This is a genomic window from Streptomyces sp. NPDC003032 (assembly GCF_053591415.1).
Map to the genome: position 1 here is coordinate 287495 of NZ_JBSFTT010000004.1, position 115343 is coordinate 402837.

Here is a 115343-nt window from a genome sequence, read left to right on the forward strand (position 1 = left end):
AGCGAACGGATGACGCCGTGGGCCGTACGGGCGATGGCGTGGGAGCGGGCCGAGGGCTCCTGCACCCGTTGGGTGAGCCAGGCGCGCAGCGGCGCGACAGCGGTGGCGGGGAGCAGCCCGCCGCCGCCCGCCGACTCGGGCAGCTCGGGCACGGTGAAGCGGGGCACGTCGCCGAGGCCCGCCTTGGCGAGCAGGGCGCCGTACTGCCGGGAGACCTCGGTCACGACCTGGTGGGGCACGCGGTCGAGGACGGTGACGAGGGTGGCGTCGTGCTCCTTGGCGGTACGCAGCAGATGCCAGGGCACCGCGTCGGCGTACCGCGAGGCGGTGGTGACCATCACCCATACGTCGGCCGCGGAGATCAGCTCGGCGGCGAGTACGCGGTTCTCGGCGATGAGCGAGTCGACGTCGGGGGCGTCGAGGAGGGCGAGCCCGCGCGGCAGGCTGTGGACGGTCTCGATCCGCAGGGCGCGCTCCAGCTCGCCCCCGATCGCGGGCGGGTCGACGCCGCTGTCCCCTCCCTCCTCCTCCCCGTCGCCGTCTTCCGCGGGTTCCTGTCGCGGCATCCACACGCGCGTGAGGTCCGGCAGGATCCGCATGTCGGCGAACCAGTGATGGTCGTCCGGATGGCAGACGAGCACCGGCGTGCGCGTCGTGGGCCGCAGCACACCCGCCTCGCTGACCCGCCGCCCCACGAGGGAGTTCACGAGCGTGGACTTGCCCGCTCCGGTGGATCCGCCGATGACGGCGAGCAGGGGCGCTTCGGGTGCCTTGAGCCGGGGCACCAGATAGTCATCGAGCTGTGCGAGCAACTCGTCCCGGTTGGCACGCGCGCGTGGCGCCCCCGGCAGCGGGAGCGGAAAGCGTGCGGCGGCGACACGCTCGCGCAGGGCGGAGAGTGCGTCAAGCAATTGAGGCCGTACGTCCAAGGTCACCACATGCGAAGAATGCCCAATTTTGGCGGCTTTCTGAAGCATATAGTCGCTTCTGCGCGCCGATCGGACACGGGGGATGGAAGGGGCGACCGGGGCAGAGGCATAACGAGTGCACAACACCCGGGGCGCGAGACGCCAAAAGCGATGCGAGATTCGCACCTGCCTGCGATTATCAGGACCGCTTCACCGAACCTCCACATCGCGGCGCGGAGGCGAAGCACCAGGGACAGGGCCCCGGGAGCCCTATCCTTGTCCCCGGCAAAGGTCACGGATCTCCCCCACATCCGCCCCCATGCCACCCGGCCACACCCGGCCCCCGTAGCTCAGTGGATAGAGCAGGCGCCTTCTAAGCGCTTGGCCGCAGGTTCGAGTCCTGCCGGGGGCACCCAGGTTCTGATGCCGGTGATGTCGGCCACACACAGCTGGTTCGGTCCGCTCGCGGTGAACTGCCGCTCGACCAGGTCGGCAGGCCGGTCGGTCTCGGCCGCGGGCCGGATTGGCGCATGAGGCGCTCGACCGTGCAGCGGGCCACCACGGCGCCCTCGCGGACCAGGGCGGCGTGGACCTTGCGGGCCCCTACGTCGTCGCGGTCCCGAAATCGCAGCAGGTCAACTCAGTGGCCACTGCCGGCGCATCGACCAGCTCATCGGCGACGCCCGATGTCCAAGATCACAATGCTGGTCCGCCAGCATAGAATCTGCATCCCGACCCGACCGCGAGGAGTAGTCGTGACAGATCCGGCGCCCATTGGCCTACAGCAGGAGATCGCCCGGGATTTGCTCGTCGCCGCGACCTTCGATGCGGAGGCGGAGATTGAGCGCCGAGTGGCGTTCCTGGCCGAGCGGCTGATGACTACCGGACTGCGGTCCTTGGTGCTCGGGATCAGTGGAGGAGTGGATTCCACCACTGCGGGACGGCTGTGTCAGTTGGCGGTGGAGCGGACTCGTAGTGCCGGGCACGACGCGACCTTCAACGCCATGCGGCTGCCCTACGGTGTTCAAGCCGATGAGCAGGACGCCCAGTCCGCGCTCGACTTCATCCAGGCCGACCAAGTCCTGACCGTGAACGTCAAGGCAGCGAGCGACGCCGCGCTGGAGGCTTGTCTCGCGGGCGGGGTGATCTTCTGCGACGAGCGGCACCAGGACTTCGTGCACGGCAACATCAAGGCGCGGCAGCGAATGATCGCGCAGTACGCGGTCGCGGGGGCGCATGAAGGCCTTGTCGTGGGGACCGATCATGCGGCCGAGGCGGTCTCCGGCTTCTTCACCAAGTACGGCGATGGCGCGGCGGATGTACTACCCCTCGCGGGGCTCAACAAACGCCGGGTGCGGGCCGTCGCGGAGACGCTGGGGGCGCCTACCTCGCTGGTGTGGAAGATACCAACGGCTGACCTGGAAACGCTCGACCCCGGCAAGACCGACGAGGAAGCACTCGGGGTGACATACGACGAGATCGACGACTTCCTGGAGGGCAAGCCGGTGAGTGAGCGTGCCTTTGAGACGATCGCGCGCAGGTATCAAGCAACGGAACATAAAAGGCAGTTGCCGATGAGCCTCCCCCCGATGTGACATCCGCCGTCAGCTTCACCATCGACGTCATGGCCGTCGGCAGGCCGACCGTAGTCGGGAAGGCCGAGGAGGCTCCACTCCTCGAAAGCGAAAACGCGATCAGGTTGGCCTAGGCGAAGCGCGCCTGAAGACAGGTGTGGCCGCAGATGTTCAGCTTGGTCCAGGACACACTCGTCGCGCCGCGTGGACAGGTGGCCTGCTCGTGGACCCAGTCGCTGGCTCAGCTCAGCCCTCATCCAACCGGCCGCGACCCGGCGCCGGTAGAAACCTGGTGAACCAACGCGGTCAAAACACTAGGCGGCCACCTTCGCAGTCCATTCGGCCACCACAGCGTCCAGCACCGCCATCGGCAGGGCTCCACCACCAAGTATCAGGTCGTGAAAGGCTCGAACGTCGAAGGCAGCTCCCAGTTCCCGCTCGGCCCGGGCCCGCAGCCGTTGAATCTCCAATCGTCCGACCATATAGGACAGCGCCTGGCCAGGCATTTCAATGTAGCGATCGGTTTCGGACTGAATTTCCACCTCCGCCATCACCGTATTGGCCCGCAGATACTCCACCACCCGCTGACGGCTCCAACCGAAGGCATGCAATCCGGTATCCACCACAAGTCGAGCCGCACGGGTCGAATCCATCGCGAGCATGCCCAAACGCGCGATGTCGTCCGAATAGAGGCCCATCTCATCGGCCAGCCGCTCGGCGTACAACCCCCAGCCCTCACTGTAGGAACTGATCAACGCGAAGCGCCGGAGCTTCGGCAGCTCCGTCAGCTCCTGGGCCACCGTGACCTGGTAGTGGTGGCCAGGCACCGCCTCGTGGAAGGTGAGGGCCTCCGACACGTACCGGTCCCGCTCGGTCGCACGATGGGTATTGACGAGGTACGTGCCCGGCCGCGAACCGTCGAGCGCCGCCGGGCTGTACCAGGCGGCGGCCGCATTGGGCGCGTCCGCTGCCGGGGTGGGCTCCAAAACACATGGATGCGAAGGCATGAGGCCAAACCAATCCGGCGCCGTCTGCTCCGCGCGATCGATCGACGCCCGCGCTGATGCCAGCAGCTCCTCCGCGCTGCCCCAACGCAACGCGGTAGACGTGCGCAACCGGTCCTGTACCTCGGCGACCGTGTGCAGCCCAAAGACTCTGGACCCGATCGACACGTACTCATCGGCCAGCCGCTCAATCAGGTCAAGGCCGGTCTGATGCAACTGCTCAGGGGTGCGGTCCGTCGTCGTATGCACCCGTGCGAGAGCAGCGTAATTGGCTTCCCCATCCGGCAACCAGCACATTCCCACCCGTTCCGGCGAACGACCGTGCGGTGCGATCTCCGCGTCCAGTATCTCGCGGTACGTGGCGAACGCGGGCCGAACCACGTCCTCAAGCAGGCGATCCCGCTCGGCCACCCGTGACCCACTCAGCACCGGCCCTCGAAAGGGGTCACCCGCCACGTCGGCGAGATAGCTGTCCAGACGGGAAATCGCATAACGCACCCGCTCCTTCACCGGGAACCGGCCGGCGGCCACCCCGCTCCGATGCCGGGCTGCCGCCTTCCTGAGGTACTCGGGAATCGCGGCCAGCCGAGTGAGGTAGCCACGTTCCTGCTCCTCGCTGACCGGTTGAGCCAGCGGCATCATGGTGAGGAGCCGAGCGATCGGCGAGATCAAGTAGTCGGCCATGGTGTGCTCGACCAGTCGACAGTCGATCCGGTCCACCACCGCGCCAGCCTGCTGCATCACCACCGCCCGAGTCACCCAGTCCGGCCCGTCCGGATCCAGTTGGGCTGCGGCGTTGGCGATATCCAGCGCTCGGACCCGCAATCGCGCCTCCGCTGCCTCATCGAGGTCGCTCAGCAGATGGTCATAGCCCGGCAAGCCCTGGATGAACTCACTGAGCGGGTCCTCTTCGGCAATAACATCGAGTAGCTCGTCGGCGAGCTTGTCCACGGTGATCATCCAATCGTGTTCGCGTCGGGTTCATCCCGACCCCAGAGGCTTCGGAACCGTTTGCGTCATCAAGCGGAGGACAGGGCCGTCTCGATGTACTCGGAGATCTCAGCGACAGTGGATTTACGGAAGAGTTGGTCCATCGGAACCGCTACGCCGATCTCGCTCTGAATATCCCGCTGAATCCTGGTCATGATCAGCGAGTGGCCACCCAGGAGAAAGAAGTCGTCAATATCGGAGAACTCATCGAGATTGAGCGCGCGACTCCAGATGTCATGAACCTTCGATGCAATCATTGGTAAGCCTTCTCTTTCCTATTTTTTGAGAGACTGGGGGCAGTGGGCTTCATGGCGGCCAGCGCCCGGCGATCGGTCTTCCCATTCGGGTTGAGCGGAAAGGCATCCAGAACTACGAAGTCCTGCGGGATCATGTTGCGAGGCAACACATGCATCAGATCCCTGTACAAGTTCCGAGTATTGAGTGTGCTCGTCGCCGACAGTATGTATGCCACCAATTGCAGCTCCTCGGCTTGATCCGGTAGGGCCAGCACGACGACGTCGTCCACGAGTTCATGGCTACGCACACCGTGCTCCACATCGCCAAGGTCCATGCGCATGCCGCGGATTTTGACCTGTGCATCGACACGTCCAACCACCACCAGCTCTCCGCCTGCAGTGACATAGCCACGGTCACCGGTCCGGTAAATGCTGGTCGGACCGCTGGCCGTGAGCAGTTCACCGAAGCGCAGGGTGTCAGCTGACGAGGCGTTGAGATAACCTGCGCTAACACTCAGGCCAGAGATACAGATCTCCCCGGTCACCCCGTTGGGGACCTCTGTCATGTCTTCATCAAGGATTCGAATTTCGGTGTTGTACACCGGGGACCCCACAGGAGTCGCGGACCCTTGATATCGGGGATAGTCACCCAGCACGTGGGAACTGGCCACGTCGGTGCATTCGGCTACCCCGTACTGGTGCAGCAGGACACATGAGTTGTTGTCCTGGGCGGCCCATTCCTCAATGCGTGACACGGTCAGTGGCTCGCCTCCGATAAAGACGTGACCCACTTCGGTCAGAGCAGTACCTCCCACTGCAAGCTCGTGGTCGATCAGCACATATAGGGTGCTCGGAGCGCAGTGGAGTTGTCTGACACGCTTCTCTTCGATGATCCGATAGGCCATTCCCGGATCGAATACACGACTGGGTAGCAAATGGATGGTGGCTCCGCAGAACAGCGGCGCCATCAGGCCGCGCTGGCTTATGTCAAAGCCGAATGAGCTGACAGTCAGCCCGCTGGAGCTGCTGTCCAGGTGATACTCCAAGCGCAGCCATTCGAGCAGGTTGTACCAGCCACCATGGTGAATGGCTGTCGCCTTGGGTATTCCAGTCGAACCCGAGGTGAATACCACGTAGCACAGGTCTTCGTTACCAAGGTCGACTTGTGGGTTCGACACGGGCTCTACAACTGGAGCACTGGCCTGCTCATCGATGAGTATGAGCTCACCGGGTGCCTCACTGAGCAAGTCGAGGGTATCCGTAGAGGCAATGTTCAGCTTGATCTGGTCGAGTTGGGACACCATCCGGCGCAACCGATCACCTGGATAGGTTGGGTCCAGCGGCACGTATGCCGCGCCGGCCTTCAGAATACCGAGAATGCTGACGACCATCTCCGGTGTCCGGTCCAGGCACACGCCAATGACCGAACCACGCCCTGCACCACGCGATATCAGGTGGTGAGCGAGGCGATTTGCCTGTTCGTTGAGTTCTGCGTAAGTGAGCTGTGCACCACCACAGGTCAGGGCGATCTGCTCGGGGGCTCGCCGCGCGTGGGACTCGAATACTCGGTGGACGAGCAGATTTCTAGGAAGGGCGACGCGCCGACCTTTGAGAGCCATCTCGTTACAGTTCCTCTCCGGGGTTTGCAGTGGGTCGCATACGGTCAGGAAATGGCTACAGCAGATTCGCAGGACGCCAGGGCTCGACAGACAGCGGAAGTCACGGCAGTGAGCCGGGCAGTGTCCCGATCAGCGGCCAGCCCGGCACCGTACCAGGGCTCTCCATTCAGGCTAATCAGCGCATAAGCGGCGAAGCCGCTGCCAAATATCTCATCGACGGTGTGCTCCGTCGCCTCTATGAGTTCACATGCGAAACCGGCACGCGAAAGAGCGTCTGTAAAGGCGGCGGCTGTGTCAGCTCCGGTCCCGCTCAGGAAGACTTCCTCACCATCTCCTACTGCGACAAGGGCCTCGATGCTCGTCGCTGATTCCTGCCGGGCAATCCGGAAGTCCTTCAGCAGTAGTGATGGCTGTGCGAAGTCAAGATATTCCTCAGCAAAGATCATACGGAGGTCGCGGGACGTCAGCTCCGAGCCACCGCCGTCGGCGACACGCTGAACGCGTTTGGCGAACTCCACTCGAAGTCCACGAGGCAGGTCCAGCCCATAAGCGCCCTTGAGTACGTGCGCCACGCCACCCTTGCCGGACTGACTATTGACCCTGACGACTGATTCGTACGTCCGCCCCACGTCCTTGGGGTCAATGGGCAGATAGGGTACATCCCAGGGCACCTCGACCTCAGGGATGCCGGCTTCAACGGCTTGGCGTTCGATGGTGGCGAGACCTTTTGCAATAGCATCCTGGTGCGTACCCGAGAATGCGGTATAGACGAGGTCGCCACCGTAGGGGTGACGGGCAGGGACCGAAAGCTGGTTGGCAAACTCGACCGTGCGGCGAATTTCGTCTATGTCGGAGAAATCCAGCTGTGGGTCGACTCCTTGACTGAATAGGTTTAGCGCGAGGGTTGTCAGGCATACGTTGCCGGTACGCTCACCGTTACCAAAGAGGGTGCCTTCGATTCGATCGGCTCCCGCCATCACAGCCAGCTCGGCAGAAGCCACAGCCGTACCGCGGTCGTTATGCGGGTGCACCGAAAGGATGATACCGCCCCGATTATCGAGATTCTTGTGCATCCATTCGACCTGGTCGGCAAAGATGTTTGGAGAGTCAGTCTCCACCGTGCTCGGGAGATTCAGCGTAACTGGACGGTCAGGGCTGGCGTCCCATAGAGCCGTTATGGTGTTCGACACCTGGAGAACGAAATCAGGCTCGGTTACGTTAAAGGTCTCCGGCGAGTACTCAAACCGTAGGTCCATTCCCCCGGCGGAACTCGCCCTACGAGCAATGCGCTCAGCTGACTGGACGGCCATCGCCTGCACCTCATCGGTACTCATACCGAACACGACATCACGCCACAGGCAGGCGGTCGCATTACACAGATGGACCATCGCCCGGTCGGCGCCCTCGATGGCCTGGAAGGTCCGGTCTATCAGCTCTGGCCGCGCCGGAGTGAAGACAGAGATGGTGACGTCATCGGGGATCCTGTCGTTCTCGATCAGAGTGCGGACGAACGAGAAGTCTGCATCGCTCGCGGAGGGATAACCGACCTCGATGTCTTTGAATCCCATGCGCACGAGCAGTTCAAACATGCGACTCTTGCGCTCGATGTCCATCGGGCTGCTCAGCGCCTGGTTCCCGTCCCGGAGGTCGACCGAAGCCCACAGTGGAGCCTTGATAAGGGACTTAGTCGGCCAGCTACGGTCGGTCAGCCCATGCGGAAGCCGACGTTCGGGTCGCTCGTAGCGTTGAAAGGGCATGGAGGACCCACGCTGAGGATTCCACCATGGCTGATGCGAACGGCGAGGGCCGACAGGCGTCTTGATGCTGGACAATGCAAACGCTCTCTGCGGTGCTGCGGTCATGTCGTGTTTCCCTCGGGAGTGATGCGTGTTCAGTTCATGGGAGGGCAGTCCGATGAGGCCGACATTCGCTGCCGGGCTCGTAGTGGTCACCGGGCTGACCATCCGCGAGGCGGCTCGGCCCGGTCGCTTCTGCATCGAGGCCCCTGCGATGACGGGCGGCTCCTTCACCTTGGCGGGCACCGTTACCGGAGCGCCGGCGCTGCCGTCCCGACCTCACTGGCGCTACGCGGCTCCCTCCCGCAGCTGCTCGGGTACCACAGCCGGGTCGGCTCCGTCGGGCGAGTTCCGGCGGTGATCGGGCCGCAGCCCCGGCACCAGGACCAGCGTGACGACGACGGCGGCTGCCGAGATCACTGCCATCGCCGTCGAAGGCGAGGTGTACTGAGCCACGGCACCTGCGAGGGCGGCTCCGACGCCCTGCATGGTGCGCATCCCGGAGAAGTGCAGCCCCAGTGCCTGCCCGCTCAACTCCGCGGGCGTCATGGCCAACAGACGCTCTTGAAGAACCCAGTTGGCCGAGTACCCGACTGTGGCGAACACGACGGCCGCCATGGCAAAGGGCAGTGCCGGACGCAGCACGAAGATCAGGTAGGGAGCGGCAAGCAGCAGCAGCAGCGGTACGCCGAGCCGCGCCCTGTACCGCTGGGGGAGGTACCGACCCGTCAGGATGTCGCCGAACAGCATGCCGAGTGCGCCGCAGGCGAAGAGAAGCCCCGCGTAGCGCGGTGAGTAGGCGACGTAGAGGGACTCGCAGCCGACGATCAGTCCGCTGGGCACCCAGAAAGCGAGGTAGACGTAACGGCGCGGCTTGGAAGACCACAGTCGCGCGTTGTTCCGCCAGGTCTCGGTGGCTGACGGCAGCCCGGCGGTGCGCGGCGGCCGGTGACTGAGGCCGGACCGTGTGACGACTGCGGCAATGAGGTAGAGGCCGGCACCAATGAGGAGCGCACGGCGCGGTGACAGGGTCGCCGTCAGCACGCCGCCGAAGGCGAACCCGCAGATCTGCATGATGCCGCTGGACATGCTGAACATCGAGCGTCCAAGCACGTATCCGTCGCTCGGGAGGATTTCGTTGAGCAGTCCGAAGCTCACCCCGCCGCCCAGCGAGGCGATCATTCCCTGGCCCAGGAGGATGGCGAAGACGGTCCACACGGGCAGGCCCGGAATGGCTTGGGCGGCGGTGCTGAGGCCGAAGATCAGGGCCATGCCGGTCAGCGCGGCGCGCGGTGGCGGTGGCAGGCGATCGGCTCCCGACAGCAAGGTTGTCGCACCGATCACCTGGGCGAGGGAGGGACCGAACATGGCAAGAGCGGAGAGCAGTGGTGAGCCGGTCGCTTTGTACATCAGCGTGCTCAAGGCCAGCCCACTTACCGTCTGGGCGGCCACCTGCCCGGAAGTTGTCAGGAAGAGTGGTGTGAATTCCGGCGTTCGGAAGAGTTCGCGATAAGTGCGCATGGCCTAAAATCTCCCTCTTGTAGTTTCTCGTAAGGGGCCGTCCCAGGGACCGGGCCGGTCGGCCAACGCTGAAGCGTGGAAACGGGGGACACGCGGGCTCAGGACATGAAGAGGACCAAGGACATCCGCTTGCCGGACTCCACCATGCTCACGGCGTGCTGGAGCTCTGGCTTGGCCACCAGGATGTCCCCGCGGTTTACGCGGAAGCGACGCTGGTCCTCCGGGGCGATTTGGGCGACGAAGTCGCCACCGGTGTAGTCGTCGGTCAGGCCGATCACGATGCTGATCCGATACTCCGGGTTCGCCTCGTGATCGTTGTGGAAGCCGACCTCGTCGCCCTCGTAGAGGAAGTTGGTCTGCGCCCGGCGCATCGTCGCCTCTTCGAGTCCGAAACAGTCGGCCCAGAACGCCATTGCCCTCTCCGAGGCCACGATGCCCAGGATCATCTGTGCGGTCTCGGGTGCTTCGACCTTCGCGGGCTCGTAGCCACGCTCTCCTCGGCCGACGTCAACGGGATCGACGAGGATCCGTCCGACGCCGAGCCGGTTCTCCTCCCCGATACCCTCCGGGTGCGGCAGCTTCTGGCAGAGCGTGACCAGCTCGTCGATCTCCTCCGGCGAGTAGGGGTACTCGCCCATTCTGAGCAGTACGACGCCGTCGTTGTGAAGCGCTTCCTTTGCTGAACTCATCGTGAGTCTCCTTCTGTATTCGGGTTGTCACCGAGCAGGGCGTGTGTGGTCGCTGCACACAACTGCTTGGCCAGTTCGTGGACAGTGGCCGGGGCCAGCAGCTCGAAGTGGTCGGCCGCCACCTCACTGACCCGCAGCCGCGGAGCGACGTCGGCCCAGCCGCGGCGGTCGTCATATCCGCTGTCGACGATTCCGGGATAGCCGTGGCCCGCCCGGATGAGATGGACCGGGAAGCTCGCCCCCCTGCTGGGTCGATAGCTGCTGAACGCTTTGCTCGTCGCGGCGACCATGGTTGTCAGCGCCTGGAGATCCGGTGCGGGGAGCTGGTCAGGGATGAGGCCGTGCGCGCGCAGGATGGTGAGACCGTCCGCGTCGTCCGATGGCAGTTCACCGCCCGGCGCAGGCACCCAGCTGTCGAACATGACCACGGCTGTCGGCTGGATGCCGCGGAGGCCGAGGGCCACGCCCAACTCGTACGCCAGGATCCCGCCGAAGGACCAGCCGGCGAGGACCACCGGCTCTTCTGCGGCCAGGCGCTCCACTGACGGCAACAGCTCTGCGACGAAGCCGGGCACCGTCCGTGGCGGCGTTCCGACAAGGCCGGGGGCGTTGAAGCCCAGGACGGAGAACGCGGACGCGAGCTCCCGGCTCAGCGAGACGTAGGCCAGTGCCGAACCGGACGCGGGAGGCAGCAGGAGCAGCTTCGGCGCATCCGAGGCGCCTGCCAGTGGGACGAGCAGATCGTCCGAGGTCGAGCGCGAGCGAACCAGTTCGGCCAGGAGTGCAACCGTTGGACGGCGAGCCAGGTCCGCGATGTCCGGTCGGAAGCCAGTGCGTCTTTCCACCACGACGGCCAGCCTCAGCAGCAGCAGCGAGTTGCCGCCCAGCGCGAAGAAGGTCGACTCCCTGTCGGAGAGTTCGTGTCCCAGCACTTCTTCGAAGGCGGCATGGATCTCCTGCTCGACCGGGTCGCCTTCGACGCCGACCGTGCTGCTGCGCTGCTCGGCATGGTGGTTTCGCCAGATCGCCGTCAGCGCGTACGTGTCCGTCTTGCCGTTGGTGTTCAGCGGCAGCCGTGGCAACGACAGCAGCGTACGGGGAACCAACTGCCGCGGCAGTCTCGTCGCGGCCCAGCTGCGCAGCGCGTCGGAGCCAACCGTGGTGCCATGGTCCGGTATGTAGAAGGCGACCAGCTCCGCTGCCTCGTCCTGGCCGAGCACGAGCACCCTGGCTGACGTGATCGACGGATACAGGGTGAGAGCCTCCTCGATTTCCGCCGGCTCGATGCGCACTCCGTGCAACTTCATTTGGCGGTCCAGCCGACCCAGGTACTCGTAGCCACCGTCGGGCAGCTGCCGTGCGGCATCGCCAGTCCGATACAGGCGGCGCCCCGGCTTGGCGCTGAACGGGTCGGGCAGGAAGCGCTCCGCCGTCAGGGCAGGCTGTCCCCAGTAGCCGATCGCGGTCCCCAGTTCACCGCCGATGTACAGCTCTCCCCGAAGGCCGGGCGGGACCGGGCGCAGGTTCTCGTCGAGGACGTGCAGCCTCGTGTGAGGCAGCGCCGCACCAATGGGAACGGTCTGGGCGTCGCGGCCCCGCACACAGGTGTAGGCGGTCACCGCGTTCGTCTCGGTGGGGCCGTACAGGTTGACCAGGGTGGCCGGGAGTCGGTTGAGGACACGGTCCCGCAGCGAGGGAGTAAGTGCCTCTCCGGCCGAGAGCAGGTACCTGAGTGTGGTGCATTCCCCCGCCTCCGGCTGATCCAGGAAGTACTCCAGGACCGACGGAACGAAATTGGCCACGGTCACTCCCTCGCGCTGGATCAGTGCGGCGAGGTAGGCCGGGTCGGCGTGCCCGGTCGGCTCCGCCACGACGAGCGACGCTCCGTGCTGCAACGGCCAGAAGAGCTCCCAGACCGAGACGTCGAAGCCATACGGCGTCTTCAGCAGCACCCGGTCGTCCGCGCCCAGGGGCATCCGGCTCTGCATCCAGTCGAGGAATGCCTGCGAGGCGTCACTCGGGAAGGCGACCAGCTTCGGCCGGCCTGTCGAGCCGGAGGTGAACAGGAGATAGGCGGAGTCGCCGGCATGGGCGGGCGTGGTGCGTCGGAACGCCGGAACCGAGGCGCTCCGACTGACGGCGGCGTCCAGAGTCCCCCAGGGGCCGTCCTGCAGCAGCGCCCGGGTCGGCTCGTGGCACAGCACCAGCGCGACGTCAGCCGCTGCGAGGAGCTCGGCGATGCGGGCCGGTGGGGATGTCGGGTCGATCGGGACGTAGCCGCAGCCCGCCGCGGTGACGGCATGGACGCCGACGACGAGATCGACCGACCGCTCCAGGAGGAGGGCCACCCGGTCACCGGGCCGCAGGCCGCGTCGGCGCAGCTGCACCGCGGTGCGGGCCACCCGGTCGGCGAGTTCGTCGTAATCCAGGGTGCCGCCGTGCTCGTCGATCAGCGCTACGGCCCGCGGCGTCAGGTCAGCCTGACGGAACAGTCCGTCTGCCAGGCTGAGATGCTCCGTGCCGACGCGCCCCGGCCGCGCTCGCTGTTCCTCCACGGGGGGCTCCGCAAGCGGGATCGCATCCACCCGAGCCTCTGGTTGCCGGACGACCAGCCGAAGTATCGCCAGGAAGGCTTCCAACGCGCCCTTGGCCGCGAGCTCGTCCGTTCCGCGCTCCGCCCATTCCACGCACCCTGCAATGGCGTCCGCGTGCTCGGTAAGAGCGAATGTCAGGTCGAACTTGGCGGTCCCACTGTCGAGGTCCTGCATGCCGCGCAACCGGCCGTTCCACTCAGGCGCCTCCGCTGTGGCGCCCTGATAGGCGAACATCGTCCGGAACAACGGATTGGAGGACTCGAAGCCGCTCGACCCCGTCAGCGCCACCAGTTCGTCGAATGGCATCGGCTGGTGGTCCAGGGCTTCGATGGCCACCTGGTGCACACGGCGCGCCACGTCGGCGAAGGTGTCGTCCAGCGCGATGTCGGTGCGCAGCGCGAGCGTCCGTACGAAGAAGCCGACGACCCGGTCGAGCACCGGGTCCTCCCTGCCCGCGGCCGGGGACCCGACCACCACCGCCGAGGAGTCGGCGAACCGGCGCAGCACCACCTTGAAGGCGGCCAGGCACACGGCGTACAGGGTCACACCGAGTTGCCGGGCGAGCGAGCGCAGGGCGTCGGCAAGGTCCGCGTCGATGTCGAAGGGAATCAGCCCTCCGCACAGAGCGGGATCGTCGCCGGCCCCCTCACGCAAGGCGAGCGTGCTGGCGGCTGGGGAGTCCGCGAACTGGGCTGCCCAGTAGTCGCGCACCCAGTCCGGAGCGGTCTCGTCATCGTGCTGGGCCACCCAGTCCACGAAATTCATGACCGGCTCCTCCACCTCCTTACCGGAAAGCAGGCGGGCCAGGTCCTCGAACAGAACGCCGACCGACCAGCCGTCGACGACGAGATGGTGGAAGACCAGGACCAGCCGCCACCCCGTGTCCGGCAGCATGATCGCCGTAGCTCGGTACAACGGGGGGTTGCTCAGGTCGAGGGGACGGCGGGCGGCGGCCGCCGTAAGCTCGTCGGCGCGCTCCTGGGCCGGCGCAGGCGCATGGCTCGTCAGGTCGTGCCAGTCCAGAGGCACCGTGCGGGAAGCGGTCACCTCCTGCACCGGGGTATCCGGCGAGCCGACCACCCTCAGCCGAAGCGCCTGATGCACTTCCTGAAGCCGGGCCAGCACACGTTGCAGCTCCGCCCGGTCCGGCGCGTCATCGAAGTCGAGCCGGAACGCGATGTTGTTCTGCGCGGTACCGGGATACCGCTGCTCGAGAAACCAGAGCCGCTGCTGGGTACGACTGAGCCGGGCCGAGGCCACGGGCTGTGTCGCGGTTCCCTGTTGCGTGCCGTGGCCCCGCAGCAGCAGCTCGACAAGTTCCCTGCGTCGTACGGGTATCTCAGTCATGAGCGCGCAACGCCTCCAGCATGTGGAGCGTTTCCTCCTCGGTGAGGTCGCTCACCAGTGTTTCGATGCCGTCCCGGACGGCCTCCGCGAGCGCCGCGATGGTAGGACGAGTGCTGAACCGGCTTGCCCGCATCGTGATCCCGAAGCGCTTTCCGACAGCCCCGAGTACCCGCACCAGACTGAGTGAGGTCCCGCCGACCGCGAAGAAGTCGTCGTGGCGGCCGATCTCATGGACACCGAGCACACGCGACCACTCGGCCGCGATCTCCGTTTCCACCGGGCCAATCGGTCCCTCAATCCCGGCTTCCAGCGAGAATGCCTGTCGGTCCGGTTCAGGAAGGCTCTCCCGCGCGATCTTCCCGCTCGTCGTGCGCGGAAAGTCCGGCAGCACGACGAAGGCTCCCGGGACCATGTACCAAGGCAGGCGCTGCCTGGCGAAGTCGGCCAGGTCGCTCGGAGACGGCGTGCTGTCACCGGCGACGACGTAGGCGATGAGCTGGACGTTCCCGTCCGAGGACTTCCGGGCCAGCACCACGCAACCCGTGACGGCCGGATGCGCGCAGAGCACGTTCTCGATCTCACCGGGCTCGACGCGGCAACCCTGGATCTTGATCTGGTGGTCCACTCGGCCCAGGAACTCGAAGAGGCCGGAGTCGAGCCGCCGAACCACGTCTCCTGACCGGTAGAGACGCTCGCCGGGGTTGCCGGGATGGGGCACGAACCGTTCGGCGGTGACAGTCGGCCGGTTCTGGTACCCCCAGGCGACGCCGCCCGGACCGCTGACGCAGAGCTCACCCGGCACGTCCGTGGGTACCGGCTGGAGCGCGCGGTCGACGACTCGCATCGAGTAGACGCCGACCTCGCGTCCCAGCAACGTCGCCGCTGCCGGACTTTGATCGTCGGAGCCGTCCCAGACGGTGACCTCGGCTGTCTCGGTCTGTCCGTACTGGATGTGCACGGGAGCACCGAAGTGGTCCTGTGCACGCCGCAGCAGGCTCGTCGACACCGCCTCGCCGCTCGCGATGACCCAGCGCAGCCGGGGGTAGGCAGCGACTTCGGCCGCTCCCAGATACGTCTCCAGCGCGACGGGCACGAAGTGCACCAGCACGACGGGTTCAGTGCGGAGCACTGAGCTGAGGTAGTCGGGATCGGCTTCCCGCCCCGGTTCGGCAACCAGTACCTCCCCGCCCGCGAACAACGGCAGGAGGAACTCCCAGACGGAGATGTCGAAGACCAGCGGGGTTTTGAACAGAGCCGCTTCACCCGCCCTCACCGGGTAGGCATCCCTGAAGTACGCCATACGCGAGCCCATGCCGCGGTGGGAAATGACCACACCCTTCGGAGTGCCCGTGGAGCCGGAGGTGTAGTAGATGCACGCCAGATCGTCCGGACGCACCCGCGCGCCGGGGGCGGTCTCCGTCGCGTCGTCGTCCGGCACCAGTACGGGCGCGACGGCGGCCAGCTCCGCCGCTTCGGACGCATCGGCCACGATGGCGGACACGGCGGCGTCCGCGCAGATCGCCTGGACGCGCGCGACCGGGAACTTCGGGTCGAGTGGCACGAAGGCCGCGCCGGCCTTCAGGGTCCCGAGTACCGCGGAGATCAGGTCCGGCCCCCGGTCGAGCCTGATGCCGATCCGGCTGCCGGGCGCGATGCCGGACCGCGTGATCCGCGCCGCGAGCGCGTTCGCCCTCTGGTCGAGCTGCCGGTACGTCAGCCGGCCCCCGGCCCAGCGGACGGCGATGGCGTCAGGGGTACGGCGTGCCTGCGCCTCGATGTCGACGTGCACCGGTTCCTCGTCCAGGTAGCTGTCGGCGTCGACTCGTTCGGCGAAGGCCGCTGCCATCTCCTCCGCCGTAAGCAGCGGTAGCTCGTCCACTGGCGTGTCCGGGTCCTGCGAGGCTGCCGTGACCAGCTGTACGTAGGCGGCGGCAAGCCGTTCCGCCCAGGCGGGGTCGAACAGGGCCGTGTCGTACTCCAGCTCGAAGTCGAACCGGTCAGCCACCCGTTCGACCAGGAGCGTCAGTTCGCACTTCGCGGTCCCGTTGTGTACCGCGAGCCGCGTCAGCGGGCGACCGCCGATCGTGGGCGTGGTCTCGACCGGCGTGTTCTGTGGTCCGAACATCGCCTGGTAGAGCGGGACAGCGCCTTCCTGGCGCACCCCGGAGAGTTGCACCAGTTCCTGGAAGGGCAGCCTTCCGTGTTCGAGGCCGTCCGCCACGTGCTGGAAGGCCGAGGCCACCGCGGTACGGAAGGTGGTGCCCTCTGTGTACTCCTCCAGGACCACGACGGTGTTGCTCAGATAGCCGAAGGTGCGCTCGGCGTCGGCTGTGCCGCGCCCGGCGAGCGGAAGACCGATGCTGACCCGCTCGTTGAGCGAGTATCGATGCAGGAGCACCCCGAACGCGGCCAGCGTGATCGAGAACGGGGACGCGGCGGTCTGCTTCACCAGCCGGTTCACCACCGCAGCCGGCACCTCGAAACGGTGCGCCGCCCCACGGCGCGTCGGGTTCCGATCGTGGCGGCCCAGCCGCAGGGGAGCCGCACCGTCCTTGAGCCGCTCCCGCCAGTAGGCGCGGTCCCGCTCCGCCTCTGCGGTCCCCAGCCAACTCCGCTCATCCAGGGACCATGCGGCGTGGTCGCCGGGCGCGGTGTCCGGAATGCCACCGTCGAGCACCGACGTCAGGTCTCTGAGAAAGAGTTCCAGGGACCAGGAGTCGCAGATGGAGTGGTGGAAGACGAACCCGAACACGGTCTCGTCCGGCGCGATCTCGGCGTGAAGCGCGCGGACCAGGGGAGGCTGGGACAGATCGAACGGCTCTTCCGCCGCCGATCGCAGCGCCTCGACGAACTCCTCCGTGCTGGCGCAGGAAAGCTCTCTCACGTCAGGTCGCACGGTCGCGTGCACCTGCTGCACCAATCCATCGCCCGTCCAGAACAAGCCGGTGCGCAGGGCATCGTGTCGTGCGGTCAGGTACTCCATCGCTTCTTCGAGCCGGGTGGCGGTCAGCCGCGCGGCGACGTGGTAACCAAATGGGGCCGCGTAGGGAGCGGTGGTCCCGTCGGCCTCGGCGGTCAGCCAGAGCCTCTCTTGGCCACTGGAAGCGGGGAGGGTCCGGATCTCCGCGTGCGCCACGTTCGGTGTGGGCTCTGCGATCTCTGTGTTCATGCTCGTCTCTCGTCCGAAGGCATGGTCGACGCCGTTAAGGACGTCAGCGGGAACTGGCGGGTCGGATGTCAGTCCAGGTCCGGGCGATGTACTCCAGGCATGCCTCTTTCGTGCCGGCCTGGTGGACGGGCTCCCAGCCCGCCGGGACGGGCAGGTGGTCACGCCAGACCGAGTACTGGTCCTCCGCATTGCGTACGGCGTACCACTGGTGACGCTGCTCCATGTGAACACTCCGTTCTTCCGCCTCCGACGGCGGCTACTCCGACGATCCGGTGTCGTGCACCGGCTTGAATCCGGTCTCGACCTCTTCCTCGGACCTCGACGACGCCAGAGGGAGTTTCGTGAATTTCTCAGGGCAGGCATCGTCACGATGCCCGACCGGCCCCCGGACTTATTTGAAAAACATCGAGCATGTTCGCCGGGAATCGATGCGGGTCCGCCGGCACCTCCGGCGGACCCGCATGGGGTCACCGCGCGACCGATCCCTCCCGCAGTCGCGTGATCATCCGCTGGGTGACCTCGATCGGCGTCTCCTCGCCGGTACGAGCGGCAGTCGGGGCGACGCCTCCGTGCGTATCGATCCGCTCGTTCCACTCCTCATGTCCCGCGAAGGGGATGGTCTCCCCGGGCGTGTACCGAGGAAGCGGTCGGTAGTTGTTCACGCCTTCGACCGGCTCACCGCGCACCAGTACGGGGTCAAGGTAAAGGCCGTCGCTACTGATGCGCGTCGAGGTCGAGATGTATCCGATGTCGAGCCCGCAGCGACGCATGGGAGACGTGTTCGCTTCGGAGCAGTGCAGCAGGTGGGGATGGTGGATCGAGATGTCACCGGGGTTGAGTTCGATATCGACGATGCCGTGCTTTTCCACCCATTCGCTCACGATGTTTTCGTCGGACATCGAGGACAGCATGTTCGGCGTATCGTTACGGAGCGAGGGAGTGTGGAGTGGCAGGCGGTGGCTACCAGGGACCATGCGGAGGCAGCCGTTTTCGGTTGTACTCCGGTCCACGGCCAGCCACACGGTGAGTGCCTGCATCGGCTCGAGCTTCCAGTACGCGCCGTCCTGATGCCACAGCACCGGCTGGCCGTCGAAGGGCGGCTTGCAAATGTAGTGCGCTGTGAAGCACGCGATATCCGGGCCGAGGAAGTACTCGGCGATGTCCGTCAATCGTGGGTCCGTGATGAGCCGGACCCAGAAGGCGTCGTTGCGAATCAGGGGGTGGTGCAGGTGTTCGGGCCGCACATCCGGATACTTCTCCGTGAGCCACGCTATGTGAGAGCGGGCTTCCTCAATGAGATCCATCGGGATGACGTCCCTGATAATGGCGAAGCCTTGCTCAGAATACTCTTCTGCCACTTTACTGAGGTCACGCACGACTGTAAACCTTCCTAAAGGAATCAAGGCTGGGCCGACGACTTACCTGATGTGGGACATGGAATCCCTGCTATTGATTTCCTCGATGAGGATTGTTCCCTCTCGCGGCGTCGGCGTCGGCGTCGGCCACCGGGTGAGGAGCAGATCGATCAGACCGGGGAAGTCCCTTTCGAGGTCTTCCCGGCTGAGCCGGTTGAGCACCATGGAGCTGCTGCGCTGCCGCGTGATGATTCCGGCCTGGCTGAGGACACGCAGGTGGTGGGTGATCGTGGACTTGCTGACGGGCAGACCCAGGGCTCGGCACGGCAATGGCCGGCCGGCCAGGGCCAGGGCTCGTACGGCGGTGAGGCGCACGGGATCGCCCAGGGCGCGCAGCACCTGGTCCAGGCTCGCGGACCCCTCCTCCTCGTCCTTGTCCTCGTGCTGCCACTGGTCACCACCGGCGGTCATGGCGACCAGCGGAGCAAGGTCGCACCGATGGACATGCCGCCGCCGAAAGCACACAACAGGACGCTGTCGCCGCTCTTCAGCTCGCCTTGGCGGTGGACAAGGTCGAGGGTGAGGGGCACGGACGCGGCACCCGTGTTGGCGGTGTCCTCGACGACGAGGTGGTGCATGGCATTGTCGAGGCCGAGTGTGGGAGCGATCTCCTGGAGCATCTGCCCGTTCGCCTGGTGCGGGACGAAGTGGCGGACGTCGTCGGGACGGGTGCCGGTGCTCTGGAGGATCTCCTTCACGGCCACGGGTAGTTGCTCGGCGACGAAGTCGCGTACGGCGCGGCCCTGCATGGCGAAGAAGTGGGCCGGGTCGTTCGGTCCGTGGTGACGGGCGGGCAGCCGGCTTCCACCGACGGGCACCTCGATGGTGCGGTGCAGATTGCCGAAGGTGCGCAGGTTGGTGCCGAGCAGACCCCCCGGTACCTCTACGGGGCCGACGACGACAGCGCCGGCTCCATCGCCGAAGAGCACGGCGGTACGGCGATCGGTGGGGTTGATGATGCGTGAGTAGATGTCGGCGCCGATGACGAGGCCGTATCCGTCGTCGGGCACCATACGGTAGGCCGCGTTGAGGGCGAAGAGGAAGCCGGTGCACACGGCGTTGACGTCGAACGCGGCGGCGTCATCGGCACCGATGAGCTTCTGGACGATCGCGGCGGTGGCAGGCTGCGGGTGGTCGGGAGTCGAGGTGGCGACCACGATGTAGGAAAGCTGTCCGGCGCGTATGCCGGCGTCCGCGAGGGCAGCGCGGGCGGCGTGGGCCGCGAGGTCTGAGGTGGCCTCGTGGTCGGCGGCGTAGCGGCGGGTGCGGATGCCGGTCTTGCGCAGGATCCACTCTTCGGTGACGCCGGTGCGCGTGGCGATCTCGCTGTTGCCGACAGTGCGGGAGGGCAGGTAGGAACCGGTTCCGAGGATGCCGTGGCGGCGCGGCGCGGCAGGGGGAACTTCGAGCGGTCCGCCCTGGGTGTACCAGGTGTCGGACGTACAGGGCGAGGTGGAGCAGGACATGGTCGTCGCCTTCTGTCCGGAGACGGGTGTCAGGTGTTGAGGAGCCGGAGGGCCTGCTCGCCGTAGCGTCGGCCGTGGACGGCGCCGCGGGGAACGGCCCGGGTGAGCATGTCGAGCTGCTCGTCGGTGAGGTGGAGGCCGGTGGCGGCGGCGTTCTCACGCAGGTGGGTGTGGCGCTTGGTGCGAGTGCGGTTTGAGGCGGGGCGGCCTGGAGTTGGTCGGCGAGCGCGCGTACGTGATGGACCAGGGCGAGATTGTGGTCGAGGTTGTCGCCCTGGAAGCGCGGGTCGTGGTGGCGGTAGTCGTCGGCGGAGAGTTCGTCCAGGGTGATCCGGTCGCGGTGGGCGACGAGGGCGCTGCCGAGGAGGCGCTCATTGTGTAGGCGGACATGCCCATGCAGCCCAGTCCGAGTGCGGAGACCAGCGGGCCGTCGGTGCCCAGGCGGCGCGTGTCCATGGAGGGTCACTCCTGATCGTACGAAGGGGAGGGCCGCGGGCAGGGCTGAGCGCCGCGGGGCGGTGCGAACGGCGGGCGCCGCCCCGCGGGCGTACCGGGGAGTGTCAGCGGCCGGGGGTCGCCGGGGCCGGGGCCGGAGCCGTCCCGGTGCGTTCGCCGACAGCGGCGGTGAGGGCGCGGGCGGCGTGCCGGCGGCTGGCGATGTTGGCTCCGAGGAGGGCGACCATGACGAGGACGATGCCGGTCAGTTCGGCGCCGGTGGGGGTGTGGCCCTGGAAGGCGGAGACGACGAACGCGGTGACGGGGACGAGGTTGATGAACAGCACCCCATTGGCCGGTCCGAGGTTCCTGTTGGCGATGTTCCAGGTCAGGATCGCCACGGCAGTGGCGGGCACGGCAACGTAGAGGATCTGCCACCAAGCGGCCGTGTAGTCCGTGACGCCGAAGCTGTCGGTCCATCCGGCCGCCTGGCTGACGGCGGTGACGACCAGGATGCTGATTGTTCCGGGCAGGCAGCTCAGCGCGGTGTAGCGCAGGGGAGACCAGGCCGGGAACTGGGAGGCGCTGGTGGTGTAGATGACCCAGCAGATCACACCGATGAGGGTGAGCAGTCCGCCGGTGCCCAGGCCGCCGGAGAACACGGTGAGCGGGTTGCCGTTGCCGAGCACAATGGTCAGGCCGATCAGGGCGAAGACGACGAAGGCGAGCGCGAGGGGCGCGGGTGCCTTCCCGGTCCTGATCCACAGCACTATCACGGTGACGAGTGGCATGGTGGCCACGACCAGGGAGGAGCTCTGCGCGGGCATCGATTGCAGGCCGACATAGGTGAGCAGGTTGAAACCGGCGAAGCCGACCGTGCCCAGGACCCACAGCTTGGCCAGGTTGCCCTCATAACGAAAGGCAGCGACGCCCTCCTTGAGAGCGAGTAGCGTCAGGAAGATCACGGCACCGAGCGTGAAGCGGGCGGCCGTGAGGTGGAAGGGGTCGAGGTGGTGGTACGCGGACTGGGCGACGGCGAACATGCCGCCCCAGGCGAGCGCGGTGGCCAGGCCGCCTGCGGCTCCGGTGAGGGTCTTGGATGGGGACATGGTGGGTGGTGCTCCGTCTGTCGGCTGTCGGGGGAACGGATGTGGGGTCAGACCCAGCGCCAGGCGTCCAGCTCGATCGAGGAGGGGTGGGCGCGGGACGAGCTGGTGAGGATGGCCCAGGTGGCGTCGGCCACGTCCTCGGCGGACAGCATCCGCTCCCGCTGCTCGCCGTCGTACGAGACGTGAGCGGCCATGTCGTCGCGGAAGTTGGTGTCCACCTTGTCCAGGACGAGACTCGAGACCTTGACACCCCAGGGGCGGGCCTCTTCGGCGAGGCACTTGGTCAGGCCCTCGACGCCGTACTTCGACACGGAGTAGGCGAGGGTGCCGGGGGCGGGGCGTCGTCCCCAGATGGAGGACATGTTGACGATGACGCCGGAGCCCGCCTCGCGCATGTGCGGGAGCACGCTGCGAGCCATGAGGAAGTAGCCGGTCAGATTGATCCCCAGTGTCTGCTGCCACTCCTCGACCGTGCACTCCTCGATGCCGCCGAAGTGCACGATGCCGGCGACGTTGAGCAGGTAGTCGATGCCGCCGAAGCGTTCGGCGGCATCGGCCACCGACTGTTCCACGGCGTCCGCGTCGGCCACGTCCAGGACGCTGGTATGCACGCGCTCTTCGGGCCACTTCTCGCGCTGGACGCTCTCGCGCAGGCCTTCGGCGTTATTGGAGTGCAGGACGAGGTTGGCGCCTTCCGCGCCGAGGCGGCGGGCCAGGGCGAGTCCGATGCCGCGGTCGGCTCCGGTGATCAGGGCTGTGCGGCCGGTCAGTTCAGGCATGACGAATTCCTTCGTGTACAGAGAGGGGGGCGCGGGGGTATCACCGCCGCGGTCTCGCCCGTGAGCCCGCGGTCCGGGCGGATGACCGTCGCGGGCGCCGGGCTCGGCTCGGGGGGCCACGCTGTGTCGGGCGCGGCCCGTGCGGGCGCGGCCCGTGTCAGTCGCGGGTGGTGAACTCGCTGAAGTGTGGTCCACGGAGCTTGAGCTGGGCGTGGATGTCGCCGCCCAGGCCGAAGTGGCCGATGGCTCCGCCGTAGTTCTGCTGATAGCTCATCCACAGCACCACCACGTTGATCACCCGGTTCGCGCCGGGAGTCCCGGACGCGGGGAACGGGTTGGGCAGGGTGGCCTGGTAATGCCCCATCCCGTGCTCGTCGCTGTAGAAGGCGTTCGGCACGCCCAGCGGGCCGGGGCGGGTGGGGCCGGCGGGGTCCAGGTCGTGTTCGCGCAGCGACATCACCGTGTACACGCTGTCGGGGATCAGCCCGGTGAACGCGAAGGTGAAGCGAGCGCCGCGCCGGTCAGGCGCCACCGTGACGTCGAGCTGGCCCCGCGCTTTGACCCACTGCTCCAGAGTGATCGGGTCCCTCAGCCGGGGACCGTCGGCCTCCCGCAGGTCCGGGATGGGCGCCCGATGCAGCGGGTGGCTCGGGCGCTCGACCTCGTGGGCGTCCGGACGCTGCTCCGGCGCGAACAGCATGGGGTAGTTGTTGCACGGCAGCGGCAGCGGCAACGTGTACAGCTCCATCTGCCGGTCGCGCTCGTCGGGGTCCTCCGGCAGTTCCCGCACGATCGTGTACGGCAGGTCCTCGCCGAGCGGCGGCACCGGGCTCGCGGCGGAGACCACGGCGCGTCCCCAGCGCGGCCCGGACGGCGTGTTGAGGCGGCCGATGACGACGAAGTCGCCGTTCTCGTCCATCACTTCGCTGGGCGGATATGCCGGCCCTTGCGTGGTGACGCTCAGGTCGTAGGAACGGCTGGCGGTCACTGCTCCACCCGCTCGTAGAACTTCGTGTACAGGCCGCGGTCCCCGCCGGTGATGTACCGGTCACCGGCCTGCTGGACGATCTCCTGGTAGCGGGGCGAGGTGAACGCGGTGTTGTACTGCTCGGGCGAGCAGTTGAAGCCGGAGACGAACATGACGCCCGGCGCACTGCTCAGGACGGAGTGGTAGGCCAAGAAAACCTCCACGTCGTCGTGGCCTCGCACCACGTCGTAGATGGTCTCGTCGCGCCAGGCCCGGTACGCCTGGTACTGGGCGGGCTTCACCTCGACGTGCCTCATCTGCACGTAGCGGGTCCCGGGCAGCACCAGGTCCGTCGGCTTCGGGGCCTCGACGAACTCGAGCAGCTCACGCGAGAAGTCACCCTCCGCGAACGGAGCAAGCTCCTCGAACTGCTGCTGCCAGTCCGGGCGCAGTGCCTCGATCTCGGTGAGGGCGGACAGCGGCGTGAACTCCAGCAGCGAGGTGCCGTCCAGCCCTCGGTACAGGGCTCCGTCCGGTGCTGGGCTGTCCGCGTGCAGGCGGAGCCACGCGGCGACGGCCTCGTCGACCCGGTCCGGCTTGACGGACAGCTCGGACGTGACGATCAGTGAAGCGGCCATGAAGAGTTCCTCCAAGGAATGAGTGAGTGAACGGGTGAAGGGATGTCGGGAAGCCCGGGGTGCCGGCGGGCCCGGCGGGTTCAGACCGTGGCGGGCACGCCCGGCAGCCGGGGCCAGCCCCGCTGCTCGGCAAGCCGCATCATCTGCGGGTCGTCGCCGACCACGACCGCCACGCCCATGGTCTCCAGCAGCGGCAGATCGCTTACGTGGTCCCCGTACGCCGCGCAGTGCTCGGGCGCGACACCCCGCCGGGCCAGCCAGTCGCGAGCGGCACGAGCCTTGCCGTTTCCGATCATGGGCTCGGTGATCTCACCGGTCAGCCGCCCGTCGCGCACGACGACCGGGGCGCCCAGGACGTCGCTCACGCCCAACTTCTCCGCGATCGGGTCGAGACAGGCGAAGAAGGACCCGGAGACCAGGACCGTCTCCACGCCCCGCCGCCGCAGCCGGGCGTGTTCCGCGACGGACGCCGACAGCCAGAAAGCCTCGTCCCGGCTCTCCCGGACGAACCACTGCGCTCCCAGACGAGCCAGTCGGCGTTCCGACTCCCCGGCGTACAGACGGTAGTAGGCGCGGTTGATGTCCTCGCGCGTGGCTCCCATGGCGGCCATGCCGAAGAGTTCTCCGGACAGTTGCCGGTAGGTGGCCGGTTCCTCGCCCTTGGCCTCCAGGTAGAAGGCCAGGAACCGGAACATGCTCTTGCCCGCGATCAGGGTCTCGTCGACGTCGAAGAACGCGACGGCCGGATCGGCGGTGCTCGTGGGCTCAGACACCGGCGGGTTCCCGCATCTCCGCCATGGCGTTTGTGACGGTGTGTGCGACGGTGTGCACCGCGCGGCGGTGCTCCCTCGGCTTGAGCGCCCGCTCGTCGAAAGCGCTGAAGACGACGCGGGTGACCGAGGCCCGGCGGCCGGCCTGCAGCAGGCTGATCTCTGCCACGAACGACAGCCGCTCGGGGTCGCTCACGTTCGCGGCCTCCACCCGGTACTCGATCCGCGCGTCCACCGGGAACAGGAAGTTCTCGAAGTCCGTGTTCATGGATTCGATGACGTAGTAGTACCGGCGCTCGGGGTGCGCCGAGGCGAAGAAGCGCTCGCTGACCGAGAGGAACATCTGCCGCGCCGCCTCGACGGCAACCATGCCTTGCACGTGCTGCCCGGTCTGGTGGTCGAGTAGCAGCTCGTTGTCGTTGTGCAGGCGCAGCGACGCCTCGAACAGTTCCTCGTCCACGCGCCGCAGCTCGGCTATCAGCGCGTTGGGCTCGCTCCGCTTGTGGCACTCCGTACGGGAAGCGAGCTGGGACTGTGGGCGCACGGGCCGCACTCGGTCCTCCAGCTTGTGTGCGCGGACCTGCTCGCACACAAGCTGCCACTCAAAGTCACCTACTCCCTGACCGGCACGTACCACCGCGTGGCCGGATCTCGCCCCGTACTCACCGGAGTGCAGTCCCGCGAGGAACTGCGACACCGTGGCCACACCCTCCTGAACGGCGAACCCGGCGAACCGGTCCCCGACGACCACGACTACCTGCGGCGTTGCCGACATAGCTACCCCCCCTTATGCAATGACTGGACCACCGCGAACGCCGCTCGGCATGCCTCTGCTCAGAGACGTGACCGTGTCGCGCCGTCGACCCTCGCGATGTCGATCATGTTAGGAAGGGCGGTTCCCAGCCACAACCATCCAGTTGGTTCTTTGCTCTCTTTTGAACTAACTGGATGGTTGGAAGTTTTGTATAATCGGACCCCATGCGTACGGAAAAGAGTCGAGTTACCCGCCGCAAGCTGCTGGACGCGGCCCGGATCGAGTTCGCCCGGTACGGCATCGCCGGCGCACGCGTCGACCGCATCGCCACCGTCTCCGGCGTCAACAAGCAGCGCATCTACGCGAACTTCGCCAACAAGGAGGGTCTGTTCTCCGCAGTCATCAGCGATGCGTACGAGGACCTGACTCGCCACGTGCCCGTCCCGGACTCTCTTGAGGCGAGCCGCCGCTATGTCGGCGACATCTTCGACTTCCACGCCCGGGACTCCTCGCTCGCGCGGCTCATCGCCTGGGAAGGGCTTTACTACGGAGGACAGGACTTTCCCAGCCGGGAGGCGCGGGTCGCCCACTACAAGGAGAAGTGCGGCCGACTGAGCAAGGCCCTGGATCTGGCCGGTCCCAGCGAGGCGGCCCACCTCGTCCTCACCCTGATCGCCCTCGCCACCTGGCCGTACGTCGCCGAACAGCAGCGTGCGCTGCTGACCGCCCATGACGAGGACCGGGATGCGCTGCGGGAGGCCTTGCTGCGTCAAGGGGCCGCAGTCGTCGATGCCACAACGGCACATGCGATGAAGCGACCGTAAGAACAGGCGCCTTCATGTCCTGCCGGGACGGCTTCGGAAGGGGGACGTCCCCACAGTGGAGAGCAGGGGCTCAAGACCGTACGTGACCGTACAGCGCCTCGATCTGCCGGCCGTACGCCGCCGTCACCGCGCTCCGTTTGATCTTCAGGGACGGTGTGAGGAGGCCGTTGTCCTCCGTGAACTCGCCCTCCACGATGGCGAAGCCGCGGATGGACTCCGCCCTGGAGACAGCCGCGTTGGCGTGGTCCACCGCCCTTTGGACCTCCGCGATCATCTCCGGGTCGTGGGCCAGTTCCGCGAGCGGTGTGTCCTTGGGACGTTTGCGCACGGTGAGCCAGTGTTCGACGGCCTCCGGGTCCAGGGTGATGAGGGCGGCCACGTACGGACGGTTGTCCCCCACGACGATGCACTGGCCGACGGGCGCGCGGCTGCGCAGGCGGTCCTCCAGGACGGCCGGCGAGACGTTCTTGCCGCCGGAGGTGACGATGATGTCCTTCTTGCGGCCGGTGATGGTGAGGTAGCCGTCCTCGTCCAGCGCGCCGAGGTCGCCGGTGGCGAGCCACTCGTCGCTCAGCACGGCGTCCGTCGCCGACGGGTCGTTCCAGTATCCGCCGAAGACGATGCCGCCCTTGATCAGCACCTCCCCGTCGTCCGCGATGCGCACGGCCGTGCCGGGCACGGGCAGGCCGACCGTCCCGGGACGTGGCCTCAGCGGTGGGGTGATGGTGGCGGCCGCCGTGGTCTCGGTGAGGCCGTACCCCTCGTAGATGATGATTCCGGCCGCGTAGAAGAAGAGGTTGAGGTCGCGGTCCAGGGGTGAGCCGCCGCTGATCGCGTAGCGCAGGCGGCCGCCGACCTCCTTGCGGATACGGCGGTATACGAGGAGTTCGTACAGCGCCCAGCCGAGGCGGAGGCCGAGCGAGGGGCCGGGGTCGCGCGGGTTCAGGAACTTGTTCAGATACGTCTCGCCGAACCGCACCGCGATCCGCTCCGCCCGGTCGAACGACGCGCCACGGCCGATCTTCTCGGCGGTCGCCCGCCCGGTGTCGTGGATCTTCTCGAAGAGGTACGGCACGCCGACGAGGAACGTGGGCTTGAAGGAGCGCAGTTGTGGCCGGAGTTCGTCCGGCTTGATGCTCGGGCAGTGGCCGATTTCTATGCGGGCGAGCATGCAGGCGATCTGCAGGGTGCGGCCCAGGATGTGGGCGAGCGGCAGGAAGAGGAGCGTGGAGGCGACCTGTCCGGTGATCTCCTTGAAGACGGGGTGCAGCAGGTCGACCGTGTTGGCGGCCTCCGCGTGCAGGTTGCCGTGTGTGAGGACGCAGCCCTTGGGGCGGCCCGTCGTGCCCGAGGTGTAGCAGAGGGTCGCGATGGAGTCCGGGGTCAGCGCGGAGCGCCGCTTTGCCACCTCCTCGTCCGTCAACTCCCTGCCGAGGTCCGTCAGTTCCGCCATCGCGTCTCCGCCGTCGATGTGCCGTACCCGTGGCGGGGTGTCGAGGGTGCGTACAGCTTCCTCGGCCGTCTGCGCGTTCTCCGCCGTCTCCGCGATCAGGAGGCGGGCGCCCGAGTCCCGGACGATCCACTCGATCTGCTCCGCCGATGACGTCGCGTAGATCGGCACGGTCTGGCCGCCGGCCGCCCAGATCGCGAAGTCCAGGACCGCCCACTCGTAGCGCGTACGTGACATCAGTGCCACGCGGCCGCCGGGCTCCAGGCCCGCCGCGATCAGCCCCTTGGCGGTGTCGGTCACTTCGCGCGCGAAGGCCGCCGCCGTCACCGGGTGCCACTGGTCGCCCCGCTCGCGGCGCAGCACCACGGCGTCGGGGGCCTCGGCGGCGTTGGTGAACGGGATGTCGGCGGTGCTGCCCGCCGTGGCCTTCGCCGCGAGGGGGGCGGTGCGGGCCTCGCGTACGGTGCCGTGTTCGTCTCTGATCAGCTCGACCTCGGCGCGTTCGGCGAGGTCGCTGTGGCGCTGTGCTCTTCGCAGATCCTTGCGTACGCCCATGACGGTTCCCCGGCTTCCGTGGTGTGCGGGTGGGTGTGGGTGTGGGTGCGTACTTACTATCGAGTCAACTTACTTGTGCGTAGGAGAAATACAATCCCTCTGTCGAGCCGGAGGTGGCAGGGTCGCTCAAGGCGTTTGCTGAGGTCTGAGTCGATGGGAGTGCCGGGTCGGTGCGGGGCACGGAACTTAAGCCCCGAGGGAGCCACGCCGATGTAGGGGCATGACGTCTACGTACTCCCCGGATGTCCGTGAAGCAACGTCCCCGTCCCCCGTCGACACCCGGCGCGGCCGCCGGCTGCGCCACGCGCGTCTGGGCGTCGCCCTCCTGCCCGCCCTCGTCATCGCCGTCGCCGGCTTCCAGCGCCGGTGGATGTCCGACGACGGGCACATCTACGTACGGACGGTCCGCCAGGTGCTGGCCGGGAACGGGCCCGTGTTCAACGCCGGGGAGCGGGCCGAGTCGTCCACCGGAACCCTCTGGCAGTGGCTGCTCGTGGCGGCCGGGGCGCCGGGTTCCGACATCGCCACGGCGGCGATGTACGGCGGCCTGCTGCTGACCGCCGCCGGTTTCGCGCTCGCCGGAGTCGCGGCACTCCGCGTCCATGGCGATGACAATGGCGATGCCGGGGCCGGGGCCGGGGCCAGGTTCCTGCTGCCCTGTGGCGCCCTCGTGCTGCTCGCGCTGCCGCCCGTCTGGGACTTCGCGACGTCCGGCCTGGAGACGGGCCTCGCCACCTGCTGGATCGCGGGCGCCTGGCTGGCGCTCGTCGCTCGGCCCCGCACCCTGCCCACCTGCGCGGTACTGGGCCTCGGTCCCCTCGTGCGGCCGGAACTCGCGTTGGTGTCGGTGGTCTTTCTGGCCGCCCAGTGGGCCGTGGCGCGCCCCTCGTGGCGCGGGGCGCTCGCGGGCGCCGGTGTCGCGGGGGCGCTCCCCATCTCGTACGAGATCTTCCGCATGGGGTACTACGGGCATCTGGTGCCGCTGCCGGGCGTCACCAAGGAGGCGTCGCGGAGCCTGTGGGGGCGGGGGGCCGACTACCTGTGGGACTTCACCGGGCCGTACGTCCTGTGGCTCCCGCTGCTGATGGTCGTCGCGGCCGTCCTGGCGTCCCGGCGGGAGCAGGGGCGCGTCGTCATGGCCGTCCCGGCCTCCGGGCGGGCGCGCGGGCGCGTCGTCGTGGCCGCTCCCGTCGTCGCGGGGGCACTGTGCTGGGTCTACGTCATCAAGGTGGGCGGCGACTTCATGCACGGGCGGATGTTCCTGCCGGGGCTGCTGCTGATGCTGCTGCCCGTCTTCCTGGTGCCCGTCACGCGCGCGTGGACGATCGTCGCCGCCGGGGTCGCGGTGTGGGCCGTGGCGTGCGCGTCGGTGCTGCGGGTCCCGTACGAGGGCCAGGTCGGGCCGGTCGGCGTCGCGGACGAGCGCGGGGTGTACGCGCGGCAGAACGCCGACCCCCACCCCCTGCACCACGACTTCGCGGGGCACCCGGGCAACAAGGCGTACGCACGTCTCGTACGGGAGCGGGTGCGGGGCGGCGCGCCCACGCTGCTCCTCGCCCGGACGCCGGTCGCGGCCGCGCGGCCGGGGGTGACGGGGGTCTACAACACGCTCGGGTTCAGCGGTGCCGCCGTCCCGCTGTCCGGCGCCGCGCTGGACCCCATCGGGCTCGCCTATCCGCTGGCGGCCCACTCGGAGAGCTTGGACGACGGCCGCGTGGGGCACGACAAACGGCTGCCGGACGCGTGGATCGTCGCCGAGCGCGGCGCCGCCGGCGCCCCGCCCGCGTGGCTCGACCCCGACCACGTCGACGCCGCTCGCCGCGCCCTGCGCTGCGCGCCGTTCGCCGAGCTGCGGGCGGCCACGCGCGCGCCGCTGACGGCCGGGCGGTTCTGGCGGAATCTGACGGGTGCCGTGGGGCTCACTTCCTTCCGGTTTCCCAATGATCCGGTACGGGCCGAGCGGGAGTTGTGCGGGTAGACAGCACATGAACGCGGACGGAAGCCGGTGAGGCACCTGGTGACTTCCGTGGCTTGCATGTGCCTTGTGCTGGGAGTGGCCGCGTCGGACGCTGATGGTTCTTGTTGCCTTACGTTCGGAGCTGCCACATGAGCGCCTACCGTCCGAACCGCCGGTCCTTCCTCGCCACCGGTACCGCGCTGGCGGGCTGGGCCGCCTTCGCCGCGCAGAAGCAGGCCTTCGCAGCGTCCGCCACGTCCGCTGCCGGGAACATGGAGACACCCGAGTGGAATGCCGACCCCCGCGTCTTCCAGGTCAACAGAGAGCCCGCCCGCACCCGGCTCGTCCCGTACGCCTCCGCCGCCGACGCCCTGCGCGGCGAGCACACGAAGTCGCCCTACTACCGCTCACTGAACGGGCGTTGGGCCTTCCACTGGGCCAGGAACCCGGAGAAACGGCCGGTCGGCTTCGAGGCCGACGGCTACGACGTGAGCGGGTGGGACCGCATCCCCGTGCCCTCGAACTGGGAGATCGAGGGGTATCCGGAGCCGATCTACCTCAACATCAAGTACCCGTGGGAGGGGTACGAGAAGCCCGATTTCCCCGACGTGCCCAAGGACTTCAACCCCGTCGGCTCCTACCGCCGTACCTTCACCGTGCCGCGCGGCTGGAAGGGGCGCCGGACGCTGATCTCCTTCCAGGGCGTGAAGTCCGCGTTCTTCGTCTGGGTCAACGGCAAGAAGGTCGGCTACAGCGAGGACAGCTACACCCCCGCGGAGTTCGACATCACCGCGTACCTGCGGCCGGGCGACAACTCACTCGCCGTAGAGGTCTACCGGTGGTCCGACGGCAGCTGGCTGGAGGACCAGGACATGATCGACCTGTCCGGTATCTTCCGGGACGTTTACGTGTACTCCGTACCCGAGGTGCATGTGCATGACCTCGGCGTGCGGACCGACCTCGACGGGGCGTTCCGGGACGCGGCGCTCTCCGTCACCGTCACCGTAAGGGACCGGGGCGGCGAGGGGCGCACAGGCAAGGCGGACCACCGCGTCGACGCCGTGCTCCACGACGCCGACGGACGGATCGTTCCGGGCGGGCGGCTGGGCGGGAAGGCCGTGCCCGGTGAGCCGCTCACCCTCAAGGCCGACCTCAAGAAGCCCGCCCTGTGGTCCGCCGAGCGGCCCTATCTCTACACCCTGGTCGTCACCCTGCGGGACGGTGCCGGGAGAGCCGTGGACGTACAGCGGACCCGGGTGGGTTTCCGGCAAGTGGACTGCGGCCCCGGCAAGTTCACCGTCAACGGCCGGCCCGTCATGTTCCGCGGCACCAACCGGCACGAGTCCCACCCCGACCACGGGCAGGCGGTCCCGGAGTCCGTGATGCTCCAGGACGTGCTGCTGATGAAGCGGCACAACATCAACGCCGTACGCACCTCCCACTACCCCAACCACCCCCGCTGGCTGGAGCTGTGCGACGAGTACGGCCTGTATGTCATCGACGAGACGAACCTGGAGACGCACGGCGTGCGCGACCGGCTCCCCGGGTCGCTGCCCGAGTGGACCGATGCCTGCGTGGACCGGCTGCGGTCCATGGTGGAGCGGGACAAGAACCACGCGAGCGTGGTGGCGTGGTCGCTCGGCAACGACGCCGGGCAGGGTGACAACTTCAAGGTCATGGCCGAGTGGGTGCGCGCCCGCGACGGCTCACGGCCCGTGCACTACGAGGGCATGAACTCCGTCGCCGACTTCCACAGCGAGATGTACGCGAAGCCCGCCGACGTCGAGAGGTACGGGAAGTCCGGCAACCCCAAGCCGTACATCCTGTGCGAGTACTCGCACGCCATGGGCAACAGCAGCGGCAACCTCCCCGAGTACTGGAAGCTCTTCGACACCTACCCCAACCTGCACGGGGCGTTCGTGTGGGACTGGGTCGACCAGAACATCCGGCGGCCGACCCCCGGGGACCGCACACGCAGTTATCTGTCGTACGGCGGTGACTGGAAGCCCGGATATCCGACCGACGGCAACTTCAGCTGCAACGGTCTCGTCGCCTCCACCCGCGAGCCCCACCCCGGACTCTTCGAGATCAAGAAGGTCTACCAGCCCGCGTCCTTCACCACGGCCGACCCGGCCGCCGGGGGCGCCGGAGCCGCCGGGACCGTGCGGATCGGCAACAAACACCTCTTCAGCACGTTGGACGCGTACGAGCTGCGGTGGGCCCTCACGCGGGACGGCGAGGAGATCCAGCGTGGGACCCTCGCCGCGCCGGACGTGGCGCCCGGCGCCTCGGGGACCGTGCGCGTCCCGTACGAGAAGCCCGACCGGCTGACGCCCGGCGCCGAGTACTGGCTGAACCTCGCCCTCGTGCTGCGGAAGAAGACCAGCTGGGCCGAGGCCGGGCACACCGTCGCCGCCGAGCAGCTCCCCCTCGACTGGCACGCCCCCGCGCCCGCCGACCCGGCGCCCGGCTCGCTGCCCCGCCTGGAGCTGGACGAGGACCGGAAGGAGGTGCGGGTCGGCGGCCGGGACGTCGAGGTCGTACTGTCCAAGGCCACCGGGACCCTCTCCTCGTACAAGGTCAAGGGCCGGCTGCTGCTGGCCGAAGGCCCCGTACCCAACTTCTGGCGCGCGCCCACGGACAACGACATCGGCCGCAAGTACCACCAGCGCGCCGCCACGTGGCGGAACGCGGGCGCCAGGGCGAAGGTCACCGGGGTGAAGGTCGCGCAGCCCTCACCCGGTGAGGTCACGATCGCGGTGAGCGCCGTGCTGCCGACCGCGCCGTGGGCGTCGCGCTGGCAGACCGTGTTCACCGTGCGCGGCGACGGCGAGGTGCGGGTGCGGCACACCTTGAAGGCGGCCTTCGGGCTGCCCGATCTGCCCATGGTGGGCGCCCTGTTGACCGTACCCGTCGGGTTCGAGCGGCTCGACTGGTACGGGCGTGGGCCGCACGAGAACTATTCGGACCGCAAGTCGGCCGCTTTTGTGGGGCGTTACCGCTCGACCGTCGACGCGCAGGTCGCTCCGTACGTCCGGCCGCAGCAGACCGGCAACATGACCGACGTACGGCGTATCGCGCTCGCCGACCGGTCCGGCGTGGGCCTCGCCGTGCTGGCCGACCCGGCGGACGGCGAGCCGTTCCTGGAGGTCAGCGCCTTGCACCACACACCGTTCGACCTGGACGGGCCGCGCCATCCGTACGAGGTGAAGCGGCGCGCGGAGACCGTGCTCGGGGTCAACCACCGGCAGATGGGTGTCGGCGGCAACGACTCGTGGGGCGCGCCGCCCGAGGAGCCGTATCTGCTGCACTCGGGGCGGACGTACGCGTACGGGTATCGGCTGCGGGCGGCGGATTAGCCGACGAGGTGGGGCGGGACCTCGCCGCTCGGTGACTGCGGCTCCAGTTCCGGCGGGGTCTTCGAGCGGGTGAGGGCAGCGGCCCGGCCGATGGCGGTGGCCAGGTCGCGTACCGGCTTGCCCTGGTCGGACAGCTCGCGGGCGCGGCCCGCCAGTTCACGCAGGGAGGGCGTGCCGGGGAGCGCGGTGGTGCCGTGCGGCCTGGTGTAGCCGTCGGTCGTGCCGGAGCGCAGACCGTCGGCGAAGTACGCGGCGATGGCGGCCAGTTGCAGGCCGTCGCCGGCTCGCCACAGCGACGTGTCCAGGTCGGCGGCCTCGACGCGGCCCGACTCCTCGTGCGGGGTACGGCTGTCCGGGTCGAGCCAGCGCACGCTCGCCGTCGCGAGGTGACCGTCGGCGCCCGGCTTGGCGCGCACCGCGTACAGCGCCGTCACCGTGTGGCCGGGGCCGATCTCGCCGCCGTCCACGGAGTCGTCGCGGAAGTCGTCGTCGGCGACCTGGCGGTTCTCGTAGCCGATCAGACGGAACCGCTCGACAGTCTCCGGGTCGAAGGCGACCTGCGCCTTCGCGTCGCGGGCGCGCAGCTCGACGTGGGCGGGCAGCTGCCCGCAGAAGACATCGCGGGCGTCCTCGACGTTCGACACGTAGGTGGTGTGGCCGTCGCCCTTGTCGGCGAGGCGCTCCATCAGGGCGTCGCCGTAGTCGCTGCCCACGCCGACACCGAAGAGGGTGATGCCGTGGGCGCGGCGGGCGTCGGAGATCCGGTCCAGGATGCCGTCGGCGCTGGTCTCGCCGGTGTTGGCGAGGGCGTCGGAGAGCAGCACGACACGGTTGGTCGCGCCCTGCCTCTTGCCGCGCACCGCCGTGTCGTAGCCGGTGGTGATGCCCGCCTCCAGGTTGGTGGACTGGGTGGGCTCCAGACGGTCGATCGCCGTGTGCACGCGGGCGCGGCCGTCACCGGTGTCGCCGAGGCGGGTCATCGGCAGGACCGTCTCGGCGGTGTCGCTGAAGGTGACGAGGGCGATCGAGTCGTCGGGCCGCAGCCGGTCGGTCATGATGCCGAGGGACTTCTTCACGAGGTCGAGGCGGCCCGGCTCGGCCATGGAGCCGGAGACGTCGATGACGAAGGTGAGGGCGGCGGGCGGACGTTCGCTCTCGTCGGCGGCTTCCCGGGTGGCGAGGCCGACCCTGAGCAGCGACCAGCGGTCGTCGCCGGTGCGGGCGCCGTCCACGCTGACGGAGAAGCCGTCGCCGTCGGGCCGGGGATAGTCCTGCCGGAAGCTGTTGACGAACTCCTCGGGGCGGACCGTCGCCGGGTCGGGCAGGCGGCCCTCGGCCAGCGTGCGGCGCGCGTAGCCGTACGAGGCGGTGTCGACGTCCAGGGCGAAGGTGGAGAGGTAGTCGCGCGCAAACTCCTTCTCGTCGTCGCCCTGTTCTTCCCCGGGGGCCGCCGCGCCGCCGGTACCGGGCGAGCTGGGCGCGGGAAGCGGTGCGCCGCCGTCCTGCCGGCTCTTGCCGCTCCCGTCCGCGGTGGAGCGGTTCTCCCCGCCGCCACCGCTGCAGCCGCTCAGCAGCAGCCCACCGGCCATGGCCACGGCGAGCACCCCGTGCCGTATCTTCCGGGTCCGCATCTCTCCCCCTCGCGTCGTCGGCTTTCCTGACTGTGACGCGCGGACCGTCTCGAACGATCGCTCGGGGACGTTTCGGATGCGTCTCGATGCGGCTCGACGCGGCTACGGTGATCTCTGGGCGTACGGCCCGCTGTGGACGTCCTCAGCTGACCACGTCCTTCCGCGCGAACCCCCGGAATGCCAGCGCGAACAGCACCAGCGCGTACGTCACCGAGATCGCCGCGCCCTGGATCATGCCGCCCCACTCGGGGCGCGGCTGGATCACGTCGGCCCAGGCGAACTGCCAGTGCGCCGGGAGGAAGTCGCGCCAGCCGCCGAGCGCGGTCACCGCGTCCAGGACGTTGCCGATGATCGTCAGGCCGACCGCGCCGCCGACCGCGCCGAGCGGGGCGTCGGTCTTCGTCGACAGCCAGAACGCGAGGCCCGCGGTGACCAGCTGGGAGACGAAGACGTACGCGACGGCGATCAGCAGGCGCTGCGCCGCCGTGCCCGCGGGCAGTGCGCCGCCGGTGGGGATCTCCAGCGGCCCCCAGCCGTAGGCCATCGTGCCGACCGCCAGCGCGATCAGCGGGAGCAGCACCATGGTGGCGGCGCTGAGAGCGAGCGCCACGGCGAGCTTGGACCACAGGAGGCGGGCCCGCGGCACGGGGGCCGCCAGCAGATAGCGCAGGGACGACCAGCTCGCCTCGGACGCCACCGTGTCCCCGCAGAACAGCGCGACAGGGATGACCAGGAGGAAGCCCGCCGACACGAACAGGCACGTGGCGGCGAAGTTGGCGCCCGACGCCGTGGCCGTGTCCATCAGTGTCACCTCGCTGTTGCGCGCCCCCGGCGAACCGGCGACGGCGAACGCGATGACGAGCACGACGGGCAGCAGCGCCATGACGCCGCCCATCACGAGCGTGCGGCGCCGCTTCAGCTGGCGGACCGCCTCGACCCGCAGGGGAAGAGTGCGTCCGGCGCGGTAGCCGGGCGCCGTGGGGCGCTCCAGTGTGGGGGCGCTCATGCGGTGCCTCCGATCAGGGTCAGGAACGCGTCTTCGAGGCGGCGGTGCGGGCCCATGGACTCCACGGGCACGTCAAGGCGGACCAGTTCGGGCAGCAGCCGGGCGCCGCTCCCTGCCTCCGTGCCGTCGAGCCGCAGGAGCAGGCCGCCGTCCGCGCGGACCGCCGAGGTGACGCCGGGCAGCGCGGCGATCTTCTCGACCAGCGGGTCGGAGACGTCCGCCGCGAGCCCCACGAGGAGCGTGTCCCCGGAGCCGACGATCTCGGCGACCGGGCCCGCCTGGACGAGACGGCCGCGGTCCATGACGACCAGGTGCGTGCAGGACTGCTCGACCTCGGCGAGGAGGTGGCTGGAGACGATGACCGTGCGCCCCTCGCGGGCGTACCGGATCATGACCTCCCGCATCTCGCGGATCTGCGGCGGGTCGAGGCCGTTCGTCGGCTCGTCGAGGATCAGCAGGTCCGGCAGGCCGAGCATGGCCTGGGCGATGGCGAGGCGCTGCCGCATGCCCTGCGAGTACGTCCGTACCGCGCGGGTCAGGGCGTCGCCGAGTCCGGCGATCTCCAACGCCTCGGCCAGGTGGGCGTCTTCGGCGGGGCGGCCGGTCGCCTTCCAGTACAGCTCCAGGTTCTCCCGGCCGCTGAGGTGCGGCAGGAATCCGGCGCCCTCGACGAACGCGCCGACCCGGGAGAGGACGGGCGCCCCCGGCCGGATCGCCTGCCCGAAGACGCGGATCTCGCCGGCGTCGGGCCGGATCAGGCCCATCAGCATGCGCAGCGTCGTCGTCTTGCCCGCGCCGTTCGGCCCCAGGAGGCCGAGGACCTGGCCCTTCTCGACGCTGAAGGAGACGTCACGGACGGCGTACCGGTCGCTGGACCTGGCGTACCGCTTGCTCAAGTCCGTGATCCGGAGAGGCACTTCGGCGAGCGCGGGGTCGGGCGCGGGGGCGGTCGTGTGGCGGCGTCCGGTGAGCAGCAGGCCGAGGGCGAGCACGGCTGCGGCGGCCGGCAGCCACCACACCCAGGAGGGCAGCGGCGCGGCGGCGGTCTTCACACCGGGAGCCGTCGGCACCATCAGGTCGCCCTTCAGCGAGACGGTGTACGCGGCGGACTCGGCCGGTGACGCGTAGCCGAGGTCGGTGGAGGCGAGGACGAGGCGGAGGCGGTGGCCCTTCTGCGCCTCGTAGTCGATGGCGGGCAGCCGCAGCTCGACGTCCTTGCCCCCCTTGGCGCCCGCGCCCTGGATCCGCACCGGGGCGACCAGTTGCGAGGGCAGGACCTGCTGCTTCCCGTCGGGCCCGACGTCGTACACCTTCGCGAAGAGCACCGCGTCCTCACGGGAGGACTTCACATGGGCCCGCACCGTCGGTGCCCCGGTGATCCGCAGGTCCTCGCCCAGCGGCTTCGACTCGAACGTGGCGTTCTGCCCGGGGAAGTCCAGGGAGACGCCGACGCCGAGGGAGGACAGCCGGGAGAGGCCGCCGCCGCCGAGGCCGGGGAGCGTGGAGATCGCGGGCGGGCTCGCCCCGGCGGGGTTGTCGAACGTCTGCTCGCGCCCGCCGAGCGGCACCGCGCGCCGGTCGCTCCCCAGGCCGGGGTACGTGTCGCCGGTCGCGCCCCGCAGCTGGGCCGCCCCGTCGGTGGAGTCGACTCCTCCGGTGCGGGTGACGCGGAACGCGGGGCCGGTGTCGGCGCTCTTGTCGTCCTTCAGATAGCGGTCGAACCATGTGCCGATGCGCTTCTCGACGCGTCCACGCTCCCGCTCGCGGGCGCCGCCGTCGTGGCCGCCCGCGATCCAGTCGACGGTAACGGGCGCGTCGTTGGCGCGGATGCCCCGGGCGATGGCGTCGCCCTGGCCGAGCGTGAAGAGCGAGTCCGTCTGGCCCTGCGCGAGGAACGTCGGCACCTTGATCCGGTCGGCGACGGCGGCCGGGCTGCGCTCGGCGAGCAGGTCGCGCGCCTCGGCGTCCGGCTTCCCGGCCACCGCGACCCGTTCGTACATGGCGCACAGCCGCTTCTCGAACTGGTCGCAGCCGCCTCCGGTGTTGATGAAGACGCTGGCCCACATCTTCTTGAAGACGCCGTCGGGGAACAGCGCGTCCGCGAGGTTCCAGTAGGTGACCTGCGGGGCGATCGCGTCCACCCGCCGGTCGTACCCGGCGGCGAGCAGCGACACCGCCCCTCCGTACGAGGAGCCGGTGACGCCCACGCGCGGGTCACCGGCCTTGTCGAGCCGCACCTCGGGCCGCTTCGCCAGCCAGTCGATCATCTTCGAGACGTCGGCGACCTCGCCCTTGGGGTCGTTGAGCCCGATCTTCCCGGTGGACCTGCCGAATCCGCGCGCGGACCAGGTCAGCACGGCATAGCCGTCCCTGGCCAGGTCCTGCGCCTGCTCGCGCACGGACTCCTTGGTGTCGCCGAAGCCGTGGCCGACGAGGACGGCGGGGCGCTTCTCGCCGGGGTCCCCCGCGGTGAAGTAGGACGTGTCGATCTTCGCGCCGCCGGTGTCGAGCATGCCGTCCGACCGGTGCACGGCCGGGGCGTCGTCCGCCGCCACCGCCGTCCAGGTGCCCGCCCCCGCGAGCACCACGACGGCGGCCGCGGCGGCGATCAGCCGGCGTGGCCCGCGCGGTCCGGGAAGCCTGGGCCTGGGCAGTCGTAGATCCATGCCGTCAACGGTACGGGCGGCGACTGACAACCGGGGCAGCCGCCGGTCTGAACTGCCCTGTCTCCCCAGGGAGTAGACTCCGCGCCCCGCGTACCGCGCTCGTGGTACGCGGTACGCATCGCCGAGCGCAGTCCGTCGAGGTGATCGGAGACATACCGCGTCAGGGGTGAATAGAGTCTGCACCTATGACATCCCGGGATTCCCTCGCCACCGGCCAGCGCTCGCTCGGTGATCCGTCCGTCCGGTTCCCGCTGTGGCCGCCGCTCACCGCCGGGTGCCCGGTGACCAGCACGGAGAGCGTGTCGTATCCGGTCGAGGTCGACTACGCCTACGACAAGGTCCCCGCGGGCCTGTTCACCACCGCGCCCGGCCGGCCGCGCGGCCACGAGCGCTGGGCGCCGCTCCTGCCGCCGCTGCACGCGCCCGGTCTCGGCGAGGGCGGCACGCCGCTCGTCCCCCTCGGCGACGGCCTGTGGATCAAGGACGAGTCCCGCAATCCGACCTGGAGCCACAAGGACCGCATCAACCGCGTCACGGTGAGCGCGGCGGTCGGCGCGGGCGCGGAGGGCATCGTCGTCGCCTCGTCCGGCAACCACGGCGCCTCGGCCGCGGCGTACGCGGCGCGGGCGGGCCTGCGGTGCGTGGTGCTCAGCGCGGCGGGGACACCGCCCGCGGTCGACGCGTTCCTGCGTGCGTACGGCGCGGTGGTGCTGCCCGTGCCCGTGGACGCGCGGTGGCCGCTGCTGCGGCGGATCGTGGAGCGGTTCGGCTACCACCCCGTCAGCAATGTGACGCCCACGCACACCGGGCACGCGTTCGGGCCCGAGGGCTACAAGACCCTCGCCTACGAGATCCACGCCGAGCTGGGCGTCCCCGCCGCGGTCTTCCTGCCCACCGGCTACGGCGAGCTGCTCTTCGGCGTCTGGAAGGGCTTCGCGGAACTGGTCACCCTGGGCCTCGCCGACCGGGTGCCCCGCCTCTTCAGCTGCGAGCCCGCCGCCGGTGGGCCGCTGGCCGCCGCGCTGCGGGACGGGGTCCCGGCGACGCGGGTCACGGTCGGGGAGACGGCGGCGTACGCGATCGGCTCGGCGGTCGGCGGATACCGAGGGGTGGTCGCCGTCCGCGAGAGCGGGGGCGGGGCGCTGCTCGTCTCCGACGCGGAGATGGCCGCCGCGCGGGCGGAGTTGGCGGGGGCGGGCCTCTGGGCGGAGCTCTCGGCCGCGGCGGGCCTCGCCGGGTACCGGCAGCGGGGGGCGGCGGCGCCCGACGGGCCCGTGGTGTGCGTGTCCACGTCCAGCGGGTTCAAGGACCGTGACCTGCTGGGCGTGGGCGGCTCCGCGGAGGTGGATCCGGAGGACTGGGCGGAGGTGGAGCGGCGGATCAGGGGCTGAGTTCCGCCTGCCCGTCCTCGGGGACGCTCACCAGCCAGCGCGTCTCCCGCCGCGGCCGCAGGTACAGCGCCCAGTACAGCGTCGCCACGACCACGATGCCGCCGGTCCACCCGAGGTACTCCACCTCCTGTTGGCTCAGCACGTACGCGAGCACGGCGATCAGCACCACAGGCACCGCCGGCCACAGCGGCATCCGCCAGGCCGCCCCGTGGCCGTGCGAGCCCCGCCGGGCGAGCAGCGCGGCGACCGCCACCAGGAGGTACATGCCGGTCACGGAGACGCCGGTCACGCCGTACAGCGTGTCCAGGTTGACGAAGCACAGGAGCGCGCCGGGGACGCCGACCAGGAGCGTGGCCACCCAGGGGGCGCCGGACGCGCCGAGCTTCGACAGCGCCTTGTTCACCGGCGAGGGCCACGCCTTGTCCCGCGCGGAGGCGAACAGGACGCGGGAGTTCTGGATGACCATGACGATGCCCGCGTTGATGATCGCGAGAGCCACGCAGAGGCTGACGAACGTACCGACCGCCGAGTTGGACCAGGCCGTCACCATCGCGCTGATGTCGCCCTCGGTCAGGGCGGTCAGGCTCTCGGCGCCCATGGTGATCGCGACGACCGGCACCAGGATGATCACCGTGGAGATGGCGAGGGTGGCGAGGACGGTGCGCGCGACGTTGCGGCGCGGGTTCTCCAGCTCCTCGGAGAGATAGACGGCCGTGGAGAAGCCCTGCGTGACGAAGAGGGCGATCGCGAGGCCGGAGACGATCAGCATGGCCGTGACGGTGTCGACGCCGCCGGGGCCGGAGCCCGCCACCGAGAGGTCCGCCAGGCTGCCCGCGCCCCGCTCGGCGTGGGCGAAGCCGAGGACGGCCACGACGCCCGCCGCCACGACCTCAAGCACGAGGAAGATGCCGGTGATCCACGCGTTGGCCCGCAGGTCGAGCAGGCCCGCGAGGGTCGCGCAGATCATGACGCCCGCGCCCGCGTAGGACGGGTCGAGGTGCATGACCGGCGCCAGGTAGTCCGCCGTGCCCATGGCGATGACGGGCGGCACGATCATCACGACGAGCAGCGACAGGACGAAGACCAGCCAGCCGGCCAGGCGCCCCGCCATCGTGGAGACCATCGCGTACTCGCCGCCCGCGCTGGGGATGAGGGTGCCCAGCTCCGAGTAGCAGAAGGCGACGCCCACGCAGAGCAGCGAGCCGATCGCGATGGTGAGCGCGGTGGCGGTGCCGAGCGAGGAGAAGAGGTCGGGGACCACCACGAAGAGCGTGGAGGCGGGTGTCACGCAGGACAGCGTGAGGAGGGTGCCGCCGACGACGCCGATGGAACGCTTGAGCTTCTGGGGACTTTCCGGATCGCCCAGGGCCGCCAGGGGCGCCTGGGGCGCGGCGGTGGGTGGCTGGAGCGGGCGGAGCGTGTCGGTCATGAAGCGCGATTCCGATCGACTCGTGCGGCAGGAGATGCGGCGGGAGCCCTATCGCCTCCGAAGGCTTCTGATCTGCGTTTTCTGTGGCTCCCGGCGCGTCATGGAACCCCGCCGATAACCGGAACGTCAACGGTCATTTACCTGCGGAATCCGCAGCGCCCGGCTCACCCAACTCACCTGGCATTCCCAAGGGTTTGCCACAAGGGGTCTCTTTGAGTACACGAATACGGATGTTGACCTTGCCTTCGCAGGCGTAGGGCGCGTAGAGCCTTCGCTGCCCGGATTGCGCCCTGTGCACGGGAACCGCAAGCGCGGCCCCAAAAAAGAAACGAGGCCGTCCGGATACCGGACGGCCTCGCTCTACGCGCTGTCACGCGTCGATGACTCAGTGGTTGCGCGGGAATCCCAGGTCCACCCCGGCCGGCGCGTCCGACGGGTCGGGCCAGCGCGTGGTGATGACCTTGCCGCGCGTGTAGAAGTGCGTGCCGTCGTTGCCGTAGATGTGGTGGTCGCCGAAGAGCGAGTCCTTCCAGCCACCGAAGGAGTGGTAGCCCACCGGCACCGGGATCGGCACGTTCACGCCGACCATGCCGGCCTCGATCTCCAGCTGGAAGCGGCGGGCCGCGCCGCCGTCCCGGGTGAAGATCGCGGTGCCGTTGCCGAACGGCGAGGCGTTCATGAGGGCCACGCCCTCCTCGTACGTGTCGACGCGCAGCACGCACAGGACGGGGCCGAAGATCTCGTCCCGGTAGGCCTTGGCCGTGGTCGGCACCCGGTCCAGCAGCGAGAGGCCGATCCAGTGGCCGTCCTCGTGGCCCTCGACCGTGTAGCCCGTGCCGTCGAGGACGACCTCGCAGCCCTCGGCCGCGGCGCCCGTGACGTACGAGGCGACCTTGTCGCGGTGGGCGGCGGTGATGAGCGGCCCCATCTCGGACGTCGGGTCGTTGCCCGGACCGATCTTGATCTTCTCGGCGCGCTCCTTGATCTTGCCGACCAGCTCGTCGGCGATGGAGCCGACCGCGACGATCGCGGAGATGGCCATGCAGCGCTCGCCCGCGGAGCCGTAGGCGGCGGAGACCGCGGCGTCGGCGGCCGCGTCCAGGTCGGCGTCCGGCAGGACCAGCATGTGGTTCTTGGCGCCGCCGAGCGCCTGGACGCGCTTGCCGTTGGCGGAGGCGGTGGTGTGGATGTGGCGGGCGATGGGCGTGGAGCCCACGAAGGAGACGGCCGCCACGTCCGGGTGCTCCAGGAGGCGGTCCACGGCCACCTTGTCACCGTGCACGACATTGAAGACGCCGTCGGGCAGACCGGCCTCGCTCAGCAGCTCCGCGATCTTCATCGACGCGGACGGGTCCTTCTCCGACGGCTTCAGGACGAACGTGTTGCCGCACGCGATGGCCAGCGGGAACATCCACATCGGCACCATCGCCGGGAAGTTGAACGGCGTGATGCCCGCGACGACGCCCAGCGGCTGGCGGATGGACGACACGTCCACGCGGCTCGCCACCTCCGTGGACAGCTCGCCCTTCAGCTGCACCGTGATGCCGCAGGCCAGGTCGACGATCTCCAGACCGCGGGCGACCTCGCCGAGCGCGTCGGAGTGCACCTTGCCGTGCTCGGCGACGATCAGTTCGGCGATCGCGTCGCGGTTGGCGTCCAGGAGCGCGCGGAACTTGAAGAGGATCGCGGTGCGCTTGGCGAGCGAGGACGTGCCCCAGGTCGCGAAGGCCTCGCGGGCGGCGGCGACCGCCGCGTCCACCTCGGCCACGTCCGCGTAGGCGACCCGCGTGGTGACGGCGCCGGTCGCCGGGTCGGTGACCGAGCCGTACGACCCGGACGCGCCCGCGGCCCTCTCGACGGGCTTTCCACCGATCCAGTGATTGACGGTCTTCGTCATGACAAGCATCCCTACTCTCACAGGTGGCGGCGTCGGGCAGTGACGTGCCGGTCGTACTCTTCCCTGGCCTTGACCGCGGACACCCGGGTCGCCGTCTCGGCCACGGGCACATCCCACCACGCCTGTGCCGGGGGCGGGCCCGACACTGTGTCTGCCGTTTCCGTCTCCACATAGACACATGTGGGACGGTCTGCGTCACGCGCTTCGCGCAGTGCCCCGCGCAGGTCACGCACTGTTTTGGCGCGCAGCACCCGCATCCCGAGCGAGGCCGCGTTGGCGGCGAGGTCGACGGGCAGCGGGTCCTGGCTGTACGTCCCGTCCGGCGCCCGGAAGCGGTAGTCCGTGCCGAACCGCTCGCCGCCCACGGACTCCGAGAGGCCGCCGATCGACGCGTAGCCGTGGTTCTGCAGGATGACGACCTTGACCGGCACGTTCTCCTGGACGGCCGTGACGATCTCGGTCGGGTTCATCAGATACGTCCCGTCGCCGACCAGCGCCCACACCCGGCGCTCGGGCGCGGCGAGCGCGACACCGATCGACGCCGGAATCTCGTATCCCATGCAGGAGTAGCCGTACTCGACGTGGTACTGCCGCGCCGACCGCGTCCGCCACAGCTTGTGCAGGTCGCCGGGGAGCGAACCGGCGGCGTTGATGAGAATGTCGTCCTCCGTCACCAACTCGTCCAGCGCGCCGAGCACCTGGGCCTGCGTCGGGCGTACGTCCGGCTCGTCCACGTGGTACGCGGCGTCGACGCGCTGCTCCCAGCGGGCCTTGTCGCCCCGGTACTCCAAGGAGTAGGCGGGATCGACACGGTGGCCGCGCAGCTCGCGCGCGAGCGCCTCAAGTCCGGCGCGCGCGTCGGCGATCAGGGTGGCGCCCGCCATCTTGTGGCCGTCGAACGGTGTGACGTTGAGGTTGAGGAAGCGCACCCCGGGCTCCTCGAAGAGCGTGCCGGAGGCCGTGGTGAAGTCGCTGTAGCGGGTGCCGACGCCGATCACCAGGTCGGCGGCGCGGGCCAGTTCGTTCGCGGTCGCCGTGCCGGTGTGCCCGATGCCGCCGACGTCCGCCGGGTGGTCGAAGCGCAGGGAGCCCTTGCCCGCCTGGGTGGAGGCGACGGGGATGCCGGTCGCTTCGGTGAGGGCCGCGAGGGTCTCCTCGGCGGCGCTGTGGTGGACGCCGCCGCCCGCGATGATCAGGGGCCGCCGCGCCGCGCGCACCAGGTCCGCGGCGGCGGCCAGCTCCCGCGGATCAGGGGCCGCCCTGCGCACGGCCCACACCCGCTCGGTGAAGAACTCCTCCGGCCAGTCGTGCGCCTCCGCCTGCACGTCCTGCGGCAGGGCGAGCGTGACGGCGCCCGTCTCGGCGGGGTCGGTGAGCACCCGCATCGCGGCGAGGGCGGCGGGGATCAGCGCCTCGGGGCGGGTCACGCGGTCGAAGTACTTCGAGACCGGCCGCAGACAGTCGTTGACGGACACGTCGCCCGCGTACGGGACTTCGAGCTGCTGGAGCACGGGGTCGGCGGGCCGGGCCGCGAAGGTGTCGCCGGGCAGGAGGAGGACGGGCAGCCGGTTGACCGTGGCGAGCGCGGCGCCGGTGACGAGGTTGGTGGCGCCGGGTCCGATGGACGTGGTGACGGCGTGGGCGGAGAGGCGGCCGGACTGCCGGGCGTATCCGACGGCGGCGTGCACCATGGCCTGTTCGTTGCGGCCCTGGTGGAAGGGCATCTCATCGGCGTACTCGACGAGCGCCTGCCCGATCCCCGCCACATTGCCGTGGCCGAAGATGCCCCAGGTCGCGCCGATCAGCCGCTGCCGGACGCCGTCCCGCTCGGTGTACTGCCGGGACAGGAAGCGCACGAGCGCCTGAGCGGTGGTGAGCCGCACACTGCCCGTCTCGGTGGCCGTCATCGGTATCCCTCCGTGTGGTCGGGGTGGAAGCAGATCCGCCACTCCCGCTCGTCGCCGGGTCCCGCCATCACGTTCAGGTAGTACATGGCGTGGCCCGGCTGGGCGACGGACGGGCCGTGCCAGCCGTCGGGCACGAGCACGGCGTCTCCGGTGCGGACCTCGGCGAGGACATCGGTACCACCGTCGCGGGAGGGAAACACCCGCTGGTAACCGAAACCTTCGCGCCCGCCCGGCGCCTCGATCTCGAAGTAGTAGATCTCCTCGAGCTCGGCCTCGACGCCCGGGCGGTGCTCGTCGTGCTTGTGCGGCGGGTACGAGGACCAGTTGCCGCCGGGTGTGATCACCTCGACGGCGATGAGGCGGTCGCAGTCGAAGGCGTCCGCGGAGGCGAAGTTACGGACCTCGCGGGCGCAGGTGCCGCTGCCGCGGCTCTCGACGGGGACCTCCGGCGCGGAGCCGTAGCGGGCGGGGAGTCGACGCTCGCACTTCGCTCCTGCCAGGGCGAAGCGGCCTCCCGCGCCGGAGGCGATCTGGATCCGGGCATCCCGGGGAACGTAAGCGAAATCGGTGACTCCGCTGAATACGCTCTCCCTGCCCAGGAGTTCGATGATCCCGCCTTGCGTGTGCACCGTACAGCCGCCGGTCAGCGGGAGCACGATCCATTCGCTCTCCCCGGTGCTGAAGGAGTGCGTGCCGCCGGGGCCGATCTCGACGACACGCAGCGCCGAGTAGTCCCACCCGGCGCGTTTCGGATCGATGTCGACGGCGTACGGACCGTCGGCCGCACTGCCTTTCGGTACGTACGTCATGTGACCCTCCATAGCCGGTACATCCCTATGTGCACCTGTGAGTACATGTGTGTACTGTGTGTACCTGTATGTACCTATAGGTCCCGCTAGAACAGTCCTACGGCGGTGTCGACCGCCCCCGCCACGTCCCCGTCGGGCGGATAGAGCAGGGCCCTGCCGATGACGAGTCCCCGCACGGTGGGCAGTTGCAGGGCGCCGCGCCACTTCTCGTAGGCGGCGTCCTGATCGTCCCCGATGTCCCCTCCGAGCAGCACGGCCGGCAGGGTGGACGTCTCCATGACGCGGGCCATGTCGTCGGGGTTCTCGGTGACGGGGACCTTCAGCCAGGTGTACGCCGATGTCCCGCCGAGCCCCGAGGCGATGGCGATGGACGTGATGACGGCCTCGGCGCTCAGGTCGTTGCGGGGCGGCCCCCCGCCGTCGCGGCGGCGGGTCAGGAACGGCTCGACGAAGACCGGCAGCCGGCGCTCGGCCATGGCGTCGACGGCGCGCGCGGCGGAGTGCAGGGTGGTCAGCGACCCCGGGTCGTCGTAGTCGACGCGGAGCAGCAGTTTGCCCGCGTCGAAGCCGAGGCGCCCGAGGTCCTCGGGCCGGTACCCGGTGAACCGGTCGTCCAACTCGAAGGCGGCCCCCGCGAGCCCCCCGCGGTTCATCGACCCCATGACGACCTTGCCGTCCAAGGCGCCGAGGAGCAGCAGGTCCTCCAGGATGTCGGCGGTGGCGAGCACGCCGTCGACCCCGGGCCGCGACAGCGCGAGACAGAGCCGCGTGAGGAGGTCCCGGCGGTTGGCCATGGCGAGGGGGTTTCCACCGACGCCGAGAGAGCCACGCGCCGGATGATCCGCAGCGATGATCATCAACCGCCCTCCCCCCTCGAGCAGCCCCCGCCGCCCCCGCCGCGCGGCGGCTTCGGCGATGGCTTCGGGGTGGTGGGCGCGGGTATGGGTGAGGGCAGCGATATCGACAGACGCGAGCCCTTCCGACGAACGGGCAGCCGCGCCCACATCCAGCCCCTCCGGCGAGCGGGCAGCCGCGGCCAAGTTCAGCCCCTCCGGCGTTTGAGGAGCGGGGTCCGGGGCGGAGCCCCGTGGGCGGTGCGCACGGCGGGGGCTCACAGAACACCCCCCGCTTCCATCGCCGAGGCGACCTCGCCAGAAAACGGCATGGCGGACGAACACTCCAACCGCGAAGCGACAATCGCCCCCGCCGCGTTGGCGTACCGCATGACCCGCTCCAACTCCCACCCCGCGAGCAGCCCATGGCACAGCGCCCCGCCAAAGGCGTCCCCCGCACCGAGCCCGTTGAGTACCTTCACCGGCAGCGGCGGCACCTGCGCGCACTCCCCCGCGCGGTTCATCGCGAGCACTCCTTCGGGACCCTGCTTGACGACGGCGAGCTCGACCCCGGCGTCGAGCAACGCCCGCGCGGCGACAAGCGGTTCACGTGACCCCGTGGCGATCTCGACCTCGTCGAGGTTGCCGACGGCGACCGTGGCATGCGCGAGGGCGGCGGCATAGTGGAGCCGCGCCTCGGCCGGGTCCGGCCGGGCTGTGTCCGTCCAAAGAGTGGGCCGCCAGTCCAGATCGAAGACCGTGACACCGGCCGACCGCGCGGCCAACGCCGCCAGCGTCGCCGAACGACTCGGCTCCGCGCAGAGCCCCGTCCCCGTCATCCAGAAGACCCGCGCCGCCGCGATCGCGCCCAGGTCGAGTTCATGCTCGTACATCTCCAGGTCGGGCGCCTTGGGCAGCCGGTAGAAGTACAGCGGGAAGTCGTCCGGCGGAAAGACCTCGCAGAACGTCACCGGCGTCGGCAGCCCCGCGACCCCGCTCACCCAGCGGTCGTCGACGCCGAGCTCCCGCAGCGCCCGGTGCAGATAGGTCCCGAAGGGGTCCTCGCCGGTGCGTGTGATGACGGCGGTGCGGCGCCCGAGTCGTGCCGCGGCGACGGCGACGTTGCTGGCCGACCCGCCGAGGAACTTCCCGAACGTGGTGACCTCGTCGAGGGGCACGCCGCTCTGCAGCGGATAGAGATCGACCCCGATCCGCCCCATGGTGATGACGTCGTACGGATCTGTCGGGTCTGTTGCCGGATCGGCCGGATCAGCCGGATCGGTCGGATCTGTCACCCTGCACTCCCTCTCGGCGGCGGCGGCGCTGCCCCAGGTCTAATCCCGCTCCAGGAACCCTGTCAACATTTTGTCCTTACATTCGGACCACTCCTTGACACTCTTCCGAGGCGGCCGGGAGGCTGGCCGACATGACGACGCTGTCTCGCATCCGGATCGGTTCGGCGCCCGACTCGTGGGGCGTGTGGTTTCCCGAGGACTCCCGACAGGTCCCCTGGCGCCGCTTCCTCGACGAGGTCGCCGGGTCCGGGTACGAGTGGATCGAGCTCGGCCCGTACGGCTATCTGCCCACCGACCCCGCCGAACTCGCCGACGAGACGGCCCGTCGCGGTCTGAAGGTCTCCGCGGGCACGGTCTTCACGGGCCTGCACCACGGGCCCGCCGTCTGGGAGAAGACATGGGCGCACGTCGCCGGCATCGCCGCGCTCACCCGGGCCATGGGCGCGGAACACCTCGTCGTCATCCCCTCCTTCTGGCGCGACGACAAGACCGGCGAGGTCCTGGAGGACCGCGTCCTGACGCCCGCGCAATGGCGTGAACTGACCGCCCAGACCGAGCGCCTGGCCCACGAGGTCCGCGAGCGCTACGGCCTCCAGGTCGTCGTCCATCCGCACGCGGACACGCACATCGACACCGAGGAGAACGTCACCCGCTTCCTCGACGCCACCGACCCCGACCTCGTCTCGCTCTGCCTGGACACCGGCCACTACGCCTACTGCGGCGGGGACAGCGTCAAGCTCATCGAGACGTACGGCGAACGCGTCGGCTATCTGCACCTCAAGCAGGTCGACCCGGAGATCCTCGCCGCGGTGCGGGCGGACGAGGTGCCGTTCGGGCCCGCGGTGGCGCGCGGCGTGATGTGCGAGCCGCCCGCGGGGGTTCCCGCGCTGGAGCCCGTCCTCGCCGCGGCGCAGCGGCTCGGCGTCGAGCTGTTCGCCATCGTGGAGCAGGACATGTACCCCTGTCCGCCGGACAAGCCCCTGCCGATCGCCCGGCGCACCCGCGCCTTTCTGCACTCCTGCGGGGCCTAGGCCGTATCCGCGAAGCCCCGCGCCCCGCCGACCCATGCGTCGCTTTTGTTACAGACCGGCCCTTCCTGTCACACATGTCTCATCTCCGTGAGGCTTACGTCACAGGCCGTCGACAAGCACCCCGCACCGGTCACTGTGCGTCGTTCACCGGGCACAGGCTCAGTGATTGCCGCGCGCAGCGCCCGGCTCCCCCGTCGGCTCCTCCGGAGTCGCCCCGGGCGCGCGCAGGGAGGTGCACCCATGACCGACCGCAGGCTCTGGTCGTACAAGGAAATCGCCGCGCACATCCGCGTACAGCCGGACACCGTGCGCTCCTACCGCAAGCACGGTCTGCTGCCGGACCCCGACCACGTGGAGGGCGGCAAGCCCTACTGGTACGCCGACACGGTCCGCGCCTGGGTGGCGGCCCGCCCGGGCAACCGCGGACGCAGGGACTGAGGGCGGCACGCCCCGGTCCCGTTGAGAAGTACCCCCCAGGGGTATAGTGTGGTGAGTGTCAGGAGGTCCCGGGTACTCCCGGGATCCCTCCTGCACATTACGTCGCATACGTACACACGCCTCCCCGAGGAGAACGACATGAGCGCCCAGACCGAGCTCCCGCAGGCCGCGTCCGAGACGACCGGCTCCTGCTGCTCCCCCAGCGGTTCCTGCCACTCCGACGGCGCCGCCGAGGCGCCGCAGGGTGCCGTCACCACGGTGTACGAGGTAACGGGGATGACCTGTGGCCACTGCGAGGGCGCCGTCTCCGGCGAGATCTCGGAGATCGCGGGCGTCACCTCCGTCAAGGCCGTCTCCGCCACCGGCCAGGTGACCGTGGTCTCCGAGGCGCCGCTGGACGAGGCCGCGGTGCGCGCCGCGGTCGACGAGGCGGGCTACGAACTCGTCGGCGTCAAGGCCTGAGGGGCGGCCTGCCGGGCAACCCGGGCCCTGTGGTGCCGACACCGGCACCACAGGGCCCGCCGCCGTCCCACCAGCCACAGACGTAGCCAGAAGTAGTACGAAAGAGCCATGACCGAAGTCTCCGAAGTCGAACTCGCCGTCGGCGGAATGACCTGCGCCTCCTGCTCGTCCCGCATCGAGAAGAAGCTGAACCGCCTGGAGGGCGTGACCGCCTCGGTCAACCTCACCACCGAGAAGGCGAAGGTCACGTACGCCGACGGAGTCGAGGTCCCCCAGCTCATCGCCCTGGTCGAGAAGCTGGGCTACACCGCCGAGGAGATCGTCCCGCCGCCACCGGAGCCCGAGACCGGCCCCGCCCCCGCGCCGACCACCGCGGACATCACCGAGCCCGACACCCTGCGGCAGCGCCTGACCGTCTCCGCCCTCCTGTCCCTGCCCGTCGTGCTGCTCGCGATGGTCCCCGCCCTCCAGTTCGACAACTGGCAGTGGCTCTCGCTGACGCTCGCCGCACCCGTCGTCGTCTGGGGCGGTCTGCCCTTCCACCGGGCGGCGTTCACCAACCTCCGGCACGGCGCCGCGACCATGGACACGCTCGTCTCGGTCGGCACGCTCGCCGCGTTCGGCTGGTCGCTGTGGGCACTGTTCCTCGGGGACGCGGGCATGCCCGGGATGCGGCACGGCTTCGGCTTCACCGCCTCGCCCGGGGCGGGCGCCTCGACGATTTATCTCGAAGTGGCATCGGGCGTCATCACGTTCATCCTGCTCGGGCGCTGGCTGGAGGCCCGTTCCAAGCGGCGGGCCGGCTCGGCCCTGCGTGCCCTGCTCGAACTGGGCGCCAAGGACGTCACCGTGGTGCGCGACGGCACGGAGGAACGCATTCCGGTCGGCCGGCTGGCCGTCGGCGACCGTTTCGTCGTACGGCCCGGCGAGACCGTCGCGACCGACGGCACCGTCGTCGAGGGCGCGTCCGCCGTCGACGCCTCGATGCTGACCGGCGAGTCCGTGCCGGTGGACGTGGGCGTGGGCGACGCCGTCACCGGCGCCACCGTGAACGCCTCGGGCCGTCTCGTCGTACGGGCGACCCGCGTCGGCTCCGACACGCAGCTGGCGCGCATGGCGCGGCTCGTCGAGGACGCGCAGACCGGCAAGGCGCGGGTGCAGCGCCTCGCCGACCGGATCGCCGGGGTCTTCGTGCCGGTTGTCCTGCTCATCGCCGTCGGCACGCTCGGCGGCTGGCTGGGCGTCACGGGCGATGCGACCGCCGCGTTCACCGCCGCCGTCGCCGTCCTGATCATCGCCTGCCCGTGCGCGCTCGGCCTGGCCACGCCCACGGCCCTGATGGTCGGCACGGGACGCGGCGCCCAGCTCGGCATCCTCATCAAGGGCCCCGAGGTCCTGGAGTCCACGCGCCGCGTCGACACGGTCGTCCTGGACAAGACGGGGACGGTGACCACGGGCCGCATGGAGCTGGCGGAGGTCCGCGCCGCCGGAGACACCGACGAGAAGCAGCTGCTGCGCCTCGCCGGCGCCCTGGAGCACGCCTCCGAGCACCCGGTCGCCCGGGCCGTCGCGGCGGGCGCCGCCGACCGGCTGGGCACCGCCATCGGGGAGCTGCCCGCGCCGGAGCGGTTCGAGAACGTCGCCGGGCTCGGGGTGCGCGGCACGGTGGACGGGCACGAGGTGCTCGCCGGGCGCGAGCGGCTCCTCGCGGACTCGGGCGTCACCGGCCTGGACGCGCTGACCATACTGAAGGACGAGGCGGAGGTGTCGGGACGTACGGCCGTGCTGGTCGCCTGGAACGGCGCCGCGCGCGGCGTGCTGACGGTCGCCGACGCCCTCAAGGGGACCAGCGCCCAGGCGGTGCGCGAGCTGCGCGCGCTCGGCCTGACGCCGGTGCTGCTCACCGGCGACAACGAGGCCGTCGCCCGGGCGGTGGCGGACGCGGTGGGCATCCCGTCCGACGCCGTGTACGCGGAGGTCCTGCCGCAGGACAAGGTCGATGTCGTACGACGGTTGCGGGCAGAGGGCCGGGTCGTGGCGATGGTGGGGGACGGGGTGAACGACGCGGCGGCGCTCGCGACCGCCGATCTCGGCCTCGCGATGGGCACGGGCACGGACGCGGCGATCGAGGCGAGCGACCTGACGCTGGTGCGCGGGGACTTGCGGGTCGCGGCCGACGCCATCAGGCTCTCCCGCAAGACGCTCGCCACCATCAAGGGCAACCTGTTCTGGGCCTTCGGCTACAACGTCGCCGCGCTGCCGCTCGCCGCGGCGGGGCTCCTGAACCCGATGATCGCGGGCGCCGCGATGGCGTTCTCGTCGGTGTTCGTGGTCACGAACAGCCTGCGGCTGCGGACGTTCACATAACCTCTTCACACATCCGTTTCAGCATCCTCACGGACCTCTCCGTATCCCCATTTCGGGGCCCTTGCGTATGTACAGGACATATGCAAGAGACGCAGATCACAGTGATCCGAACGTAACCATCTAGGGGGGTCGCGAGTCTAATGGGACGATGCCAGAAGATGTCTTGGGGGACGTCGTCTGACATCAGGGGACATCTTGGGGGATGTTTCCTGGAATTGCGTTGCCGGGGCACGTGCACCGGGGAGCTTTGAGCGGCCCTCCCGTACGTACGCGTCCCGGCAGACCGCAGGGCAGCCACAGACCCCCGGCCGGATCCCGTGGGGGGAATCCGCACCGGGAAAAAGGGAAGCGCCCCGACCGTCGACCCGTGGGGGGATCGGCGGCGGGGCGCTTTCCGCTTGACCGGGGGTCAGCGACCCTCGACCGGGACGAAGTCCCGAAGAACCTCACCGGTGTAGATCTGCCGAGGACGACCGATACGGGACCCCGGCTCCTTGATCATCTCGTGCCACTGGGCGATCCAGCCCGGAAGACGTCCCAGCGCGAACAGCACGGTGAACATCTCCGTCGGGAAGCCCATGGCCCGGTAGATGAGACCCGTGTAGAAGTCCACGTTCGGGTAGAGCTTCCGCTCGACGAAGTAGTCGTCGGCCAGCGCGTGCTCTTCCAGCTTCAGCGCGATGTCGAGCAGCTCGTCGGACTTGCCGAGCGCCGAGAGGACGTCGTGCGCCGCCGCCTTGATGATCTTCGCCCGGGGGTCGAAGTTCTTGTAGACGCGGTGCCCGAAGCCCATGAGCTTCACGCCGTCTTCCTTGTTCTTCACCTTGCGGATGAAGGTGTCGACGTCACCGCCGGAGGCCTGGATGCCTTCGAGCATCTCCAGGACCGACTGGTTGGCGCCGCCGTGCAGCGGGCCCCACAGGGCCGAGATGCCGGCCGAGATCGAGGCGAACATGTTCGCCTGCGAGGAGCCGACCAGACGCACGGTGGACGTCGAACAGTTCTGCTCGTGGTCCGCGTGCAGGATCAGGAGCTTGTCGAGCGCGGCGACGACGACCGGGTCCAGCTCGTACTCGGCGGCGGGCACCGAGAACGTCATGCGCAGGAAGTTCTCGACGTAGCCGAGGTCGTTGCGCGGGTAGACGACCGGGTGGCCCTGCGACTTCTTGTACGCGTAGGCGGCGATCGTCGGAAGCTTGGCGAGAAGGCGGATCGTCGACAGATGACGCTGCTTCTCGTCGAACGGGTTGTGGCTGTCCTGGTAGAACGTGGACAGCGCGCTCACCACGGACGACAGCATGGCCATCGGGTGGGCGTCACGCGGGAAGCCGTCGTAGAACCGCTTGACGTCCTCGTGCAGCAGCGTGTGCTGCGTGATCTCGTTCTTGAAGGTCGCGAGCTCGTCGACCTTCGGCAGCTCGCCGTTGATCAGCAGGTACGCCACCTCGGTGAAGGTGGAGCGCTCGGCCAGCTGCTCGATCGGGTAGCCGCGGTACCGGAGGATGCCCTGTTCGCCGTCGAGATAGGTGATGGCGGATTTATAGGCGGCGGTATTGCCATAGCCGCTGTCCAGGGTCACCAGACCGGTCTGGGAGCGGAGCTTCCCGATGTCGAAGCCCTTGTCGCCGACGGTCGAATCGATCACCGGGTAGGTGTACTCGCCATCGCCGTACCGCAGTACTACAGAGTTGTCGCTCACGTCATCCCTCACCGACGTTGTGCCTCTTCTTCGAGGTGCCCTGACTGTCTCTACCATCCCCCATTTGGCCCTGGAGAGTGCACTCGGGGTCGACCATTGGGCCTATTGGCGGCACTCAGTGCCGCCAACCTGCTCATCCTGCCCCCTTCGCCCCGGTTCCGGAAGTACTGTGTGACGTTTCCGACTCGTTTGATCGATCAAAACGCCGAGGACCCTCTCCGCGGCGCCCCGAGAGCCTGAAATCGAGCGCTGTGCAGCGCCTGCCCGCGGAGACCGTGCGTACAGCCTGGCCCAGAGCCTTGCGCGAACCGACGAGGACCACCAGCTTCTTGGCGCGTGTCACGGCGGTGTAGAGCAAGTTGCGCTGCAGCATCATCCAGGCGCCTGTGGTGACCGGGATCACCACGGCCGGATATTCGCTGCCCTGGGAGCGGTGGATCGTCACGGCGTACGCGTGGGACAGCTCGTCCAGTTCGTCGAAGTCGTACGGGATTTCCTCGTCCTCGTCGGTCAGGACGGTGAGCCGCTGCTCGTCGACGTCGAGGGCGGTGACGACGCCGACCGTGCCGTTGAAGACGCCGTTCTGCCCCTTCTCGTAGTTGTTGCGGATCTGGGTGACCTTGTCGCCGACGCGGAAGACCCGCCCGCCGAACCGCTTCTCGGGCAGGTCGGGCCGGGCCGGCGTGATGGCCTGCTGGAGGAGGCCGTTGAGGTTTCCGGCGCCCGCGGGGCCGCGGTGCATGGGGGCGAGGACCTGGACGTCGCGGCGCGGGTCGAGGCCGAACTTCCGGGGGATGCGGTGGGCCGCGACGTCCACGGTGACGCGGCCCGCGTCCTCCGTCTCCTCCTCGACGAAGAGGAAGAAGTCCTTCATGCCCTGGGTGAGGGGCGGGACACCGGAGTTGATGCGGTGGGCGTTGGTGACCACGCCCGACTCCTGGGCCTGCCGGAAGATGCGGGTGAGGCGGACCGCGGGGATCGGGCTGTCGTCACTGAGCATGTCCCGGAGCACCTCGCCCGCGCCGACGCTGGGCAGCTGGTCGACGTCGCCGACGAAGAGCAGATGGGCGCCGGGCGGGACGGCCTTGACCAGTTTGTTGGCCAGGAGCAGGTCGAGCATCGAGGCCTCGTCGACCACGATCAGGTCGGCGTCGAGCGGCCGCTCCTTGTCGTACGCCGCGTCACCCCCCGGCCGCAGTTCGAGCAGGCGGTGCACCGTGGAGGCCTCCGCACCGGTCAGTTCGGCGAGGCGCTTGGCGGCGCGTCCGGTGGGGGCGGCGAGGACGACCTTGGCCCTCTTCGCACGGGCCAGCTCCACGATGGAGCGGACCGTGAAGGACTTGCCGCAGCCGGGGCCGCCGGTAAGGACGGCGACCTTCCGGGTCAGCGCGAGCCGGACCGCCGCTTCCTGCTCGACGGCGAGCTGGGCGCCCGTACGGTCCGCGAGCCAGGCGAGGGCCTTGTCCCAGGCGACGTCCCGGAAGCCGGGCATGCGGTCGTCCGGGGTCTTCAGCAGGCGCAACAGCTGGGCGGCCAGGGACAGTTCCGCCCGGTGGAAGGGGACGAGGTAGACGGCGGTGATGTCGTCGCCGCCGTCCGGGTCGGGGAGGGCTTCGCGGACGACTCCCTCCTCCTCCCCGGCCAGCTCGCCGAGGCAGTCGATGACCAGGCCCGTGTCGACCTGGAGCAGCTTCACCGCGTCGGTGATGAGGCGCTCCTCGGGCAGATAGCAGTTGCCCTGGTCGGTGGATTGCGAAAGGGCGTACTGAAGACCGGCCTTGACGCGCTCCGGGCTGTCGTGCGGGATGCCGACGGCCTGGGCGATGCGGTCGGCGGTGAGGAAGCCGATGCCCCAGACGTCGGCGGCGAGGCGATACGGCTCGTTCTTGACTATGGAGATCGACGCGTCGCCGTACTTCTTATAGATGCGCACGGCGATGGAGGTGGAGACGCCGACGCCTTGGAGGAAGACCATGACTTCCTTGATGGCCTTCTGCTCCTCCCAGGCGGCGGCGATCATCTTGGTCCGCTTGGGCCCGAGGCCGGGCACCTCCACCAGGCGCTTCGGCTCGGTCTCGATGACGTCGAGGGTGTCGACGCCGAAGTGCGTGGTGATCCGGTCGGCCATCACGGGGCCGATGCCCTTGATGAGGCCGGACCCGAGATAGCGGCGGATGCCCTGGATGGTGGCGGGGAGCACCGTCGTGTAGTTCTCGACGGTGAACTGCTTGCCGTACTGCGGGTGGGAGCCCCAGCGGCCCTGCATCCGCAGGCTCTCGCCGACCTGGGCGCCGAGCAGCGAGCCGACGACGGTGAGCAGGTCGCCGGCGCCGCGGCCGGTGTCGACACGCGCGACCGTGTAACCGGTCTCCTCATTGGCGTACGTGATGCGCTCGAGGACGCCCTCGAGCACCGCCATCGCTGCAACTGGACTGGACATGATCCGACGCTACCGCCCGGCACCGACAGCGCGGGCGGCCTGTGGACAACTACGGGCCCTGTGGAAACTCGAAGGGGCCCGGTCCGTCGACCGGGCCCCTTCCATCCCTCCCCTTTGTCAGTAACCCCGCGATTCCCCCGGAATCCCCCCAGATCCCCCCTCGGGAAGTCCTGACGTCAAGTACGACACGCATGGTGGCCGAAGGGTTGCACGGCGTGGCGCACAAAAATTATCTGTCTGCCCGTCAGCCGGAGCCGCGCACGCGTCCGCGTCACGCGTCACGCATGTGTGCGGAAAGCCTCCGCCGTCTCCCGCAGCACCTCTCCCCCGTCCCGCGCCCACAGCGCCTCGTTGAAGATCTCCACCTCGATCGGACCGTCGTACCCGGCGGCCTCGACGAGCGCGCGGAAGGCCCTGAAGTCGACGCTTCCGTCGCCCAGTTGCCCGCGCCCCAGCAGCACGCCCGCGGGCAGCGGAGTGATCCAGTCCGCCAGCTGGAAGGCGTGCAGACGGCCGCCCGCCCCCGCCCGCGCGATCTGCGCGGGCGCCTGGTCGTCCCACCAGACGTGGTACGTGTCCACGACCACGCCCACCTGGTCCGCGGGGAAGCGTTCCGCGAGGTCGAGTGCCTGGCTCAGCGTGGAGACCACGCAGCGGTCCGCGGCGAACATCGGGTGCAGCGGTTCGATGGCCAGGCGTACGCCCCACTCCTCGGCGTAGGGCCCGAGGACCGCGAGGGCCTCCGCGACGCGCTCCCGTGCCCCGGCGAGGTCACGGCTGCCGGGCGGCAGGCCGCCCGAGACCAGGACCAGCGTGTCCGTGCCGAGTGTCGCCGCCTCGTCGATCGCCGCGCGGTTGTCGTCCAGGGCACGCGCGCGTGCCGTCTCCTCCGTGTCCGTGAAGAACCCGCCCCGGCACAGGCTCGTGACCGTGAGGCCGCTCTCGCGCATGAGGCGGGCGGCGCGCTCGACCCCGTACTCCTGGACCGGGGCGCGCCACAGGCCGACCGCGGTGATGCCCTCCTTGGCGCATCCTTCGGCGAGTTCGGGCAGCGAGAGCTGCTTGACGGTCTGCTGGTTGATGCTCAGCCGTGACAGCGGGGGCGGGGTGCTCGTCGCGGTACTCATTGCGGTACTCCATGGACGGTCAGCAGCGAGCGCATCCGGGACGCCGCCAGGGACGGGTCGGGGAACAGGCCGAGTCCGTCGGCCAGTTCGTAGGCGCGGGCCAGATGCGGGAGCGAGCGGGCCGACTGGAGGCCGCCCACCATCGTGAAGTGTGTCTGGTGCCCGGCCAGCCAGGCGAGGAACACCACGCCGGTCTTGTAGTAGCGCGTGGGGTTCTGGAAGAGGTGGCGGGACAGCTCGACGGTGGGGTCGAGGAGAGCGCGGAAGGCCTTCACGTCACCGGTGTCCAGGATGCGCACCGCTTCGGCGGCGAGCGGCCCCAGCGGGTCGAAGACGCCGAGCAGCGCGTGGCTGAAGCCGTGGTCGTCGCCCGCGATCAGCTCGGGGTAGTTGAAGTCGTCGCCGGTGTAGCAGCGCACTCCGTGCGGGAGTCGGCGGCGCAGGGCGACCTCGCGGTCGGCGTCCAGGAGCGACACCTTGATGCCGTCGACCTTGTCGGGGTGTGCGGCGATGACCTCCAGGAAGGTGTCGGTCGCCGCGTCCAGGTCGGCCGAGCCCCAGTAGCCCTCCAGGGCGGGGTCGAACATGGGGCCGAGCCAGTGCAGGATCACCGGTTCGCTCGCCTGGCGCAGGAGGTGGCCGTACGTCTCCAGATAGTCGTCCGGTGAGCCGGCCGCGGCGAGGGCGCGCGACGCCATCAGGATCGCCTGGGCGCCGACCGATTCGACGAGGGCGAGCTGCTCCTCGTACGCCTCTCTGACCTGGGTCGGGCTCGCGGGCGTGGCCAGTTGGTCGGTGCCGACGCCGCACGCGATGCGGCCGCCGGCCGTCTTCGCCTCGGCGGCCGAGCGGCGGATGAGTTCGGCGGCGCCCGTCCAGTCCAGGCCCATACCGCGCTGGGCGGTGTCCATGGCCTCGGCGACGCCCAGGCCGTGTGACCAGAGGTGGCGGCGGAAGGCGAGCGTGGCGTCCCAGTCGACGGCGGCGGGGCCGTCCGGGGAGACGTCCGCGGAGGGGTCGGCGACGACGTGGGCGGCGGAGAAGACGGTGCGCGAGGTGAGCGGGGGGCCACCGGCCGCCGTCAGGAGCGGCTCGGTGCGCGGGGTGTACGCGCGCGTGCCGCCTCCCTCGGCGGGGAGCAGGACGGCGTCCCCGGTCCGGGCGGCGCTCACAGCTCGATCTCCGGTACGTCGAGGCGGCGGCCCTCGGCGGAGGACTTCAGTCCCAGTTCGGCGAGCTGCACACCGCGCGCGCCGGCCAGGAGGTCCCAGTGGTAGGGCGCGTCGGCGTACACGTGCTTGAGGAAGAGCTGCCACTGCGCCTTGAAGCCGTTGTCGAACTCGCCGTTGTCGGGCACCTCCTGCCACTGGTCGCGGAAGGAGTGCGTGGCGGGCAGATCGGGGTTCCACACCGGCTTGGGTGTCGCGCTGCGGTGCTGTACGCGGCAGCCGCGCAGCCCCGCGACCGCCGACCCTTCCGTGCCGTCGACCTGGAACTCCACCAGCTCGTCGCGGTTGACGCGCACCGCCCAGGAGGAGTTGATCTGCGCGATCACGCCGCTGTCCAGCTCGAAGACGCCGTACGCGGCGTCGTCGGCGGTGGCGTCGTAGGGCTTGTCGCGCTCGTCCCAGCGCTGCGGGACGTGGGTGGCGGTCAGGGCCTGGACGGTGCGTACGCGGCCGAACAGCTCGTGCAGGACGTACTCCCAGTGCGGGAACATGTCGACGACGATGCCGCCGCCGTCCTCGGCGCGGTAGTTCCAGGAGGGGCGCTGGGCGGCCTGCCAGTCGCCCTCGAAGACCCAGTAGCCGAACTCGCCGCGGACCGAGAGGATCCGGCCGAAGAAGCCGCCGTCGATGAGCCGCTTCAGCTTGAGCAGGCCCGGCAGAAACAGCTTGTCCTGGACGACGCCGTGCTTGACGCCTGCGTCCCTGGCCAGGCGGGCGAGGCCGAGGGCGGCGTCCAGGCCGGTGGCGGTCGGCTTCTCGGTGTAGATGTGCTTGCCCGCGGCGATGGCCTTCTTGAGGGCGTCCTCGCGGGCGGAGGTGACCTGCGCGTCGAAGTAGATGTCGACGGTCGGGTCGGCGAGGACGGCGTCGAGGTCGGTGGAGAAGTGCTCCAGTCCGTGCCGGTCGGCGAGCGCGCGCAGCGCGTGCTCGCGGCGGCCCACCAGGACCGGCTCGGGCCACAGCACGGTGCCGTCGCCGAGGTCGAGGCCGCCCTGTTCGCGGAGGGCGAGGATCGAGCGGACGAGGTGCTGGCGGTGGCCCATGCGTCCGGTGACGCCGTTCATGGCGATGCGCACCGTCTTGCGTGTCACGAAAGTCCCTCCGTAAGAGCGTAGCAAGCGCTTTCTATCGGTGAAGAAGCTAGCCTGCCGCACAAGGTTCGGACAAGGGCTTCGGACTTTCGGGCCAGCGCAGTGACCGGAGGACGACGAGATGACCGTGACCCTGGCGGATGTGGCGGCGCGCGCGCGGGTCTCCCCCGCCACCGTCTCCCGCGTGCTGAACGGCAACTACCCCGTCGCGACCGCCACCCGCGAGCGGGTCCTGCGGGCCGTGGACGACCTCGACTACGTCCTGAACGGCCCCGCCAGCTCGCTCGCCGCGGCCACCTCCGACCTGGTCGGCATCCTCGTCAACGACATCGCCGACCCCTTCTTCGGGATCATCGCGGGCGCCGTGCAGTCCGAGATCGGCGGACCCGGCGGACGCGCGGGCGGCGAGCGGATGGCGGTGGTGTGCAACACCGGCGGCTCTCCGGAGCGCGAACTGACCTACCTCACGCTCCTCCAGCGCCAGCGCGCCGCCGCGGTGGTCCTCACCGGCGGCGCGGTCGAGGACCCCGAGCACGCGGCAGCCATCGCCGGGAAGCTGCGGCGCCTCGCGGAGGCGGGCTCGCGGGTGGTGCTGTGCGGGCGGCCGCCGTCGCCGGAGACCGACGCGGTGGCGCTCACCTTCGACAACCGCGGGGGCGGGCGACAGCTCACCGAGCACGTGCTGGGGCTCGGCCACCGGCGTGTCGGCTACATCGCGGGCCCGCAGGAGCGGACGACCACGCGGCACCGTCTGGAGGGCCACCGGGCGGCGCTGGCCGCGCACGGTGTCGCTGACGATCCGGCGCTCACCGTGCACGGTCCGTACGACCGCCGCTCCGGCTACGACGCCACGGTCGAACTCCTGCGCCGCGCCCCCGACCTGACGGCCGTCGTCGCCGCCAACGACACGGTGGCGCTCGGCGCCTGCGCGGCGCTGCGGGACAAGGGTCTGCGCATCCCGGACGACGTCTCGGTGGCGGGCTTCGACGACCTGCCGTTCAGCATCGACGCCGTCCCCGCGCTCACGACGGTCCGCCTGCCGCTGCACGAGGCGGGAGCGCGGGCGGGCCGCATCGCCATGGGCAAGGAGGAGCCGCCGCCGGGGGGTGTGGCGACGGTCCACGGGGAGCTGATGGTGCGGGGCTCTACCGGGGGGTTTGGGTAGAGGGCCGGGTCGACGCGCCCAGCCTGCCCAGTACCGCCACGCCCTCGGCGATCCGGGTCGGGTTGCCGGCCGCGTAGCCGAGGACCAGGCCCGGGGGGTGCGGGAGCTGGGTGTGCCAGGACAGGGGGTGGACCTTGACGCCGTGGGCGAGGGCGGCCGTGGCCAGGGCCGTGTCGGAGTCGGCGTACGTGCGCTCGTCGAAGGTGATCATCAGGTGGAGGCCGGCTGCCGCGCCGTGCACCACCGCTCCCGGCAGGTGCGTACGGATCGCCTCGATCATCGCGTCCCTGCGTCTGCGGTGGTGCTTGCGGATGAGCCGCAGATGACGTTCCAGGTCGCCGGATTCCATGAGGTGGGCGAGGACGAGCTGCGGCAGCGCCGCGTTGCCGAGGTCGGTCAGGCGCTTGGCGTCCACCAGCGCCGCGCGGTACGCGGGCGGGGTGAGCAGCCAGCCCAGGCGCAGGGCGGGCGCGAGGAGCTTGGAGACGCTGCCCGCGTAGCAGACGTGCTCGGGGAGCAGCGCGCGCAGGGCGGGGACGGCGGGCCGGTCGTAGCGGTGCTCGGCGTCGTAGTCGTCCTCGATGACGAGGCCGCCGTCGCGGGCCCAGTCCATCAGCTCGCGCCGCCGCTCGCCGCCGAGCACCACCCCGGTGGGGAACTGGTGGGCGGGCGTGAGCAGCACGGCCGGGGCGCCGGTGGCGCGCAGCGCGTCGACGCGGACTCCGTGGGCGTCGACCGGGACGGGCGGCGTGCCGAGCGGACGCAGATGCTGGCGCACGCCGAGGGAGCCCGGCTCCTCGACGGCGATCTCGGAGATCCCTTCGGCACGCAGTACGTCGACGAGCAGCCGCAGCGCCTGGGCCGTGCCGTTGACGATCATCACGTCGTCGGGGTCGGCCATGATCCCTCGGTTGAGGGAGAGCCAGCGCGCGACGGTGGCGCGCAGGGCGGGGGCGCCGCGCGGATCTCCGTACCCGAAATCGGAAGGCGTCAGCCCCGCGAGCACGGAACGCTCGGCGCGCAGCCAGGCCGCGCGCGGGAAGGCGGCGAGGTCGGGCAGGCCGGGGGACAGGTCGATGCGGGCGGGCGCGGCGCGGATGGCGTCGAAGATGCCGAGGTCGTCGGGAGGGGCGGTGAAGAGGCCGGGGCGGCGCGGCGCTCCTGTTCCCGGCCCATCATTCGGCCGGGTCGACGGCGGTGACGGTGGCGGCGACGCGACGACGACGGTGCCGCCGCGCCCCCGCCCCGCGACGTGTCCGTCCTCGGTGAGCCGCCGGTAGGCCTCGGTGACGACGCCGCGCGAGACGCCGAGTTCGTCGGCGAGGGCGCGGGTGGCGGGGAGTCTGCTGCCGGTGGTGAGACGCCCGTCCGCGATGGCCCCCCTGATCCGCCCCGCGAGCCAGCCACCGAGCCCACCTCTGGGGGCGTCACGGGGGTCCAGCTGGAGGAAGTCGGAGGTGGCACGGACGGGACGCGGCGCCTTGCCGCCCGCGCGGCCGCTTGGCTCGTCGCCCGGCTCCTTCCCCCGAGTTATGGACCGGTCGGAAGGAGATCCATTGGACCTGTTCATGGAGCCATTGTGGCGACAGGGTCAAGGCATGGAATTTCTGCTCACCTCCCTCGTCGTCTGTGTGACGCCCGGCACCGGCGTCCTGTTCACGATCGCGGCGGGCCTCTCCCGTGGCACCCGGGCCGCGGTGATCGCGGCCGTCGGGTGCACGCTGGGTGTCGTCCCGCACATGGTGGCCGCGATCACCGGCCTCGCGGCGCTCCTGAACACCAGTGCGGTCGCCTTCCAGACCCTGAAGTACCTGGGCGTGGCGTACCTCCTCTACATGGCGTGGAGCACGCTGCGGGACAAGAGCGAACTCACCGCCGAGCGGGAGACGGAGCCGCGCTCGGCGGGCCGGACGATCCTGACGGGCGTACTGATCAACATCCTCAATCCCAAGCTGACGCTCTTCTTCTTCGCCTTCCTGCCGCAGTTCGTGAGCGCCGACGAGCCGTACGCGTTCCTGCGCATGACGGAGCTGAGCGCGTACTTCATGCTGATCACGTTCGTGGTCTTCGTGGCGTACGGACGGTTCGCCGCGGCGATGCGCGGCCACGTCATCTCGCGCCCGCGCGTGATCGGCTGGATGCGCCGCACCTTCGCGGTGGCGTTCGCGGCGCTGGGGGCGCGGTTGGCGTTCCTCTGAGGTCGTTGACATCACCGGGAAAAGGAGGCTCATATGGCAGTCATGGTCATGGACGCACCCACCAGGACGGGGGCCTACGAGGACGAGGCGGAGGTCCCGTTCGGCGAGGATCTGGTCCTGCCGCTGACCGGGCGGAAGATCACCGTCAGGACGGACGGTTTTCCCAAGGCCGGCGACCTCGGCTGAGTCACGGCGGGGTTGACCACATCCGCATGGCCCCTAGGGTCGGGGCCATGAAGTTTGCCTTCTCCACCCTTGGGGTGCCCGGTCTGCCCGTACCCGATGTGCTGCGGCTCGCCGTCCAGCACGGCTATCAGGGGGTCGAGCTTCGCGCGCACCCCGAGGAGCCGGTGCACCCGGGGCTCGGGCTGGTCGAACGGGCCGACGTGGCGGCCGAGTTCAAGGCGGCCGGGGTCGAGATCCTCGGGATCGCGGGGTACGCGCGCGTGGCGGAGCCCGGGGAGGACGGGCCCGTCCTCGATGAGCTGGCCTCCCTTGTCGCGCTCGCGCGTGACCTCGGCGCGCCCTTCGTACGCGTCTTCCCGGGCGGCGGCACCGACCAGGGCGCGGACGAGGCCGACGCGACGGCCGCGAGGCGGCTCGGCACCGCCGCGCGGAGCGCCGCCGACGCCGGCGTACGCATCCTCCTGGAGACCCACGACTCGCACCGCACGGGCGCCGACGCCACCCGCGTCCTCGGCACCGTCGGGCACCGCCAGGTCGGCGCCCTGTGGGACGTGATGCACACCTGGCTCGGCGGCGAGTCGCCCGCCGACAGCTTCGCCGCGCTCTCCCCCTACCTCGGCTACGTCCAGGTGAAGGACATCGCCTCCGCCGACGACACGACACCACTGGCCCTCGGGACCGGCACGCTGCCGCTCGCCGAGTGCGTGGAGCTGCTCAGCGCGGAGAAATGGGAGGGGTGGCTGTGCTGGGAGTACGAGAAGCGGTGGTACGAGGAGGCCGCGCCGCTGGCTCAGCTGCTGGGGCCGGGGCGGGAGTACTTGTCGCGGCTGCTGACCCGCACCGGCTGACGCCGCCGCCCGCCTTCGGGAGTGAGGTCAGCGCGACGCCGCCCACCAGCAGGGCCGCCGCGCACCACCGCAGGCCGCTCACCGACTCGCCGAGGACCAGGGCGGCCGACGACATCCCGAAGACCGGTACGAGCAGCGAGAACGGGGCGACCGTGGACGCGGGGTGGCGGCGCAGCAGACAGCCCCAGGCGCCGAAGCCGAAGACCGTCGTGATCCAGGCGACGTAGACGATGATGCCCGCGCCCGACCAGTCGAGGGAGCGCAGCGCCTCCAGGTCCCGGGAGGGCCCTTCCCACAGGAGCGAGAGCCCGAGCAGCGGCAGCACCGGAACGGTGCTCACCCACACCATGAAGTTGAGGGAGTCGGGCGGGGACGCCTTGCGGGTGAGGACGTTGGACACGCCCCAGCAGGCCGCGGCGCCGATCAGCAGCGCGAAGGCGGTCAGCGGCCCGGTCTCCCCCTCGTCGACGGCGGCGACCGCGATCCCCCCGAGGGCGATCACCATGCCGAGGACCCGTACGCGACCGGGTCGTTCACCCAGCGTCACGAAGGCGAAGAGGGCGGTGAAGACGGCCTGGACCTGGAGCACCAGGGACGACAGTCCGGCGGGCATCCCCGCGTCCATCCCGATGAACAGCAGCCCGAACTTGGCCACCCCGAGGACCAGCCCGACCCCCACGATCCACTTCCACGCCACCTTCGGCCGCCCCACGAAGAAGACGGCGGGCAACGCGGCCACCAGGAAGCGCAGAGCGGAGAAGAGCAGCGGCGGGAAGTGGTCGAGCCCCACCTCGATCACCACGAAGTTGACGCCCCAGACGGCGGCGACGAGGACGGCCAGACAGACATGAGCAGGTCGCATGCGTCGAGGATCACCCGGCCCGACCGTGTAGGACCAGCGCGGATATCTGCATGGTTGGATGAAGCAACGCTACTGAGATTCCGTCGACCGTAAATGGGGTGGCCCGTGCTCGATCTCGCCCGGCTCCGCGCGCTGCACGCCGTCTCCGTGCACGGCACCGTCGGCGCCGCCGCCACCGCGCTCGGCTACACCCCCTCCGCCGTCTCCCAGCAGATCGCCAAGCTGGAGCGGGAGACCCGTACCACCCTCCTGGAGCGGCGCGGCCGGGGCGTCGCGCTCACCGCGGAAGCGCTCCACCTCGCGGAGACCGCACAGCAGTTGATGGCCATCGTGGAACGTGCCGAGACGGAGCTTGAGGAGCGGCGAGGGGTGCCGGCGGGGCGGCTCACCATCGCCGCGTTCGCCTCGGCGGCGCGGGGGCTGCTGCCGGGGGCGCTGGCGGACCTCGCCCGTCTCCATCCGGCGCTGGACGCCCGTATGACGGAGATAGATCCGCATCTCTCCATCGACCTGGTCGCCAAGGGCGCGGTGGACATGGCCGTCGTCCACGACTGGGACATCGCGCCGCTGCCCACGCCGCCGGGCGTCGAACAGGCGGTCATCGGGGACGACCTCTGCGACCTCGTCGTCCCCGTCGGCCACCGGCTCGCGGGGCGTACGTCGGTCCGGCGCGAGGAGCTGAAGGACGAACGCTGGATCACCCAGCCGCCGGGGCTCGTCTGCCACGAGTGGCTCGTCCGTACGCTGCGCGAGGCCGGGTGTGAGCCCGATATCGCTCACCAGGCGGAGGAGAACCCCACGTTGGTCGCGCTGGTCGCGGCGGGGCTCGGCATCGCGCTCATCCCTCGCCTCGGGCGCGGGCCCGTTCCGTGCGGTGCGGTCACCGTACGTCTGGATCCTGTGCCGGTGCGGCGGCTCTACGCCCTGTGGCGTACGGGGGCGGCGGGGCGGCCCGCCATCGCGGAGACGGTTCGCGTCCTGCGGTCGCGGTGGGTCGGTTGATCCTTGGGCGGGGACGAACCCGTACCGAAAAACACAAAAACGGGAACCCTTCCAAGAGCAGCACCGTCCAACCGGCACGCTGCCGCTGAGTCCCGCAAGGCGGTGTCGGCATCGCTGCTGGCTGCGACCGCTGACCACCCTCTCCGCCGCCTGCGGCCCGGCAGCCCGCCGTCACCGGCGCGCCCCCCTTCACACAGCGCCGGTGACGGCCCCTCTCGCGCTCCGCCCTTGACCGGCAGAAATCTTCGGGATATCCGTAGCCCCTGAAAGTTTCCTCCACCCCGCAGGAGCGCCCGTGCCCCAGCCCGACGACCGCAGGCTCCGCGGCCTCGTCTCCGCCATGTCCCTGGAGGAGAAGGTCGGCCAGCTCTTCGTGATGCACGTGTACGGGCACACGGCCACCGACCCCGACCAGGGCGACGTCGACATCAACCTCAGGGAACTCGGCGTCCGCGACGCCGCCGAGCTGATCGCCCGCTACCACCTCGGCGGCATCATCTACTTCGGCTGGGCCCACAACACCCGCGACCCGCACCAGATCGCCGCCCTCTCCCACGGCATCCAGCAAGCGGCGGCGTCCCTCCCTTCGGGCGTCCCCGTGCTCATCTCCGTGGACCAGGAGCACGGCGCCGTCGCCCGCATCGGCGCCCCCGCGACCCTGCTCCCCGGCGCGATGGCCCTCGGCGCCTCCGGTTCGCACGCGCACGCCCGCGAGGCGGCCCGCATCGCCGGCGCCGAACTGCACGCCCTCGGCATCCGCCAGGACCACGCCCCGGACGCCGACGTGAACGTCGATCCCGCCAACCCGGTCATCGGCGTACGCTCCTTCGGCGCCGACCCCGAAGCGGTCGCCGGTCTCGTGACCGCGCAGATCAAGGGCTACCAGAGCGCGGGCATCGCCACCGCGGCCAAGCACTTCCCGGGGCACGGCGACACGAGGGACGACAGCCACACCGAGCTGCCGCACATCCACCACACCCGCGAGGAGTGGGACCGCTTCGACGCCCCGCCCTTCCGGGCGGCGATCGCCGCGGGCGTCGACTCGGTGATGACCGCCCACATCGTGGTGCCCGCCCTGGATCCGTCGGGCGACCCCGCGACGCTCTCCCACCCGATCGTGACGGGCGTCCTCCGCGAGGAACTCGGCTTCGACGGCGTGATCGCCACGGACTCGCTGGCGATGCGCGGCGTCCGTACGAAGTACGGCGACGACCGCGTGGCCGTACTCGCGCTCAAGGCGGGCGTGGACCAGCTCCTCAACCCGCCGCAGCCGCGGGTCGCCTGGGACGCCGTGCTCCAAGCCGTCAGGGACGGCGAGTTGACGGAAGACCGCATCGACGAGTCGGTCCTGCGGGTCCTGCGCATGAAGGCGGAGGTGGGCCTTCTGCCCGACACCGGAACAGGGACCAGAACCGGAACCCCGCCCACCGGAACCGGCACCCCGGCCACCGGCACCGGCACCGGCACCCCGGCCGCAACCGTCGGCTCCCCCGACCACCTCGCCGCCGCCGACCGCATCGCTGACGCCACGACGACCCTGCTCCGGAACGACAACTCCCTGCTGCCGCTCTCCCCCCACACGCACCGCGACATCCTGGTGGTCGGCGCGGACCCCCGTTCGCCGTCCGGTACGACGGGCCCGCCGACCACCGTCCTCGCGGACGCCCTGACCGGCCTCGGGTTCACCGCGACCGCGCTGTCCACGGGTATGGCCCCGGACGCCACGGCGGTCGAGCAGGCCGTGGCGGAGTCCAAGGGCATGGACGCGGTACTCGTGGCGACGTACAACATCTCGACGCACGCCACCACGGCGAGGGACAACACGCAGGCGGCCAACGCCAGCCTGGACCTGGCCACGGCCCCGGCCCCGGCCGCCCACAGTGCGACGGCCGCCGAAGACGGCCAGACCGCCCTGGTCGCCGCCCTCAAGGCCACCGGCGTCCCCGTCGTCACCCTCGCGATCCGCAATCCGTACGACGTGGCCCATCTGCCCCCCGTCGACGCCGCGCTCGCCTCGTACTCCTGGACGGACGTCGAACTGCGCGCCGCGGCACGGGTCATCGCGGGCCGCGCCGTGCCGCGAGGGCGGCTGCCGGTGCCGGTGCGACGGGCGGACGACCCGGCGCAGGTGCTGTACCCGATCGGGTACGGGCTGACGTACTGAGGCATACGACGCGCCCCCGGCGCACCACCGCCGACTGCCCCAAAGCCTCTCGCGCGGCTGGCGTGGCCCCGCTCCGGCGGGCCACGCTGGAGGCACATGTCGGGGGGACAGTGATGCTTGCCTGCACCGGGGCGCGGCCTCGTACGGTCGCGGGGACGATCGCCGCGCTGGTGCTCGCCGCAGCGCTGCTGCTGACCGGCTGTCAGAAGTCCGGCGGCTCGGGCGACGGCGGTCGCGACGGCGGCTCCGCCTCGGGCCGGATCGACGACCAGACGCCCGTGGCCTCGCGCCCCACCGGTTTCGGCGAGGTGTTCCTCGCTGTCGGCGAGTGCGGTTCCCGGGGGCGCGAGACGTTCACGGAGGTGCCGTGCACCAGCGAGCGGGCGGCGGCGCGGGTCGTCGCGCGTCGCGACGGCAAGGCCGGACAGGGGCCGCCGTGCCCGGCCCGCACGGACTTCGTGCTGCACATCAGCGAGAGCAGGCCCGCGGTCGACGAGGACGGCGACGGGGCGGTACCGCGCGGCCACGCCTGCATGCGGAACCTGGAGCCGCCGCACCCCGGTGACCCCGGGGGCGGCGGCGGACCGCGGACCATCGTCGGCGACTGTGTGTACGGCGCGGGGCGCGGCGAGGTGCGGGAGACGGCCTGCGACAGCTCGGGAGAGCGGCAGCCGGAGTACCGCGTGGCGTCGGTGGTGCGGAGCCGGGCCGCGTGCGGGGCTTCGACCGCCCTGTACGTGGCGGTGGGCGGGGACCGTCCCGTCGGATGCGCCGTACGGCTGTGACGCTACCGGAAGGCCTGGATGACCTCTGTCAGCAGAGGATCCACCCCGTGCTGACCCCGCGCCCCCCGACCTTCCCCGTCACGCGCACGCACCGGTGGCCCGCGTGGACCGTCACCGGGCCCGCGCGGTGGGTGTAGCGCCCCTTGTCGCGCGCGGCGCGGCTGCCGCGTGCCTGGACGCTGACGGACATGGTCCTGCGGGGGCCGGGGCGCTTGGCGATGGTCATGGCGCAGACGTAGCCGCGGTTCTTGAAGACCTCGACCCGGCCCGTGCTGAAGGGCAGCGTGCGCACCTTGTGCCCGGCGCACGCTCCCGCGGCGGCGTGGGCCGGACCGGCGCCGGGGCCCGCGAGGGCGAGCAGGACGGAGGCGGCGAGCCCGGCGGCGCCGAGCGCCAGCCGCCGCCGTATGCGACCACGGCCACGACCACTGCTCACGCTTTCCCCTCCCGCCACTGCGGCATCAACGTACTGATGTACGGACGCCGCCCGCCGCCCGCATGGTTGCGGGATCCCCGGATTTTCTGACCTGGTCGGCCCGATCGCCCCCGACCGCACCCCGACCGCGCTCAGGCGGCCTCCACCGGCTCCCCCACGAACGTCCGCCACAGTCGCGCGTACCGCCCGCCCCGCGCGAGGAGTTCCTCGTGCGTGCCGTCCTCGGCGACGCGCCCGTGGTCCATCACGACGACGCGGTCCGCGCGGGCGGCCGTGGTGAGGCGGTGGGCGACGACCAGCGTGGTGCGCTTGCCGGCGATGCGGTCGGTGGCCTGATTGACCTGCGCCTCGGTGGCGAGGTCGAGGGCGGCGGTCGCCTCGTCGAGGAGCAGGATGTCGGGGTCGACCAGCTCGGCGCGGGCCAGCGCGATGAGCTGGCGCTGCCCGGCGGAGAGGTTGCGGCCGCGCTCGGTGACCTCGTGGAGGTAGCCGCCGTCCAGGGTGGCGATCATCTCGTGCGCGCCGACCGCGCGGGCGGCGGCCTCGACCTGGGCGTCGGTGGCGTCGGGCCGCCCGTAGGCGATGGCGTCCCTGACCGTGCCCGCGAAGAGGTAGGCCTCCTGCGGCACGACGCCGAGGCGGTGGCGGTACGACGTGATGTCCAGGGACCGCAGGTCCGTGCCGTCCACCGTGACCCGGCCGGCCGTGGGGTCGTAGAAGCGGGCGACGAGCTTGACGAGCGTCGACTTGCCCGCGCCGGTCTCGCCGACGAAGGCGACGGTCTGCCCGGCGGGTATCCGCAGGCTCACGTCGCTGAGGGCCTCCTCCTCGCCGGTGTACGCGAAGCGCACGTCCTCGAAGGCGATCTCGCCGCGCAGGGACAGCACGTCGAGGGGTTCGTCGGCGTCCTTGGTCGACGTCGGCTCCTGGAGCAGCTCCTGGATGCGGCCGAGGGAGACGGTGGCCTGCTGGTAGCCGTCGAAGACCTGGGAGAGCTGCTGCACGGGCGCGAAGAAGAGGTCGATGTAGAGCAGGTAGGCGACGAGCGCGCCGGTCGTCAGCGTGCCCGCCTCGACCCGGCCCGCGCCCACGATCAGCACGGCGACCACGGCGACGGACGACAGGAACTGGACGAACGGGAAGTACACCGAGATCAGCCACTGGCCCCGGATACGGGCCTGGCGGTAGCTGTCGCTGTTGCGCGCGAACCGCTCGGCGCCGGAGCGCTCGCGCCGGAAGGCCTGCACGATGCGCAGGCCGGCGACGGACTCCTGGAGGTCGGCGTTGACGACGGACACGCGCTCGCGCGCCAGTTCGTACGCCTTCACGCTCGACTTGCGGAAGAAGTACGTGCCCACGATCAGCAGCGGCAGCGTCGCGAAGACGACCAGCGCCAGCTCCACGTCGATGACGAGCAGGGCGACCATGATGCCGAAGAAGGTGACGACGGAGACGAACGCGGTGACGAGTCCCGTCTGGAGGAACGTGGAGAGGGCGTCCACGTCCGTGGTCATCCGGGTCATGATGCGCCCGGTCAGCTCCCGCTCGTAGTAGTCGAGCCCGAGCCGCTGGAGCTGCGCGAAGATCTTCAGCCGCAGCGAGTACAGGACCCGCTCACCGGTGCGTCCCGTCATCCGCGTCTCACCGGTCTGGGCCACCCACTGCACGACGACGGCGGCGAGCGCGAGCCCGGAGGCGGCCCAGACGGCGCCGAGCGCGAGCTGGTTGACGCCCTCGTCGATGCCGTGCCGGATCAGGACGGGCAGGAGCAGGCCCATGCCCGCGTCGACGGCGACCAGCAGCAGGCTCAGGAGAAGCGGCAGCCCGAAGCCGGCGAGCAGCCTGCGCAGTCCGTACGACTCCTCGGGCGTGACGGCCCGCGCCTCGTCGATGTCCGGCTTGCCGTCCGCCGGGGGCAGCGCGTCGACCTGGGCCAGGAGTTCGGGCGTGGACGGCATCCCGGAGAGCGCGGCGTCCTTGGGCTCGCGGTCGCCGGTCCACAGGGCGGGCGTGATACCCCTCTCCGCGTCGAACTCGGCGTCGAGTTCGTCGCGTACGGAGGTGTCCTCGGGCAGGTCGGCGGGGAGCGCGTGGCCGGGCGAGACGCCGCCCAGCTCGTCGGGGTCGGTGAGCAGGCGCCGGTAGAGGGCCGAGCGCTCCTGGAGTTCGTCGTGGGTGCCGAGGTCGGCGAGGCGGCCGTCGTCGAGGACGGCGATGCGGTCGGCGAGGCCGAGGGTGGAGCGGCGGTGGGCGATGAGCAGCGTCGTACGGCCCGCCATGACGCCGCGCAGCGCCTCGTGGATCTCGTGCTCCACGCGCGCGTCCACCGCCGAAGTCGCGTCGTCCAGGACGAGGAGGCGGGGGTCGGTGAGGATGGCGCGGGCGAGCGCGATGCGCTGGCGCTGGCCGCCGGAGAGAGTGAGTCCGTGCTCGCCGACCGTGGTGTCGTACCCCTGCGGCAGCTCGGAGATGAACCGGTCGGCCTGGGCGGCGCGCGCGGCGGCCTCGATCTGCTCCTGGGTGGCGTCCGGATACCCGTACGCGATGTTCGCGCCGACCGTGTCGGAGAAGAGGAAGGAGTCCTCGGGCACCAGACCGATGGCGGACCGCAGCGAGTCGAGGGTCAGCTCGCGCACGTCGTGTCCGCCGATGAGGACGGCGCCGTGCGTCACGTCGTAGAAGCGGGGCAGCAGCAGCGAGACGGTCGACTTGCCGCTGCCGGAGGAGCCGACGACGGCGAGGGTCTCGCCGGGGGCTATCTGGAAGGAGAGCCCGTCGAGAACGGGCCGGTCATCCTCGTACGCGAAGCCGGCGTCGTCGAACTCGACGGTGGCGGGGGCGTCGGCGGGCAGCTCCTTGGTCCCGTCCCGAAGGCTCGGCTCGGTGTCGATGAGTTCGAGTACGCGGTCGACGCCGGCGCGGGCCTGCTGGCCGACGGTGAGGACCATGGCGAGCATCCGCACGGGCCCGACGAGCTGCGCGAGATAGGTGGAGAAGGCGACGAACGTGCCGAGCGTGATCTCGCCGCGCACGGCGAGCCAGCCGCCGAGGGCCAGCATGGCGACCTGGCCGAGCATGGGGACGGCCTGGAGCGCCGGCGTGTAGCGGGAGTTGAGCTTGACGGTCCGCAGCCGCCCCGCGAAGAGCTTGCGCCCGACCTCGCGGAGCTTGCCGGTCTCCTGGTCCTCCTGCCCGAAGCCCTTCACCACGCGTACGCCGCTGACGGCGCCGTCGACCACTCCGGCGACGGCGGCCGCCTGGGCCTGCGCGTACCAGGTGGCGGGGTGCAGCCGGGTGCGGGAGCGGCGGGCGATGAGCCACAGGGCGGGGGCGACGGCGAGGGCGACGAGGGTGAGCGGCAGCGAGAGCCAGGCCATGATCACGAGGGAGATCACGAAGAGCAGGATGTTGCCGATGGTCATCGGCAGCATGAAGAGCAGGCCCTGGATGAGCTGGAGGTCGCTGGTCGCACGGCCGACGACCTGCCCGGTGGACAGCTCGTCCTGGCGCCGCCCGTCGAGCCTGGTGATCGTCCCGTACATCTCGGTGCGCAGGTCGTGCTGGACGTCGAGGGCGAGGCGGCCGCCGTAGTAGCGGCGGATGTAGGTGAAGACGTAGACGAGGACGGCGGCGCCGATCAGGGCGCCGGCCCACGGCCCCATGGACCTGCCGCCGCCCTGCCCGTCCTCGGCGATGACGTCATCGATGATCACTTTCGTGATCAGCGGCACGAGGGCCATGACGGCCATGCCGGCGAGCGAGGACCCGAGCGCGAGCACGACGTCCTTCGGATACCGCCACGCGTAGCCGGTGAGCCGCTTGGCCCAGCCCGCCTGTGCTCCTTCGGGCCCGCCCCGTTCGTCCGCCACCAGTTGCCTCCCGTAGACCTGACCTGCCGAGAGGCCCAACACGGCGGGACGCGGATTTCATCCCGCCGCAACAAATCGCCGCGACGGGGACGGGCCCGCGTCGCGGGGCCCGGTCAGCTGCCGGGGACCGCCACGAACGCCTCGCGCGGCGTGACCGTCGGGGCGTAGCGCCCGGCCGCGGGGGCCCGGGGCGTCAGATCCTTGTGGATGGCCTTGGCCACGCCCTGGATGGTGGCGACGCCGTAGTTCATGGTGCTGTTGCCGTGGGTGAGCACGGAGATCGTGTAGTCGTGGCCGCCGCCCTTGAACGCGCCGATGCTGTGCACCCGCCAGCCGTGGGTCGACCGCTGCAGCCAGCCGTTCTTGACGTGGATCTTGACAGCGGACGGCGCGCCCGCCGGGGTCCCCCAGCGCTGCGAGGCGATCACCTTGCCCATCAGCTTGAGGATGTAGGCGCGGGAGGCGTCGGTCAGGACGGTGTTCCCGCCGGTGAACAGGGCCAGGAGCTTCTGCTCGTCGGTGGCGTTGATACGGGTGAGCCCCCAGTAGCCGCCGGAGCCGGGCACCGTCCGGGTCATCTTGGCGGCCCGGAGGAAGCCCTTCACCTTGGCCGCGCCGAGCTGGCGCCAGAGCGTACTGGTGGCCGCGTTGTCGGACTTGGTGATCATGGCGGTGGCGAGGTTCTTCTCGCGGGACGACAGCGCACGCCCGGTCTTCTGGGCGTCCCACAGGAGCGTCGCGAGGACGGTCGCCTTGACGACGCTGGCCGAGTCGTACGAGGTGGTCGCGCGCAGGGTGCAGGTGGTGTCCGTGGTGCGGTCGTGGAGTCCGACCGCGACCGTGCCCTTGCGGTTCTTCAGCGCCGCCGTGATGTCCTTCGTGAGCTTGGCGGCCAGGCCGGGCTGCGCGGAGGCACAGGTGACCTTCGGCGCCGTCGCGGCGACGGCGGGCGCGGCGCCCGCGACCGCACCGAGCGGCACGAGCATCCCGGCGGCGAGTCCCGCCGAGAGCACGCGGGCACGCCTGGATATCCCGGATACCGGGTGAGTCATGGAGTTTCCCCATCCCCTTGGGTCCGTACGTACAAGACCCTCGGGGCCCGTACAAGCGCGCCCCCGGCGCACTCGCCCCGTATGACTCACCGATACCGGCGGGGGTTGTACGGAAATCCGCTGATCAGCTTGGGCGGTCAGTGTAGACGGGTTCCTCCTCCCCGCCTCAGTTCGGCAGCGCGGCCTCCAGTTCCGCCAGTTCCGCCGCATCGAACTGGACCTCCGTGGCCCTGGCCGAGTCCTGGATCGAAGCCGGACGGCTGGATCCCGGTACCGGGACGACCGCCGGGGAGCGGGCCAGCAGCCAGGCCAGGGCGATCCGCTGCGGGCTGACACCGCGTTCGGCCGCGATGCGGTGGAAGGCGGTGCCCGCGGAGGCCGTGTCCGACGGGCCGTCCAGGGCACTGCGGGAGATGCCGCCCAGCGGACTCCAGGGCAGGAAGGCCAAGCCGAGTCGGGTGCTCAGTTCCAGCTCGGGCTCGCTGTCGCGAATGGCGGGAGAGTACTGGTTCTGCACGGAGACGAGCGCGTCGCCGAGGATGGCGTGGGCCTCACGGATCTGGCCGGTGGTCACATTGGAGATCCCGGCTGCGCGGATCGTGCCGGCGTCGAGCAGTTCGCGCAGCGCGCCGACCGATTCCGCCCAGGGCACGTCGGGGTCGGGCTTGTGCAGCTGGTACAGACCGATGGCTTCCACTCCCAGGCGCTTGAGGGAGGCTTCGGCGGCCTGCCTGAGATGGACGGGGGTGCCGACGACGGTCCAGCTGCCGTCGCCGGGGCGGCCCCGGCCCCCCTTGGTGGCGACGACGACGTCGGATGTGTCGCCGCCGTAGCGGGCCAGGGCGCGGGCGATGAGGAGTTCGTTGTGGCCGCGCTCGTCGGCGTGCCAGTGGTAGCTGTCGGCGGTGTCGATGAGCGTGACGCCGGCGTCGAGGGCGGCGTGGATGGTCGCCACGGCTCGTTCCTCGTCCGGGCGGTGCTCGATGGACAGGGGCATGGCGCCCAACCCGATCGCGCTGACCGTGGTGCTCCCCAAGGGGCGGTACTTCATGTGCGTCCGTTCTCCAGTGTCCGCGTTGCTCGCATACGGGCCGCCGCTGACGCGGATGCTTTGCGTGCCCTCATCCTGGGCACCTACAGTCGCCGGCAGAAGTGCCGACTTGGTGGAAACGTATTAAGGGAAACTGTTGATCGATGTGCAGCGGCTCCGCGTCCTGCGGACTGTGGCGGAACACGGCAGTTTCAATCAGGCGGCGGCCGCCCTGCGCCTCACCCCCTCGGCCGTCTCCCAGCACGTCGCGGCCCTGGAGCGCAGCCTCGGCGCGCGGGTCGTGGAACGCAGCACCCGAGGGGTGACACTCACCCAGGCCGGCCGGATCATGGTGGGGGCCGCGGAGTCGGTGGCCGCGGAGCTCGCGCACGCCAAGCGGCAGGTCGACCGGCTGGGCACCGGCCGCACCCAGTTCACCCTCGCCACGTTCACCAGCGGCGGCCGGCTCCTGCTGCCCGGCGCCCTCACCCGCATGACGGCCGCCCATCCCGACACCGTGGTCCACGTCAGGGAGGCCGAGCCCGAGGACAGCCTGCCCCTGGTCCGCCAGGGTGCCGTGGACGTCGCGCTCGCCTACCACTTCGACGGGCCGCTGCCGGGCCGGTCGGGCACGGGCTCCGACATGGAGTGGATCGCGCTGATGGAGGACCCCCTGCACGTCGTCCTCCCCGAGGCGCACCCCCTGGCCGACCGCCGGACGCTCGACATCGCCGAGCTGGCGGAGGAGCCCTGGGTGCTCGGCTGCCTCAAGACGGAGGTCTACCTGGTCCGTTACGCCGAGCGCGCCGGTTTCACCCCGGAGGTACGCGGCACCACCACCGACTACTTCTTCGCCCGCTCGCTCGTCGCGGCGGGCGTGGGCGTCTCGCTGGTCCCCTCCATCGCGCTGGCCCCGGAGTTGCCCGGTCTGCGGGCCGTTCCGGTCGATCCGCCTGCCCCGACCCGGCACATCGGCGTTGCCGTACTGCACCGCCGCGGCCACCCCTCGGTGGCGACGCTGATCCGGGCCCTTCAGGAGGAGGCGGCAGCGGCCGTCGACACCAGCCCTTTCGACCTGCGACTCCAAGCCCGCGGAGAGCCGGTGATCAGCCGCCGGTGAGATGCGTCGGCGCGAACATCCGCAGTACCGCCGGGAGCACGACCACCGAAGGACCCGGCTCCGCCAGCGCCTTCGCGAGGTCGTCCCGGAGGGTCTCCGGGGTCGTGCGGACACCCGGTACCCCGAAGGACTCCGCGAGGGCCACGAAGTCCGGGCGGGCCAGTTCCGTGGCGGTCGCCTCGCCGAAGGCGTCGGACATGTACTCGCGCAGGATGCCGTAGCCGCCGTCGTCGACGATCAGCCAGGTCACCGGCAGGTCGTACTGCCGGGCCGTCGCCAGTTCCGCGATCGAGTACATCGCGCCGCCGTCGCCGGAGACCGCGAGGACCGGGTGGGAGGGGTCCGCGACCGCCGCGCCCAGCGCCGCCGGGAAGCCGTAGCCCAGGCCGCCCGCGCCCTGCGCCGAGTGCATGGTGTTGGGGCGCCGGGCGTCGAAGGCCGACCAGGCCCAGTAGGCGAGGATCGTCATGTCCCAGAAGGACGGCGCCGAGTCCGGCAGCGCCTCGCGCACGGAGGCGAGGATCCGCTGCTCCAGGGTGAGGTCCTGGGCGGCGATCCGCTCGCGGACCTCGGAGAGGAGCGCCGCGACCCGCTCGGGGGCCGTGGGGTCTTCGCGGGGCGTCTCGATCGTCTCCAGGAGGGCGGACAGGGCCAGGCGCGCGTCCGCGTGGATACCGAGCCCGGGGTGGTTGGACTCCAGCTTCCCGGCGTCCGCCTCGATCTGGATCACCCGGCCGCGCGGCTTGAACGTGTGGTAGTTCGAGGACAGCTCGCCGAGCCCCGAGCCGACCACCAGGAGGACGTCCGCGTCCTCCAGGAAGTCCGTGGTGTGGCGGTCCTCCAGCCACGACTGGAGCGAGAGCGGATGCTCCCAGGGAAAGGCGCCCTTGCCGCCGAAGGTCGTGACGACCGGGGCGCTCAGCCGCTCGGCGAGCGCGAGCAGCTTGCCCGAGGCATCCGAACGTACGACTCCGCCGCCCGCGATGATCACCGGGCGCTCGGCGCGGATGAGCAGGTCGGCCGCGACGGCGGTCAGCTCGGGGCGCGGGACGACCTCGTCGGGCGTGGCGTCCATCGCCGTGACGACGGGCAGCGTCGTACCGGCGAGGAGCACGTCCTGCGGGATCTCCACCCAGACCGGGCCGTGCGGCGCGGTCAGCGCGGACTCCCAGGCCGCGGCGATGGCCGACGGAATCTGGGAGGCCGTGCGGACCGTGTGGACGGACTTCACGATGTCGCGGAAGGAGGCCTGCTGGTCACGGAGCTCGTGCAGATAGCCGTGGCGGCCGCCGCCGAGACCGGCGACCGGGACCTGGCTGCCGATCGCCAGGACCGGTGACGACCCGGCCGCCGCCTCCTGGAGCGCGGCGAGCGAGGTCAGCGCGCCGGGCCCGGTGGACAGGAACAGCGGGGCGACCTCGCCCGTGATCCGGCCGTACGCGTCCGCCGCGAACCCCGTGTTGTTCTCGACGCGCAGCCCCACGTACGTCAGCGAGGAGCGCCGCAGCGCGTCGAACATGCCGAGCGCGTGCTGGCCCGGCAGGCCGAAGACGGTGGTCGCGCCGAGGCCGGACAGGGTCTCGACGACGAGGTCGCCGCCGGTGCGGCCGGTGGGCGGGTTGAGGGCGGCCTCCGTCTGCCGCGGCGTGGGGCGCAGCACCAGGTCGTGGTCGTGGGTCATGCGGCGTCTTCTCCTTCTCGCCCGGGGTGCGGCCCGGCGTGCGTTCCGGCCGCCGGGCCGCGCACGGCCCGGCGTGCCCGGCGTGCCCGGGCGTCCAACGGCCTCGCGGCTGTGGTCACTTCGCGTTCTGCTCCGCCCCGGAGGCGCGTCCGGCGGCGATCTGCCTGCTCATGATCGTCGTCAGTTCGTACGCCGTGTGGGAGGCCGCCACCGCCGTGATCTCCGCGTCGTCGTAGGCCGGGGCGACCTCGACGACGTCCGCCGAGACGAGGTTGCAGGAGGCGAGGCCGCGCAGGATCTCCAGGAGCTCGCGGGAGGTCATGCCACCCGCCTCGGGGGTGCCGGTGCCGGGCGCGTGGGCCGGGTCGAGGCAGTCGATGTCGATGGAGATGTAGAGCGGGCGGTCGCCGATGCGCTGGCGCAGCTGGTCGGCGACCTCGTCGGCGCCGCGGCGGTAGATGTCCGCCGAGGTGACGATGCCGAAGCCCATCTTCTCGTCGTCGGTGAGGTCCTGCTTGCCGTACAGCGGGCCGCGCGTGCCGACGTGGGAGAGCGCCTCGGTGTCGAGGATGCCCTCCTCGACGGCGCGGCGGAACGGCGTGCCGTGCGTGTACTCGGCGCCGAAGTAGGTGTCCCAGGTGTCCAGGTGGGCGTCGAAGTGCAGCAGGGCGACCGGGCCGTGCTTCTTGGCGACGGAGCGCAGGAGCGGCAGCGCGATGGTGTGGTCGCCGCCGAGGGTCATCATGCGGGCGCCCGAGCCGAGCAGATCGTCGGCGGCGGCCTCGATGGTCTCCACGGCCTCGTTGATGTTGAACGGGTTCGCGGCGATGTCGCCGGCGTCCGCGACCTGGGCGAGCGCGAAGGGCGAGGCGTCCTGCGCCGGGTTGTAGGGGCGCAGGAGGCGGGAGGCCTCACGGATGGCGTTGCCGCCGAAGCGGGCGCCGGGGCGGTACGAGACGCCGGAGTCGAAGGGCACGCCGACCACGGCGATGTCCGTCTTGCCGCCGACCTCGTCGAGGCGGGGCAGCCGTGCGTACGTCGCCGGGCCCGCGTACCTCGGGATGCGGGAGGAGTCGACGGGGCCGCGGGGGGCCGTCGGGTTCTCTGCGCTGCTCATGGTCGGTTTCCTCCTGCTGGTGCGAGTACTGCGATTCAAGTGTCGCGCGGCCCACTGACAACGGGCCGCACGAAGAGTTAGACAGCCACCGGAGTATCCGGTTCCGGCTCCTCGGCGCCCCGCCCGGCGAGGCGTTCGCGCCACGCGGCGAGGACCGCCGCGTCGGTCGGCCTGGTGGCGAGGGAGACGACGACGTACACGGCCAGCGAGGTCAACAAGCCGTAGTAGACGGGCTCGTTGGCGAGGATTCCGTACCCCCACATGAGCCCGATGACGGACAGGCCGCCGGCGGTGACCGCCGCGAGCGCGCCGGGCGCGGTGCCGCGCCGCCACAGCAGCCCGCCGAGGATCGGCACGAGCAGGCCGCCGACGAGCAGGTTGTACGCGACGGTCAGGGCCTCGACGACATCGTTGAGCACGATGGCGATGAGGATCACGCCGACACCCATGACGAGGATGAAGACGCGGTTGCCCTTGACCTCGTCGTGCGGCTCGTCGCCGTCGCCGTCGCCGTCACTGTCGCCGGTCTTCACGGCCCCGCGAAGACGCGACCAGATGTCGTTGTTGGCGACGGTCGCGCAGGCGATGAGCGCCCCGGAGGACGTCGACATCACGGCGGCGAGCGCGGCGGCGAGGACGAGACCCCGTACGCCCATGGGCAGTTCGTCCTTGACGATGGTCGCGAAGGCCGCGTCGGCGCTCGGCAGCTTGGGGTACATGACCTTGGCGGCGGTGCCGATGACGGCGCCCGCGACCGCGTAGACGAGGCAGTACGTACCGGCGACGGTGCCTCCGTAGCGGGCCACCCTGTCGCTGCGCGCGGTGAAGACGCGCTGCCAGATGTCCTGCCCGATGAGCATGCCGAACGTATAGATGAGCACGTACGTGAAGATCGTCTCGCCGCCGATGCCCAGCGGATCGAAGTACTCCGTGGGCAGCTTCGCCCTCATCTCACTGAAGCCACCGGCCTTGACGACCGCGATGGGCAGCAGGAGCAGCAGGACGCCGACGGTCTTCACCACGAACTGCACCATGTCGGTGAGCGTGATGGACCACATGCCGCCGAGCGTCGAGTACGCGACGACGATCGAGCCGCCGAGGATGATCGCGAGCGTGCGGTCCATGTCGAAGATGACGTCGAAGATCGTGGCATACGCGATGGTCGAGGTGACCGCGAGCATCAGCGTGTACGCCCACATGACCACTCCGGAGATGACGCCCGCGCGCCCTCCGTAGCGCAGGTCGAGCATCTCGGAGACGGTGTAGACCTTCAGGCGCGCGATACGGGCGGAGAAGAAGACGCTGAGCGCGAGGATTCCGAGGCCGATGGTGACGACCATCCAGGCGCCGGAGAGCCCGTACTGGTAGCCGAGGCCGACACCGCCGATGGTGGAGGCGCCGCCGAGGACGATCGCGGCCATGGTGCCGGAGTACATCCACGGCCCGAGGCGGCGCCCGGCGACCAGGAACTCACTCTTGGACTTGGCGCGGCGCATGCCCCACCAGCCCATGGCCAGCATCCCTGCGAGATAGACGACGATCACTGTGTAGTCGACGGCCATAAAGGGGGGCCTCCTTCGCGCACCTCGGTGGCGTGTCGTGCAGATGGGAGTGAGGACCGCCGTGGGGACATCCGCCCGTACCCACGGCCTGCGGTCGGCACGACCTTAGATGGCCGGAAAGCAACGCTGAAGTGTACGTTTCATCTACTCCCACCCACTGATGCGGATGGAACGTCCACCATGGCCACCGACCCCTCCGGCCCTACCGGTCCCACCGGCCCCCTGGGCCCAGCGGCGCCCCCTACCCCGCCCGTCCCGCTCGCCGCGCTGCTGGCCCGCGAGGACCTCGGGCTGCGGCAGATCGCGGGCCCGGACGCTGCGGGGACGGCCGTGCAGTGGGTGCACACCTCGGAGATGACGGACCCCTACCCGTACCTCCTCGGGGGCGAGCTGCTCCTGACGGCGGGCGTGCACATCACCGACCCGGCGGACGCGGGCGGCTACCTCGACGCCTACGTGGCCCGCATCGTCGCGGCGGGCGGCGCGGCCCTCGGCTTCGGCGTCGCCCCCGTGCACGACACGGTGCCGCCCGCCCTGGCGGGGGCCTGCGACCGCCACGGCCTGCCGCTCCTTGAGGTGCCGCCGCGCACCACGTTCAGCGGCGTCGCCCGCGCGGTGTGGCGGCTGATGGCCGAGGCGAGGCACGCGGAGCTGCGCCGGGTGACGGAGGCGCAGCAGGGGCTCGCGACGGCCGCGGCACGGCCCGACCCGGTCCCGGCCGTCCTGCGCCAGCTGGCGGCGCGGCTCGGCGGGCTCGCGGTGCTGTACGGGCCGGACGGCACGGAGTTGCAGGCCGAGGGGCAGGCGCGGGAGGCGGCGCGGGAGGGCCTGCGGGAGCTGACCGGGGTCGTGCGGCGCCCCACACCCGCCGCCCCGGCGTCCGCCGCCGACACGGCCGGGGCCACGCACCTCGCCGCGTACGCGCTCGGCGGCGGCCGCGGCTTCGCGCTCGGGACCGCCACGGAGCGCCGCGAACCGGGCGACCACACCATCACCGGCGCGGCGGTCGTACTGCTCTCCTTGCTCACGGGCGAGCATCAGGGCGCTTCGGAGGCCGCCCGCTCGGCGGCCCTCGTACGACTGCTGCTCGGAGCCGATCCGGAGGACATCGGGCCCCTCCTGGGGAGCGATCTGTGGACCGTGGTGCACGCGCGCGGGGAGCGCACCCCGCTGGCCGCGTCCGCGCTCGCGGCGGCGCTCGGCAGCGGTCTGGTCGACCCGCGCGAGGACGTCGTACGCCTGCTCCTCCCCGCCGACCGCGAGATCACCCCCACGCACGCGTGGACCCTTGGCGTCTCCGCCCCCGCCGCCCCGGGCGACCTCGCCGCCGCCGACGCCCAGGCGGCCCGCGCCCTGCGCCGCGCGGAGGCCACCCGTCGGCCTCTCGTACGCCACCACGCCAACGGCCTCGCCACCCTGATCGCCCCCGAGGAGGCCGCCACCCACGCGCGCGTAATGCTCGCCCCGCTCGCCGAGAACGCCACCTTGGTGGAGACGCTGCGGACCTGGCTCGCCCTCCACGGCAGCTGGGACCGCACGGCGGTCGCGCTCTCCGTCCACCGCAACACGGTGCGCCAGCGCATCACGCGGTGTGCGGCACTCCTGGGGACGGACTTGGACGATCCCGACGTACGGATGGAACTCTGGTTCGCACTGAACCGGGCCCCGGGAGAAGCGCCCTGAAGGGGCGCGGGGAACTGCGCGCCCAGCCACGAACAGCCCGCACAGAGCAGCCAACCCACTCCGCCCCGGCGCAGAGCACTCGTCCCGCACAATAGGAGCCATGCCGATACCCAGCCGTGCCGCGCTCGTAGACCACCTCGTCCGCACCCGCATCGCGGGCGATGTCGCCACCCCCCGCGAGAACAACCTCAGCCACTACAGGAAGCTCGCGAACGGCGACCGCCACTACTGGCTCGGCCTGGAGCTCGGCGACCGCTGGACCGACGAGCAGGACGTCCTCGCGGTGATGGCCGAGCGCTGCGGCGTCATCGACGACCCCGGGCACCGGCAGGGCCAGGACACCATCGACCCGGAGCTGACGGTCGACGCCCTGGAGCGCATGGCGGCCCGCCTGCGCAAGGCGGCCGCCGGCAAGGAGAGCGTCCTTTTCGCCACCGGCCACCCCGGAGGGCTGCTCGACGTGCACCGCGCGACGGCCGCCGCCCTGCGCGCGGCGGGCTGCGAGATCATGGTGATCCCCGAGGGCCTGATGGCGGACGAGGGCATGGTCTTCCAGTTCGCGGACGTGGCGGTCCTTGAGCGCGGCGCGACGCTGTGGCACACGCACTCCCCCGAGCCGATGAACGCGATCCTGGACGGCCTGGAGCGCGAGGGCCGCCCCCAGCCCGGCCTGGTGGTCGCCGACCACGGCTGGGCGGGGCGCGCGGGCCAGCGCGGCCTGGACTCGGTCGGATACGCGGACTGCAACGACCCGGCGCTGTTCATCGGCGAGGCCGAGGGCACGGTGCAGGTGACGGTCCCCCTGGACGACCACGTCACGAGCCCCCGCCACTACGACCCGATGACGGCCTACTTGTTGGACGCGGCGGGGCTGACCCCCGAGGCCCCCGGCGGCCCCGAGGCCTGACCCGTGCCCGGCGTCGGGTCCAGGTACACGCGCCTGATCGCGGGGAAGCGCTCCTGGATGCGGTGCGCCATGCGGTCGCAGGCCCGCTCGATGTCCCCGGCCGTGGACACGTCCCGGAAGTCGACCTTCGCGGCGACCAGGGCCTCCTTGGGCCCCTGGAGCAGCGTGGTGAGCTCCAGTACGTCCACGACATGCGGGTCGGCGAGCAGTTCGGCCCGCACCGCGGCCCGCATCTCCTCGGGCAGCGGACGGCCGATCAGCAGTTCGGAGTTGGCGTGCCCGAGGACCCACGCGACGTACACGAGCAGCACGCCGATGCAGAGCGAGGCGATGCCGTCCCACACGCCGGACCCGGTGAGCTGCCCGCCGAGCAGCCCGGCCGCGGCGAGCACGAGGCCCGCGAGCGCCGCCGAGTCCTCCATGACGACGGCCTTGACCGCCGTGTCGGGGGTGTGGCGCAGATAGCGCTTGAGGTGCACTCCGAAGCGGTCGGCCTCGCCGCGCGCCTGCTTGAGGCCGGTCCGCAGCGAGTAGCTCTCCAGGAGGAAGGCGACACCGAGCACGATGTACGAGATGAGCGGGTCACCCGGCTCCTCGCCGTGCGTGAGGGTGTGGACGCCGTCGTAGACGGCGAAGACGCCGCCGCCGACGAAGGTGGCGACGGAGGCGAGCAGCGCCCAGATGTAGCGGGCGCCTCCGTAGCCGAGCGGGTGGTCCTCGTCGGCGGGTCTGGCGCCGGCCTTCAGGGAGACGAGCAGCATCAGCTCGGTGACGGTGTCAGCCACGGAGTGCGCCGCTTCGGAGAGCATGGCGCTGGAGCCGCTGATGACGCCCGCGACGGCCTTGGCGAGGGCGATCCCGAGGTTGGCGACGGCGGCGACGACGACCGTGAAGGTGCTCTCGCCGCCGCCCTCCGACTTCTCTGAGGGTTGCTCACTCATGTACCGGACGGTATGTCCGATCAGCGCGAGACGCGAACCACGCCACTGTGTCAGCGCGGAACGCGCACCACGCCTTCTTGGATGACCGTCGCCGCGAGCCGTCCGTCCTGCGTCCAGATCCGTGCCTGGCCGAGGCCGCGGCCGCCCGAGGCCGACGGCGAGTCCTGGTCGTAGAGCAGCCACTCATCCGCCCGGAAGGGCCGGTGGAACCACATGGCGTGGTCGAGCGAGGCGCCGACGACGTCGCCGACGGCCCAGCCGCCCCGGCCGTGCGCGAGCAGCACCGAGTCGAGCAGCGTCATGTCGGAGACGTAGGTGGCGAGGCAGACGTGCAGCGGGGAGTCGTCGCCGAGCTTGCCGTTGGCCCGGAACCACACCTGGGAGCGCGGCTCGCGCGGGTGGCCGACGGTGGCCCATGGCGGTGCGTCGGCATAGCGCAGATCGACGGCGGCCCGCGCCTCGATGAGCCGCTCGGCGACCGGCGCCGGAAGGTGGCGGGGCAGCATCTCGGCGGCGGTGGGCAGCGTCTCGGGGTCGGGCGCGTCCGGCATGGCCGCCTGGTGCTCCAGCCCCTCCTCGTACGCCTGGAAGGACGCGGAGAGGTGGAAGATCGGCTGCCCGTGCTGGACGGCGACGACGCGGCGCGTGGTGAAGGAGCGGCCGTCCCGGATGCGGTCGACGGTGTACACGATGGGCGCGCCCGGGTCCCCGGGGCGCAGGAAGTACGCGTGCAGGGAGTGGGCAGGCCGCTCGCCGGGGACGGTGCGCCCGGCGGCGACCAGGGCCTGTGCGGCGACCTGGCCTCCGAAGACGCGGGGCACGAGCGCCGAACGGCTCATGCCCCGGAAGATGTCCTCCTCGATCTGCTCCAGGTCGAGCAGGTCGAGGAGGTCCTCAAGTGCCTGGTTCATGGAGGTAGTTCTACAGGCCCATGTTCTTCGCGATGATCATCTTCATGACCTCGCTGGTACCGCCGTAGATGCGGTTGACGCGGTTGTCCGCGTACAGGCGGGCGATGGGGTACTCGTTCATGAAGCCGTAGCCGCCGTGGAGCTGGAGGCACTTGTCGATCACGCGGTGCGCGACCTCGGTGGTGAACAGCTTCGCCGAGGCGGCCTCGGCGGCGGTCAGCTCGCCCGCGTCCAGCGCCTCCAGGGCGCGGTCGGCGACGGCCTCGGCGGCGTCCACCTCGGCCTGGCAGGCGGCCAGTTCGAACTTGGTGTTCTGGAAGGAGGCGACCGTCTTGCCGAAGACGGTGCGGTCCTTGACGTACTCCTTGGCGAACCGCACGGCGGCCTTGGCCTGCGCGTACGCGCCGTAGGCGATGCCCCAGCGCTCGGAGGGGAGGTTGCTGCCGAGGTAGTGGAAGCCCTTGTTCTCCTCGCCGAGGAGGTCCTCGACGGGCACCTTGACGTCGACGAAGGCCAGCTCGGCGGTGTCGGAGGTCCGCAGGCCGAGCTTGTCGAGCTTGCGGCCGATGGAGTAGCCCTCGGACTTGGTGTCGACGGCGAAGAGGGAGATGCCGTGGCGGCGGTCCTCGGCGGTCGGCGCGGAGGTGCGGGCGCAGACGATCACGCGGTCGGCGTGCACGCCGCCGGTGATGAAGGTCTTGGAGCCGTTGAGGACGTAGTGCGTGCCGTCCTCGGAGAGCTTGGCGGTGGTCTTCATGCCCGCGAGGTCGGAGCCGGTGCCCGGCTCGGTCATCGCCAGGGCCCACATCTCCTCGGCGGAGACGAACTTCTCCAGGTAGCGCTTCTTCTGCTCGTCGGTGGCGAGCATCTTGATGTAGGGCAGGGCGAGCAGCACGTGGACGCCGGAGCCGCCGAAGCTGACGCCCGCGCGGGCCGTCTCCTCGTACTGGATGGCCTCGAACTTGTGCGTGTCCAGGCCGGCGCCGCCGAACTCCTCGGGGACGTTGATCCCGAAGAGGCCCAGCTCGGCGAGCTTGTAGTAGAACTCGCGCGGCACCTGACCGGCGGCGAACCACTCGTCGTGGACGGGGACGACCTCGGCCTCGATGAAGGCGCGCAGGGTCTCCCGGAACGCCTGGTGGTCCTCATTGAAAACGGTACGGCGCACGGAGAACTCCCTCTTGCCTGCATCGACTAAGCGCTTGCTCAGAGGCAGGTTACCCGGCGGTCACCAGAGCGTCCAGAGACGCATGTCACTCCTTGGCCGCCGCCGCGAACGCCCCGTGCGCGAGGCGGTGGAGCAGCTCCGCCATGGCCGCCCGGCTGGGCAGCGCGTCACGGCGGCTCAGGTGCGGCGTGGAGTTCAGCAGCCCGAAGACCGCGTGCACGCAGACGCGGGCCGCGTTCTCGGCGAGGTCCGGGTAGACCTCGCGGACCACCTCGACCCAGATCTCCACGTACTGCCGCTGGAGCTGGCGGACCAGCTTGCGGTCGCTGTCCCGCAGGCGGTCCAGCTCGCGGTCGTGCAGGGTGATCAGGGAGCGGTCGTCGAGGGCGAAGTCGATGTGGCCCTCGATGAGCGAGTCCAGGACCTTCAGCGGGGAACCGTCCGCGTCGGCCACGCAGCGTTTGCCGCCCGTCAGGAGCTGCCCGCTGATGCCGACGAGCAGCTCCGCGAGCATCGCGTCCTTGCCCGCGAAGTGGCGGTAGAGACCAGGTCCGCTGATGCCGACGGCGGCTCCTATCTCGTCCACCCCGACTCCGTGGAAGCCGCGCTCGGCGAAGAGCCGGGCGGCCTCCTTGAGGATCTGCTCGCGGCGGGTGGGGGCGTCGGTTCTGGTGGCCATGGAATTGATTCTAGACAGGCCGGTTAGCGCTCGTTAACCTGAAGGGGGCGCGTTAACGCTCATTAACCGAATCCGGGCGTGGCCGGGTGGACCGAGCAAGGGGGCTCGACTGATGCGGCAGCAGGCACCAGTGCTGACGAGCGCGGCTGATCCCGCGTCCGAGGCATGGCGGGGGAACGAGGCGGCGCACACCGCCCTCGTCGAGGAGCTGCGGGCCAAGCTCGCGGCGGCCGCGCTCGGCGGCGGCGAGCGGGCGCGGGCCCGCCATGTGGCGCGCGGCAAGCTGCTGCCCCGGGACCGCGTGGACACGCTCCTCGACCCGGGCTCGCCCTTTCTTGAGCTGGCACCCCTCGCGGCCGACGGTCTGTATGGCGGGGATGCCCCGGCGGCCGGTGTCATCGCCGGGATCGGCCGGGTCTCGGGCCGCGAGTGCGTGATCGTGGCCAATGACGCCACCGTCAAGGGCGGCACGTACTACCCCATGACGGTGAAGAAGCACCTGCGCGCCCAGGAGGTGGCCCTGGAGAACCGCCTCCCGTGTCTGTACCTCGTCGACTCGGGCGGCGCCTTCCTGCCGATGCAGGACGAGGTCTTCCCCGACCGCGAGCACTTCGGGCGGATCTTCTACAACCAGGCGCGGATGTCCGGCGCGGGCATCCCGCAGATCGCGGCCGTCCTCGGCTCCTGCACGGCGGGCGGGGCCTATGTCCCCGCGATGAGCGACGAGGCGGTCATCGTCCGGAACCAGGGCACGATCTTCCTCGGTGGCCCGCCCCTGGTGAAGGCGGCGACCGGCGAGGTCGTGACGGCCGAGGAGCTGGGCGGCGGCGAGGTCCACTCGCGGACCTCCGGAGTCACCGACCACCTCGCGCAGGACGACGCGCACGCACTGCGCATCGTGCGGACCATCGTCTCCACGCTCCCCGCGCGCGGCGAACCGCCGTGGCCGGTGCAGCCGGTCGAGGAGCCGAAGGTCGACCCCCTGGGGTTGTACGGCGCGGTGCCGACGGACTCCCGCACCCCCTATGACGTACGGGAAGTCATCGCGCGCGTGGTCGACGGCTCCCGCTTCGCCGAGTTCAAGGCGGAGTACGGCACGACGCTGGTGACGGGCTTCGCCCATATCCACGGCCACCCGGTCGGCATCGTCGCGAACAACGGCATCCTGTTCTCCGAGTCCGCCCAGAAGGGCGCCCACTTCATCGAGCTGTGCGACCAGCGCGGCATTCCCCTGGTCTTCCTGCAGAACATCTCCGGCTTCATGGTCGGGCGGGACTACGAGGCGGGTGGCATCGCCAAGCACGGCGCCAAGATGGTCACGGCCGTCGCCTGCACGCGCGTGCCGAAGCTGACGGTCGTCGTCGGCGGTTCGTACGGCGCGGGCAACTACTCGATGTGCGGCCGGGCCTACAGCCCCCGCTTCTTGTGGATGTGGCCGAACGCCAAGATCTCCGTGATGGGCGGCGAGCAGGCCGCCTCCGTCCTCGCCACGGTCAAGCGCGACCAGCTGGAGGCGCGCGGCGAGCAGTGGGCGGCCGAGGACGAGGAGGCCTTCAAGGACCCGATCCGCGCGCAGTACGAAGAACAGGGCAGCGCCTACTACGCCACGGCCCGGCTCTGGGACGACGGCGTGATCGACCCCCTGGAGACCCGGCAGGTCCTCGGACTCGCCCTGACCGCGTGCGCCGGGGCGCCGCTGGGCGAGCCCGGCTTCGGCGTCTTCCGGATGTGACGTGAGGAACTCACCGATGTTCAGCACTGTTCCGAGGGACTCAGCGATGTTCAGCACTGTTCTGGTCGCCAACCGCGGCGAGATCGCGGTCCGCGTCATCCGCACCCTGCGGGCGCTCGGCGTCCGCTCGGTGGCCGTGTTCAGCGACGCGGACGCGGACGCCCGCCATGTGCGCGAGGCGGACACGGCCGTACGGATCGGCCCGGCACCGGCCGCCGAGAGCTATCTGTCCGTGGAGCGCATCCTTCGGGCGGCGGCCACGTCCGGCGCCCAGGCGGTCCACCCGGGCTATGGGTTCCTCGCGGAGAACGCCGCGTTCGCACAGGCGTGCGCCGACGCGGGACTCGCCTTCATCGGCCCGCCCGCCTCGGCGATCGACCTGATGGGCGACAAGATCCGCGCCAAGGAGACGGTGCGGGCGGCCGGCGTCCCGGTCGTCCCCGGCTCCTCAGGAAGCGGCCTGACCGACGCCGAACTGGCCGCGGCGGCCCGGGACATCGGCACCCCGGTGCTGCTCAAGCCGAGCGCGGGCGGCGGCGGCAAGGGGATGCGCCTGGTGCGGGACGAGGCCGTGCTCGCCGAGGAGATCGCGGCGGCCCGCCGCGAGGCCCGCGCCTCCTTCGGCGACGACACGCTGCTCGTGGAGCGGTGGATCGACCGCCCCCGGCACATCGAGATCCAGGTCCTCGCGGACGGCCACGGGCACGTGATCCACCTCGGCGAGCGCGAATGCTCCCTCCAGCGCCGCCACCAGAAGATCATCGAGGAGGCGCCCAGCGTCCTTCTGGACGAGGCCACACGCGCCGCGATGGGCGAGGCGGCGGTCCAGGCGGCCCGCTCCTGCGGGTACGCGGGCGCGGGCACGGTGGAGTTCATCGTCCCCGGCAAGGACCCCTCCTCGTACTACTTCATGGAGATGAACACGCGCCTCCAGGTGGAACACCCGGTCACGGAGCTGATCACCGGGCTCGACCTGGTGGAGTGGCAGCTCCGGGTGGCCGCCGGGGAGCGCCTGCCGTTCACGCAGGAGGACATCACCCTCACCGGGCACGCGGTCGAGGCCCGGATCTGCGCCGAGACCGTCTCCGTCAAAGCGGGCGCCCGCGGCTTCCTGCCCTCGGGCGGCACGGTGCTTTCCCTGCGCGAGCCGCAGGGCGACGGCGTGCGCACCGACTCCGGCCTGAGCGAGGGCACGGAGGTCGGCAGCCTCTACGACCCGATGCTGTCGAAGGTCATCGCGTACGGCCCCGACCGCGCGACGGCCCTGCGCAAGCTGCGCGCCGCCCTCGCCGAGACGGTCACGCTGGGCGTGCCGACGAACGCGGGCTTCCTGCGCAGGCTGCTCGCCCACCCGGCGGTGGTGGCGGGCGAGTTGGACACGGGCCTCGTGGAGCGCGAGGTGGACGGCCTGGTCCCCGCCGGCGTGCCGGACGAGGTGTACGAGGCGGCGGCCGCGGTGCGCGAGGCCGCGCTCGCCCCTGCGGAGGGGGGCTGGACGGATCCCTTCTCGGTGCCGAGCGGCTGGCGGCTCGGCGGGACACCCGCGCCGCTGACGCACTGGCTCCACATGCCGGGACTCGACCCGGTCTCCCGCGTCACCCGAGGAACCCACACCGTCACCCCCGACCACGTCAGCGTCACCGTCGACGGCACCCGGCACACCTTCCACCGCGCGGGCGACTGGCTCGGCCGCGACGGCGACGCCTGGCACGTGCGGGACCACGACCCCGTCGAGGCGAGCCTCACCGGCGCCGCGCACGCCGGGGCCGACGCGCTCACCGCCCCCATGCCGGGCACCGTCACGGTCGTGAAGGTCTCCCCCGGCGACCGGGTGAGCGCGGGCCAGAGCCTGCTGGTGGTCGAGGCGATGAAGATGGAGCACGTCATCTCCGCCCCGCACGCGGGCACCGTCACCGAGCTCGACGTCACGCCGGGATCGACGGTCGCCATGGACCAGGTGCTCGCGGTGGTCGAGCCCGATGAGTCACCCGCGACCGAGGAGGACAAGGGATGACCACCACAGGCGCACCCGCCGGACTCCCCATGACCGTCCCCGCCCCGGACCTGCCGTCCCGCGTCCGTATCCACGAGGTCGGCGCGCGCGACGGCCTGCAGAACGAGCAGTCGGTGGTCCCCACCGAGATCAAGGCGGAGTTCATCCACCGCCTGGCCGACGCGGGCCTGACCACCGTCGAGGCGACCAGCTTCGTGCACCCCAAGTGGGTGCCCCAACTGGCCGACGCGGAGCGGCTCTTCCCGCTCCTCGGCGACCTCCCGGGCGTGCGCCTGCCGGTCCTCGTGCCGAACGAACGCGGTCTGGAGCGGGCGCTGGCGCTCGGCGCGCACCGCGTCGCCGTCTTCGCCAGCGCCACCGAGTCCTTCGCCAAGGCCAACCTCAACCGCACGGTGGACGAGGCCCTCGCCATGTTCGACCCGGTGGTCTCCCGCGCGCGGGAGCAGCAGCTGCATGTCCGCGGCTATCTGTCGATGTGCTTCGGCGACCCCTGGGAGGGCCCGGTGCCCGTCGCCCAGGTCGTCCGCGTCTGCCGCGCCCTGCTCGACATGGGGTGCGACGAGCTGAGCCTCGGCGACACCATCGGCGTGGCCACACCGGGCCACGTCCGCGCCCTGCTCACCGCCCTGGACGAAGCACAGGTCCCGACCGACCGCGTCGGCGTGCACTTCCACGACACGTACGGCCAGGCGCTCGCCAACACCCTGGCCGCCCTCCAGCACGGCGTGACGACGGTGGACGCCTCCGCGGGCGGCCTCGGCGGCTGCCCGTACGCGAAAAGCGCCACCGGCAACCTCGCCACCGAAGACCTCGTGTGGATGCTGCACGGCCTCGGCATCGACACCGGGGTCGATCTCGGCCGCCTCAGCGCCACCAGCGCCTGGATGGCCGGCCACCTGGGCCGACCCAGCCCCTCCCGCACCGTCCGCGCCCTGACCCACCAGGAGCAGTGAAGAACGATGGACCACCGTCTGAGCCCCGAGCACGAGGAACTCCGCCGCACGGTGGAGGCGTTCGCCCACGACGTCGTCGCCCCGAAGATCGGCGACTTCTACGAACGCCACGAGTTCCCCTACGAGATCGTCCGCGAGATGGGCCGCATGGGCCTGTTCGGCCTGCCCTTCCCCGAGGAGTACGGCGGGATGGGCGGTGACTACTTCGCGCTCGGCATCGCCCTCGAAGAGCTGGCCCGTGTCGACTCGTCCGTGGCGATCACCCTGGAGGCGGGCGTCTCGCTCGGCGCGATGCCGCTGCACCTGTTCGGCACCGAGGAGCAGAAGCGCCGGTGGCTGCCGAAGCTGTGCTCCGGCGAGACGCTCGGCGCCTTCGGCCTGACCGAGCCGGACGCCGGCTCGGACGCGGGCGGCACCCGCACCACGGCGGTGCGGGACGGCGACGACTGGGTGATCAACGGCTCCAAGTGCTTCATCACCAACTCCGGTACGGACATCACCGGCCTGGTCACGGTCACCGCCGTCACCGGCCGCAAGGACGACGGCCGCCCCCTGATCTCCTCGATCATCGTGCCGTCGGGGACTCCGGGCTTCACGGTCGCGGCGCCGTACTCGAAGGTGGGGTGGAACGCGTCGGACACCCGCGAGCTGTCCTTCTCCGACGTGCGCGTCCCCGCGGCCAACCTCCTGGGCGAGGAGGGCCGGGGCTACGCCCAGTTCCTGCGCATCCTCGACGAGGGCCGTGTCGCGATCTCCGCGCTGGCCACCGGGCTCGCGCAGGGCTGCGTGGACGAGTCCGTGAAGTACGCCAAGGAGCGGCACGCCTTCGGGAAGCCGATCGGCGCGAATCAGGCCATCCAGTTCAAGCTCGCCGACATGGAGACGCGGGCCCATATGGCGCGCGTCGGCTGGCGGGACGCGGCGTCGCGGCTTGTCGCCGGGGAGCCGTTCAAGAAGGAGGCGGCGATCGCCAAGCTCTACTCGTCGACGGTCGCGGTGGACAACGCCCGCGAGGCCACACAGATCCACGGCGGATACGGCTTCATGAACGAGTACCCCGTGGCCCGGATGTGGCGGGACTCCAAGATCCTGGAGATCGGCGAGGGCACCAGCGAGGTGCAGCGGATGCTCATCGCCAGGGAGCTGGGTTTCGCGGGCTGACGGAGGGACCCCTGGACTTGAAGTGAGCTTAGGCTAGCCTAAGCTCTACTTCCGGCCAGTGGCTCCGGCCGCCGTACCGTCACGAAAGCAGAGAACCCACATGCCCCAGTCCCGTCCGACCCAGCTCTCCCGCCGCGGCATACTCACCGCCGGTGGCGCCCTCGGCCTCACCGCCGTCCTGGCGGCCTGCGGCAACGAGAAAAAGGACGGGGACAGCAAGGCCAAGGGCGGCGCGGCCAAGTCCGGCCCCTGGAGCTTCAAGGACGACCGCGGCAAGACCGCCGAGCGGGACGCGACGCCGAAGAACATCGTCGCCTTCACCGGCGTCGCCGCCGCCCTGTTCGACTACGGCATCGAGTGCAAGGGCGTTTTCGGCCCGACGAAGACCAAGGACGGCAAGCCCGACGTCCAGGCCGGCGACATGGACATCAGCAAGCTGACGGTCATCGGCAACGAATGGGGTCAGTTCAACATCGAGAAGTACGCGGGCCTCGCCCCCGACGTGCTCATCTCCACGATGTTCGACGACCGGGGCACCCTCTGGTACGTGCCGGAGGAGAGCAAGGACAAGATCCTCAAGCTCGCCCCGAGCGTCGGCATCAGCGTCTACGACCGCCAGATGACCCAGCCGCTGCAGCGCATCCTCGCGCTCGCCGAGTCGCTCGGCGCGGACGTGAAGTCGGACAAGGTCGTCAAGGCGAAGAAGCGCTTCGAGGCCGCCTCCGAGCGGCTGCGCAAGGTCGCCAAGGCGCACAAGGACATCAAGGTCCTCGTCGGCTCCGCGAGCCAGGACCTGTTCTACGTCTCCGGCTCGGACCTCTCGGCCGACCTGGAGTACTTCAAGGCGCTCGGCGTGAACCTCATCGAGCCGCCGGCGAGCGCCAAGAAGGAGTCCGGCGGCTGGTTCGAGAACCTCAGCTGGGAGAACGTCGACAAGTACGGCGCGGACGTCATCATGATGGACAACCGCACCTCGGCCCTCCAGCCGGCCGACCTCGGCAAGTCCAAGCCGACCTGGAAGAAGCTGCCCGCGGTCAAGGCCGGACAGGTCATCCCGCGCGTCACCGAGCCGATCTTCTCGTACGACAAGTGCGCGCCGATCCTCGAGGACCTCGCGGACGCGATCGAGAAGGCGAAGAAGGTCGGCTGACCTCGACGCCGCCGTCCCGTCACGTACTTGAGCCGCCCTCTCCACGCACCACGGAGGGGGCGGCTCCGTTTTTGTCACCCAGTGAGACCCCCGGGGTTCAATGAGGCAGGACGTTAGGTTAGGCTTACCTAAGTTCCACGCCACGCCCTTGCCTCCCCACACTCCTGTCCCCTAGGGCGCGGTCAAGTCCCCTCACCTGGAGGACAGTTCATGCGCTCGCACCTGCTCAATGACACCACCGCGGAGCGGTACCGCAGCTCCGTGACGGAAGGAGTCGAGCGGGTGGCGGCCCGACTCGCCACCACCTCCCGCCCGTTCACCGGCATCTCCGTCGACGAGCTCGCGCCCCGCATCGAGGCCGTCGACCTGGACGAGCCCCTGCACGACACCATCGCCGCGCTGGACGAACTCGACGAGCTCTACCTGCGCGACGCGGTGTACTTCCACCACCCCCGCTACCTCGCCCACCTCAACTGCCCGGTCGTCATACCCGCCGTCCTGGGCGAAGCGGTGCTCTCCGCCGTCAACTCCTCGCTCGACACCTGGGACCAGTCCGCGGGCGGCACCCTCATCGAGCGCCGCCTCATCGACTGGACCACCGAGCGCATCGGCCTCGGCCCGGCCGCCGACGGCGTCTTCACCAGCGGCGGCACCCAGTCCAACCTCCAGGCGATGCTGCTGGCCCGCGAGGAGACCAAGGGCCAGGACCCCGCCCGGATGCGGATCTTCGCCTCCGAGGTCGGGCACTTCAGCGTCCAGAAGGCCGCCCGGCTGCTCGGCCTCGGCGAGGACGCCGTCGTCGTGATCCCCACCGACCGGAACAAGCGCATGCAGACCGTGGCGCTCGCCCGCGAGTTGGAGCGCTGCCGCCGCGACGACCTCTCCCCCATGGCTGTCGTCGCCACCGCGGGCACCACCGACTTCGGCTCCATCGACCCGCTGCCCGAGATCGCCGAACTGTGCGCGCGGTACGGCACCTGGCTGCACGTGGACGCGGCGTACGGCTGCGGCCTGCTCGCCTCCCGCAAGAACCGCCACCTCCTGGACGGCATCGAGCGCGCCGACTCCGTCACCGTGGACTACCACAAGTCCTTCTTCCAGCCGGTGAGTTCCTCGGCGGTGCTCGTGCGCGACGGGGCGACACTGTCCCACGTCACGTACCACGCCGAGTACCTCAACCCGCGCCGCATGGTGCAGGAGCGCATCCCCAACCAGGTCGACAAGTCCCTCCAGACGACCCGGCGCTTCGACGCCCTGAAGCTGTGGATGACGCTGCGCGTGATGGGCGCGGACGGCATCGGCGACCTCTTCGACGAGGTCTGCGACCTGGCCTCGGAGGGCTGGAAACTGCTCGCCGCCGACCCGCGCTACGACGTCGTGGTCGAGCCGCAGCTCTCCACTCTCGTCTTCCGCTACATCCCCGCCGAGATCTGCGACCCCTCCGCGATCGACCGCGCCAACCTCTACGCCCGAAAGGCCCTGTTCGCCTCCGGCGACGCGGTCGTGGCGGGCACCAAGGTGGGCGACCGCCAGTTCCTGAAGTTCACCCTGCTCAACCCCGAGACCACCACCGCCGACATCACGGCTGTCCTCGATCTGATCGCCGGCCACGCCGAGCAGTACCTGGGAGAGAACCTTGACCGCGCCTGCTGACCCCCACCAGCCGCCCGCGACGACGTACGACTTCATCGGCATCGGCCTCGGCCCGTTCAACCTCGGCCTCGCCTGCCTCACCGAGCCGCTCGACGAGCTGAACGGGCTCTTCCTGGAGTCCAAGCCGGACTTCGAGTGGCACTCCGGGATGTTCCTGGAGGGCGCCCACCTCCAGACGCCGTTCATGTCGGACCTGGTCACGCTCGCCGACCCGACGTCGCCGTACTCCTTCCTCAACTACCTGAAGGAATCGGGACGGCTGTACTCCTTCTACATCCGCGAGAACTTCTACCCCCTGCGGACCGAGTACAACGACTACTGCCGCTGGGCCGCCGCGCGGCTCTCCTCGATCCGCTTCAGCACGACGGTCGAGGAGGTCACCTACGAAGACGATCTCTACGTCGTGCGCACCACGGCCGGTGACCTCCTCCGCGCCCGCCGCCTCGTCCTCGGCACCGGCACACCGCCGCACCTGCCCGAGGCCTGCGACGGCCTGGGCGGCGACGCGATCCACAACTCCCGCTACCTCCAGAGCAAGGCGGAGCTCCAGAAGAAGGAGTCGATCACGCTCGTCGGCAGCGGCCAGTCGGCCGCCGAGATCTACTACGACCTCCTCGGCGAGATCGACGTACACGGCTACCGGCTGAACTGGGTCACCCGATCCCCCCGCTTCTTCCCCCTCGAATACACCAAGCTGACGCTGGAGATGACCTCCCCGGAGTACATCGACTACTTCCACGCGCTGCCCGAGGCGACCCGCTACCGCCTGGAGGCCCAGCAGAAGGGCCTGTTCAAGGGCATCGACGGCGAGCTGATCGACGCGATCTTCGACCTGCTCTACCAGAAGAGCCTGGCCGGGCCCGTCCAGACCCGGCTGCTCACCAACACCGCGCTGACCGAGGCGTGTTACGACAGCACGGACCGCACGTACACGCTGGGCCTGCGCCAGGAGGAGCAGGAGAAGGACTTCCGGCTCCGCACCCAGGGCCTGATCCTCGCCACCGGCTACCGCTACCAGGTGCCCGAGTTCCTCGCCCCGGTCCACGACCGCATCCGCTGGGACGGCCGGGGCCGCTACGACGTGGCACGCAACTACAGCATCGACACCACCGGGCACGGCATCTACCTCCAGAACGCCTCCGTCCACACCCACTCGATCACCAGCCCCGACCTCGGCATGGGCGCGTACCGCAACGCGTACATCGTCGGCGAGCTGCTCGGCCGCGAGGTCTACCCGGTCGAGAAGTCCATCGCCTTCCAGGAGTTCGCCGCGCCGGAAGGAGTGCTGATATGAGTACTGATTTCACGTTCCGCCCCCTCGACCCCCTCTCCGACGCCGAGCTGGTGCACAGCTGGGTCACCCACCCCAAGGCCGCGTTCTGGCTGATGCAGAACGCCTCGCTGCCCGACGTCGAGCGCGAGTACATGGCGATCGCGGCGGCCGAGCACCACGACGCGTTCCTCGGCCTGCACAAGGGCGTGCCGTCGTTCCTGATGGAGCGGTACGACCCCGCGTACGTGGAACTCGTCGGCCTGTACGAGCCGCTGCCCGGCGACGTCGGCATGCACTTCCTCACCGCCCCGTCCGACGTCCGCATCCCCGGCTTCACCCGCGGCGTGATCACCGCGGTGATGCGGGAGCTGTTCGCCGACCCGGCGACCGAGCGGGTCGTCGTCGAGCCGGACGTACGCAACACGGCGGTGCACGCCCTCAACGAAACCGTCGGGTTCCGGCCCGAGACCGTCATCCAGAAGCCGGAGAAGGAAGCCCTGCTGAGCTTCTGCACCCGGGAACAGTTCGAGACAGCAGTACGCGAAAGGGAACTGGCGATATGACCCTGTCCGACGCCGTGGCACATCTGTCCCCGGAGCGCTGGGCCACAGCCAACCGCCTGCTCATCCGCAAGGCGCTCGCCGAGTTCGCCCACGAGCGGCTGCTCACCCCCGAGCCGCTGGGCGAGGGCGAGGGCACGTACGTGGTCCGCAGCGACGACGGCCTCACCCGCTACCGCTTCGCCGCCCGGGTCCTGCGCCTGGACCACTGGCACATCGACGCCGACACGATCACCCGCCACCACGACGGCACCGAACTCCCGCTCAACGCCCTGGAGTTCTTCATCGAACTGCGCGGCGCGCTCGGCCTGAGCGACGCGATCCTGCCGGTCTACCTGGAGGAGATCTCCTCCACCCTCTCCGGCATCTGCTACAAGCTCACCAAGCCCGCGGTCCCCGCCGCCGAGCTGTCCCGCTCCGGCTTCCAGGAGATCGAGACGGGCATGACCGAGGGCCACCCCTGCTTCGTCGCCAACAACGGGCGGCTGGGCTTCGGCGTGCACGAGTACCTGTCGTACGCACCCGAGACCGCGAGCCCCGTACGCCTGGTCTGGCTGGCGGCACGCAAGGACCGGGCCGCGTTCACGGCGGGCGCGGGCCTCGACTACGAGTCGTTCTTCCGCGCCGAGCTGGGCGAGGAGACCCTGGCCCGCTTCGACCGCGTCCTGCGCGAGAAGGGCCTGGACCCGGCGGAGTACCTCCTCATCCCCGCCCATCCCTGGCAGTGGTGGAACAAGCTGTCGGTGACCTTCGCCGCCGAGGTCGCCCAGGGCCACCTCGTCTGCCTCGGCGAGGGCGACGACGAGTACCTCGCACAGCAGTCGATCCGCACCTTCTTCAACTCCACCGCCCCCGCCAAGCACTATGTGAAGACGGCCCTGTCCGTCATCAACATGGGCTTCATGCGCGGCCTCTCGGCGGCGTACATGGAGGCGACCCCGGCGATCAACGACTGGCTGGCGAACCTCGTCGACACCGACGAGACGTTGCGCGGGACCGGCCTGACGATCATCCGCGAGCGCGCGGCCGTCGGCTACCGCCACCTGGAGTACGAGGCCGCCACCGACCGCTACTCCCCCTACCGCAAGATGCTCGCCGCCCTGTGGCGCGAGAGCCCCGTGGCGTCCCTCGCGGAGGGCGAGCAGCTGGCCACGATGGCCTCGCTGCTGCACGTCGACCGCGACGGCGGGACCTTCGCCGGGGCGCTCATCGAACGCTCGGGCCTCACCCCCACCGAGTGGCTGCGCCGCTATCTGCACGCGTACCTGACGCCGCTGCTGCACAGCTTCTACGCCTACGACCTGGTCTTCATGCCGCACGGCGAGAACGTGATCCTGGTCCTGAAGGACGGCGCCGTCCAGCGCGCGATCTTCAAGGACATCGCCGAGGAGATCGCGGTGCTGGACCCGGACGCGGTCCTTCCGCCGGTCGTCGAGCGCATCCGCGTGGAGGTCCCCGAGGACAAGAAGCTCCTGTCCATCTTCACGGACGTCTTCGACTGCTTCTTCCGCTTCCTGTCGGCGAACCTCGTCACCGAGGGCCTGATCGACGAGGACGCGTTCTGGGGAGCCGTCGCGGAGTGCGTCACCGCCTACCAGGAGGCGACGCCGCACCTGGCCGACAAGTTCAAGCAGTACGACATGTTCGCCCCGGAGTTCGCGCTGTCCTGCCTGAACCGGCTCCAGCTGCGCAACAACGAGCAGATGGTGGACCTGGCGGACCCCTCGGGGGCGCTCCAGCTGATCGGGACGCTGAAGAACCCGATCGCGTAAGGCCGATGGGGCTCGGAAGACGGTCCTTCCGAGCCCCATCCACGTACGCCCTACTTGGCGGGCCAGGGCACCTGCGGCGACTGGTAGTAGCCGATGCCCAGCGCGTCCCAGCGCGGCGCCTGCGCGGCGAGCCGCACCTTGTACTTCTCCCAGTCGTGCGTGGCCGCGGGCGACCAGCCCAGCTCGGCGATGCCCGGCAGGCGCGGGAACGCCATGTAGTCGAGGTGCGCGGAGGTCGACAGCGTCTCCGTCCACAGCGGCGCCTCGACACCCATGACGGAGTCGGCGGGCGCGCCCGGCAGATACGTGCCCGGGTCCCAGTCGTAGGACCGCCGCACCTCGACGAGCCCGGCCCAGGAGAGGCCGAGCGGGGTGTCCTTGGTGTACTTCATGTCGAGGTAGGAGCGGTCGGCCGGCGAGAGGACCAGCTTGGTGCCGTTCTTCGCGGCGTTCACGACCTGCTCGCGCTCGGCGGCGCCGGTCCTGTCGTAGCCCCAGTACTGCGCGACGGCGCCCTCCGCGGGCTTGGCGCCGGTCAGCTGGTGCCAGCCCATGACCGTCTTGCCGTACTTGGCGACGACCGGCTGCACCTTGTCCATGAAGGCGACGAAGTCCTCATGGCTGGTGGAGTGCGCCTCGTCGCCGCCGATGTGGATGTACTTGCCGGGCGTCATCGCGGCCAGCTCACGGATCACGTCGTCGACGAAGTCGTATGTGACGTCCTTCTTGACGCACAGCGAACTGAAGCCGACCGCGGTGCCGGTGTAGAGCGGCGGGGCGATGCCGTCGCAGTTCAGCTCGGCGTACGAGGCGAGCGCGGCGTTGGTGTGCCCCGGCATGTCGATCTCCGGGATCACCTCCAGATGGCGCGAGGAGGCGTAGGCGACGATCTCCTTGTACTGGGCCTTCGTGTAATAGCCCCCCTTGCCGCCGCCGACCTGTGTGGAGCCGCCGTACGTGGCCAGGCGCGGCCAGGAGTCGATGGCGATGCGCCAGCCCTGGTCGTCGCTGAGGTGCAGGTGCAGCTTGTTCATCTTGTACAGCGCCGCCTGGTCGATGTAGCGCTTGACCTGGTCGACGGTGAAGAAGTGCCGCGACACGTCGAGCATCGTGGAGCGGTAGGCGTAGCGCGGCATGTCCTTGATGGTGCCGCCCGCGATCCGCCACGGGCCGCGCTGCCTGGACTGCTTCTCGACGGCGGCGGGCAGTTGCTGGCGCACCGTCTGCACGCCGTGGAAGAGCCCGGCGTCCGACCAGGACGTGATGGTGAGGGAGCCGCGCTTCGAGATGACCCGGTAGCCCTCGTCGCCGAGGACCTTGTTCTCCGGTTCAGCGCTGATGCGCAGCCGGATGCCGTCGCTCCCCCCGCCGGTGACGACGGGCAGCTTGTAGCCGGTGGAGGGGCGCAGCACCTTGGCGAGGTACTCGCCGACGCGGCGCTCCTCGGGGCGGTCGCCGCCGACGCGGATCCGGGTCCTGGCGGTGATCTCGTACCCGGCGCCGCCCGCCTCGGCCTTCATGGGCGCGGGCACGATCTGGCCGAGCGGGGTGACGGCGGGTTTCGCGGCCGGTCCCGAACCGCCGGGAGCGGCGGCGAAGGAGGAGATCCCGGCGGCCGCCACGAGCAGCAGCGAGCCGAGCAGTCGTGTCGTTCGGTGGTGCGTTCTCACAAGCGGGTCCCTTCGACGGGGGCGCAACTGTGGTGCATCGCATACGAACGGTTCCCATTGGTAACCCGGCCCCCACGAGGGGTCAAGGGGTATAGACCAGGTGTCCATTTGCCCGCAGGGGAACGGTGCGAGAATCGCCGCATGGCGGAAATCATCCAGCGGGACGGGACCTGGACCTTCGACGGGGAGACGCTGAGGCTCGTGCCGGGCCACGACAAGAGCGTCTCCCTGCTGCGCAAGACGCTGGGCGAACTGACGGTGCCCCTCGGCGCGTTGGCGGGCATCGCCTTCGAACAGGGCAAGAAGGCGGGGCGCTTGAGGCTGCGCCTGCGGGACGGCGCCGACCCGCTGCTCCAGGCGACGGGCGGAAAGCTGACGGACTCCTGCGACCCGTACCAACTGGTGGTGGAGCCGGACCGCTACGGAGTGGCGGAGTACCTCGTCGACGAGGTCCGCAACGCCCATCTGCTCGAACAGGTGCCGGCCGAGCCCTGCACGGCCTACCTCCTCGCCGGCCCGTCCGTACCGCTCTCCGTCTCCGCCGGGGACGCCACGGCGGGCTTCGACGGGGAGCAGGTCCGCCTGGAGTGGAACTGGAAGGCGGAGGACGCGAAGTCGGCGTCCGGCACGCGGACGCTGGCGCTCACCGACGTCGCGGCGGTGGAGTGGCACCCGGCGGTCGGCCTGGAGAACGGCTACCTCCGCTTCACCGTCAGGCACGCCCCGACCAAGGCCCCGCCGAAGTACGACCCGAACTCGGTGGAGCTGTGGGGCTTCAAGAAGGACCCGCTGATGGCCCTGATCGCGGCCGCCGTCCAGGCCCGCCTCCCGCACCCCTCGGCGCCCGCGCCCCCGCAGGCCCCCAAGGACGCGCCGCCCGCCACCACCAGGACCCTCGCCGCACCACCGGCCCCGGCCGATGATCACGACGCCCTGCTGCGCCGCCTGCGCGAGCTGGGCGAACTCCACCAGGCCGGCATCCTCACGGACGAGGAGTTCACCACGGCCAAACAGGCGGTCCTGCGCCGCATGTAGGCCCTATGCAGGCCGTCCCAGCCTCTTTCCGCCACGCTCCTGCCCGATTCCGGGCAGGATTCTTGCGAAAGCGGAGAAGATCCCCCAGGATCATCGAATGCACGACGACCTGGTGGACCACCTCACCCGCAGCACCCCGCTCCAGCGGGGCGAAGCTCTGCGGGTCATCCAGGACGTGCTGGCCTACTTCGACGAGACGACCGAAGAGTTCGTCCGTCGCCGCCACCGCGAACTGCAGGGTCAGGGCCTGCTGAACGCGGCGATCTTCGAACGGATCTCGGCGGACCTCGAATACCGCGCGGTCGCGCCGCCCGAGCTGAGCCTCCGGCAGCTGCGCCGCATCATCTACGGCTAGGACACCCTCTATGTGTGGAATCGTCGGTTATATCGGCAAGCGTGACGTCGCCCCGCTCCTCCTCGAAGGCCTCCAGCGCCTGGAGTACCGCGGCTACGACTCGGCGGGCATCGCCGTCACCGGCCCCAAGGCAGCGGGCCTGAAGACGGTCAAGGCCAAGGGCCGCGTCCGCGACCTGGAGGCCAAGGTCCCCGCCCGCTTCAAGGGCACGACCGGCATCGCCCACACCCGCTGGGCCACCCACGGCGCCCCCTCCGACGAGAACGCGCACCCGCACCTGTCCCAGGACGACAAGGTCGCCGTCGTCCACAACGGCATCATCGACAACGCCTCCGAGCTGCGCGCCAAGCTCACCGCCGACGGCGTCGAGTTCCTCTCCGAGACGGACACCGAGGTCCTCACCCACCTCATCGCCCGCTCCCAGGCGGACACCCTGGAGGAGAAGGTCCGCGAGGCGCTGCGCCACATCGAGGGCACGTACGGCATCGCCGTCCTGCACGCCGACTTCAACGACCGCATCGTCGTCGCCCGCAACGGCTCCCCGGTCGTCCTCGGCATCGGCGAGAAGGAGATGTTCGTCGCCTCGGACGTCGCCGCGCTCGTCTCGCACACCCGCCAGGTCGTCACCCTCGACGACGGCGAGATGGCCACCATCAAGGCCGACGACTACCGCACGTACACCACCGAGGGCTCGCGCACGACGGCCTCGCCGACCACCGTGGAGTGGGAGGCCGAGTCGTACGACATGGGCGGCCACGACACGTACATGCACAAGGAGATCTTCGAGCAGCCCGACGCGGTGGACCGCGTCCTGCGCGGCCGCATCGACGACCGCTTCTCCACCGTGCACCTCGGCGGCCTCAACCTCGACGCGCACGACGCCCGCAAGGTGCGCCGCGTCAAGATCCTCGGCTGCGGCACCTCGTACCACGCGGGCATGATCGGCGCCCAGATGATCGAGGAGCTGGCCCGCATTCCCGCCGACGCGGAGCCCGCGAGCGAGTTCCGCTACCGCAACCCGGTCGTGGACCCCGACACCCTCTACATCGCGGTCTCCCAGTCCGGTGAGACGTACGACGTCCTTGCCGCCGTCCAGGAGCTGAAGCGCAAGGGCGCCCGCGTCCTCGGCGTGGTGAACGTCGTCGGCTCCGCGATCGCCCGTGAGGCCGACGCGGGCGTGTACGTCCACGCGGGCCCCGAGGTCTGCGTCGTCTCCACCAAGTGCTTCACCAACACCACCGTCGCCTTCGGCCTGCTCGCCCTGCACCTGGGCCGCATCCGTGACCTGTCGGTCTCCGACGGCAAGCGGATCATCGAGGGCCTGCGGAAGCTGCCCGGCCAGATCTCGGAGATCCTCAAGCAGGAGGACGAGATCAAGAAGATCGCCAAGAGCTACGCGGACGCCCGTTCGATGCTCTTCATCGGCCGCGTACGGGGCTACCCCGTCGCCCGCGAGGCGTCCCTCAAGCTCAAGGAGGTCTCGTACATCCACGCCGAGGCCTATCCCGCCTCCGAGCTGAAGCACGGCCCGCTCGCCCTCATCGAGCCCGCGCTGCCGACCGTCGCGATCGTCCCGAACGACGACCTCCTGGAGAAGAACCGCGCCGCCCTCGAGGAGATCAAGGCCCGCAGCGGCAAGATCCTCGCGGTCGCGCACCAGGAGCAGGAGAAGGCCGACCAGACGATCCTCGTCCCGAAGAACGAGAACGAGCTGGACCCGATCCTGATGGGCATCCCGCTCCAACTGCTCGCCTACCACACGGCGTTGGCGCTGGGCCGGGACATCGACAAGCCGCGCAACCTGGCGAAGTCCGTGACCGTCGAGTAAACCGGACGGCCGAACATGTGAACGGCTCCCCGTGCGTGCCACCAGCACACGGGGAGCCGTTCCCTCAAGGGCCGGGGTCGCCCATTACCCCGACCCGCGCCCGCGTCGGCCGCCGGGCCGTCACGCCCCGGCCGGCAGGGGCGGTGTGCCGGCGACCTTTATGTACCCTTCGCAAGGGCATGAAGCACCTCTACGCGCGAGTAGATTTGTCCGCTCAAGAGGCGGCGCGCGGAAGGGAGTTGCGAGGTTACGGAATGACGATGACGGGCCGCTGCGCCCGTCGCGCCAGCCGCCCCGCGACCGAGCCGAAGATGCGCCCGACGATGCCGTGCGTGGAGCCGACGACGATCGCGTCCGCGCTGTACTCACGGCCGACCTCCTCCAGCTCGTGGCAGATGTCGCCGCCGCGCTCGACGAGGATCCAGGGCACTTCGGACAGATACTCCGCACACGCCAGTTCGAGGCCGAGCACCTCGGTGCGGTGGTCCGGCACGTCGACGAAGACCGGTGGCTCGCAGCCCGCCCACACGGTGGTGGGCAGCCGGTTGGCGACATGGACGATGATCAGGCCCGATCCCGACCGGTGGGCCATGCCGATGGCGTAGGCGAGGGCCCGCTCACTGGAGGTCGAGCCGTCGAAGCCGACGACGACGCCGTGCCGGAACGCGGGATCGCAGGAATGACGCGGTTCTTCCGCCGCTCGGGGGGTCGCCGTCGGATCGGCGACCTGACGCTTGCGGTCCGCTGGTTCGGAGAATTCGTGACCGGCCATGGGTGTCTCGGCGAGGAGTCCTCTGTGGGAGGGTCTGCTTGTTCAGGTGGTGCGGCGGTTCAGGACCTGCGAGGTAGTCCGGGAATCATCTTCCCAACCCCATACCCCCAAGGGTACGGCGACACTCCTCTCCTGCCCAGCGCCCGCATGGAGCCCGCACCGGGCTCCCGCCGGGCCGCACAAGGGCCTCCCGGCGTTCACCGGAGCATGCATGAGCCTCGCCCGTATGGCAATGGTTGCTGCCCCGTACAGGCGGTTTGCGCACCCGGGTGCGCCCACCCGGCGGCATGCCAGTGACCGGCCGCCCGACAGCGCGTTGAACCCCCGTACACCACCGCCACAGGGAGCACGCCGTGCCTGGACCGCCGACCGCGTCCCCACCCAACCGCAAACACCGCCCGGCCCCGGGACCACGCGCCCGGGAGCGGCGGCAGGCGCCCGCGCAGGACTCGGTGAGCGACGTGGTGCGCTGGGCGGCGTTCAGCTGTGTCCTGGTTCCCGTCGTCCTTGTGGGGTACGGGATCTCCCTGGCCGGGGCCGGCGGCGCCGCCCTGGGTCTCGCGGCCGTCACCGGGGTCTGCCGGGTGCTGCTGCGCCAGTCCGAGCGGTGCGCCGCCCGGCTGCTCGCGGAACAGAACTGCGGGCACCGCGGGCGGCACAGCAGAACGGGCGCGGGAGCGCACAGGGGCCTGCGGCACAGCCCCGACAGCGCGCCGGTCGACTGACCGATTCGCACACAAGCTCCCGTAGGTTTTCAGCCAACTTCCGGGGTGCCCGCATTCCTTGGCCGAACAGGCCCTCAACCCTCGTCCGACCAGGGCTGAAAGGTGCCCCAAGGGCGTGCGCACCCTACGGGGACCGGCCATGGAGCCGAGGCGCACTTCCCTGCACGGCCCGCGAGTGCAACGCTTCGTGATCGAATGCTTCACGCCAAGTTGCCATGTCGACAATCTGCCGGGTGCTGAACTGGTCACCCCGGCAGCACGGGACACAGTAGATTCGATCTTGACTGTATTACGGCGGGGGACTGGTGGAGGACCGAGGGGAAACGTGCAGGAGCGACAGGCCCAGCAAGCACGTCAAGAACAGGGAGCCGCTACGACCGAGGGGGGTTTAGCACCATGAGCCACGACTCCACTGCCGCGCCGGAGACCACGGCTCGGAAGCTCTCCGGGCGCCGCCGCCGGGAGATCGTAGCGGTGCTGCTGTTCAGCGGTGGTCCCATCTTCGAGAGCTCCATACCGCTCTCCGTGTTCGGCATCGACCGGCAGGACGCGGGGGTCCCCCGTTACCGGCTGCTCGTGTGCGCCGGTGAAGACGGCCCGCTGCGGACCACCGGCGGACTCGAACTGACCGCGCCACACGGCCTGGAGGCCATCGGTCGCGCGGGCACGGTCGTCGTACCGGCCTGGCGGTCGATCACATCGCCGCCACCGCCGGAGGCACTCGACGCGCTGCGCCGCGCGCACGAGGAGGGCGCCCGCATCGTCGGGCTCTGCACCGGCGCGTTCGTGCTCGCCGCCGCCGGACTGCTGGACGGCCGGCCCGCGACCACCCACTGGATGTACGCGCCGACGCTCGCGAAGCGCTATCCGTCCGTCCACGTGGACCCGCGCGAGCTGTTCGTCGACGACGGGGACGTCCTGACGAGCGCCGGCACCGCGGCCGGAATCGACCTCTGTCTGCACATCGTGCGCACGGACCACGGCAACGAAGCGGCGGGCGCGCTCGCCCGCAGGCTCGTGGTGCCGCCGCGCCGGGCCGGCGGCCAGGAGCGCTACCTCGACAGATCTTTACCCGAGGAGATCGGCGCCGACCCGCTCGCCGAGGTCGTCGCCTGGGCCCTGGAACACCTCCACGAGCAGTTCGACGTGGAGACGCTCGCCGCGCGCGCGTACATGAGCAGGCGCACCTTCGACCGCAGGTTCCGCTCGCTGACCGGGAGCGCTCCCCTGCAGTGGCTGATCACCCAGCGGGTGCTCCAGGCGCAACGGCTCCTGGAGACCTCCGACTACTCCGTCGACGAGGTCGCGGGCCGCTGCGGCTTCCGCTCGCCGGTCGCGCTGCGGGGCCACTTCCGGCGCCAGCTCGGCTCCTCGCCCGCCGCGTACCGGGCCGCGTACCGCGCCCGCCGACCACAGGGCGAGCGTGTGCTGGAGGCCGCGTCCGCGACCTCGCAGGCCGTGCCCACCCTGGTGGAGGCGGGTCCGGTGCCGACCCAGACCCGGCGCACGGCCGCGGCCAGCGCGCTCGGGCCGTCGGCCTCCGTGCCCACCGAGCCCGGCAAGCCGAACTCGGACGTGTACGCGTCGGGACGTCCTCCCCTGCCCGGCCAGAGGAGTGCGCCGTAGGGTAAGACGCATGAACGATCGCATGGTGTGGATCGACTGCGAGATGACCGGGCTCTCGTTGACGGATGACGCACTTATCGAGGTGGCCGCACTGGTCACCGACTCGGAACTGAACGTGCTCGGCGAAGGTGTGGACATCGTGATCCGCCCGCCGGACGCGGCGCTGGAGACCATGCCCGAGGTGGTGCGCGCCATGCACACCGCCTCGGGGCTCCTCGACGAGCTGGCCGGCGGCACCACGCTGGCCGACGCCGAGGAGCAGGTCATGGCGTACGTACGTGAGCACGTGAAGGAACCTCGGAAGGCTCCGCTGTGCGGAAACTCGGTCGGCACCGACCGCGGCTTCCTGCTGCGCGACATGGCGGGCCTGGAGGAGTACCTCCACTACCGGATCGTCGACGTCTCCTCCATCAAGGAGCTGGCCCGGCGCTGGTACCCCCGGGCGTACTTCAACAGCCCGGACAAGAGCGGCAACCACCGCGCGCTCGCCGACATCCGCGAGTCCATCGCCGAGCTGCGCTACTACCGCGAGGCGATCTTCGTCCCGCAGCCCGGCCCGGACTCCGACACCGCGAAGTCGATCGCGGCCAAGCACGTACTGCCCGCGGAGTAGCCTCCGCGGGGTCCCCTTGTACGGGGTCCGGAAAAGGTGTGCGCGAGCACCCCTTCGGACCCTGTACACTTTTTCTCGGCCGGTCGGAAGAAAGACAAACGACCGGACATGGTGGGTGTAGCTCAGTTGGTAGAGCACCTGGTTGTGGTCCAGGTGGCCGCGGGTTCAAGTCCCGTCACTCACCCTGAGGAAAGGGCCCCGGTTCGAGAGAACCGGGGCCCTTTCCGTTTGCGCATTCCTGCCTCAGGACCGCGACTCGCGAATCGTGCCTCAGGAAGAGGCCCGCTCCACCAGCTCCGTCGGAAGCACCAGCTGGCGCCGCTCCAGGCGACGGGCGGCGGCCGGGCGGCTGTCCGCGATCTCGGCGAGCAGCAGATCGATCATCGCCCGCCCCATCTCCTCGATCGGCTGGCGCACGCTGGTGAGCGGCGGGTCCATGTGCCGCGCGATCGCCGAGTCGTCGAAGCCGACCAGCGCCACGTCGTCGGGTATCCGGCGCCCCGCCTCGCGCAGCGCCTGCCGGGCTCCCGCCGCCATCACGTCGGAGCCCGCGAAGACCGCGTCAAGACCGGGGCAGGCGTCGAGCAGCTGCCGCATCGCGCGATGGCCGCCCTCCTCCGTGAAGTCACCCGGCGCGATCAGCCGCTCGTCCACCGTGCGGCCCGCGTCCCGCAGCGTGGCGCGGTAGCCGTCCAGGCGGCGCTGGGCCCCGTACACGTCGAGACGGCCCGTGATGGTTGCTATGGCCGTGCGGCCGCGCGCCAGGAGATGCTCCACGGCCGAGCACGCCCCGGCGAAGTTGTCGGAGTCGACCGAGGGCAGCGCCTCGTCGGCGCAGCGGCGGCCGCTGATCACCGCGGGGATCTCCAGCTGGGTCAGCAGGTCCGGCAGCGGGTCGTCGGCGTGCACGGAGACCAGCAGCACGCCGTCGACCCGGTGGGCCGCGAGGTACTGGGCGAGGCGCTGGCGCCGCTGGTCGTTGCCCGCGAAGATCAGCAGCAGCTGCATCTCGGTCGCGCTCAGCTCGGCGCCCACCCCGCGCAGCACGTCGGAGAAGTACGGCTCGGCGAAGAACCGGGTCTCGGGCTCGGGCACGACCAGGGCGATCGCGTCCGTGCGGTTGGCGGCGAGGGCGCGGGCCGCCGTGTTCGGGACGTAGCCCAGCTCGGCGACGGCGGCCTCGACGGCTGTCCGCGTCGCCGCGCTCACCCTCGGCGAGCCGTTGATCACGCGGGAGACCGTTCCCCGGCCCACTCCCGCCCGCGCCGCGACCTCCTCCAGCGTGGGTCGTCCGCCGCTGCGGCCGCGCGCTGCGTGAGCTGCCATTGTCCGCCTCCCGTCACACTGCCCCCGGCGAGGAATGTAACAGCCGGATCTTCGCCGGGCGGATGGGCCGATGCGCGGGCGGCCCGTAACGGCCCGATAACCGAAGACATAACTCTCTGTCCGGTCCCTTGACACCCCCGCCCGCAGCCACGAGTCTTCAAGCAATCACCTGTGGGAGCGCTCCCACGCTACCTGACACGTACACAACCCGCACGTTCCCCGCCCGAGCCGCAGAGTGAACCAACGGGCCCAGCAGAGCAGTTGGCCGGGGGGTCGGCACGTCAGGCAACAGGAGGACGTCATGCATACGAGTACCCGCCGGACCCGCCGGCTGGTGACCTACGCGGCCGTGACCGCGCTGGCCACGAGCCTGCTGGCCGCTTGTTCCAGCGACGACGACAGCGGCTCAGCGGGCGGTGACGGCAAGACCACGCTCAATGTGGGCACGTTCGGCGTGCTGGGCCTCAAGCAGGCAGGCCTCTACGAGGAGTACGAGAAGGCACACCCGGACATCGAGATCAAAGAGAACGTCATCGAGCGGAACGACGCCTATTACCCGAAGCTCCTCACCCAGCTGCAGTCCGGCGCCGGTGTCAATGACGTGGCGGCCATCGAGGTCAGCAACATCACGGAGATCGTGCAGACCCAGGGCGCCAAGTTCGAGGACCTCGGCAAGGCCGAGGGCGTGGACAAGTCCTCGTATCTCGACTGGAAGTGGAAGCAGGCCACCACCGAGGACGGCAAGACGGTCGGCCTCGGTCTCGACATCGGTCCGACGGCGCTCTGCTACCGCAAGGACCTCTTCGAGAAGGCGGGGCTGCCCACCGACCGCGAGCAGCTCGCCAAGGAGTGGGCGGGCGACTGGGACAAGTACGTCGCGCTGGGCGAGAAGTACATGAAGAAGGCGCCCAAGGACACCAAGTTCGTCGACTCCGCCTCCAGCGTCTACAACGCCGTCTTCGCCGGTGCGACCGAGCGGTACTACGACAAGAGCGGCGAGGAGATCTACGACGAGAGCCAGGGCCGCAAGGACGCCTGGGACGCGGCGATGAAGGTCGCGGGGGGCGATATGTCCGCCAAGCTGAAGCAGTTCGACCCGACGTGGGACCAGGGCTTCGCCAACGGCAAGTTCGCCTCGGTGGCCTGTCCCGCCTGGATGGCCGGTTACATCCAGGAGAAGACGGGCCCGGGCGGCAAGGGCAAGTGGGACATGGCCAAGGCGCCCACGGACGGCAACTGGGGCGGCGCGTTCCTCGGCGTGCCGAGCGCGGGCAAGCACAAGAAGGAGGCGACCGAGCTCGCCGTCTGGCTGTCGCAGCCCGAGCAGCTCGCGAAGATCTTCGCCAAGCAGGCCAGCTTCCCGTCCACCCCGCCGGTCTACGACAAGCTGAAGCCGTCGGCGCAGACCAAGGCGTACTTCAGCGACGCGCCCATCACCAAGATCTACGCCGACACCGCGAAGAACATCCCCACGGCGATCTACGGCATCAAGGACGCCCAGATCGGCCAGTCCATCACGGACATCGGCGTGCTCCAGGTGGAGCAGCAGGGCAAGTCTCCCGAGGAGGGCTGGGAGGCGGCCCAGAAGGAGATCAAGGATGTTCTGGGACAGTGACGGACATGTCCGATACCGCTGAGTACGCCGAGACCGCGTCCCCCGGCAAGGGGGACGCGGCCCCGGCCGCGTCGGGGGGCCGCGCGTCCTCCCCCACGACGTCCTCGTGGCGCAGCCGCCTGTACCGCTGGGACATCAAGGCGTCGCCGTACGTCTTCGTCGCGCCGTTCTTCCTCTTCTTCGGCGCCTTCGGCCTGTTCCCGCTGCTCTACACCGGCTGGGCGTCGCTGCACCGCCTGGAGCTGACCAACCTCGACGACAGCACCTGGCTGGGCCTGGAGAACTACACCAACCTGCTCCAGAGCGACTACTTCTGGAACGCGCTCGGCAACACCTTCACCATCGGGGTCATCTCCACCGTCCCCCAGCTCGCCATCGCACTCGGCATCGCGCACCTGCTCAACTACAAGTTGCGCGGGTCCACGCTGTGGCGGGTCGCGATGCTCGCTCCGTACGCGACGTCGGTGGCGAGCGCCTCGCTGGTCTTCACGCTGCTGTTCGCCTGGGACGGCGGCATGGTCAACTGGATGATCGGCTCCGTCGGCTTCGACCCGGTCAACTGGCGCGAGTCCTCGTGGGGTTCGCAGGCGGCGGTGTCGACCATCGTCATCTGGCGGTGGACCGGCTACAACGCCCTGATCTATCTGGCGGCGATGCAGGCCGTGCCGCACGACCTGTACGAGTCGGCCTCGCTGGACGGCGCCTCACGCTGGCAGCAGTTCCGGCACGTGACCATCCCGATGCTGCGTCCGACGATCCTGTTCACGGTGGTCGTCTCCACCATCGGGGCGACCCAGCTGTTCGGTGAGCCGCTGCTGTTCGGCGGCACGGCGGGGTCCAAGGGCGGCGCCGACCACCAGTTCCAGACGCTCGGTCTCTACCTGTACGACCAGGGCTGGATCAACGGCCATTTGGGCCGGGCCTCGGCCGTCGCCTGGCTGATGCTCCTGATCCTGCTGCTCATCGCCGCGGTCAACCTGCTGATCGCCCGACGCCTGAGGAAGGACCGATGAAGTCCCGCACGCCGGGCCGGAAGGCCGGCCGCACGATGCACGCGGGGCCGCTGACCTACCTCGTCCTCGCGCTGTTCACCGCCATCTCGCTGGCGCCGCTGATCTGGACGGCGATCGCGGCCTCGCGCACGAGCGGACGGCTCGCCCAGACGCCGCCGCCCCTGTGGTTCGGCGGGAACCTCTTCAAGAACCTCGAACGGGCGTGGAGGGAGGCGAGCCTCGGCGACGCGATGCTGAACACCACGATCGTGGCGGGCAGCATCACCATCGGCACCGTCCTCTTCTCCACGATCGCCGGGTTCGCCTTCGCCAAGCTGAAGTTCCGGTTCAGCGGGGCGCTGCTCATACTGACCATCGGCACGATGATGGTGCCGCCGCAGCTGAGCGTCGTACCGCTGTATCTGTGGATCGCCGACCTGCAGTGGACCAACCAGCTCCAGTCGGTGATCCTGCCTACGTTCGTGAGCGCCTTCGGGGTCTTCTTCATGCGGCAGTACCTGCTCCAGGCGCTGCCCGGTGAGCTGATCGAGGCGGCGCGGATGGACGGGGCGAGCAGTCTGCGCATCATCTGGCACGTGGTGTTCCCGGCGGCGCGGCCCGCGATGGCCGTCCTCGGCCTGCTGACGTTCGTCATGGCCTGGAACGACTTCCTGTGGCCGATCATCGCCCTGAACCAGTCGAACCCCACCGTGCAGGTGGCGCTCAACTCCCTCGGCACGGGGTACATCCCCGACCGAGCGGTGATCATGGCGGGCGCACTGCTCGGTACGTTGCCGCTCCTGCTGGCGTTCGTCCTGTTCGGCAAGCAGATCGTGAGCGGGATCATGCAGGGGGCGGTCAAGGGCTGACGCCGCCCCCGCCCGCCGTGCCCCGCACCCCGCCCCGCCCCCGCGTGCCCTCTCCCCTTGTCCTGACCCCCCTCCCATGGGAGCGCTTCCATGCCTGAACCCCTTACCTTCCCGGCCGGTTTCCTCTGGGGCGCCGCCACCTCCGCGTACCAGATCGAGGGCGCCGTGCGCGAAGACGGCCGCACGCCCTCCATCTGGGACACCTTCAGCCACACGCCGGGCCGCACGGTCGACGGTGACACCGGCGATGTCGCCGTCGAGCACTACCACCGCTACCGCGACGACGTGCGGCTCATGGCCGACCTCGGTCTGAACGCCTACCGGTTCTCCGTGTCCTGGTCGCGGGTGCAGCCCACCGGGCGCGGCCCCGCCGTCCAGCGCGGTCTGGACTTCTACCGGCGCCTGGTCGACGAGCTGCTCGCCAAGGGCATCGCGCCCGCCGTGACCCTCTACCACTGGGACCTGCCGCAGGAGCTGGAGGACGCGGGCGGCTGGCCGGTGCGCGAGACCGCGTACCGGTTCGCCGAGTACGCGGGCTTCGTCGCCGAGGCGCTGGGCGACCGCGTCGAGTCCTGGATCACGCTCAACGAGCCCTGGTGCAGCGCCTTCCTGGGCTACGGCTCCGGCGTGCACGCCCCCGGCCGCACCGACCCCGCGGCCGCCCTGCAGGCCGCGCACCACCTCAACCTCGCGCACGGCCTGGGCACCCAGGCGCTGCGCGCCGCCCTGCCGGCCCGCGCCCGCGTCGCGGTGAGCCTGAACTCCGCGGTGGTCAGGGCGGTCTCGGACACGCCGACGGACCTGGACGCCCGTCGACGCGTCGACAACCTCGCCAACGGCGTCTTCCACGGCCCCATGCTGCACGGCGCCTACCCGGCGGACCTCCTGACGGACACCGCCCGGGTCACCGACTGGTCCTGCGTCCACGACGGCGACCTGGCCGACATCCACCAGCCACTGGACGCGCTGGGCCTCAACTACTACACGCCCGCGCTGGTGTCGGCAGCCCCGGACGACGCCGGGAGCGCGCGCGCCGACGGACACGGCGTGAGCGAGCACTCTCCCTGGCCCGCGTCCGAGGACATCGCCTTCCACCAGACGCCGGGCGAGCGCACCGCGATGGGCTGGACCATCGATCCGACGGGGCTGCACGAGCTGATCATGCGGTACGCCCGGGAGGTCCCGGGGCTTCCGGTGTACATCACGGAGAACGGCGCGGCCTGCGACGACAAGCCCGATCCGGACGGCCGCGTCCACGACCCGGAGCGGATCGCGTACCTCCACGGCCACCTGGCCGCCGTCCGCCGCGCCATCACCGACGGCGCCGACGTCCGCGGCTACTACCTCTGGTCGCTCCTGGACAACTTCGAATGGGCGTACGGCTACAGCAAGCGTTTCGGCGCGGTCTACGTCGACTACGAGACGCAGGCGCGCACTCCGAAGTCCAGCGCCCACTGGTACGCGACGGTCGCCGCCGCGGGCGAGCTGCCGCGGGATCCGGCGCTGGACTGAGCCGGCTGCTCCCCGCGGGGGGCGCGGGGAACTGCGCGAGCAACCACGACGCGCCCGCGGGGGATCTCAGTCCTGGCCGCCCGCACGCCTCCGGCGAC

Annotated in this window: 90 protein-coding genes, 2 tRNA genes and 2 pseudogenes (2 of these 94 running past the window's edge); 42 read left to right on the forward strand and 52 right to left on the reverse strand. The window is 70.3% G+C overall.

Annotation, left to right across the window (positions count from 1 at the left end):
* Positions 1 to 977: the 5' portion of a GTPase domain-containing protein gene (locus ACWDZ7_RS07925; protein ID WP_451795762.1), read on the reverse strand. The gene continues 718 nt to the left of window position 1, outside the view; 977 of the gene's 1695 nt are visible here — the first part of the coding sequence; it begins with the start codon at positions 975 to 977; the stop codon falls past the left edge of the window.
* A gap of 270 nt (positions 978 to 1247) precedes the next feature.
* Here ACWDZ7_RS07925 and ACWDZ7_RS07930 point away from each other — a divergent pair.
* Positions 1248 to 1320: transfer RNA gene (locus ACWDZ7_RS07930), tRNA-Arg, on the forward strand.
* A 1-nt stretch (position 1321) separates the two neighbouring features.
* Here the strand turns inward: ACWDZ7_RS07930 and ACWDZ7_RS07935 are convergent.
* Positions 1322 to 1512 (reverse strand): annotated as a pseudogene (locus ACWDZ7_RS07935) (IS3 family transposase); the annotation flags it as partial.
* Positions 1513 to 1663: 151 nt separating this feature from the next.
* Here ACWDZ7_RS07935 and nadE point away from each other — a divergent pair.
* The gene (gene nadE, locus ACWDZ7_RS07940; RefSeq protein WP_451795763.1) at positions 1664 to 2503 is read left to right on the forward strand and encodes an ammonia-dependent NAD(+) synthetase; all 840 of its coding nucleotides are present in this window, start codon (positions 1664 to 1666) and stop codon (positions 2501 to 2503) included.
* A gap of 293 nt (positions 2504 to 2796) precedes the next feature.
* On the opposite strand, the gene ACWDZ7_RS07945 is transcribed toward nadE, so the two are convergent.
* The 12 genes from ACWDZ7_RS07945 to ACWDZ7_RS08000 form a co-directional block, all read right to left on the reverse strand.
* Positions 2797 to 4446 carry a DUF885 domain-containing protein gene (locus tag ACWDZ7_RS07945; protein WP_451795765.1) on the reverse strand — a complete coding sequence of 550 codons (1650 nt, stop codon included), beginning with the start codon at positions 4444 to 4446 and terminating at the stop codon, positions 2797 to 2799.
* Positions 4447 to 4505: 59 nt separating this feature from the next.
* Positions 4506 to 4733, reverse strand: a complete 228-nt coding sequence (locus tag ACWDZ7_RS07950; protein ID WP_451795767.1) for a phosphopantetheine-binding protein — start codon at positions 4731 to 4733, stop codon at positions 4506 to 4508.
* Positions 4730 to 6331 carry an amino acid adenylation domain-containing protein gene (locus ACWDZ7_RS07955; protein ID WP_451795768.1) on the reverse strand — a complete coding sequence of 534 codons (1602 nt, stop codon included), beginning with the start codon at positions 6329 to 6331 and terminating at the stop codon, positions 4730 to 4732. The genes ACWDZ7_RS07950 and ACWDZ7_RS07955 overlap by 4 nt, the downstream gene beginning before the upstream one ends.
* A 44-nt stretch (positions 6332 to 6375) precedes the next feature.
* Positions 6376 to 8193: a 2-isopropylmalate synthase gene (locus ACWDZ7_RS07960; RefSeq protein ID WP_451795769.1), complete on the reverse strand. Its 1818-nt coding sequence runs from the start codon at positions 8191 to 8193 to the stop codon at positions 6376 to 6378.
* A 222-nt stretch (positions 8194 to 8415) separates the two neighbouring features.
* A complete protein-coding gene (locus tag ACWDZ7_RS07965) occupies positions 8416 to 9648 on the reverse strand; it encodes an MFS transporter (protein ID WP_451795770.1) in 1233 nt (410 codons plus the stop codon).
* Positions 9649 to 9746: 98 nt separating this feature from the next.
* Positions 9747 to 10337, reverse strand: a complete 591-nt coding sequence (locus tag ACWDZ7_RS07970; RefSeq protein ID WP_451795772.1) for a hypothetical protein — start codon at positions 10335 to 10337, stop codon at positions 9747 to 9749.
* Positions 10334 to 14278: a non-ribosomal peptide synthetase gene (locus tag ACWDZ7_RS07975; RefSeq protein WP_451795774.1), complete on the reverse strand. Its 3945-nt coding sequence runs from the start codon at positions 14276 to 14278 to the stop codon at positions 10334 to 10336. The genes ACWDZ7_RS07970 and ACWDZ7_RS07975 overlap by 4 nt, the downstream gene beginning before the upstream one ends.
* Complete coding sequence (locus ACWDZ7_RS07980; RefSeq protein WP_451795776.1) at positions 14271 to 17447, reverse strand: non-ribosomal peptide synthetase; 3177 nt, start codon at positions 17445 to 17447, stop codon at positions 14271 to 14273. Before ACWDZ7_RS07980 ends, ACWDZ7_RS07975 begins: the two co-directional genes overlap by 8 nt.
* 43 nt (positions 17448 to 17490) lie before the next feature.
* Positions 17491 to 17670: an MbtH family protein gene (locus ACWDZ7_RS07985; protein WP_451795778.1), complete on the reverse strand. Its 180-nt coding sequence runs from the start codon at positions 17668 to 17670 to the stop codon at positions 17491 to 17493.
* A 244-nt stretch (positions 17671 to 17914) separates the two neighbouring features.
* Entirely contained in the window at positions 17915 to 18823 is a 909-nt protein-coding gene (locus ACWDZ7_RS07990; RefSeq protein WP_451795780.1) for a phytanoyl-CoA dioxygenase family protein, read from the reverse strand.
* Positions 18824 to 18865: 42 nt separating this feature from the next.
* Positions 18866 to 19273, reverse strand: a complete 408-nt coding sequence (locus ACWDZ7_RS07995) for an ArsR/SmtB family transcription factor (protein ID WP_451795782.1) — start codon at positions 19271 to 19273, stop codon at positions 18866 to 18868.
* Positions 19270 to 20328 carry a 3-oxoacyl-ACP synthase III family protein gene (locus ACWDZ7_RS08000; RefSeq protein ID WP_451795784.1) on the reverse strand — a complete coding sequence of 353 codons (1059 nt, stop codon included), beginning with the start codon at positions 20326 to 20328 and terminating at the stop codon, positions 19270 to 19272. The genes ACWDZ7_RS07995 and ACWDZ7_RS08000 overlap by 4 nt, the downstream gene beginning before the upstream one ends.
* Positions 20329 to 20354: 26 nt before the next feature.
* Here ACWDZ7_RS08000 and ACWDZ7_RS08005 point away from each other — a divergent pair, with 26 nt between their 5' ends.
* On the forward strand, positions 20355 to 20525 hold the full coding sequence (locus tag ACWDZ7_RS08005; protein ID WP_451795935.1) for a hypothetical protein: 171 nt from the start codon (positions 20355 to 20357) through the stop codon (positions 20523 to 20525).
* Between the two features lie 17 nt (positions 20526 to 20542).
* A complete protein-coding gene (locus tag ACWDZ7_RS08010) occupies positions 20543 to 20710 on the forward strand; it encodes a hypothetical protein (RefSeq protein ID WP_451795936.1) in 168 nt (55 codons plus the stop codon).
* 178 nt (positions 20711 to 20888) lie between these two features.
* Here the strand turns inward: ACWDZ7_RS08010 and ACWDZ7_RS08015 are convergent, their stop codons facing one another.
* The 6 genes from ACWDZ7_RS08015 to ACWDZ7_RS08040 all read right to left on the reverse strand — a co-directional run bounded on the left by ACWDZ7_RS08015 (position 20889) and on the right by ACWDZ7_RS08040 (position 25801).
* Positions 20889 to 21872, reverse strand: a complete 984-nt coding sequence (locus ACWDZ7_RS08015) for a DMT family transporter (protein WP_451795786.1) — start codon at positions 21870 to 21872, stop codon at positions 20889 to 20891.
* A gap of 47 nt (positions 21873 to 21919) precedes the next feature.
* Positions 21920 to 22651 (reverse strand): SDR family NAD(P)-dependent oxidoreductase, encoded by a 732-nt coding sequence (locus tag ACWDZ7_RS08020; protein ID WP_451795788.1) that lies wholly within the window; start codon positions 22649 to 22651, stop codon positions 21920 to 21922.
* A gap of 157 nt (positions 22652 to 22808) precedes the next feature.
* A complete protein-coding gene (locus ACWDZ7_RS08025; RefSeq protein WP_451795790.1) occupies positions 22809 to 23639 on the reverse strand; it encodes a hypothetical protein in 831 nt (276 codons plus the stop codon).
* Positions 23636 to 24256 carry a hypothetical protein gene (locus tag ACWDZ7_RS08030; protein ID WP_451795792.1) on the reverse strand — a complete coding sequence of 207 codons (621 nt, stop codon included), beginning with the start codon at positions 24254 to 24256 and terminating at the stop codon, positions 23636 to 23638. Before ACWDZ7_RS08030 ends, ACWDZ7_RS08025 begins: the two co-directional genes overlap by 4 nt.
* 80 nt (positions 24257 to 24336) lie before the next feature.
* On the reverse strand, positions 24337 to 25029 hold the full coding sequence (locus tag ACWDZ7_RS08035) for an HAD family hydrolase (RefSeq protein WP_451795794.1): 693 nt from the start codon (positions 25027 to 25029) through the stop codon (positions 24337 to 24339).
* The gene (locus tag ACWDZ7_RS08040) at positions 25022 to 25801 is read right to left on the reverse strand and encodes an AfsA-related hotdog domain-containing protein (protein ID WP_451795795.1); all 780 of its coding nucleotides are present in this window, start codon (positions 25799 to 25801) and stop codon (positions 25022 to 25024) included. The genes ACWDZ7_RS08035 and ACWDZ7_RS08040 overlap by 8 nt, the downstream gene beginning before the upstream one ends.
* A 203-nt stretch (positions 25802 to 26004) precedes the next feature.
* Here ACWDZ7_RS08040 and ACWDZ7_RS08045 point away from each other — a divergent pair, with 203 nt between their 5' ends.
* A complete protein-coding gene (locus tag ACWDZ7_RS08045; protein WP_451795796.1) occupies positions 26005 to 26604 on the forward strand; it encodes a TetR/AcrR family transcriptional regulator in 600 nt (199 codons plus the stop codon).
* 70 nt (positions 26605 to 26674) lie between these two features.
* Here ACWDZ7_RS08045 and ACWDZ7_RS08050 read toward each other — a convergent pair whose 3' ends face one another.
* Complete coding sequence (locus ACWDZ7_RS08050) at positions 26675 to 28609, reverse strand: AMP-dependent synthetase/ligase (protein ID WP_451795799.1); 1935 nt, start codon at positions 28607 to 28609, stop codon at positions 26675 to 26677.
* A gap of 220 nt (positions 28610 to 28829) precedes the next feature.
* On the opposite strand from ACWDZ7_RS08050, the gene ACWDZ7_RS08055 reads away from it, so the two are divergent.
* Both ACWDZ7_RS08055 and ACWDZ7_RS08060 read left to right on the forward strand, forming a co-directional pair.
* Positions 28830 to 30587: a hypothetical protein gene (locus ACWDZ7_RS08055; RefSeq protein ID WP_451795801.1), complete on the forward strand. Its 1758-nt coding sequence runs from the start codon at positions 28830 to 28832 to the stop codon at positions 30585 to 30587.
* A gap of 128 nt (positions 30588 to 30715) precedes the next feature.
* Positions 30716 to 33925 (forward strand): glycoside hydrolase family 2 TIM barrel-domain containing protein, encoded by a 3210-nt coding sequence (locus ACWDZ7_RS08060; RefSeq protein ID WP_451795803.1) that lies wholly within the window; start codon positions 30716 to 30718, stop codon positions 33923 to 33925.
* Here the strand turns inward: ACWDZ7_RS08060 and ACWDZ7_RS08065 are convergent.
* The 3 genes from ACWDZ7_RS08065 to ACWDZ7_RS08075 all read right to left on the reverse strand — a co-directional run bounded on the left by ACWDZ7_RS08065 (position 33922) and on the right by ACWDZ7_RS08075 (position 39228).
* A complete protein-coding gene (locus ACWDZ7_RS08065; RefSeq protein ID WP_451795805.1) occupies positions 33922 to 35556 on the reverse strand; it encodes a YfbK domain-containing protein in 1635 nt (544 codons plus the stop codon). The genes ACWDZ7_RS08060 and ACWDZ7_RS08065 overlap by 4 nt on opposite strands.
* 142 nt (positions 35557 to 35698) lie before the next feature.
* Positions 35699 to 36562 (reverse strand): ABC transporter permease, encoded by an 864-nt coding sequence (locus ACWDZ7_RS08070; RefSeq protein WP_451795807.1) that lies wholly within the window; start codon positions 36560 to 36562, stop codon positions 35699 to 35701.
* Complete coding sequence (locus tag ACWDZ7_RS08075; RefSeq protein WP_451795809.1) at positions 36559 to 39228, reverse strand: alpha/beta fold hydrolase; 2670 nt, start codon at positions 39226 to 39228, stop codon at positions 36559 to 36561. Before ACWDZ7_RS08075 ends, ACWDZ7_RS08070 begins: the two co-directional genes overlap by 4 nt.
* Before the next feature lie 185 nt (positions 39229 to 39413).
* Between ACWDZ7_RS08075 and ACWDZ7_RS08080 the strand changes: the two genes are divergently transcribed.
* Complete coding sequence (locus ACWDZ7_RS08080) at positions 39414 to 40619, forward strand: threonine synthase (protein WP_451795811.1); 1206 nt, start codon at positions 39414 to 39416, stop codon at positions 40617 to 40619.
* Here ACWDZ7_RS08080 and ACWDZ7_RS08085 read toward each other — a convergent pair.
* From ACWDZ7_RS08085 to iolC, 6 genes are all read right to left on the reverse strand, one after another.
* On the reverse strand, positions 40609 to 42048 hold the full coding sequence (locus ACWDZ7_RS08085) for an APC family permease (protein WP_451795813.1): 1440 nt from the start codon (positions 42046 to 42048) through the stop codon (positions 40609 to 40611). The genes ACWDZ7_RS08080 and ACWDZ7_RS08085 overlap by 11 nt on opposite strands.
* Positions 42049 to 42433: 385 nt before the next feature.
* On the reverse strand, positions 42434 to 43945 hold the full coding sequence (mmsA, locus tag ACWDZ7_RS08090) for a CoA-acylating methylmalonate-semialdehyde dehydrogenase (protein ID WP_451795815.1): 1512 nt from the start codon (positions 43943 to 43945) through the stop codon (positions 42434 to 42436).
* A 17-nt stretch (positions 43946 to 43962) separates the two neighbouring features.
* Positions 43963 to 45852, reverse strand: coding sequence for a 3D-(3,5/4)-trihydroxycyclohexane-1,2-dione acylhydrolase (decyclizing) (gene iolD / locus ACWDZ7_RS08095; protein WP_451795817.1), 1890 nt, complete (start codon positions 45850 to 45852; stop codon positions 43963 to 43965).
* Positions 45849 to 46661, reverse strand: a complete 813-nt coding sequence (iolB, locus tag ACWDZ7_RS08100; RefSeq protein ID WP_451795819.1) for a 5-deoxy-glucuronate isomerase — start codon at positions 46659 to 46661, stop codon at positions 45849 to 45851. The genes iolD and iolB overlap by 4 nt, the downstream gene beginning before the upstream one ends.
* A gap of 86 nt (positions 46662 to 46747) precedes the next feature.
* Positions 46748 to 47620 (reverse strand): Cgl0159 family (beta/alpha)8-fold protein, encoded by an 873-nt coding sequence (locus tag ACWDZ7_RS08105; protein ID WP_451795928.1) that lies wholly within the window; start codon positions 47618 to 47620, stop codon positions 46748 to 46750.
* Positions 47621 to 47772: 152 nt separating this feature from the next.
* Positions 47773 to 48714 carry a 5-dehydro-2-deoxygluconokinase gene (gene iolC / locus ACWDZ7_RS08110; RefSeq protein WP_451795929.1) on the reverse strand — a complete coding sequence of 314 codons (942 nt, stop codon included), beginning with the start codon at positions 48712 to 48714 and terminating at the stop codon, positions 47773 to 47775.
* Between the two features lie 206 nt (positions 48715 to 48920).
* Here iolC and ACWDZ7_RS08115 point away from each other — a divergent pair, with 206 nt between their 5' ends.
* The 4 genes from ACWDZ7_RS08115 to ACWDZ7_RS08130 all read left to right on the forward strand — a co-directional run bounded on the left by ACWDZ7_RS08115 (position 48921) and on the right by ACWDZ7_RS08130 (position 53087).
* On the forward strand, positions 48921 to 49820 hold the full coding sequence (locus ACWDZ7_RS08115; protein WP_451795821.1) for a sugar phosphate isomerase/epimerase family protein: 900 nt from the start codon (positions 48921 to 48923) through the stop codon (positions 49818 to 49820).
* A 240-nt stretch (positions 49821 to 50060) separates the two neighbouring features.
* A complete protein-coding gene (locus tag ACWDZ7_RS08120) occupies positions 50061 to 50258 on the forward strand; it encodes a MerR family transcriptional regulator (RefSeq protein WP_055564500.1) in 198 nt (65 codons plus the stop codon).
* A 138-nt stretch (positions 50259 to 50396) separates the two neighbouring features.
* The gene (locus ACWDZ7_RS08125) at positions 50397 to 50720 is read left to right on the forward strand and encodes a heavy-metal-associated domain-containing protein (RefSeq protein WP_451518084.1); all 324 of its coding nucleotides are present in this window, start codon (positions 50397 to 50399) and stop codon (positions 50718 to 50720) included.
* A 108-nt stretch (positions 50721 to 50828) separates the two neighbouring features.
* Positions 50829 to 53087 carry a heavy metal translocating P-type ATPase gene (locus ACWDZ7_RS08130; protein WP_451795823.1) on the forward strand — a complete coding sequence of 753 codons (2259 nt, stop codon included), beginning with the start codon at positions 50829 to 50831 and terminating at the stop codon, positions 53085 to 53087.
* 409 nt (positions 53088 to 53496) lie between these two features.
* Here the strand turns inward: ACWDZ7_RS08130 and ACWDZ7_RS08135 are convergent, their stop codons facing one another.
* The 5 genes from ACWDZ7_RS08135 to ACWDZ7_RS08155 form a co-directional block, all read right to left on the reverse strand.
* Positions 53497 to 54786, reverse strand: coding sequence for a citrate synthase (locus tag ACWDZ7_RS08135; RefSeq protein WP_451515712.1), 1290 nt, complete (start codon positions 54784 to 54786; stop codon positions 53497 to 53499).
* A gap of 133 nt (positions 54787 to 54919) precedes the next feature.
* The gene (gene recD2 / locus ACWDZ7_RS08140; protein ID WP_451795930.1) at positions 54920 to 57205 is read right to left on the reverse strand and encodes an SF1B family DNA helicase RecD2; all 2286 of its coding nucleotides are present in this window, start codon (positions 57203 to 57205) and stop codon (positions 54920 to 54922) included.
* 299 nt (positions 57206 to 57504) lie between these two features.
* Entirely contained in the window at positions 57505 to 58353 is an 849-nt protein-coding gene (locus ACWDZ7_RS08145; RefSeq protein ID WP_451795825.1) for a sugar phosphate isomerase/epimerase family protein, read from the reverse strand.
* Positions 58350 to 59525 carry a dihydrodipicolinate synthase family protein gene (locus ACWDZ7_RS08150; RefSeq protein ID WP_451795826.1) on the reverse strand — a complete coding sequence of 392 codons (1176 nt, stop codon included), beginning with the start codon at positions 59523 to 59525 and terminating at the stop codon, positions 58350 to 58352. Before ACWDZ7_RS08150 ends, ACWDZ7_RS08145 begins: the two co-directional genes overlap by 4 nt.
* On the reverse strand, positions 59522 to 60673 hold the full coding sequence (locus ACWDZ7_RS08155) for a Gfo/Idh/MocA family protein (RefSeq protein ID WP_451795828.1): 1152 nt from the start codon (positions 60671 to 60673) through the stop codon (positions 59522 to 59524). The genes ACWDZ7_RS08150 and ACWDZ7_RS08155 overlap by 4 nt, the downstream gene beginning before the upstream one ends.
* A 121-nt stretch (positions 60674 to 60794) precedes the next feature.
* On the opposite strand from ACWDZ7_RS08155, the gene ACWDZ7_RS08160 reads away from it, so the two are divergent.
* The gene (locus ACWDZ7_RS08160) at positions 60795 to 61838 is read left to right on the forward strand and encodes a LacI family DNA-binding transcriptional regulator (RefSeq protein ID WP_451795830.1); all 1044 of its coding nucleotides are present in this window, start codon (positions 60795 to 60797) and stop codon (positions 61836 to 61838) included.
* Here ACWDZ7_RS08160 and pdxR read toward each other — a convergent pair.
* Positions 61819 to 63408, reverse strand: a complete 1590-nt coding sequence (gene pdxR / locus ACWDZ7_RS08165; protein ID WP_451795831.1) for a MocR-like pyridoxine biosynthesis transcription factor PdxR — start codon at positions 63406 to 63408, stop codon at positions 61819 to 61821. The genes ACWDZ7_RS08160 and pdxR overlap by 20 nt on opposite strands.
* Positions 63409 to 63436: 28 nt before the next feature.
* Between pdxR and ACWDZ7_RS08170 the strand changes: the two genes are divergently transcribed.
* The 3 genes and pseudogenes from ACWDZ7_RS08170 to ACWDZ7_RS08180 form a co-directional block, all read left to right on the forward strand.
* Positions 63437 to 64036, forward strand: coding sequence for a LysE family translocator (locus tag ACWDZ7_RS08170; RefSeq protein WP_451795833.1), 600 nt, complete (start codon positions 63437 to 63439; stop codon positions 64034 to 64036).
* 33 nt (positions 64037 to 64069) lie between these two features.
* Complete coding sequence (locus ACWDZ7_RS08175) at positions 64070 to 64222, forward strand: hypothetical protein (RefSeq protein ID WP_451795835.1); 153 nt, start codon at positions 64070 to 64072, stop codon at positions 64220 to 64222.
* Between the two features lie 47 nt (positions 64223 to 64269).
* Positions 64270 to 65055 (forward strand): annotated as a pseudogene (locus ACWDZ7_RS08180) (sugar phosphate isomerase/epimerase family protein); the annotation flags it as partial.
* Here ACWDZ7_RS08180 and ACWDZ7_RS08185 read toward each other — a convergent pair.
* Positions 64937 to 65932, reverse strand: a complete 996-nt coding sequence (locus ACWDZ7_RS08185; protein ID WP_451795837.1) for an EamA family transporter — start codon at positions 65930 to 65932, stop codon at positions 64937 to 64939. The pseudogene ACWDZ7_RS08180 and the gene ACWDZ7_RS08185 sit on opposite strands and share 119 nt — an antisense overlap.
* Before the next feature lie 105 nt (positions 65933 to 66037).
* Here ACWDZ7_RS08185 and ACWDZ7_RS08190 point away from each other — a divergent pair, with 105 nt between their 5' ends.
* From ACWDZ7_RS08190 to ACWDZ7_RS08200, 3 genes are all read left to right on the forward strand, one after another.
* Positions 66038 to 66934 (forward strand): LysR family transcriptional regulator, encoded by an 897-nt coding sequence (locus tag ACWDZ7_RS08190; RefSeq protein WP_451795839.1) that lies wholly within the window; start codon positions 66038 to 66040, stop codon positions 66932 to 66934.
* 340 nt (positions 66935 to 67274) lie between these two features.
* Positions 67275 to 69098 carry a glycoside hydrolase family 3 protein gene (locus tag ACWDZ7_RS08195; RefSeq protein WP_451795931.1) on the forward strand — a complete coding sequence of 608 codons (1824 nt, stop codon included), beginning with the start codon at positions 67275 to 67277 and terminating at the stop codon, positions 69096 to 69098.
* Positions 69099 to 69211: 113 nt separating this feature from the next.
* Positions 69212 to 69883: a hypothetical protein gene (locus ACWDZ7_RS08200; RefSeq protein ID WP_451795841.1), complete on the forward strand. Its 672-nt coding sequence runs from the start codon at positions 69212 to 69214 to the stop codon at positions 69881 to 69883.
* A 28-nt stretch (positions 69884 to 69911) separates the two neighbouring features.
* Here ACWDZ7_RS08200 and ACWDZ7_RS08205 read toward each other — a convergent pair whose 3' ends face one another.
* From ACWDZ7_RS08205 to ACWDZ7_RS08220, 4 genes are all read right to left on the reverse strand, one after another.
* Positions 69912 to 70319, reverse strand: coding sequence for a hypothetical protein (locus ACWDZ7_RS08205; RefSeq protein WP_451795842.1), 408 nt, complete (start codon positions 70317 to 70319; stop codon positions 69912 to 69914).
* 131 nt (positions 70320 to 70450) lie between these two features.
* Positions 70451 to 74188, reverse strand: coding sequence for an ABC transporter ATP-binding protein (locus ACWDZ7_RS08210; RefSeq protein WP_451795844.1), 3738 nt, complete (start codon positions 74186 to 74188; stop codon positions 70451 to 70453).
* A 113-nt stretch (positions 74189 to 74301) separates the two neighbouring features.
* Complete coding sequence (locus tag ACWDZ7_RS08215; protein ID WP_451795846.1) at positions 74302 to 75240, reverse strand: serine hydrolase; 939 nt, start codon at positions 75238 to 75240, stop codon at positions 74302 to 74304.
* A 166-nt stretch (positions 75241 to 75406) separates the two neighbouring features.
* A complete protein-coding gene (locus ACWDZ7_RS08220; protein ID WP_451795847.1) occupies positions 75407 to 76291 on the reverse strand; it encodes an aldo/keto reductase in 885 nt (294 codons plus the stop codon).
* Positions 76292 to 76427: 136 nt separating this feature from the next.
* Here ACWDZ7_RS08220 and ACWDZ7_RS08225 point away from each other — a divergent pair, with 136 nt between their 5' ends.
* Complete coding sequence (locus ACWDZ7_RS08225) at positions 76428 to 77390, forward strand: LysR family transcriptional regulator (protein WP_451795848.1); 963 nt, start codon at positions 76428 to 76430, stop codon at positions 77388 to 77390.
* Here ACWDZ7_RS08225 and ACWDZ7_RS08230 read toward each other — a convergent pair.
* The 3 genes from ACWDZ7_RS08230 to ACWDZ7_RS08240 all read right to left on the reverse strand — a co-directional run bounded on the left by ACWDZ7_RS08230 (position 77377) and on the right by ACWDZ7_RS08240 (position 81750).
* On the reverse strand, positions 77377 to 79071 hold the full coding sequence (locus tag ACWDZ7_RS08230; protein WP_451795850.1) for a thiamine pyrophosphate-binding protein: 1695 nt from the start codon (positions 79069 to 79071) through the stop codon (positions 77377 to 77379). The genes ACWDZ7_RS08225 and ACWDZ7_RS08230 overlap by 14 nt on opposite strands.
* A 115-nt stretch (positions 79072 to 79186) precedes the next feature.
* On the reverse strand, positions 79187 to 80188 hold the full coding sequence (gene speB / locus ACWDZ7_RS08235) for an agmatinase (protein WP_451795852.1): 1002 nt from the start codon (positions 80186 to 80188) through the stop codon (positions 79187 to 79189).
* Between the two features lie 77 nt (positions 80189 to 80265).
* Positions 80266 to 81750 (reverse strand): sodium:solute symporter, encoded by a 1485-nt coding sequence (locus ACWDZ7_RS08240; protein WP_451795854.1) that lies wholly within the window; start codon positions 81748 to 81750, stop codon positions 80266 to 80268.
* A 180-nt stretch (positions 81751 to 81930) separates the two neighbouring features.
* Here ACWDZ7_RS08240 and ACWDZ7_RS08245 point away from each other — a divergent pair, with 180 nt between their 5' ends.
* Both ACWDZ7_RS08245 and ACWDZ7_RS08250 read left to right on the forward strand, forming a co-directional pair.
* A complete protein-coding gene (locus tag ACWDZ7_RS08245) occupies positions 81931 to 83433 on the forward strand; it encodes a PucR family transcriptional regulator (protein WP_451795855.1) in 1503 nt (500 codons plus the stop codon).
* Positions 83434 to 83533: 100 nt separating this feature from the next.
* A complete protein-coding gene (locus ACWDZ7_RS08250; RefSeq protein WP_451795857.1) occupies positions 83534 to 84340 on the forward strand; it encodes a phosphatase in 807 nt (268 codons plus the stop codon).
* Here ACWDZ7_RS08250 and ACWDZ7_RS08255 read toward each other — a convergent pair.
* From ACWDZ7_RS08255 to ACWDZ7_RS08270, 4 genes are all read right to left on the reverse strand, one after another.
* The gene (locus ACWDZ7_RS08255; protein ID WP_451795859.1) at positions 84283 to 85281 is read right to left on the reverse strand and encodes a cation diffusion facilitator family transporter; all 999 of its coding nucleotides are present in this window, start codon (positions 85279 to 85281) and stop codon (positions 84283 to 84285) included. The two genes, ACWDZ7_RS08250 and ACWDZ7_RS08255, sit on opposite strands and share 58 nt — an antisense overlap.
* Before the next feature lie 50 nt (positions 85282 to 85331).
* Entirely contained in the window at positions 85332 to 86192 is an 861-nt protein-coding gene (locus tag ACWDZ7_RS08260) for an acyl-CoA thioesterase (protein ID WP_451795861.1), read from the reverse strand.
* A gap of 10 nt (positions 86193 to 86202) precedes the next feature.
* Positions 86203 to 87360 carry an acyl-CoA dehydrogenase family protein gene (locus ACWDZ7_RS08265; protein WP_451795863.1) on the reverse strand — a complete coding sequence of 386 codons (1158 nt, stop codon included), beginning with the start codon at positions 87358 to 87360 and terminating at the stop codon, positions 86203 to 86205.
* 85 nt (positions 87361 to 87445) lie between these two features.
* Positions 87446 to 88039, reverse strand: coding sequence for an SACE_7040 family transcriptional regulator (locus tag ACWDZ7_RS08270; RefSeq protein ID WP_451795865.1), 594 nt, complete (start codon positions 88037 to 88039; stop codon positions 87446 to 87448).
* Between the two features lie 112 nt (positions 88040 to 88151).
* Between ACWDZ7_RS08270 and ACWDZ7_RS08275 the strand changes: the two genes are divergently transcribed.
* The 9 genes from ACWDZ7_RS08275 (at position 88152) to ACWDZ7_RS08315 (ending at position 100307) form a co-directional block, all read left to right on the forward strand.
* The gene (locus ACWDZ7_RS08275) at positions 88152 to 89771 is read left to right on the forward strand and encodes a carboxyl transferase domain-containing protein (protein WP_451795867.1); all 1620 of its coding nucleotides are present in this window, start codon (positions 88152 to 88154) and stop codon (positions 89769 to 89771) included.
* Positions 89772 to 89817: 46 nt separating this feature from the next.
* The gene (locus ACWDZ7_RS08280) at positions 89818 to 91785 is read left to right on the forward strand and encodes an acetyl/propionyl/methylcrotonyl-CoA carboxylase subunit alpha (RefSeq protein WP_451795868.1); all 1968 of its coding nucleotides are present in this window, start codon (positions 89818 to 89820) and stop codon (positions 91783 to 91785) included.
* Complete coding sequence (locus ACWDZ7_RS08285) at positions 91782 to 92738, forward strand: hydroxymethylglutaryl-CoA lyase (protein WP_451795869.1); 957 nt, start codon at positions 91782 to 91784, stop codon at positions 92736 to 92738. Before ACWDZ7_RS08280 ends, ACWDZ7_RS08285 begins: the two co-directional genes overlap by 4 nt.
* 6 nt (positions 92739 to 92744) lie before the next feature.
* On the forward strand, positions 92745 to 93899 hold the full coding sequence (locus ACWDZ7_RS08290) for an acyl-CoA dehydrogenase family protein (RefSeq protein ID WP_451795870.1): 1155 nt from the start codon (positions 92745 to 92747) through the stop codon (positions 93897 to 93899).
* A gap of 100 nt (positions 93900 to 93999) precedes the next feature.
* The gene (locus ACWDZ7_RS08295; RefSeq protein ID WP_451795871.1) at positions 94000 to 95049 is read left to right on the forward strand and encodes an ABC transporter substrate-binding protein; all 1050 of its coding nucleotides are present in this window, start codon (positions 94000 to 94002) and stop codon (positions 95047 to 95049) included.
* 210 nt (positions 95050 to 95259) lie between these two features.
* Positions 95260 to 96702, forward strand: coding sequence for a pyridoxal phosphate-dependent decarboxylase family protein (locus ACWDZ7_RS08300; protein WP_451795872.1), 1443 nt, complete (start codon positions 95260 to 95262; stop codon positions 96700 to 96702).
* A complete protein-coding gene (locus ACWDZ7_RS08305; protein WP_451795873.1) occupies positions 96686 to 97996 on the forward strand; it encodes a lysine N(6)-hydroxylase/L-ornithine N(5)-oxygenase family protein in 1311 nt (436 codons plus the stop codon). The genes ACWDZ7_RS08300 and ACWDZ7_RS08305 overlap by 17 nt, the downstream gene beginning before the upstream one ends.
* Complete coding sequence (locus ACWDZ7_RS08310; protein ID WP_451795874.1) at positions 97993 to 98538, forward strand: GNAT family N-acetyltransferase; 546 nt, start codon at positions 97993 to 97995, stop codon at positions 98536 to 98538. Before ACWDZ7_RS08305 ends, ACWDZ7_RS08310 begins: the two co-directional genes overlap by 4 nt.
* Positions 98535 to 100307 (forward strand): IucA/IucC family protein, encoded by a 1773-nt coding sequence (locus ACWDZ7_RS08315; protein ID WP_451795875.1) that lies wholly within the window; start codon positions 98535 to 98537, stop codon positions 100305 to 100307. The genes ACWDZ7_RS08310 and ACWDZ7_RS08315 overlap by 4 nt, the downstream gene beginning before the upstream one ends.
* Before the next feature lie 50 nt (positions 100308 to 100357).
* On the opposite strand, the gene ACWDZ7_RS08320 is transcribed toward ACWDZ7_RS08315, so the two are convergent.
* Positions 100358 to 101977: a beta-N-acetylhexosaminidase gene (locus ACWDZ7_RS08320; RefSeq protein ID WP_451795876.1), complete on the reverse strand. Its 1620-nt coding sequence runs from the start codon at positions 101975 to 101977 to the stop codon at positions 100358 to 100360.
* Positions 101978 to 102118: 141 nt separating this feature from the next.
* Between ACWDZ7_RS08320 and ACWDZ7_RS08325 the strand changes: the two genes are divergently transcribed.
* From ACWDZ7_RS08325 to glmS, 3 genes are all read left to right on the forward strand, one after another.
* On the forward strand, positions 102119 to 103012 hold the full coding sequence (locus ACWDZ7_RS08325; protein ID WP_451795877.1) for a DUF4429 domain-containing protein: 894 nt from the start codon (positions 102119 to 102121) through the stop codon (positions 103010 to 103012).
* Positions 103013 to 103109: 97 nt separating this feature from the next.
* Entirely contained in the window at positions 103110 to 103367 is a 258-nt protein-coding gene (locus ACWDZ7_RS08330) for a hypothetical protein (protein ID WP_451795878.1), read from the forward strand.
* A 10-nt stretch (positions 103368 to 103377) separates the two neighbouring features.
* Complete coding sequence (gene glmS / locus ACWDZ7_RS08335; protein ID WP_451795879.1) at positions 103378 to 105195, forward strand: glutamine--fructose-6-phosphate transaminase (isomerizing); 1818 nt, start codon at positions 103378 to 103380, stop codon at positions 105193 to 105195.
* A 247-nt stretch (positions 105196 to 105442) separates the two neighbouring features.
* Here the strand turns inward: glmS and ACWDZ7_RS08340 are convergent, their stop codons facing one another.
* Positions 105443 to 105967: a universal stress protein gene (locus ACWDZ7_RS08340; RefSeq protein ID WP_451795880.1), complete on the reverse strand. Its 525-nt coding sequence runs from the start codon at positions 105965 to 105967 to the stop codon at positions 105443 to 105445.
* Positions 105968 to 106320: 353 nt separating this feature from the next.
* Between ACWDZ7_RS08340 and ACWDZ7_RS08345 the strand changes: the two genes are divergently transcribed.
* From ACWDZ7_RS08345 to ACWDZ7_RS08360, 4 genes are all read left to right on the forward strand, one after another.
* On the forward strand, positions 106321 to 106692 hold the full coding sequence (locus tag ACWDZ7_RS08345) for a hypothetical protein (protein ID WP_451795881.1): 372 nt from the start codon (positions 106321 to 106323) through the stop codon (positions 106690 to 106692).
* A 396-nt stretch (positions 106693 to 107088) separates the two neighbouring features.
* The gene (locus tag ACWDZ7_RS08350; protein ID WP_451795882.1) at positions 107089 to 108318 is read left to right on the forward strand and encodes a helix-turn-helix domain-containing protein; all 1230 of its coding nucleotides are present in this window, start codon (positions 107089 to 107091) and stop codon (positions 108316 to 108318) included.
* Between the two features lie 10 nt (positions 108319 to 108328).
* Complete coding sequence (orn, locus tag ACWDZ7_RS08355; RefSeq protein ID WP_451795883.1) at positions 108329 to 108931, forward strand: oligoribonuclease; 603 nt, start codon at positions 108329 to 108331, stop codon at positions 108929 to 108931.
* A 111-nt stretch (positions 108932 to 109042) separates the two neighbouring features.
* Positions 109043 to 109115: transfer RNA gene (locus tag ACWDZ7_RS08360), tRNA-His, on the forward strand.
* 86 nt (positions 109116 to 109201) lie between these two features.
* On the opposite strand, the gene ACWDZ7_RS08365 is transcribed toward ACWDZ7_RS08360, so the two are convergent.
* The gene (locus tag ACWDZ7_RS08365) at positions 109202 to 110257 is read right to left on the reverse strand and encodes a LacI family DNA-binding transcriptional regulator (protein WP_451795884.1); all 1056 of its coding nucleotides are present in this window, start codon (positions 110255 to 110257) and stop codon (positions 109202 to 109204) included.
* A 301-nt stretch (positions 110258 to 110558) separates the two neighbouring features.
* Here ACWDZ7_RS08365 and ACWDZ7_RS08370 point away from each other — a divergent pair, with 301 nt between their 5' ends.
* The 4 genes from ACWDZ7_RS08370 to ACWDZ7_RS08385 all read left to right on the forward strand — a co-directional run bounded on the left by ACWDZ7_RS08370 (position 110559) and on the right by ACWDZ7_RS08385 (position 115245).
* A complete protein-coding gene (locus tag ACWDZ7_RS08370; protein WP_451795885.1) occupies positions 110559 to 111872 on the forward strand; it encodes an ABC transporter substrate-binding protein in 1314 nt (437 codons plus the stop codon).
* A 5-nt stretch (positions 111873 to 111877) separates the two neighbouring features.
* Entirely contained in the window at positions 111878 to 112885 is a 1008-nt protein-coding gene (locus ACWDZ7_RS08375; protein WP_451795886.1) for a carbohydrate ABC transporter permease, read from the forward strand.
* Entirely contained in the window at positions 112882 to 113733 is an 852-nt protein-coding gene (locus ACWDZ7_RS08380; protein ID WP_451795887.1) for a carbohydrate ABC transporter permease, read from the forward strand. The genes ACWDZ7_RS08375 and ACWDZ7_RS08380 overlap by 4 nt, the downstream gene beginning before the upstream one ends.
* Before the next feature lie 90 nt (positions 113734 to 113823).
* On the forward strand, positions 113824 to 115245 hold the full coding sequence (locus ACWDZ7_RS08385; RefSeq protein ID WP_451795888.1) for a GH1 family beta-glucosidase: 1422 nt from the start codon (positions 113824 to 113826) through the stop codon (positions 115243 to 115245).
* A gap of 66 nt (positions 115246 to 115311) precedes the next feature.
* Here ACWDZ7_RS08385 and ACWDZ7_RS08390 read toward each other — a convergent pair whose 3' ends face one another.
* A protein-coding gene (locus ACWDZ7_RS08390) for a sensor histidine kinase (RefSeq protein WP_451795889.1) crosses the window boundary here: on the reverse strand, positions 115312 to 115343 show its final stretch. The gene runs 1357 nt beyond the window's last position; only the last 32 of its 1389 coding nucleotides appear in the window; the start codon falls outside the window, past its right edge; it ends in the stop codon at positions 115312 to 115314.

Coding starts and splice junctions, on each gene's coding strand:
- ACWDZ7_RS07945 (WP_451795765.1), bottom strand. CDS start 4,446: ATGATCACCGTGGACAAGCTCGCCGACGAGCTACTCGATGTTATTGCC.
- ACWDZ7_RS07950 (WP_451795767.1), bottom strand. CDS start 4,733: ATGATTGCATCGAAGGTTCATGACATCTGGAGTCGCGCGCTCAATCTC.
- ACWDZ7_RS07955 (WP_451795768.1), bottom strand. CDS start 6,331: ATGGCTCTCAAAGGTCGGCGCGTCGCCCTTCCTAGAAATCTGCTCGTC.
- ACWDZ7_RS07960 (WP_451795769.1), bottom strand. CDS start 8,193: ATGACCGCAGCACCGCAGAGAGCGTTTGCATTGTCCAGCATCAAGACG.
- ACWDZ7_RS07965 (WP_451795770.1), bottom strand. CDS start 9,648: ATGCGCACTTATCGCGAACTCTTCCGAACGCCGGAATTCACACCACTC.
- ACWDZ7_RS07970 (WP_451795772.1), bottom strand. CDS start 10,337: ATGAGTTCAGCAAAGGAAGCGCTTCACAACGACGGCGTCGTACTGCTC.
- ACWDZ7_RS07975 (WP_451795774.1), bottom strand. CDS start 14,278: ATGACTGAGATACCCGTACGACGCAGGGAACTTGTCGAGCTGCTGCTG.
- ACWDZ7_RS07980 (WP_451795776.1), bottom strand. CDS start 17,447: ATGAACACAGAGATCGCAGAGCCCACACCGAACGTGGCGCACGCGGAG.
- ACWDZ7_RS07985 (WP_451795778.1), bottom strand. CDS start 17,670: ATGGAGCAGCGTCACCAGTGGTACGCCGTACGCAATGCGGAGGACCAG.
- ACWDZ7_RS07995 (WP_451795782.1), bottom strand. CDS start 19,273: ATGACCGCCGGTGGTGACCAGTGGCAGCACGAGGACAAGGACGAGGAG.
- ACWDZ7_RS08000 (WP_451795784.1), bottom strand. CDS start 20,328: ATGTCCTGCTCCACCTCGCCCTGTACGTCCGACACCTGGTACACCCAG.
- ACWDZ7_RS08015 (WP_451795786.1), bottom strand. CDS start 21,872: ATGTCCCCATCCAAGACCCTCACCGGAGCCGCAGGCGGCCTGGCCACC.
- ACWDZ7_RS08020 (WP_451795788.1), bottom strand. CDS start 22,651: ATGCCTGAACTGACCGGCCGCACAGCCCTGATCACCGGAGCCGACCGC.
- ACWDZ7_RS08030 (WP_451795792.1), bottom strand. CDS start 24,256: ATGGCCGCTTCACTGATCGTCACGTCCGAGCTGTCCGTCAAGCCGGAC.
- ACWDZ7_RS08040 (WP_451795795.1), bottom strand. CDS start 25,801: ATGTCGGCAACGCCGCAGGTAGTCGTGGTCGTCGGGGACCGGTTCGCC.
- ACWDZ7_RS08045 (WP_451795796.1), top strand. CDS start 26,005: ATGCGTACGGAAAAGAGTCGAGTTACCCGCCGCAAGCTGCTGGACGCG.
- ACWDZ7_RS08050 (WP_451795799.1), bottom strand. CDS start 28,609: ATGGGCGTACGCAAGGATCTGCGAAGAGCACAGCGCCACAGCGACCTC.
- ACWDZ7_RS08055 (WP_451795801.1), top strand. CDS start 28,830: ATGACGTCTACGTACTCCCCGGATGTCCGTGAAGCAACGTCCCCGTCC.
- ACWDZ7_RS08060 (WP_451795803.1), top strand. CDS start 30,716: ATGAGCGCCTACCGTCCGAACCGCCGGTCCTTCCTCGCCACCGGTACC.
- ACWDZ7_RS08065 (WP_451795805.1), bottom strand. CDS start 35,556: ATGCGGACCCGGAAGATACGGCACGGGGTGCTCGCCGTGGCCATGGCC.
- ACWDZ7_RS08070 (WP_451795807.1), bottom strand. CDS start 36,562: ATGAGCGCCCCCACACTGGAGCGCCCCACGGCGCCCGGCTACCGCGCC.
- ACWDZ7_RS08075 (WP_451795809.1), bottom strand. CDS start 39,228: ATGGATCTACGACTGCCCAGGCCCAGGCTTCCCGGACCGCGCGGGCCA.
- ACWDZ7_RS08080 (WP_451795811.1), top strand. CDS start 39,414: ATGACATCCCGGGATTCCCTCGCCACCGGCCAGCGCTCGCTCGGTGAT.
- ACWDZ7_RS08085 (WP_451795813.1), bottom strand. CDS start 42,048: ATGACCGACACGCTCCGCCCGCTCCAGCCACCCACCGCCGCGCCCCAG.
- mmsA (WP_451795815.1), bottom strand. CDS start 43,945: ATGACGAAGACCGTCAATCACTGGATCGGTGGAAAGCCCGTCGAGAGG.
- iolD (WP_451795817.1), bottom strand. CDS start 45,852: ATGACGGCCACCGAGACGGGCAGTGTGCGGCTCACCACCGCTCAGGCG.
- iolB (WP_451795819.1), bottom strand. CDS start 46,661: ATGACGTACGTACCGAAAGGCAGTGCGGCCGACGGTCCGTACGCCGTC.
- iolC (WP_451795929.1), bottom strand. CDS start 48,714: ATGGGGCGGATCGGGGTCGATCTCTATCCGCTGCAGAGCGGCGTGCCC.
- ACWDZ7_RS08115 (WP_451795821.1), top strand. CDS start 48,921: ATGACGACGCTGTCTCGCATCCGGATCGGTTCGGCGCCCGACTCGTGG.
- ACWDZ7_RS08120 (WP_055564500.1), top strand. CDS start 50,061: ATGACCGACCGCAGGCTCTGGTCGTACAAGGAAATCGCCGCGCACATC.
- ACWDZ7_RS08125 (WP_451518084.1), top strand. CDS start 50,397: ATGAGCGCCCAGACCGAGCTCCCGCAGGCCGCGTCCGAGACGACCGGC.
- ACWDZ7_RS08130 (WP_451795823.1), top strand. CDS start 50,829: ATGACCGAAGTCTCCGAAGTCGAACTCGCCGTCGGCGGAATGACCTGC.
- recD2 (WP_451795930.1), bottom strand. CDS start 57,205: ATGGCGGTGCTCGAGGGCGTCCTCGAGCGCATCACGTACGCCAATGAG.
- ACWDZ7_RS08145 (WP_451795825.1), bottom strand. CDS start 58,353: ATGAGTACCGCGACGAGCACCCCGCCCCCGCTGTCACGGCTGAGCATC.
- ACWDZ7_RS08160 (WP_451795830.1), top strand. CDS start 60,795: ATGACCGTGACCCTGGCGGATGTGGCGGCGCGCGCGCGGGTCTCCCCC.
- pdxR (WP_451795831.1), bottom strand. CDS start 63,408: ATGAACAGGTCCAATGGATCTCCTTCCGACCGGTCCATAACTCGGGGG.
- ACWDZ7_RS08170 (WP_451795833.1), top strand. CDS start 63,437: ATGGAATTTCTGCTCACCTCCCTCGTCGTCTGTGTGACGCCCGGCACC.
- ACWDZ7_RS08175 (WP_451795835.1), top strand. CDS start 64,070: ATGGCAGTCATGGTCATGGACGCACCCACCAGGACGGGGGCCTACGAG.
- ACWDZ7_RS08185 (WP_451795837.1), bottom strand. CDS start 65,932: ATGCGACCTGCTCATGTCTGTCTGGCCGTCCTCGTCGCCGCCGTCTGG.
- ACWDZ7_RS08195 (WP_451795931.1), top strand. CDS start 67,275: ATGTCCCTGGAGGAGAAGGTCGGCCAGCTCTTCGTGATGCACGTGTAC.
- ACWDZ7_RS08200 (WP_451795841.1), top strand. CDS start 69,212: ATGCTTGCCTGCACCGGGGCGCGGCCTCGTACGGTCGCGGGGACGATC.
- ACWDZ7_RS08215 (WP_451795846.1), bottom strand. CDS start 75,240: ATGACTCACCCGGTATCCGGGATATCCAGGCGTGCCCGCGTGCTCTCG.
- ACWDZ7_RS08220 (WP_451795847.1), bottom strand. CDS start 76,291: ATGAAGTACCGCCCCTTGGGGAGCACCACGGTCAGCGCGATCGGGTTG.
- ACWDZ7_RS08230 (WP_451795850.1), bottom strand. CDS start 79,071: ATGACCCACGACCACGACCTGGTGCTGCGCCCCACGCCGCGGCAGACG.
- speB (WP_451795852.1), bottom strand. CDS start 80,188: ATGAGCAGCGCAGAGAACCCGACGGCCCCCCGCGGCCCCGTCGACTCC.
- ACWDZ7_RS08240 (WP_451795854.1), bottom strand. CDS start 81,750: ATGGCCGTCGACTACACAGTGATCGTCGTCTATCTCGCAGGGATGCTG.
- ACWDZ7_RS08245 (WP_451795855.1), top strand. CDS start 81,931: ATGGCCACCGACCCCTCCGGCCCTACCGGTCCCACCGGCCCCCTGGGC.
- ACWDZ7_RS08250 (WP_451795857.1), top strand. CDS start 83,534: ATGCCGATACCCAGCCGTGCCGCGCTCGTAGACCACCTCGTCCGCACC.
- ACWDZ7_RS08255 (WP_451795859.1), bottom strand. CDS start 85,281: ATGAGTGAGCAACCCTCAGAGAAGTCGGAGGGCGGCGGCGAGAGCACC.
- ACWDZ7_RS08260 (WP_451795861.1), bottom strand. CDS start 86,192: ATGAACCAGGCACTTGAGGACCTCCTCGACCTGCTCGACCTGGAGCAG.
- ACWDZ7_RS08270 (WP_451795865.1), bottom strand. CDS start 88,039: ATGGCCACCAGAACCGACGCCCCCACCCGCCGCGAGCAGATCCTCAAG.
- ACWDZ7_RS08275 (WP_451795867.1), top strand. CDS start 88,152: ATGCGGCAGCAGGCACCAGTGCTGACGAGCGCGGCTGATCCCGCGTCC.
- ACWDZ7_RS08280 (WP_451795868.1), top strand. CDS start 89,818: ATGTTCAGCACTGTTCTGGTCGCCAACCGCGGCGAGATCGCGGTCCGC.
- ACWDZ7_RS08285 (WP_451795869.1), top strand. CDS start 91,782: ATGACCACCACAGGCGCACCCGCCGGACTCCCCATGACCGTCCCCGCC.
- ACWDZ7_RS08290 (WP_451795870.1), top strand. CDS start 92,745: ATGGACCACCGTCTGAGCCCCGAGCACGAGGAACTCCGCCGCACGGTG.
- ACWDZ7_RS08295 (WP_451795871.1), top strand. CDS start 94,000: ATGCCCCAGTCCCGTCCGACCCAGCTCTCCCGCCGCGGCATACTCACC.
- ACWDZ7_RS08300 (WP_451795872.1), top strand. CDS start 95,260: ATGCGCTCGCACCTGCTCAATGACACCACCGCGGAGCGGTACCGCAGC.
- ACWDZ7_RS08310 (WP_451795874.1), top strand. CDS start 97,993: ATGAGTACTGATTTCACGTTCCGCCCCCTCGACCCCCTCTCCGACGCC.
- ACWDZ7_RS08315 (WP_451795875.1), top strand. CDS start 98,535: ATGACCCTGTCCGACGCCGTGGCACATCTGTCCCCGGAGCGCTGGGCC.
- ACWDZ7_RS08325 (WP_451795877.1), top strand. CDS start 102,119: ATGGCGGAAATCATCCAGCGGGACGGGACCTGGACCTTCGACGGGGAG.
- ACWDZ7_RS08330 (WP_451795878.1), top strand. CDS start 103,110: ATGCACGACGACCTGGTGGACCACCTCACCCGCAGCACCCCGCTCCAG.
- glmS (WP_451795879.1), top strand. CDS start 103,378: ATGTGTGGAATCGTCGGTTATATCGGCAAGCGTGACGTCGCCCCGCTC.
- ACWDZ7_RS08340 (WP_451795880.1), bottom strand. CDS start 105,967: ATGGCCGGTCACGAATTCTCCGAACCAGCGGACCGCAAGCGTCAGGTC.
- ACWDZ7_RS08350 (WP_451795882.1), top strand. CDS start 107,089: ATGAGCCACGACTCCACTGCCGCGCCGGAGACCACGGCTCGGAAGCTC.
- orn (WP_451795883.1), top strand. CDS start 108,329: ATGAACGATCGCATGGTGTGGATCGACTGCGAGATGACCGGGCTCTCG.
- ACWDZ7_RS08365 (WP_451795884.1), bottom strand. CDS start 110,257: ATGGCAGCTCACGCAGCGCGCGGCCGCAGCGGCGGACGACCCACGCTG.
- ACWDZ7_RS08370 (WP_451795885.1), top strand. CDS start 110,559: ATGCATACGAGTACCCGCCGGACCCGCCGGCTGGTGACCTACGCGGCC.
- ACWDZ7_RS08375 (WP_451795886.1), top strand. CDS start 111,878: ATGTCCGATACCGCTGAGTACGCCGAGACCGCGTCCCCCGGCAAGGGG.
- ACWDZ7_RS08380 (WP_451795887.1), top strand. CDS start 112,882: ATGAAGTCCCGCACGCCGGGCCGGAAGGCCGGCCGCACGATGCACGCG.
- ACWDZ7_RS08385 (WP_451795888.1), top strand. CDS start 113,824: ATGCCTGAACCCCTTACCTTCCCGGCCGGTTTCCTCTGGGGCGCCGCC.